This window comes from Paramagnetospirillum caucaseum, assembly GCF_000342045.1.
Taxonomy (GTDB): Bacteria; Pseudomonadota; Alphaproteobacteria; order Rhodospirillales; family Magnetospirillaceae; genus Phaeospirillum; species Phaeospirillum caucaseum.
Genome location: NZ_AONQ01000007.1, coordinates 1 through 88,843, shown reverse-complemented (window position 1 = coordinate 88,843; position 88,843 = coordinate 1). Strand labels below are relative to the sequence as shown.

43 protein-coding genes, 1 tRNA gene and 1 riboswitch are annotated in these 88,843 nt (G+C 68.9%); of the genes, 27 read left to right on the top strand and 17 right to left on the bottom strand.

Features of this window, described 5'->3' with window-relative positions:
* The 4 genes from H261_RS25335 to H261_RS04260 form a co-directional block, all read left to right on the top strand.
* On the top strand, window positions 1-545 hold a 545-nt coding region (locus H261_RS25335; RefSeq protein WP_008614743.1), incomplete at its 5' end, for a helix-turn-helix domain-containing protein.
* A gap of 79 nt (window positions 546-624) precedes the next feature.
* Window positions 625-1,212, top strand: a complete 588-nt coding sequence (locus H261_RS04270; RefSeq protein ID WP_008614742.1) for a hypothetical protein — start codon at window positions 625-627, stop codon at window positions 1,210-1,212.
* 163 nt (window positions 1,213-1,375) lie between these two features.
* Complete coding sequence (gene nifA, locus H261_RS04265; protein WP_008614741.1) at window positions 1,376-3,061, top strand: nif-specific transcriptional activator NifA; 1,686 nt, start codon at window positions 1,376-1,378, stop codon at window positions 3,059-3,061.
* Window positions 3,058-3,630, top strand: coding sequence for a tyrosine phosphatase family protein (locus H261_RS04260; protein WP_008614740.1), 573 nt, complete (start codon window positions 3,058-3,060; stop codon window positions 3,628-3,630). The genes nifA and H261_RS04260 overlap by 4 nt, the downstream gene beginning before the upstream one ends.
* Before the next feature lie 4 nt (window positions 3,631-3,634).
* On the opposite strand, the gene H261_RS04255 is transcribed toward H261_RS04260, so the two are convergent.
* Window positions 3,635-5,239 (bottom strand): FAD-binding oxidoreductase, encoded by a 1,605-nt coding sequence (locus H261_RS04255; protein WP_008614739.1) that lies wholly within the window; start codon window positions 5,237-5,239, stop codon window positions 3,635-3,637.
* Between the two features lie 137 nt (window positions 5,240-5,376).
* On the opposite strand from H261_RS04255, the gene H261_RS04250 reads away from it, so the two are divergent.
* From H261_RS04250 to H261_RS04235, 4 genes are all read left to right on the top strand, one after another.
* Window positions 5,377-6,537: a GNAT family N-acetyltransferase gene (locus tag H261_RS04250; RefSeq protein WP_008614738.1), complete on the top strand. Its 1,161-nt coding sequence runs from the start codon at window positions 5,377-5,379 to the stop codon at window positions 6,535-6,537.
* Window positions 6,538-6,580: 43 nt separating this feature from the next.
* Window positions 6,581-7,081 (top strand): hypothetical protein, encoded by a 501-nt coding sequence (locus H261_RS04245; RefSeq protein WP_008614737.1) that lies wholly within the window; start codon window positions 6,581-6,583, stop codon window positions 7,079-7,081.
* Window positions 7,082-7,152: 71 nt separating this feature from the next.
* A complete protein-coding gene (locus tag H261_RS04240; protein WP_008614735.1) occupies window positions 7,153-8,247 on the top strand; it encodes a hypothetical protein in 1,095 nt (364 codons plus the stop codon).
* A gap of 10 nt (window positions 8,248-8,257) precedes the next feature.
* Window positions 8,258-9,445: a BaiN/RdsA family NAD(P)/FAD-dependent oxidoreductase gene (locus H261_RS04235; protein WP_008614733.1), complete on the top strand. Its 1,188-nt coding sequence runs from the start codon at window positions 8,258-8,260 to the stop codon at window positions 9,443-9,445.
* 9 nt (window positions 9,446-9,454) lie between these two features.
* On the opposite strand, the gene H261_RS04230 is transcribed toward H261_RS04235, so the two are convergent.
* The 9 genes from H261_RS04230 to H261_RS04190 form a co-directional block, all read right to left on the bottom strand.
* Window positions 9,455-11,455, bottom strand: coding sequence for an FAD-dependent oxidoreductase (locus H261_RS04230; protein ID WP_008614731.1), 2,001 nt, complete (start codon window positions 11,453-11,455; stop codon window positions 9,455-9,457).
* Between the two features lie 80 nt (window positions 11,456-11,535).
* Entirely contained in the window at window positions 11,536-12,297 is a 762-nt protein-coding gene (locus H261_RS04225) for a substrate-binding periplasmic protein (RefSeq protein ID WP_008614730.1), read from the bottom strand.
* A gap of 101 nt (window positions 12,298-12,398) precedes the next feature.
* Complete coding sequence (locus H261_RS04220) at window positions 12,399-13,847, bottom strand: sensor domain-containing diguanylate cyclase (RefSeq protein ID WP_008614720.1); 1,449 nt, start codon at window positions 13,845-13,847, stop codon at window positions 12,399-12,401.
* 66 nt (window positions 13,848-13,913) lie between these two features.
* Window positions 13,914-14,930, bottom strand: coding sequence for a sensor histidine kinase (locus H261_RS04215; protein WP_008614718.1), 1,017 nt, complete (start codon window positions 14,928-14,930; stop codon window positions 13,914-13,916).
* A complete protein-coding gene (locus H261_RS04210; RefSeq protein ID WP_008614712.1) occupies window positions 14,923-15,306 on the bottom strand; it encodes a DUF1987 domain-containing protein in 384 nt (127 codons plus the stop codon). The genes H261_RS04215 and H261_RS04210 overlap by 8 nt, the downstream gene beginning before the upstream one ends.
* A 7-nt stretch (window positions 15,307-15,313) precedes the next feature.
* On the bottom strand, window positions 15,314-15,868 hold the full coding sequence (locus H261_RS04205) for a SiaB family protein kinase (protein ID WP_008614697.1): 555 nt from the start codon (window positions 15,866-15,868) through the stop codon (window positions 15,314-15,316).
* Window positions 15,869-15,873: 5 nt separating this feature from the next.
* Complete coding sequence (locus H261_RS04200) at window positions 15,874-17,265, bottom strand: ATP-binding response regulator (protein ID WP_008614694.1); 1,392 nt, start codon at window positions 17,263-17,265, stop codon at window positions 15,874-15,876.
* Window positions 17,266-17,268: 3 nt separating this feature from the next.
* Window positions 17,269-18,012, bottom strand: coding sequence for a response regulator transcription factor (locus tag H261_RS04195; RefSeq protein WP_008614692.1), 744 nt, complete (start codon window positions 18,010-18,012; stop codon window positions 17,269-17,271).
* 299 nt (window positions 18,013-18,311) lie between these two features.
* On the bottom strand, window positions 18,312-20,057 hold the full coding sequence (locus H261_RS04190; RefSeq protein ID WP_235062863.1) for a helix-turn-helix domain-containing protein: 1,746 nt from the start codon (window positions 20,055-20,057) through the stop codon (window positions 18,312-18,314).
* A 176-nt stretch (window positions 20,058-20,233) separates the two neighbouring features.
* Window positions 20,234-20,485: riboswitch (cobalamin riboswitch) on the top strand.
* 67 nt (window positions 20,486-20,552) lie between these two features.
* On the opposite strand from H261_RS04190, the gene H261_RS04185 reads away from it, so the two are divergent.
* The 3 genes from H261_RS04185 (at window position 20,553) to H261_RS04175 (ending at window position 22,469) form a co-directional block, all read left to right on the top strand.
* The gene (locus H261_RS04185) at window positions 20,553-22,010 is read left to right on the top strand and encodes a carbohydrate porin (protein WP_235062862.1); all 1,458 of its coding nucleotides are present in this window, start codon (window positions 20,553-20,555) and stop codon (window positions 22,008-22,010) included.
* Window positions 22,011-22,062: 52 nt separating this feature from the next.
* Complete coding sequence (locus H261_RS04180; protein WP_008614686.1) at window positions 22,063-22,371, top strand: ETC complex I subunit; 309 nt, start codon at window positions 22,063-22,065, stop codon at window positions 22,369-22,371.
* A 21-nt stretch (window positions 22,372-22,392) separates the two neighbouring features.
* Window positions 22,393-22,469, top strand: a tRNA-Arg gene (locus H261_RS04175).
* A gap of 30 nt (window positions 22,470-22,499) precedes the next feature.
* Here H261_RS04175 and H261_RS04170 read toward each other — a convergent pair.
* Complete coding sequence (locus H261_RS04170) at window positions 22,500-22,685, bottom strand: hypothetical protein (RefSeq protein ID WP_008614684.1); 186 nt, start codon at window positions 22,683-22,685, stop codon at window positions 22,500-22,502.
* 315 nt (window positions 22,686-23,000) lie between these two features.
* Here H261_RS04170 and H261_RS04165 point away from each other — a divergent pair, with 315 nt between their 5' ends.
* Entirely contained in the window at window positions 23,001-23,345 is a 345-nt protein-coding gene (locus tag H261_RS04165) for a hypothetical protein (protein WP_008614682.1), read from the top strand.
* A gap of 10 nt (window positions 23,346-23,355) precedes the next feature.
* The gene (locus H261_RS04160; RefSeq protein WP_008614681.1) at window positions 23,356-24,126 is read left to right on the top strand and encodes an alpha/beta fold hydrolase; all 771 of its coding nucleotides are present in this window, start codon (window positions 23,356-23,358) and stop codon (window positions 24,124-24,126) included.
* A gap of 3 nt (window positions 24,127-24,129) precedes the next feature.
* On the opposite strand, the gene H261_RS04155 is transcribed toward H261_RS04160, so the two are convergent.
* The gene (locus H261_RS04155) at window positions 24,130-27,069 is read right to left on the bottom strand and encodes a response regulator (RefSeq protein ID WP_152426696.1); all 2,940 of its coding nucleotides are present in this window, start codon (window positions 27,067-27,069) and stop codon (window positions 24,130-24,132) included.
* Window positions 27,070-28,200 (bottom strand): FIST signal transduction protein, encoded by a 1,131-nt coding sequence (locus H261_RS04150; RefSeq protein ID WP_008614677.1) that lies wholly within the window; start codon window positions 28,198-28,200, stop codon window positions 27,070-27,072.
* 203 nt (window positions 28,201-28,403) lie between these two features.
* Here H261_RS04150 and H261_RS04145 point away from each other — a divergent pair, with 203 nt between their 5' ends.
* The 3 genes from H261_RS04145 (at window position 28,404) to H261_RS04135 (ending at window position 35,933) form a co-directional block, all read left to right on the top strand.
* On the top strand, window positions 28,404-29,603 hold the full coding sequence (locus H261_RS04145) for an efflux RND transporter periplasmic adaptor subunit (RefSeq protein WP_008614675.1): 1,200 nt from the start codon (window positions 28,404-28,406) through the stop codon (window positions 29,601-29,603).
* Between the two features lie 130 nt (window positions 29,604-29,733).
* Entirely contained in the window at window positions 29,734-32,805 is a 3,072-nt protein-coding gene (locus tag H261_RS04140) for a multidrug efflux RND transporter permease subunit (RefSeq protein WP_008614673.1), read from the top strand.
* A gap of 86 nt (window positions 32,806-32,891) precedes the next feature.
* The gene (locus H261_RS04135) at window positions 32,892-35,933 is read left to right on the top strand and encodes an efflux RND transporter permease subunit (RefSeq protein WP_008614671.1); all 3,042 of its coding nucleotides are present in this window, start codon (window positions 32,892-32,894) and stop codon (window positions 35,931-35,933) included.
* A gap of 5 nt (window positions 35,934-35,938) precedes the next feature.
* On the opposite strand, the gene H261_RS04130 is transcribed toward H261_RS04135, so the two are convergent.
* Entirely contained in the window at window positions 35,939-36,481 is a 543-nt protein-coding gene (locus tag H261_RS04130) for a recombinase family protein (RefSeq protein ID WP_008614669.1), read from the bottom strand.
* Between the two features lie 271 nt (window positions 36,482-36,752).
* On the opposite strand from H261_RS04130, the gene H261_RS04125 reads away from it, so the two are divergent.
* The 6 genes from H261_RS04125 to H261_RS04100 all read left to right on the top strand — a co-directional run bounded on the left by H261_RS04125 (window position 36,753) and on the right by H261_RS04100 (window position 40,742).
* Window positions 36,753-38,144, top strand: coding sequence for an efflux transporter outer membrane subunit (locus H261_RS04125; RefSeq protein WP_008614668.1), 1,392 nt, complete (start codon window positions 36,753-36,755; stop codon window positions 38,142-38,144).
* A 110-nt stretch (window positions 38,145-38,254) separates the two neighbouring features.
* Entirely contained in the window at window positions 38,255-38,731 is a 477-nt protein-coding gene (locus H261_RS04120) for a rubrerythrin family protein (RefSeq protein WP_008614666.1), read from the top strand.
* Between the two features lie 23 nt (window positions 38,732-38,754).
* Window positions 38,755-38,958: a rubredoxin gene (locus H261_RS04115; protein WP_008614660.1), complete on the top strand. Its 204-nt coding sequence runs from the start codon at window positions 38,755-38,757 to the stop codon at window positions 38,956-38,958.
* A gap of 32 nt (window positions 38,959-38,990) precedes the next feature.
* Entirely contained in the window at window positions 38,991-39,155 is a 165-nt protein-coding gene (rd, locus tag H261_RS04110) for a rubredoxin (RefSeq protein WP_008614643.1), read from the top strand.
* 4 nt (window positions 39,156-39,159) lie between these two features.
* A complete protein-coding gene (locus tag H261_RS04105) occupies window positions 39,160-40,323 on the top strand; it encodes an NAD(P)/FAD-dependent oxidoreductase (protein ID WP_008614642.1) in 1,164 nt (387 codons plus the stop codon).
* 62 nt (window positions 40,324-40,385) lie between these two features.
* Window positions 40,386-40,742 carry a c-type cytochrome gene (locus H261_RS04100; RefSeq protein WP_008614622.1) on the top strand — a complete coding sequence of 119 codons (357 nt, stop codon included), beginning with the start codon at window positions 40,386-40,388 and terminating at the stop codon, window positions 40,740-40,742.
* A 10-nt stretch (window positions 40,743-40,752) separates the two neighbouring features.
* Here H261_RS04100 and H261_RS04095 read toward each other — a convergent pair whose 3' ends face one another.
* Both H261_RS04095 and H261_RS04090 read right to left on the bottom strand, forming a co-directional pair.
* Window positions 40,753-43,932, bottom strand: coding sequence for an efflux RND transporter permease subunit (locus H261_RS04095; RefSeq protein WP_008614619.1), 3,180 nt, complete (start codon window positions 43,930-43,932; stop codon window positions 40,753-40,755).
* A gap of 12 nt (window positions 43,933-43,944) precedes the next feature.
* Window positions 43,945-45,105 (bottom strand): efflux RND transporter periplasmic adaptor subunit, encoded by a 1,161-nt coding sequence (locus H261_RS04090; RefSeq protein ID WP_008614617.1) that lies wholly within the window; start codon window positions 45,103-45,105, stop codon window positions 43,945-43,947.
* Window positions 45,106-45,337: 232 nt separating this feature from the next.
* Between H261_RS04090 and H261_RS23215 the strand changes: the two genes are divergently transcribed.
* The 4 genes from H261_RS23215 (at window position 45,338) to H261_RS04070 (ending at window position 86,458) form a co-directional block, all read left to right on the top strand.
* The gene (locus H261_RS23215; protein WP_161625003.1) at window positions 45,338-47,770 is read left to right on the top strand and encodes a PAS domain S-box protein; all 2,433 of its coding nucleotides are present in this window, start codon (window positions 45,338-45,340) and stop codon (window positions 47,768-47,770) included.
* 392 nt (window positions 47,771-48,162) lie between these two features.
* Window positions 48,163-84,096: a LamG-like jellyroll fold domain-containing protein gene (locus H261_RS04080; protein WP_008614612.1), complete on the top strand. Its 35,934-nt coding sequence runs from the start codon at window positions 48,163-48,165 to the stop codon at window positions 84,094-84,096.
* A gap of 285 nt (window positions 84,097-84,381) precedes the next feature.
* Window positions 84,382-85,944 (top strand): alginate export family protein, encoded by a 1,563-nt coding sequence (locus H261_RS04075; protein ID WP_008614610.1) that lies wholly within the window; start codon window positions 84,382-84,384, stop codon window positions 85,942-85,944.
* 133 nt (window positions 85,945-86,077) lie between these two features.
* A complete protein-coding gene (locus H261_RS04070) occupies window positions 86,078-86,458 on the top strand; it encodes a PilZ domain-containing protein (RefSeq protein ID WP_008614609.1) in 381 nt (126 codons plus the stop codon).
* Here H261_RS04070 and H261_RS04065 read toward each other — a convergent pair.
* Window positions 86,442-86,870 (bottom strand): hemerythrin domain-containing protein, encoded by a 429-nt coding sequence (locus tag H261_RS04065; protein WP_008614608.1) that lies wholly within the window; start codon window positions 86,868-86,870, stop codon window positions 86,442-86,444. The genes H261_RS04070 and H261_RS04065 overlap by 17 nt on opposite strands.
* 258 nt (window positions 86,871-87,128) lie before the next feature.
* Here H261_RS04065 and H261_RS04060 point away from each other — a divergent pair.
* Window positions 87,129-88,843: Tex family protein (locus tag H261_RS04060; RefSeq protein ID WP_008614607.1), on the top strand; the 1,715-nt coding region annotated here is incomplete at its 3' end.

The following is an 88,843-nucleotide window of genomic DNA, read 5'->3' as shown; positions in this document are numbered from 1 at the left end:
CGGCTCCGCAGCCGGCGGGCCGGGCCGTCGTGCTCAAGCCCGCCGCGCCCAAGCCGCAGGCCGCCGTTCCGCAGGCTCCCGCCGCCCTGGCCCCGCCGCCGGTCATGGCCCAGGTGCCGGCGCCGCTGACCGCCTCCGCCTCTCCGATGGCGGCGGGCGACAACGTCACCAAGCTGACCATGGTGCAGAAGCGGCGGCTGCCCATCACCCAGGCGCTCAAGCGCCAGTCGGTGATGCGGGTGCTGCGCGGCGAGGATGCCGACGCCGTCGCCCTGGCCATCGGCATCAGCCGCGCCAAGCTGGACGATTGGGTGGACAAGTTCATCGCCGCCGGTGCCGGCGCCTTGTCCACCAGCCGCAAGCGCAAGTCCGAGGAACTGACCGTCGACACCCTGCGGGCCAAGCTGGCCGAGGTCCTGGCCACCGCCCAACTGATCGAGCAGGTGATGGAAGCCTCGCTGCCCCGCCGCCCCATGATGCTGGCCGCCCCCCAGGAGGCCCCGCCCCAGACCCCGACGCGCCGCACGCGCAAGAAGCAGGTCTGATCCCCCTTTTTCCGGCTTCGTCCCTCCGGCCGGCCGGGCCTATGCTGGCGGCATCGCCCCAGTCATCGGGAGGGCGGCCATGATCAAAGCGCTTCTCCTTCTCCTGTCCCTGACGTTTGCCGCTCCGGTCGCCGCGCAAGACATGCCGGTCGCCACCGTGGTGATCTTCGACGCCGTCTGCCTGACCTGTCACGAGGGAGAGTGCAGCGGCCGGATGGCCCTGCGCATCGAGCGGGGCGACGAGGGGCTGGCCGGCCATGTGGCCAGCTATGCCGGCCGGCAGGACGACGGCACGGTCAGCCGGCTCAAGACCCTGATGGGCCGGCTCAAGACCGAGTGCCGCCTGCCGCCGCCGCCGGTGGCGGTGCCCGCCGACGGCATCTGGGAGCCCGCCGCCCTGGCGCCGCTGACCCTTGCCGACCGCCAGCGGGTGTTCCTGCCGCTCGGCCGGCTGCAGCCCGGCGCCCATTCCGTCTCGTTCCGTCTGGACGAGCCCCAGCGGCTGCGCCTGCAGGTGGTGGCCGACAGCTTCGACATCGTGCTGGACGAGGAGGACAACATCGGGCCGGTGGACCGCCGCGTCCGCTGGCGGGTGGACGAGCCCGGCGAATACTTCCTGCGCATCATCGCCCGCCGCCCCATGGGCGCCCTGCATATCGGGCCATGAGCCGTCCGGCCCCACCCGCCCGGGCAACCAAGCGGGTGTGGACGAACGGGCGCGCATGGACTAAGAATTATGACTGTAATCAAGAAAAGGTGGGGGGAGCCGGTCGCGGCGGGTCGCTGCGGCTTTGTTTCCGTGTGAAGGTCAATTGGTGGATCGGATGCGTATGACGGCCCAGAAGAGTGACGAAAGCGCCCTGCCGCTGATCGGTATCTACGAGATCAGCAAGATTCTCGGCGCCACCCTGGATCTGGACAAGGCGCTCCACGACGTCCTCAACGTGCTGTCGTCGTACCTCAACATGCGCCACGGCGCCGTGGTGCTGAAGGACGAGGCGGGCCAGCCCCATCTGGCCGCCGTCACCGGCATGTCGTTGCGCCTGGCGCGCGAAGGCGTCCTCAAATATCCCTTCCAGGCGGTGGAGAAGGTGGTGTCCACCGGCATTCCCATGGTGGCGCCCGACGCCGCCGAGGAACCGCTGCTGGCCGAATACATCGCCGAGAACGACGACGGGCTGGAGGGCGAGCGGGTATCGTTCTTCTGCGTGCCCATCAAGACCACCGAAAAGCCGTTCGGAGCGCTTTCGGTCGAGCGCTCGTGGGACGACAGCGCCCAGTACGTGTTCGAGCACGACCTGCGCTTCCTCACCATGGTCGCCACCCTGATCGGCCAGACCGCCAGCCTGCACCGCAAGCTGGCCAGCGACCGCGAGACCCTGATGACCGATTCCGCGCGGCTGCACAAGCGCATGGCCGAGGTCCGCCCCAGCCTGCCCATCCGCGGGCTGGAGGACGTGGTCGGCACGTCCGAGGCCATGGCCCGCGTCTTCGCCCAGGTGCAGCAGGCCGCCCCCACCAAGGCCACCATCCTGCTCAGGGGCGAAAGCGGCACCGGCAAGGAACTGGTGGCCCGCGCCGTCCATATCCTGTCGGCCCGCGCCCAGAAGCCCTTCATCAAGGTCAATTGCGCCGCCCTGTCGGAAAGCGTGCTGGAATCCGAACTGTTCGGCCATGAGAAGGGCGCCTTCACCGGCGCGGTGGCCGAGCGCAAGGGCCGCTTCGAGCTGTCCACCGGCGGCACCCTGTTCCTCGACGAGATCGGCGAGATTTCCTCCAACTTCCAGGCCAAGCTGCTGCGCGTGCTGCAGGAGGGCGAGTTCGAGCGGGTTGGCGGCAACAAGACCGTCAAGGTGGACGTCCGCCTGATCGCCGCCACCAACCGCGACCTGGAGGCCGGGGTGGCCGACGGCTCGTTCCGCGCCGACCTCTATTACCGCCTCAACGTGGTGCCGATCTTCCTGCCGCCACTGCGCGAGCGTTCGGGCGATATTCCGCTGCTGGCCATGTACTTCCTGAAGCAGTTCAACGAGGAGAACGGCCGGGCGATGGCCTTTTCCCACAACGCGCTGGAAGCGCTGCAGCGCTGTTACTTCCCCGGCAACGTGCGCGAGCTGGAGAACTGCGTCTACCGCACCGCCACCATGACCAAGGGCGAGGTCATCGACGAGATGGACCTGTCGTGCAAGCAGGACACCTGCCTGTCCTCGACCCTGTGGCACAAGCGCAATCCCGGCGACAAGGCCGCCCCCACCCTCAGCCCCCCCATCCCGGTGCCCACCGGCCCCATGGCCGCGCCGCCCGCCGCCGCCGCTTCCGCGCCGCCGCCGGTCCCCGCACCGTCCGTTCCCGCCGCCGCTGCCGATGACGAGGATTTGCCCGAGCGCGAGCGCCTGGTCCAGGCCATGGAGCGCTGCGGCTGGGTCCAGGCCAAGGCCGCCCGTCTGTTGGGCCTCACCCCCCGGCAGATCGGCTACGCCCTCAAGAAGCACAACATCGAGATTCGACAGCTGTGACGATCAAGACCCCGCTGCTGCCCTTTCCGCTGACCATCTGCGGCATCGACGAACTGCCGGCCCATGCGGCGGCGGGGGTCAGCCATGTGGTGACCATCCTCGACCCCGAATGGCCGGACCCGGAGCATTTCACCCTTTATCCGCCCCACGCCCGCACCATCTGGCGCTTCCACGACATCGTCAATCCGCAGGACGGACAGACCCCCGCCACCGCCCGCGACGTGGAGGCCATCCTGGAATACGGCGAGGGGCTGAAGGCTGAAATGGTGGAGCATCTGCTGATCCACTGCCACATGGGCATTTCGCGCTCCACCGCCACCGCCATCATCCTGATGGCCCAGCGCAATCCCGGGCGCGAGGCCGATTCCTTCGCCCATCTGGCGGCCATCCGCCCGTTCTCGTGGCCCAATTCGCGCATGGTGCGCATGGCCGACGAGATGCTGGACCGCCGGGGCGCCCTGGTCGAGGCCATGCGCCTGCACCACCATTGTGTAGCCAGGGGCTATCCCGACAAGATGTCCTATCTTCGGGCCAGCGAGCGCGCCGCCGAGGTTCCGCCGGAAGAGTGAGGCTTCAGTCCCCGGTCCGCAGTTCGGGCGGGGCGCGGAAGCTGAAATGGGCCGGCGCCGCCATCACGGCGGCGCGGGTGCGGGCGAAGGCGGCCTTCAGGTCCTCGGGCAGGCGGTTCTCGCCGCCGGCGGCGCGGGCGATCTCCACCAGGGAGGGCGCCCCCTTCTCGCCGCCGGTCACCGCCAGGGCATGGCTCTTGGCGGCGAACATCAGATCGTGGATCAGGGTGCGCTTGTTGGCCGCCACCGCCTGACGCGCTCCGGCCAGGGCCGCCTCGGCGCCCAGGGCGGCGAACAGGGTGACGCGGTGATGGGGGTCGATGCCCGACGGCGACAGGTGGCCGTAGGCCGACAATTCCACCTCGACGGCGCCCTTCAGTTCGCGGGCCAGGGTGCGGATGGCGGCGCGGTAATCGGCATAGGCCTCCAGCACCGCTACGATGGCCCCGGTATCGGCGGGCAGCACGATGTTGATGTCGGTGGACGTGCTCCACGGCTTCAGCTTGCCGGGCTGGACGACGCGCGCCCTGGTGCGGGCCAGGTCGGGGGCGCCTTCGCGGATGGCGCGGAAGGTCTCCATCTCGGCGCCCGACGAGAAGCCGACGCCGAAATCGATCATCACGCCGCCGATGGTCTCGGTCTCGGGGTCGAGCAGGCTCATCAGCACGTCGTCGATGGACAGTTCCGACCAGCCGGTCAGGCAGGCCAGCATGTCGGCGCCGGCGTATTCGCAGGATTGCAGTAGCCCCTGCGCCTTGGAGCGGGCCGGCTCCTCCGCGTGCTCGATGAAGGTTTCCAGCGAATCGCGGCTGACCAGCTCGATGCCGTTCAGCACCGTCTCGCCGCCCTCGCCGGTGACGCGGCCGCCGGCCTCGGGCAGGGTGATGCGGGTCCAGGGGCGCAGCCAGGCCAGCAGCCCGGCGATGGTGTCCACGTCCGACCCCTGCACCGGCAGCACCAGCCCGAATTCGCCGGTCGGCACCAGGACGAAGCGGAAGCGGGCGGCGGCGACCATGCCGGTCCAACCCTGCAGGCCCTGGACGCCGGCCAGGGCCTCGCCCTCGACCATGCGCGGCGCGTCGCCGCCGTCGGCCAGGCAGACGGCGTCCAGGGTGCCGAGCGGCGAAAGACGCAGCGGCCCCATGCCGCCGGTGGCTACCACGCCGCCGACGAAGGCCGAGGCGATGCTGGTCAGGTCGATCAGGACGCGGGCGTTGGGGCCGACCGTCCCGGCCAGGGCGGCGTTGACCTGGGTGAAGGTCAGCCCGGCACCCGCCGAGACCAGCCCGTTCTCGGCGTCGATGGCCACCTGATGGGTCTTGAGTTCGGCCAGCGGCGTCTGGGCGGCCACCATCTCGGCGGCCAGCGCCCCCTTGGGGCGGATGGCGACGATGCCGGCGAAACCGGCGATGCCGTCGTCGTGATAGTCGTAGGACCCGATGGCGCTGGTCAGCCCCCCGGCCGGCATCACCGCCCAATTGGCGCGCACCGCCTCGGCCACCGCCAGGGCGACGTCGTGGGTGGCGAGCAGGCGGGCCTTGACGGGCTTGCCGCCGTCGTCGGTCAGTTCCGCCTGGGGCAGCGAGGAGAAGTCGATGGAAGCGCTCATGATCCGCGGAATTCGGGTGGTGCGGGCCCTCCCATAGCACTTCCGGCACAGGAATTGATACTCCCCGAAGGGGCGGGATGGGTCATGACGGCCATGCGCATCTTGGAATTCTTCGCCTCCGCCCTCATCTTGGCATCATGCCCGATGGAGAAAAGCGTCTCAGCGTCACCGTTCTGTCCGCCATCTCGGAGGTGGAGGCCGCCGCGTGGGATGCCTGCGCCGGCACGGATAATCCCTTCATCCGCCATGCCTTTCTCGACGCCATGGAGCGCTCCGGCTCGGCCTCGCCGCGTACCGGCTGGCAGCCCCGCCATCTCCTGGTGCGCGACGGCGAGGGACGATTGCTGGCGGCGGCGCCGCTTTATCTGAAAAGCCATTCCTTCGGCGAATACGTCTTCGACTGGAGCTGGGCCCAGGCCTACGAGCGGGCGGGCGGCGCGTATTACCCCAAGCTGCAATGCGCCGTGCCCTTCACGCCGGTCACCGGGCCGCGCCTGCTGGTCCTGGCCGGCGAGGATGGCCCCAGGCTGAGGCGGGTGCTGGCATCCTCCATGGTGGATCTGGCCCGCCGCCTGGGCGCCAGTTCGGTGCACGTCACCTTTCCCTCCGAGGGCGAGTATGAAGGGCTGGGCGAGGCGGGCTGGCTGCAACGCCTGGGCAGCCAGTATCACTGGCGCAACGACGGCTATCGGGGTTTCGACGACTTCCTGGACCGCCTGTCGTCCCGCAAGCGCAAGCAGATCCGCAAGGAGCGCGAGGCGGTGGCGCGCTCCGGCGTCCGGCTTTCCACCCTGGTGGGCGGCGACGTCAAGGCGCGGCACTGGGACGTCTTCCACGCCTTCTATCAGGCGGTGGTGGATCGCAAATGGGGCCGCGCCTATGTCAGCCGCGCCTTCTTCGAGGAACTCTCGGCCTCGACCCTGGCCGACAGCGTGGTGCTGGTGTGGGCCGAAGCCGATGGCGAGCCCCTGGGGGCGGCCTTCAACATGCTGGGCGGGGACACCCTTTACGGCCGCACCTGGGGCGGCGGGCGGCATGTGGATTTCCTGCATTTCGAGGCGTGCTACTACCGTGCCCTGGACTTCGCCATCGCCCACGGTCTCGCCCGCGTCGAGGCCGGCGCCCAGGGTGAGCACAAGGTCAGCCGGGGCTATCTGCCGGTGGCCACCTATTCCGGCCACTGGATCGCCGATCCCGGTCTGGCCGAGCCGGTGGCGCGCTATCTCGCCCACGAGCGCGCCCTGGTGGCCGAGGACATCGCCGAGCAGGCGGAGGAAGGGCCTTTCCGCAAGGGGTGAGGGTTGATTAAACTGCGGCCCTGACCACCGTGGGAGACGAGACTTGGCCGCTGAAGGCCCGACGCCGGACCAGAAGGCCGATTATCTGGTGCGCAAGCTGGAACAGACCATCCGCGACAACCGGACGGTCAAGGGCATGTCGTTCAGGACCTGGCAGGCCATCGCCAGGGAAGAGATCGTCAACGCCATGCGCGAGCACGAGAAGCGCCAGATGCGCCATGACCAGACGGTCAACCGGCTGGTGCTGGCCTCGGCCTCGTCGCTGGTGACCATCGGCTTCTGGGGCGCCATGGTGGCGGTCAACAGCGCCTATGGCGGGGTGGCGGCGATCATCGTGCTGGTGGCCGGCGCCGCCCTGTTCTTCGTCACCGCCGATTGGGGCGTCAAGCGCTTCACCTCCAGCTACAACAAGCACAAGCGGGTGGAGCGCCTCGCCCATATCGAGGATTTGGACAAGCGCATCAAGCGCATGGAACACGACATGAAGAAGAAGGCCGACCGCCTGAAGGAAACCCAGGCCAAGCTGGGGGAGATCGAGGTGTGAGGCGGTTCGGCCTCGTTTGAGGGCGTCATCCCGAGCGTGGGCGAGGGATCTCCGCCTGGAGCATTGTTTCAATGTCGGAAATGCCGTTCCAGGACAAGATTCCTCCTCCCGCGGCTCGGCGGAATGACAGATTCCGTATTCTTTTCGCCCTCCTTCTCATCCTTGCCCTCGGCCTCGTCTCGCCGCCCGGCCGCCGGGTCTTCGACACCATCCGCCTGATGGCCGCCCTGGGCGGTTCGCCGCCGCCCGTCGCCGTCCGGCCGCTGGAATACGCCGGCGGGCGGGCCGATCTCCATGGCGAGAGCGGGCCGGTGCTGGTGCTGCTGCCCGGCGCCGCCGTGGCGGGCAAGGACGATCCCCGGCTGGTCCGCTTCGCCGCCGCTTTGGTGGGGGCGGGGTGGCGGGTGATGGTGCCCGATCTGCTGGGGGCCAGGGCGCTGACCCTGTCGGCCGCCGATGCGGGCGAGGTGGCCCTGGCGGTGCGCCACGCGCCGGGGGACAGGGTGGCGATGGCCGCCATCTCCTATGCCGCCATCCCGGCGGTGCTGGCCGCCCTGGAGCCGGACGTGGCGGCCAGGGTGGCGGTCATGGTGGCGGTGGGGCCGCCCTACGACGCGCGCCGGGTGATCGGCTTCTTCACCACCGGATACTGGCGGGGGCAAAGGCTGGAGCCCAACGCCTACGGCAAGTGGGTGTTCGTGGCCAGCAATGCGCGGCGCCTGAGCGACAGCGGCGACCGCACCCTGCTGGAGGCCGTGGCGCGCCGCCGCATGGGCGATCCGGAGGCGGGCATCGGCGACCTGGTCGGGCGGCTGGGGCCCCAGGGAAAAGCGGTGATGGCGCTGCTCGACAATGCCGATCCGGCACGGGCACCCGGCTTGATCGACGGCCTGCCGCCCGGCATCGCCGACGAGATCGGCCGCCTGGACCTCGCCGCCCGCGACCTGTCGGCCTTCGCTCCGGAGGTGCTGGTCATCCACGGCGCCGACGACCGCATCGTGCCGGTGGGCGAGGGCGAGGCCCTGGCGGCGGCCCTGCCCCATGGCCGGTTCTACCGCCTGGGCAATCTCGCCCATGCCGATCTCTCCGCCGCCGGCCTTGCCGATGGCTGGACACTGGGCCGCGCCGTCTACCGCCTGCTGGAGTGGCGCGACCGGATGGGGTAGAAGTCGGGCCATGAGCCTGTCTTCTCCCTTCGACGTGATCGTCATCGGCGCCGGTGCCGCCGGGCTGATGTGCGCCGCCATCGCCTCGGCGCGCGGCCGGCGGGTGGTGGTGCTCGACCACAACGACCAGCCGGGGCGCAAGATCCTCGTCTCGGGCGGCGGCAAGTGCAACTTCACCAACCGCGCCGTCACCCCCGCCCAATACCTGTCGGCCAATCCCCATTACGCCACCTCGGCGCTGAAGCGCTATGGTCCCGCCGATTTTCTCGACCTGATAAAGCGCCACCGCATCGCTTTTCACGAGCGCGAGCACGGCCAGCTGTTCTGCGACAATTCGGCCGGCGACATCGTCGCCATGCTGCTGTCCGAATGCGGGGCGGGGGGCGCGGAGATAGTGCTGGAGGCCAAGGTCGGCGCGGTGACCGGCGACGGCCCCTTCCGGGTGGCGACCAGCCGGGGAACCTACGAGGCCGCCGCCCTGGTGGTGGCTACCGGCGGGCTGTCGCTGCCCAAGATCGGCGCTTCCGGCTTCGCCCATGCCCTGGCCGGGCGCTATGGGCTGTCGGTGGTGGCGCCGCGGCCCGGCCTGGTGCCGCTGACCTTCACCGGAGCCGATCTCGCCCTGATGCGCGATCTGGCCGGCATCGCCGTTCCCGCCGAAATCCGCTTCGGCAAGGCCCGCTTCCGCGAAGCCCTGCTGTTCACCCATCGCGGCCTGTCGGGACCGGCGGTGTTGCAGATCAGTTCCTATTGGCTGACCGGTCAGTCTATAATGGTCGACCTGTTGCCTGGCCAGGATGCCGCCGCCCGCCTGCTGGAGCGCAAGGGCCAGCGGCCCAACGCCCAGGTTGAGACCATCGTCGGCGAACTGTTGCCCGCCCGGCTGGCCCGCGCCCTGGCGGAGCGGGCGGGTTTATTAGGGAGACCGATCGGTCAGTCGACCAACGCCGCCCTGGCCGGGCTGGCCCGCCTGTTGTCCGAATGGCCGCTGGTGCCGGCGGGCAGCGAGGGCTACCGCACCGCCGAGGTCACCCTGGGCGGCGTGGATACCGCCCATCTGTCATCCAAGACCATGGCGGCCAAGTCCCATCCCGGCCTGTCCTTCGTCGGCGAGGCGGTGGACGTGGCCGGCTGGCTGGGCGGCTACAATTTCCAGTGGGCGTGGTCGTCGGGCTGGGTGGCGGGGATGAGCGTGTAGCGGGCTCGCCTACAGCGCCAGTCCCAGCCGGGTCCCTTCCTCGAAGGCGGCCAGCGCATCCAGTTTGGACGCGTCGCGGGCGCCGCCGATCAGCTGGACCTCGCGGCCCAGGGCCTTCAACTCGTCGGCCAGATCGCGGCGCGGCTCCTGGCCGATGCAGACGATGACGGTGTCGGCCTCGACCAGCCTCTCCTCGCCGTTGACCGTGATGTGCAGCCCCTTGTCGTCGATGCGTCGGTAGGCGACGCCCGCCAGCATGTCCACATGGTGGCGCTGCAGGTGGGCCTTGTGAATCCAGCCGGTGGTCTTGCCCAGCGCGGCGCCGGGGCGGTCGGCCTTGCGCTGGAGCATGGTGATGGCGCGGCGGGCCGGCGGCGGGGCTACCGGCTCGGCCAGACCGCCGCGCGCCGTGAAGGCGCGGTCGATGCCCCATTCGGCGTTGAAGTCGGTCTCGTGATCCTCGCCCACCAGATAGAGGGCCACATCGAAGCCGATGCCGCCCGAGCCCAGGATGGCCACCCGGGCGCCCGCCCGCTTGCGGCCCGACAGGATGTCCTCGTAGCCCACCACCATCGGGTGGTCGGCGCCCGGCAGGTCCAGCCGGCGCGGCCGGATGCCGGTGGCCAGCACGATGCGGCCATAGGGGGCGAGGTCGCGGGCGGTGGCGGGGCGGCCCAGATGCAGCTCCACCCCGACCTTTTTCAGGGCCTGGGCGTAATAGGCGGGGGTGGCGAGGTATTCCTCCTTGCCCGGCACGGCGCGGGCCAGGATGAACTGGCCTCCCAATTCCTGGGCGGCGTCGAACAGGGCGACGTCATGGCCGCGCCGGGCGGCTTCCAGGGCGCAGGCCATGCCGGCCGGACCGCCGCCGACCACGGCGACGCGCTGGGTCTCGCAGGGACGGCGCGACTGGAACTCGCCTTCCCGCCCGGCGCGGGGATTGACCAGACAGGTGGCGGCGCCGCCGGTGAAGATGGGATCGAGGCAGCCCTGGTTGCAGCCGATGCAGGCATTGATGGCCTCCGTCTCGCCGGCCGCCACCTTGGCGGCGAAGGCGGGATCGGCCAACAGGGGCCGCGCCATGCTGACCATGTCGCACTGGCCCTCGGCGATCAGGGATTCGGCCAGATCGGCGGTCTTGATGCGGTTGCTGGCCGCCACGGGAATCCCCACCATCGCCTTGACCCGGGCGGTGGCCCAGGCCCAGGCGCCCTGGGGCACGGTGTGGGCGATGGTGGGAACGCGGGCTTCGTGCCAGCCGATGCCGCTGTTGATCAGGTCGCAGCCCTCGGCCTCGATGGCCCGGGCCACGGCCACCACTTCGTCGGCGGCGAGGCCGTCCTCCACCAGGTCGATCATGGACAGCCGCACGCTCATCATGGCGCGCTCCCCCAGGGCGGCGCGCACCGCGCGGACGATCTCCACCAGGAAGCGCATGCGGCCGTGCAGGTCGCCGCCCCAGCGGTCGGTGCGCTTGTTGGTGCGCAGCGCCAGGAACTCATTGATCAGGTAGCCCTCCGAGGCCATCACCTCGACCCCGTCATAGCCCGCCTGCACGGCCAGCCGGGCGCAGCGGGCGAAATCGGCGATGGTCCGCTCGATCTCGGCATCGGAGAGCTCGCGCGGGGCCTGGCTGTTGATGGGGGCGCGGAGGGGCGACGGCGCGACGATGTCGGCGGCCCGCGAATAGCGGCCGCAATGGAGGATCTGCATGATGATCCGTCCGCCCTGGGCATGGACGGCCTGCGTCACCAGCCGGTGGCCGGGCAGCTCGGCCTCGGAGGTCAGCACGGTGCCGTCGGGGCCGAAACTGCCCTGCGGATTGGGCGCCACGCCGCCGGTGACGATCAGGCCGATGCCGCCCCGGGCGCGCTCGGCATAGAAATCGGCCAGCCGGGGCCAGGCGTCGGGCAGCCCCTCGAAACCCAGATGCATGGAGCCCATGATCATGCGGTTGGGCAGCGCGACCCCGCGCAGCGTGATGGGCGACAGCAGATGGCGGTGGCGCATGGCGGCCCTCATAATGGCATTACGGTACCATTATGCCGGATGTGATGCGGGGCGCAATGTTTTGAGCGGTTCGAAAAGAATCAGTCCCGGATGCCGAATTCCCGCCACAGCCGGGTCAGGGTACCGTCCAGGTCCATGGCGGACAGCATCCTGTCCAGTTCGGCCGGCGTGACGGCGGCGCCCTGGCGGATCAGGGCGCGGTGGGCGTAGCGCTGGTCGAAGCGTTCCGACACCAGCAGCTTGTCCCGGGCCTCGGGCCGGCTTTTCAGCCAGCGCTTGAGATAGGCGTCGGTGACCACCGCCACGTCGCCCCGATCCTTGAGGATCGCCTCGATGCTGGCGGCATTGTCGCGGACCAGGGTCATGCGGAAACGCGATGCCAGGACGGCGGGGTCGGCCTCGAAATTGGCGAAGCCGTAATGATAACCGATCAGCCCCACCATGCGCCTGGCCGTGAGGTCGGCGAAATAGTCCTGGCCGCGCCCCGGCCGGGCCAGGGCGACATAGAGTTCGCCGCCGTCGAGGAAGACGCGGGACGCCTGGACCGGCAGCTTGCGCTCGGTCCATCCCCAATCGGGGCTCTCGAACAGGATGACGTCGAACTGGCCGGTTTCCAGATCCTTGTAGCGGCGGTTGGGCGAGGTCGGGACGAACTGGAAGGTGAAGCGGTCCTGATGGGCGTTCAGGGCCTCGATCAGGCGCAGCGCCAGTCCGTCCGGCTGGCCCGCCGCATTGGTTTCGACGAAGGGGGCGAAGGGGTAGCCGCCCACTTTGACGACCTGCCCGGCCCAGGCGGGCAAGGCCGCCATGATCCCCAGGATGACGAGACAAACCCTCAGCATCGATTCTCTATCCGCCTCATTTCGGCGCGACTCGAAGCACCGTGTCACATCCCAAGCACTATGCCCGAGGGAGGGGGGGAGTGGGAAAGGGGGCTGAGCCTTCAGGCGAGGACGCGGTTCCGGCCGGCGGCCTTGGCGCGGTACAGCGCGATGTCGGCGCGGGCCAGGATCTGGTCGACGGCGGTTTCTTCGGCGGCGCGCTCGGCGACCCCCAGGCTGGCGGTGATGCGCAGCGGCGGCACGCCGTCGCCCACGGGGCGAGGGCGGACGGCGGCCACCGCCTGACGCAGGCGCTCGGCCACCAGCATGGCGCCGGCCAGCGGCGTCTCGGGCAGCATGGCGGCGAATTCCTCGCCGCCCAGCCGGCCGAAGGAATCGATCTCGCGCAGGTTGGCGCGGATGGCGGCGGTGGCCGCCTTCAGCGCCCGGTCGCCGACGGCGTGGCCGAAGCGGTCGTTGACCTGCTTGAAATGGTCGATGTCGATCATCAGCACGGAGACGAAGCCGCCATAGCGGCCCGACCGCTCCAGCTCCTGCTCGGCGGCGGTGAAGAAGGCGCGGCGGTTGAGGCAGCCGGTCAACTCGTCGGTGGTGGCCAGATGGCGCAGCTGGCTTTCCATACGCTTGCGCTCGGTGATGTCGGTGACGATGCCGATGGTGCCCACCGGCTCGTCGGGGGTGCCGCGGCAATCGCTGCGCACCATGCCCTTGCTGACCACCAGGGCCCGGGTGCCGTCCGCCCGCTCCAGCGAGGTCTCGAAGGACAGCCCGCCCGGCTCCCCCAGGAGCAGGCCGTCATCGGCCCGCCGGTCCAGTTCGGCCAGGGGCTGGGGCAGCACGGCATCGGCGGGCATGCCGTGCCAGTCCTCGGGCTCGACGGCGAACATCTCACGGAAGGCGCGGTTGTAGAGGCGCAGCGAACCGTCGGGGTCCTTGAACCACAGGGGATTGGGCAGCAGTTCCACCAGGCTTTCGGCGAAGCGCCGCGCCTCGTCCAGTTGGCAGGTGCGCTCGGTCACCCGGCGCTCCAGGGTCGAGGCCATGGCCTCGATGGTCGACAGGTGAATCCACGACCGCAATCCGCCGATCAGCGAGGTGAACAGCTTCTGGGCGGTCAGCTCGGTCTTGGAACGGTAGTCGTTGATGTCGTAGGCCAGCATGACGTCGCGCTCGGGGGCTTCGCCCGGCTGGCCGGTGCGCAGCACGATGGCCAGCCGGCGGTTGCCCAAATCGTCGCGCACGTGGCGGATCAGCGACAGTCCGGCGTCGGGGGTCTCCATCACCACGTCGAGCAGCATTACCGGAATGTCGGCGCGCTCGGCCAGCACGGCGCGGGCCTCGGCACCCGACATGGCGCTGATCACCTCGAAGCCCTTGCCCTGGAAGCTGAAATCGCGCAGCAGCACCCGGGTCATGGAATGGACGTCGGGATCGTCGTCCACCACCAGCACCGGCCAGGGGGCGGCGCCGTCGGCGGGACGCGGCCGTTCGGTCCGCCGCAGCGAAAGCCTGGGCTTTCCAGAGCCGCTGTTGTCCTGGTTGTTGCTCATTCTCTGATATTCTACCCAGGCCATTGGCCGCGCCACCGCCGGATTGAACCGGAGTGTGACGAATGGTTAGGGGCTGAGCGGCATCGAGAGGGTGAAGACGGTTCCGCCGCCTTCGGGCGATTCGGCGGCGACGCTGCCGCCCAGCGGGCCGGTCACCAGGTTGTAGACGATGTGCAGCCCCAGGCCCGAGCCGCCGCTGCCGCGCCGGGTGGTGAAGAACGGATCGAAGATGCGCCCCAGATGGTCCTCGGGCACGCCCTTGCCGTCGTCGGCGTAGACCAGCCGCACCGAGCCGGCCTCCTCCTGCTCCACCGTGATGGACAGGGTGCCCAGTTGGCCCGGGTCAAAGCCGTGGACCAGGGAGTTCATGATGAAATTGCCCAGTACCTGGGACAGGGCGCCGGGATAGCTGTCCATGACGATGCCGTCGGGACAGGCGAGGCGCACCGCGTGGCCGGCCTGGCGCAGATGGGGGCCCAGGCTGGCCAGGGTCTCGCGGATATAGGCGGCGAGGTCGAAGCGGCGGCGCTCCGACGAGGTGCGGTCCACCGCCACCTGCTTGAAGCTGCGGATCAGCTCGGCGGCGCGCTCCACATTGGACAGGATCAGGCCGGTGGTGTCCTTCACCGTGGCCATGAAGCGCTCGAAATCATCCACCGAGATGTCGTCGGCCTCGAACAGCTTGGCGATGGCGGCGGTGGAATCGGCCAGATGCGAGGCGCAGGACAGGGCGATGCCGACGGGGGTGTTGATCTCGTGGGCGACGCCGCCCACCAGGGCGCCGAGCGAGGCGAGCTTTTCCGCCTGGACCAGGGATTCCTGGGCGGCCTTCAGGCTTTCCAGGGCGTCCTCGGCCTCGGCCTTGCGCTTGCCCAGCTCCTGGTTGACCGAGGCCAACTGGGCCTGCAGGCGGTCCGACACGCGGACCAGGCGGCGCTGTTCGCGCACGCTGCGGCTATAGGCCTCGATCAGCGAGGCGATGCCGTCGCGTACCGGCCCCGGCGCCTGTTCCAGGCGGCGGCGCAGGTCTTCGGCCTGTTCGAGGCTTTTTTCCTCGGCGTCGAAGAGGTTGAAGCTACTCAACGCTCACCAGGTTGAAGGTCACGTGGCTGAGGTCCTCGCAGAAATCCTCGCCGAATTCCTTCATGGTGTCGTCGTCGGCGGCATAGAACCAGTTGACGGTCAGCCGGCAGCCGGCGTCCGCCGACTGGTCGAGCATCTGGAACATGTTCATCAGCGCCTTGGCGCTGGAACTGTTGAAATAGGTGAGGTCGAAGTCGAACGTCACCTCGCGGCCCCGCGCCGCGCCGAGGAAGGCCTCCAGGGCGGCGAAGATGGGGCCGAACACCGCCGAGGCGTCCTCGGGATAGGATTCGCCCTTCAGGCTGAGACGCCCGGCGGCGAAATCGAAATCCACCGCGGGCGAACGCTCGGTCGCCGCGATCTTCAGGTTGTCCATAAGCACCTCAGATACATACCTTCATGCAGAAGAAGAACTTCTGCTCGTCGATGGGGTCGAAATCGAATTCGATGGGCTCGCTGGCCCGCCGGGCGATCTCGATCAGGCCGATGGTGGCGCCCTTGCTCTGCTCCTCGGGGGCCTCGCGCAGCTGTTCCTTGTAGTAGGCCTTGATGGCGTCGCGGTCCATGGAGCGCAGCCGCTCCAGCCGTTCGCGCAGCCGGGGCTCGTCCGAGGCCAGCACCACGTTGGCGCAGACGATGAAGAAGCGGTCGTTCTCGGTGCCGATGGTCACCATGCCCGACGACAGCTCGATGGAGGCCGGGCCCTTGTCGCCCGACAGCTTCTCGGCGGAATAGCGGATGATGTTCTGGGCCTGCTCGACGAAGACCGAGAACACCTTCTTCACCGTGGTGACGTTGGCGTCCTCCAGCGTCATCTTCTGGCGCAGCGCGTTGCCCAGGGAATAGAGAATCTCCTCGGACAGATATCCCGAGAACGAGAAGATGATCCCGCGCTGGTCAAGGTCGTGCTTGAACGATCTGTAGTGCTTCGCAAGCATGCCGGCTACCTGTTGCCTTCGCCAAGATCATCGACCGTATCATCGGGGGCGGGGGCGCTCAAGCCGTCTTGCACCGGGTCGATGCCTTCGGCTCCCGGGCCGGGCGACGGACGCAGCCGCACGGTGAAGCGCGATCCCGCCCGGAGGCGGCTTTCCACCGCCACCGAGCCGCCATGCATCTCGACGATCTGGCGGACCATGTGCAGGCCGATCCCAGAGCCGGGGATACCCTTGGAATTGGCCGCGCGGTGGAAGCGCTCGAAGATGTTGGGCAGGTCGTCGGCGGGGATGCCCATGCCCTGGTCACTCACCGCGATGGACACGTCACCGCCGTCGCGGGCGGCGGCGACCGTCACGTCCGAACCGGCGGGCGAGTACTTCACCGCGTTGCCCACCAGGTTGTTGATCACCAGGGCGACCATGCCGGGATCGCCCCACACGGCCAGGCCGGGGGCGCATTCGGCGCGGTAGCGGTGGGTGGGCGCCGCCACCCGGTAGTGGGACAGGGTCACCTCGATCATCGGGCCGATGTCGAAGCTCTTCTCGTGCAGCACGATGCGGCCGCTGTCCAACTGCTCGTCGGCCAGGCAGGTGTCGATCAGCCCCAGCAGACGCTGCACTCCGCCGCGGATGGTGTCCAGGCGGGCAACTCCGCCGGGATCGCTCTTCTCCACCCGGATGCGCAGCATCTGGGCCGAGGAATCGATGATGGCCAGGGGCGTGCGGAATTCGTGGCTGACCATGGAGAGGAACTGGCGCAACTGGCCCTTGGCCTCGGTCTCGCGCAGCAGCGCCGTTTCGGCGCGGGTCTTGGAGCGGGCCAGGGCCTCGTTGCTCTCGCGCAGTTCGGCGGTGCGGTCCTCCACCTTGCGCTCCAGCGAGGCGTTGAACGCCGACAGCTCGGCGTTGAGGCGCTCGATGGTGGTGATGTCGCTCCAGGCGCGCAGCGCGCCCACCAGGGCGGTGAACATCTTCTGGGCGGTCAGCTCCGCCTTGCTCTTGTAGTCGTTGATGTCGTAGGCCAGCACCACGTCGCGCTCGGGGGCGTCGCCCGGCTGGCCGGTGCGCAGGATGATGCGGATGCGGTGGTTGCCCTGCTCCTCGCGGATGTGGCGGACCAGACGCAGGCCGGCATCGGGGGTTTCCATCACCACGTCCAGCAGCGCCACCGGAATCTCCGGCTGCAGGTCGAGGATGGCGGCGGCCTCGGCCGCCGAGGTGGCCTCGACGCATTTGAACGGGCGCCCCTGGTAGCTGAGGTCGCGCAGGATCACCCGGGTCATCTCGAGAACCTGCTCGTCGTCGTCGACGATCAGGATCGGCCACGGCGGAGCCGAGGGGGCGGGGGCTGAACGGTCGCCGCGCGGTTTGAGGGAGAGTTTGCGCGGACCCGCCATGGACTACCGCAGGCCGACCGGCGCCGCGAAGGCGTAGCCGACGCTGTGCACCGATTCGATGGGCAGCGGATGGCCGAAGGTCTGGTCGCCCTTGGCCCTGAGGCGCCGCACCATGGAATCCACCGAGCGGTCGGCGGGGTCCCAGCCGCGCTTGCCCAGCGCCCGGAAGATCTCGTCGCGCGATACCGGCTCGCCCGGCCGGGTGACCAGCAGCGAGACGAACACCCGTTCGTTGCCGGTCAGCTTGATGGATTTGCCGTCCGGGGCGATCAGGGTCCAGGTCAGCTGGTCGTAGATCCATTCGGTGGGCACCGCCGGGGCGGCGGGGGCGGCGGGCGCCTCCTGGGCCGGGCGCGCTTCCGCCGCCGGCGCGGCGGGCTGCGAGACCCGCATGCGCCGGGCCAGGGTGCGCACCTGGGCCTCCAGCTCGCGCAGTTCCACCGGCTTGACCATGTAGACGTCGGCGCCGACCTCCAGGCCGACCACCCGGTCGACGTTCAGCCCGCGCGCCGTCAGCATGATGATGCCCACGTCGGAATGGGAACGCAGCCGGCCGGCGATGGAGAATCCGCCCTCGCCCGGCAGGTTGATGTCGAGAATGATGATTTCGACGGGACGTTCGTCCAGGGCGCGGTCAAGTTCCTTGCCGTCGCCGCAGCCGATCACATCGTGCCCGCACGCCGAAAGATACTCGACCAGATCCGCCCGAAGAGGAGCTTCGTCCTCGACCACCGCGATCCGCGCCATGGGGTCAAGCCTCCAGAATGATTTCGACAGGAAAATCATAAACACCGAGTTACGTACAATAACAAGTCGTTGCACTATGTGATGCGGTGTATCGATTTTGGGGCCGCCCCAAGGCCGTGCTTATGCACAATCCAGGCGTGCCGCCCTCTTGGCCGGCCCTTGCTGCCGTCATATTTCATCATGGGCTGGAATGGGCATAGCCATAAGGCATATGGTTTTTAAAGGAATTATTCCAAAGAACCGGCCTGCCGGGAGGCGGGGCGGACGATCTTCGGATCGTAATCCTAGACAGCAGCGCCTCAGCGGCGGCGGGGCGTGCGGCTGCGCTTCAGCCGGGGCGGTGGGTCGGGGTCCTCGGCGGGGAAGCCGGGCGGCGGCACATCGGAGGGTGCCGGGACGGGTGGTGCCGGGATGGGTGGTGGCGGGGCAGGCGGCGGCAGGGCGGCGGGTGCCGCCGCCGGCTCCGTTTCGGCCGGCAGGGACAGGATCTGGGTGCTGAGAACCTCGACCGTCTGGAGCAGGGATTCCAGCTTGGCCTTGAGGTCGTCGAGGGAGGCGGCCTCCACCGCCGCCTTGGGCCGGGGGGGCTGGCGCGGCCTGGCCGCCTTGGCCTTGGGGGCCAGGGCCGAGGCGCCGCCGTTGCAAAACGAATCGAGCCAGCGGTCCACCAGGTCCGGCGTCGCCCCGAAGGCGGCGGCCACCTGCTCGCGGCTTTCCCCGGACAGCACCCGCATCACCGCCTCGGTCTTCTGGCGGTTGCCGAAGCGCTTGCGGAGCGGGACTGCCGGCACCGGCAGGCCGGCGGCGGCGCGGGGCGGCGGCTCCGCCGAGACCGCCTGGACCGGCGGCGGCGGGGTGGCGGTGGCGGAAATGCGCATGGCGGAAGGGCGCGGCGCCTTGGGGTCGGCGGACGGCCCCAGGGCCTGCATGATCTGGTCGAGGCCGGACCTGTCGGCGGCTCCCGGCGGCGGCAGGCCCGGCGGCGGCAGGGAAGCCGTTCCCTCCGGTCCCGGGCGGGGGGGTGGCGACAGGCGGGCGACCACCTTCTCGATCTCGGCGCGGGCGGCGGCGGCGGCCTCGGCCACCGGCCGGAACGGCACGCGCCGCTCGATCAGTTCCAGCAGGGTGGCCGAATCCCGGGCATAGGTTAGCGGCACCGAGGGATCTGCGCCCGCCGTGTGCTGGACGAAGCGCCGCACCCGCGCCGGAATGCGGCGCAGCAGCCCGGCGCGGCGGGTGGACAGCACCTTGAAGTCCATCACCTTGATCAGCAGGGCGCCGTGACGGCGGGGGTGGAGGTGCTCGAACAGGTACTCGACCAGTTCCACCTCGGCGAATTCCAGGATCAGGAAGCTCTTTTCCTGGGCCTGCCAGGTCAGGACGAAATCGCTGATCTCGGCCAGCTGGGCGGCCATCTGATCGGCGAACACCGCCGGATCGAGCATGGTCCAGGCCTTGCCGCTGGTCATTGGCAGGCGGCCGGGCCGGCCGAAATTGCGGGTCAGGTTGCGGGCCGCCGCCAGCAGCACCCGGTTGCCGGAATGCCGGGTGCCGCGCGGAAAGCAGTCGTGCAGCAGATCGGCTGCCTCGAAATCCAGGGCCGGCGGCGGATCGCCCAGCAGGCGGTCCAGGGATTGCAGGTTGCCGGGAACCACCACCTCGCCCTTTTCCGGCAACTGGCGCAGCGCCGAGCGCAGCCGGGCCAGGGCCGCTTCCGGGTCGAAGGGCGCGACCGCGTCCGGTTCGGACATGGCCGGGGGCAGCATGGCGGGCTCCATGCTGGCGGCCATGGAGGGGCGCCGGAACGACCCGGCCACCTGGGACAGGCCGCCGCGCAGGTGCTGCAGCAGGGCATGGCGCTCGGCGGGGTCGGCGAGATAGCGCCAACTGGCGGCCAGCCGGCCCAGGCCTCGGCGCAGCGGATCGAGCAGGGGGGCGGCGGCGGGTGGCGGGGGGCGTTCCGCCGCCTCGCTGGCGGTCAGCCAGCCGCCCTCGGCGGGCAGCGGCGGCGTGGCCTGATTGTCCGGCTCGGAGGCGGGAAGCATATGCGAATCCGCCTCGGGCCTGTCCGTCCGTTTCATCCCTGGGCAACCTCCATTCGGCGCGAACTCTAACCCAGGCATCAGGCAAGGTCCAATCGAACCCGTGATCGCCTTGCAAGCTCCTCCCTCGCTCGAATGTTATAACATAACACTCCTCTTGCATTTGGACCCGGGGACAGGTACACCTCGGGGGAGATGGTTCCTTGGGCCCGCCTTCGGGCTGGGCTCAAGGTGAAAAGGGAACGCGGTCCGGGGTCTGATCCCCAAGCCCGCGGCTGCCCCCGCAACTGTAGGCGGAGAGGAACCCGCCCCCTGGGAATGCCACTGGTTTCGGTCCCGACGTCCACCGGGGGGCCGTGTCCGACCGGGAAGGCTGGGGCCTGTTCCTTTGACCCGCGAGCCAGGAGACCTGCCATCACCGTCGCGTGCGCGCGCTCTTCCGGGCGGGGTGTTTCCGGATCGGGTGGATCTGCGCCGCTTTCTGTTTGGGTGGTTCCAATGAGTAAGAATGAACGTCGTATCACTGCATTGGCTGTCGCTGTCGGATTGTGTCTGGCTCCCGCCGCTTCGTGGGCCGATGAGGCCAAGGCGGAGGCGCCGAAGGGCCTGTGGGAGCGCGAGACGCTGACCGGCGACTGGGGGGGCTTGCGCTCCGGTCTGGAAGACCGGGGCGTCAAGGTGAACGCCGCCTATACCGCCGAGGCGTTGGGCAACGCCGCGGGCGGCATCAAACGCCGCGCCGTGGGCAACGCCCTGCTGCAGGTGGACGTGGACGCCGACCTGGAACAGGCGGTGGGCTGGAAGGGCGGCGCCTTCCACGTCACCGGGCTGCACATTCAGGGCCGTCAGCTGTCGGCCAATTTCATCGGCAACCTGATCCCGGTGCGCGACATCGAGGCGGCGCCCTCGACCCGGCTGTTCTCCCTGTGGCTGCAGCAGAGCGTGCTGGACGACAAGGTGTCGCTGCGCTTCGGCCAGTTGCCCATGCAGGAGGAGTTCTTCAACAGCGCGGTGGCCGCCAACCTGATCAATTCCGCCTTCGGCTGGCCGCCGTCCTTCGCCGCCAACCTGCCCTCGGGCGGCGGCGGCTATCCGCTGTCCAATCTCGGCGCCCGCCTCAAGGTCCAGGCCACCGACCGGCTGGCGGTGCAGGCCGGGCTGTTTACCGGCAACGTGGCGCCGGGCACCAATGCCGGCGGCGACGCCCAGAAGCGCAACCGCAGCGGCACCGACTACAATGCCGACGAACCGCCCATGTGGATGGGCGAGATGCAGTACGGCCTCAACCAGGGCAAGGGGGCGGCCGGCCTGCCCCAGATGGTCAAGCTGGGCGGCTGGTACTACAACGGCCGCGCCACCGACCAGCGCTGGGACATTTCCGGGGTGTCGCTGGGCAGCAATGCCGCCGGCTCGGCCAAGACTCACCGTGGCAACTGGGCGCTCTACGGCATCTATGACGGCATGCTGCTGCGCGAGGCGGGGACCGATGATCTCGGCCTGTCGGGCTTCTTCCGGGTCACCGCCCTGCCCGAGGACCGCAACCAGATGCCGTTCTATTTCGATGCCGGCCTCAGCTACAAGGGGCCGTTCGAGGGCCGTGACGACGACGTGGTGGCCCTCGGCTTCGCCTTCGGCCGCATGAGCCCGGCCCTGGCCGCCCGCGACGCCGACGCAAGGCGCTTCGGCACCGCCACGGCGCCCGACCATGATTACGAGGCGGCCGTCGAACTGAGCTACCGCTACCAGGTGACGCCGTGGCTGACCGTGGTGCCGGACGTCCAGTACGTGGTCCATCCGGGGGGGGGGCACCATCCTGCCGGAGAACTCCGGCAAGACCATTCCCGACGCCACGGTGCTGGGCCTGCGGACGGTGTTCAAGCTGTAGGTTCTTGCGGATTCCGAAGGCGTCGATTATACCTTGCGGGCGGAACCGGACGGGGGGTGACAACTCCTTGATTTTCAAGGCTCCGCCCGCAACCAGGGCTTATGACGAGCAGGAGAGACTTCGATGCAGGTCCGCATCTATCGCCCGGCCAAGACCGCCATGCAATCGGGCCGCAATGGCAACGCCAAGTCCTGGGTCCTGGAATACGAGCCGGCGGCTCCCAAGCAGCCCGACAACCTGATGGGCTGGCTGGGTTCGACCGACACCACCTCGCAGGTCCGCGTCAAGTTCGCCACCATGGAGGAGGCCGTGGCCTTCGCCAAGAAGAAGGGCCTGGACTACACGGTGGCCGTCGAGAACCCCCGCCAGCAGAAGCCCAAGAACTACTCCGATAATTTCCGCTTCGATAAGCTGGAATTCGGCCGCTTCTAGGCGGTCTCCCGGCGACGGCGGGCGCCCTTAGCTCAGTTGGATAGAGCAGCCGCCTTCTAAGCGGCAGGTCGCTGGTTCGAGCCCAGCAGGGCGCGCCATCGTCCTTGGCCGATGGCGCGCGAATCGCGTCAGTGCGGCAGCCGCAGCCAGCCGTAGCGCGCCGTCATGATGAAGGTGTCCTGCCACTGATTGGCGATCAGCGACACCTTATCGCCCGGCCGCGAATGCGGCGTGGCCCGCTCCAGATCCTCCAAAGCCGCCTTCAGCAGCGTGTGCGACGACGTCACGGTGACGGAATTGAGTTGTTCGGTCATGGCGTTCCCCACTCCAGGTCGTTTGGTTCTTCGCCGGAAACCCCGGAAAATTCGAAGCGACTGAATTGTAGCGATTCCAGAAGTGCGTCTGGTGCGTGCATTCGGGGGAGAAGCCACAGTGTTGGTATGAGTTTGTCAAATTCCATAAAATTGAAATGTACCAAGGGTTTAATACCATACTTTCGCCATCTGTGTTTCTCCCTAGGGTATTCTCCGTAGCGTCGGTGGAGGAAACGTGGCTGCCCAACAGGATGGGTGCGCCGGGCGGCGCGCCCTGGTAGACTGACTCTTCGTCCATCCGTAGGGGAAGCGCTCGTGAAGTCCGCCAGCAACGACCGCCGCATCGATGACCGCCACGAGGGCGAGGGACTGTTCATGCTGTTCGACGGCATCCTGGTCGAGGTCGTCGACATCTCCATCGGCGGGCTGAAGTTCCGGCGGCCGCCCGGTCTGCTCAACCACGGCTACCGCTTCACCTTCGAGTTGCGCTCGGCCTACGAGGACCCCAACCCGCTGGCCAAGGGCGTGGCCATGGTGCGTGCCCTGGGCCCCGACTGGGTGGCGGTGGAGTTCGTCCGCCCGACCTTCTCGCTGATGAAGGTGGTGGGGCGCCATATCGGCCGCCTGCTGGTCGGCCGGTCCCATCTGTTCAAGCACTGACCCGCCGTCCATGAAGCTCAACGCCATCGAGGCCGGAACCGGCGCCCCGGACGGGGTGCCGCTGCTGATCCTGCACGGATTGCTGGGTTCGGCCCGCAATTGGGGGGCGGTGGTCAAGACCCTGGGCGAGCGGCGCCGGGTGCTGGCGCTCGACATGCCCAACCACGGCGCCAGTCCGTGGAGCGAGGTCATGGACTATCCCTTCATGGCCCGCGAGGTGGCGGCGGTCATCGAGCACCTGGGCGGCCGGGCGGCGGTGATGGGCCATTCCATGGGCGGCAAGGCGGCTATGACCCTGGCACTGACCCGCCCCGAACTTGTGGAGCGGCTGGTGGTGGTGGATATCGCGCCGGTGTCCTACAACCATACCTTCGCCCCCTTCGTCAAAGCCATGCGCGCCGCGCGGCTGGCCGAGGCCGCGTCGCGCGGCGAGGTCGAGGCGGCCCTGGCCCGCACCGTGCTCGACAGGGGCGTGCGCGCCTTCCTGATGCAGAACCTGGAAGGCGGTGCCGGCGGCTATCGCTGGCGGCCCAACCTGGCGGTGCTCAATGCCCACATGCAGGACATCATGGAGTTCCCGGCCTTTCCCGACGGCACCCGCTATGGCGGCCCCGCCCTGTTCGTGGCGGGCGAGACTTCGGAATACGTCCGGCCGGCCTACCAGGAGGCCATCATCCGGCTGTTTCCCGAGGCCCGGACCGTGACCGTTCCCGGCGCCGGCCACTGGGTCCATGCCGACAATCCGGCGGCCTTCATGGCGGCCATCGGCGACTTTCTGTAATTCCTATCCTCCTGGCAGGGCATAGGGCGTGGCGGCCAGCTGGCCGGGCAGGGACTCGATGCGCCGGTGCAGGTCGGCCAGCAGGGGTTCGGCCCCTTCGCCGGCGCGGGCGGCCTGCTCCAGCGCCAGGCAGCAATCGCGGATGGCCGGCAGGCCCAGGCTGGCGGCGGCGCCCTTGATGGTGTGGGCCTCGCGCCGCACCTTGTCTAGGTCGCCGGCCGCCGCCCCGGCGGCGGCGCAGCGGGCGCGGGCATCCTCCATGAACTTGACCAGGATCTCCACCACCGTGTCGGCCTCGATGTCGGCGGCCAGGGCGTCCAGCACCTCCAGTTCCACCGCCTGGGTGGCCGGCAATGGCTGCGGCGGTGCGGCGGCCGGTTTGGCCTCGGGCGCGCCGCAATAGGGGGCCAGCGCCTCGGCCAGCTTGCGGCGGTCGATGGGCTTGGAGATATAGCCGTTCATGCCGGAATCGAAGCAAATCTGGTCGTCGCCGCGCATGGCGTTGGCGGTCATGGCGACGATAGGAATGCGGGCGGCGGGCGTCGCCAGCGCCCGGATGGCCCTGGTGGCCTCCAGTCCGTCCATCCCGGGCATCTGCACGTCCATCAGCACCAGGTCGTAGGGCAGCAGGCGCACCGCCTCCAGCGCTTCGGCGCCGTCGCCCACCACGTCCACGGAATGGCCCAGCTTGCGCAGCAGGCCCAGCGCCACCTGCTGGTTGACCGGGTTGTCCTCGGCCACCAGGATGCGCAGCCGCCTGCCGGCGGATTCGGGGGCGCCCGTCTCCTCCTGTTCATGGCCGGCGGAGTGGGCCGGCCTGTCCGACAGGCCCAGGACCCGGCCGATGGTGTCGAGCAGGGTCGACTGGCGCAGCGGCTTGTGCAGGAAGCCGTCGATGGCGGCCTTGTCCTGGTTCGGCTCGGCGGCCAGTCCCTGGGACGAGGTGACGATGATCCGGGTGCCGCTCAGCATGGGAATGGCCCGGATCATCCGCACCATCTCGGGGCCGGTGACCATGGGCATCTGGGAATCGATGACCGCCACCTCCCACGGCTCGCCGGAAACGGCGGCGCGGGTCAGTTCCTCCATGCCGGCGCCGGCCTCGGCGCAGGCCTGGACCCGCACGCCGAAGGCCCGCAGCTGGCGCTCGATGATGTCGCGGTTGACCGGGTTGTCGTCCACCACCAGGACACGGCGGTTGCGCAAATCGGGCGGCGCCAGCGACTGGGGCGCCAACAGGTCCAGCGGCAGGGTGATCCAGAAGCGCGAACCCTGGCCCGGCGCGCTCTCCATCCCCACCTCGCCGCCCATCAGTTCGGCCAGCTTCTTGGAAATGGCCAGCCCCAGGCCGGTGCCGCCATAGCGCCGGGCGGTGGAGGCATCCACTTGGGAGAACATGGAGAACAGCCGGTGCTGGGCCTCGGGCGCGATGCCGATGCCGCTGTCGCGCACGTCGAAGCGGGCCATCTGGGCCTCGCCCCGCGGCTCCAGCAGCGTGGCCTCGATGGAGACGCCGCCCTTTTCCGTGAACTTGACGGCATTGCCGCCCAGGTTCATCAGCACCTGGCGCAGGCGGCCGGGGTCGCTGCGCACCAGCATGCGCAGGCGGGGGTCGATCAGGCTGGCGATCTCGATGCCCTTGGCATGGGCGCGGGGCGCCAGGATGTCGACCACGCTTTCCACCAGCGGCACCAGTTCGAACTCGGTGTAGTCAAGATCCAGCTTGCCCGCCTCCATCTTGGAGAAGTCCAGGATGTCGTTGATGACGGTCAGCAGGGATTCGCCGGAATCGCGGATGGTTTCAGCGAAGTGGCGCTGTTCCTCGGACAGCCGGGTATCGAGCAGCAGGCCGGTCATGCCGATCACCCCGTTCATGGGGGTGCGGATCTCGTGGCTCATGGTGGCCAGGAATTCGGACTTGATGCGGTTGCCGGCCTCGGCGGCCTCCTTGGCGTCGCGCAGCCGGCGCTCCATCTCGGCCTGGGTGGCCTTGAGCCGCGCCTCGGCCTCGATTTCCTCGGTGATGTCGGAGGCGGTACCGCGATAGCCGAGAAACTCCCCCGCCGGCCCGAACACCGGCTTGCCGTTGACCCGGAGGAAACGGCCCGGCCCGCTCATGTTCCTGGTACGGTAGACGAAGTCGCGGAACGGCCGCCGCGCCTCCATGTCGGCCAGATTCTGCCGCCTCGCCTCCATGGGGGTGTCGTCGGCGATCATCTCGTCGCGGGTATGGCCGACGAAGTGGCTGGGCAACGCCTGGGTGTGCTCGGTGAACTGGCCGGAGAAGGACGTGAAGCGCAGCTCGGGACCCATCTCCCAGAACCAGTCGGAGGTGGACTGGGCGAAGTCGCGGAAGCGCTCCTGGCTTTCCGCCATCTCGCGCTCGATGCGCTTCCTTTCCGAGATGTCGCGGATGATGGCCACGAACTGGGGCGCCCCGGTGGGGGTGAGGTCGCCCACCGCCAGTTCGACGGGGAAGGCCTCGCCGGTCCGGCGGCGGGCCATGCTCTCTCGGCCCAGGGCGAAGATGCGCTCCATGCCGCTGGCCGGTTCCGCCTTGAGCCCGGCCAGGGGAATCAGGGTGGCGATGTCCTGTCCGAGCAACTGGTGGCGCTCGTGGCCGAAGGTGCGCAGCAGGGCGGGATTGACGCTGACGATGACGCCGTCCTGGCCGGCGATGACGATGCCTTCGCCCACCGTGTCCAGGATGGCCTGCAGAAGGGCTTCGGCCTGGCGGCGCGATTCCCGGTTGGCGGCGCGCAGTTCCTCCTCCATCAGCCGGGCCGAGCGGTCCGACAGGCGCCGCTCCCGGTCGTTCTCCTCGTAGGAATCACTGACCAGGCGCAGCAGCATCTCGTAATCGGGCGCGCCATCGCCCGCGCCTCGCGAGGCGCGGGCCAACTGGCGCTGCAACAGGCGGTGAAGAGGCGGAGGCGGGGACAATCAGCGCTCGGAGATGGTGGTGATGGTCATGGTCTGGTTGTGCAGCTCGCACTTGCTGGTGAAGCCGTGCGGCGAAATCTCTCCATAGGAGTAGAAGCCCATCAGGCTGGCGGTCCGGCCCAGCACGTCGGCGACGATCTCCACCTCCTCGGCGATGCGCTGGCCCATCAGCAGCTTGCGGCCGATGCAGCTGACCAGCAGGGCCAGGCAGGGGGCAGCCACCACGGCGGCGGCCTCGGCGGCACGGCCGGCGCCGTCCACCAGATTGTCGAAATTGCCGCGCATCAGCCGTGCCAGATGGCCGGTGGGCATGTCGCCGGCGAAGATCATCGACTTGCTCTCCTCGTCGATGCCGACGATGGTGCGGACCACCTCGCCGCCGGCGTCGCCCTTCATCGGGCGGATGGACAGGGGGAACAGCAGGGCGCTGCCCGGCAGGCCCTGGGCCTCGTCGCCCAGATAGCGCTTGTAGAGGTCGAGCGCCGGCTCGCCGTCCAGTTCGTAAAGCACGTTGCCCGCCGAGCGGGTGATGGTCCGGGGCGGGCCGAATTCGTCCCAGCCGCCGAAGCTGCCGTGGCCGATGGACAGCGACTCGCCATAGAAGCCTACCGCCGCCACCCGCCCCGGCCGCATGGCGTCGTCGCAGCCCACCGCCGTGGACTGGAAGCGGGGGCCGTCGCCGGCCAGGCCGCCGGTCACCACCACGTCGGAGGCGACGGCGCCCAGGCAGCCGGCCACCAGGGAATCGCCGTTGACCCTGGTGCCGTCGGACAGGATGAAGACGGCGCGCAGCTCCGGGCCGGCCAGCGCCTGGGCCAGGGCGGCGCCGATATCCCTGGATTGCGACATGTCGGAAAGGTCGTGGGCCGTCACCCGTACCGAGGCCCGGGCGAAGCCCAGGGCCGACACCACCACGGAATCGTCGATCACCTCGGGGCCGAGGATCTCGCCGCCGGTGGTGCAGCCGAGGATCGGCGCATCGCCATAGGCCTGCCGCAAATCGGTCAGGATGGTTTCTGCCGGCCGGCTGCCGGGGGCGGCGAAGTACAGGACCAGCGATGCCGCGCCATCCCGGCTGCCGCTGACGCTCCAGCCGTCGCGGGCCGTCCATATCCTCTGCTCGATCCACATGGATGACTGCTCCCCGGTGGTATGATTTTGTCTCACATCATAGTGGAAGGATATTGCTGGATTATAACTTTGTTATTAACCGACGGACAGCGCCGCGCGTTCCTCCCCGTCCCGGCGGCGAGTGGCTTGCGTTACCCTCTGTTACTGACAGGCCGGGCCGCTGCGGTCATAATCCTCGCCGACGGAATTCCTGGGAGCGGGCCTTGCCTTCCTTTGACCTGAACAATCCCATCTGGCGCCGGCGGGCGATGATCGCCGGCGGTCTGGCCGTGGCGGCGGGCCTGGCGGTGGTCCTGTGGCCGGCGGCCCAGCCGGTCAAGAACGGCGGCCGGCCCGGCGGCTCCGATGCCCGGCCGGTGGCGGTGACGGTGGTCCAGGTGGCGCGGCGCGACATGCCCATCCATCTCGACGCCATCGGCACGGTGCAGGCCTACAACACCGTGACGGTGCGCTCGCGCGTCGACGGCGAACTGGTCGAGGTGCTGTTCAAGGAAGGACAGGATGTCCGCGCCGGCGACGTGCTGGCCCAGATCGACCCGCGCACCTACCGGGCCCAGTACGAGCAGGCCCTGGCCACGCGGGACAAGGATGCCGCCCAACTGGAGGCGGCGCGGCGCGACCTCGCCCGCTATGTCGGCCTGGGCGACCGCGTCTCGGGCCAGAGCGTCGATACCCAGCGCGCCCTGGTGCGCCAGCTGGAGGCCACGGTGCGCGCCGACGAGGCGGCGGTGTCCAATGCCAAGACCATGCTGTCCTACACGGTCATCGCGGCGCCCATCGACGGGCGCACCGGCATGCGGCTGGTGGACCGCGGCAACATCGTGCGGGCCTCGGACGCCACCGGCCTGGTGACTTTGACCCAGGTGCAGCCCATTTCGGTGGTCTTCACCCTGCCGCAGCAATCCCTGGCCGCCGTCAACGAGCGGCTGCGCCAGGACGGCCGGCTGCAGGTCTCGGCATTCCAGCCCGAGACCCGCGCCCTGGCCGATAGCGGCGAGTTGGAACTGGTGGACAACCAGATCGACCAGACCACCGGCACCATCAAGCTGAAGGCGGTGATGCCCAATGCCGAACGCCGGCTGTGGCCGGGCGGCTTCGTCAACGTCCGCCTGCTGCTGGCGGTGCGCCGGGACGGGCTGGTGGTGCCGGCCCAGGCGGTGCAGCGCGGGCCGCAAGGGTCCTACGTCTTCGCGGTCAAGCCCGACCACACGGTGGAGATGCGCGCCGTCAAGGTCGCCGCCGTCGAGGCCGGCCAGGCCCTGCTGGACGAGGGGCTGCAGGACGGCGACACCGTGGTGGTGGAAGGCACCGCCAAGCTGCAGCCCGGCACGCGCGTCAGCACCGGCGAGGGCCAGGGTAAGGACCGAGGCGAGGGGAAGGGCCGCGCGGGCAAGACGCAATGACCTCCGGGATACGTTCCAGGGAGAATGAGCCCGTCATCCTGGCCCGGCACGTCAGAACCGGTACCGCCGGCCCAGGCGGAGAGTCCTCGCATGCGCTCGGAATGACAACGTTTGTTGAGGTTCGGCGGTCATGAACGTCTCGGCGCCCTTCATCCGTCGTCCCGTCGCCACCTGGCTGCTGGCCTTCGCGGTGGTGCTGGCCGGTATCCTGGGCTTCCGCATGCTGCCGGTCTCGGCCCTGCCCCAGGTGGATTTTCCCACCATCCAGGTGACCACCCAGTTGCCCGGCGCCAGCGCCGAGACCATCGCCACCCTGATCACCACGCCCTTGGAGCGCCAGTTCGGGCTGATCCCCGGCCTTGCCGTGATGACCTCGACCTCGTCCCAGGGCACCAGCGCGCTGACGCTGCAATTCGACCTCGCCAAGAGCATCGACGTGGCGTCGGAGGAGGTGCAGGCGGCCATCGACGCGGCCAGGGGCGTGCTGCCCACCGGCCTGCCCTATCCCCCGGTCTATTCCAAGGTCAATCCGGCCGATCCGCCGATCATGACCCTGGCGCTGACCTCCGACAGCCTCCCCATTACCCGCTTGAACGACGTGGCCGACACCCTGCTGGCCCAGAAGCTCAGCCAGATCGGCGGCGTGGGCCGCGTGCTGATCGAGGGCGGCCAGCGTCCGGCGGTGCGGGTGCGCATGGACCCGGCCCGCCTCGCCGCCTACGGCCTGTCGCTGGAGGACGTGCGCACGGCGCTCGCCAAGGCCAACGTCGACATGCCCAAGGGCAGCTTCGACGGGGTGTCGCAGGCGCTGTCCATCGGCGCCAACGACCAGATTTCCGATCCCCAGGCCTATCCCGCCCAGGTGGTGGCGTGGAAGAACGGCGCGCCGGTGCGCGTCGCCGATCTGGGCGACGTGGTGGAAGGCGTCGAGAATTCCCGCGTCGCCGGCTGGTTCGACGGCAAGCCGGCGGTGATCCTCAACATCCAGCGCCAGCCGGGCGCCAACATCGTCGCCACCGTCGACCGCCTCAAGGCCCGGCTGCCGGAACTGACCCGCGCCGTGCCCACCGGCGTCAAGGTCTCGGTGCTGGCCGACCGCACCGAGACCATCCGCGCCTCGGTGGCCGACGTGGAATTTACCCTGGTGCTGACCATCGGCCTGGTGATCGGGGTGATCTGGGCCTTCCTGCGCTCGGCTCGCGCCACCCTGATTCCCGCCGTCGCCCTGCCGCTGTCGCTGGTCGGCACCTTCGGGGTGATGGCCCTGGCCGGGTTCAGCCTGGACAATCTGTCGCTGATGGCTCTCACCATCTCGGCCGGCTTCGTGGTCGACGACGCCATCGTGATGATCGAGAACATCGTCCGCTACATCGAGAAGGGCATGAAGCCCCTGGAGGCCGCCCTGGCGGGGTCGAAGGAGATCGGCTTCACCATCGTGTCGCTGACCGTGTCGCTGGTCGCCGTATTCATTCCCCTGCTGTTCATGACCGGCATCGTCGGGCGGCTGTTCCGCGAATTCGCCCTGACGCTCGCCGTGGCGGTGGTGGTGTCGGCGGTAGTGTCGCTGACGCTGACCCCCATGATGTGCGCCCATCTGCTGAAGGGCGGGCACGAGGAGGCCCGGTCGGGGCGCTTCTTCGAGGTGCTGCGTGACCTTTACGCCCGCTCGCTGGACTGGGTGCTGGGCCGCCAGGCGGCCACCCTGTGGGTGGCCTTTGCCACCCTGGTGCTGACCGTGGCGCTGTATGTGTGGATGCCCAAGGGCTTCCTGCCCACCCAGGACACCGGGCTGATCGTCGCCACCACCGACGCGCGGGCCGACGTGTCGTTCAGCACCATGATGGACATGCAGCGCCGGGTGTCCGAGGCGGTGCGCGCCGACCCGGACGTCACCGCCGTGGCTTCGTTCATCGGGGCGGGCCCCATCAATCCCACCGCCAATACCGGCCAGATGACCATCGTGCTGAAGCCGAAGAAGCAGCGTTCCGCCTCGGCCGGGCAGGTGATCGCCCGGCTGGGCGAATTGGTGGCGCCGGTGGCCGGCATGCAGGTGCACTTCCGCCCCGCCCAGGACATCCAGATCAGCCACCGCACCAGCCGCACCCAGTACCAGTACACCCTGACCGACATCGACGCCGCCGAGCTGGCCCATTGGGTGCCGCTGGTGGTGGAGCGGCTGCGCGCCTCGCCCCTGCTGCGCGACGTGGCCACCGATTCCCAGGAAGGCGGCCTGCAGGCCGACATCCGCATCGACCGCGACAAGGCGGCCCGGCTGGGGGTGCCGCTGCAGGCCATCGACGACACCTTGTACGACGCCTTCGGCCAGCGGCAGATCTCCACCATCTATTCCCAGGTCAACCAGTACAAGGTGGTGCTGGAGGTGACGCCCGAGTACCAGTCCGGGCCGGAGGCGCTGGGGGCGCTCTACGTGCGGTCCGCCACCGGCGCCCTGGTGCCGCTGTCGTCGGTGGCCTCGGTGACCCGGTCGCGCGTGCCGCTGGTCATCACCCACCAGGGCCAGTTCCCGGCGGTGACCATCAGCTTCAACACCGCCCCCGGCGCGTCGCTGGGCGAGGCCACCGCCGCCATCGACGCCATCCAGCAGGAGATGGGCCTGCCCGAGACCATCACCGGCGACTATTCCGGCGACGCCGCCGAGTTCCGCCGCGCGCTCGACAGCCAACCCTGGCTGATCCTGGCGGCCATGGTGGTGATCTACATCGTGCTGGGGGTGCTGTACGAGAGCACCATCCATCCGGTGACCATCATGTCCACCTTGCCGTCGGCGGGCATCGGGGCGCTGCTGGCGCTGCTGGTCACCGGCCACGATCTGTCGCTGGTGGGCCTGATCGGCATCGTGCTGCTGATGGGCATCGTCAAGAAGAACGCCATCATGATGATCGACTTCGCCATCGAGGCCGAGCGGCATGAGGGCAAGAGCCCCAGGGAGGCCATCGTGAGCGCCAGCCTGCTGCGCTTCCGGCCGATCATGATGACCACCATGGCGGCGCTGCTGGGGGCCATTCCGCTGGCCATCGACAGCGGCACCGGCGGCGAGCTGCGGCGTCCGCTGGGTATCTCCATCGTCGGCGGGCTGGTGCTCAGCCAACTGATCACGCTCTACACCACGCCGGTGATCTATCTGGCCTTCGAGCGGCTGAAGCGGCGTTTCGCGCCCAAGCCGGCGGAGCAATCGCCGTGACTGGGAGCGCGGGCGTCCCGCCCGCGCCCCGAAAAGGGGAGGGCGGCGGCTTCTCCGCCATCTTCATCCGTCGCCCGGTGGCGACCATGCTGCTGGCGGTGGGGCTGTTCCTCACCGGCATGGTGGCCTTCGGCCGGCTGCCGGTGGCGCCGCTGCCCAAGGTGGATTTTCCCACCATCGCCGTGTCGGCCAAGCTGCCCGGCGCCGACCCCGCCACCATGGCCGCCACGGTGGCGGCGCCGCTGGAGCGCCGCCTGGGCGAGATTCCCGGCGTGGCCGAGATGACCTCGACCAGCAGCCAGGGCTCCACCTCCATCACCGTGCAGTTCGACCTGGACCGTTCCATCAACGGCGCCGCCCACGACGTGCAGGCGGCCATCAACGCCGCCGCCTCGGAACTGGCCGTCGACCTGCCCCAGCCGCCCACCTACCGCAAGATCAACCCGGCGGAATCGCCGATCCTGATCCTGGCGGTGACCTCGGATTCGCTGCCGCCGGCCAAGGTGTTCGACGCCGCCGACGCCATCCTGGCCAGCCGCATCTCCCAGGTGAACGGGGTGGCGCAGGTGACGCTGTCGGGTGCCGAGAAGCCCGCCGTGCGGGTCCGGGTCAATCCCGACCGGCTGGCGGCCATGGGGGTGGGGCTCGAGGACGTGCGCAACGCCCTGGCGCAGGCCAACATCAACAGCCCCAAGGGCAGCCTGGACGGCGCCTCGGAATCCATGAGCATCAGCGCCAACGACCAGCTGTTCACCGCCGCCGGCTATGCCCCGCTGATCATCAAGTCGGCGGACGGCGCCATCGTGCGGCTGTCGGCGGTGGCCTCGGTGGTGGATTCGGTGGAGAACACCCGCCTGGGGGGGTGGTTCAACCGCGACAAGGCGGTGCTGGTGATCATCAGCAAGCAGCCGGGCGCCAACGTGGTCGAGACGGTGGAGCTGATCAAGGAGATCCTGCCCCAGTTGCGGCGCTGGATGCCGGCCGGCACCAAGGTCTCGGTGGTTTCCGACCGCACCGTCAACATCCGCGGCAACCTGCAGGACGTGGAGACCACCCTGGCCATCTCCATCGGGCTGGTGGTGATGGTGGTCTACCTGACCCTGGGACGGATGACCCCGACGCTCGCCGCCTCGGTGACGGTGCCGCTGTCCCTGGCCGGCACCTTCGCCTTCATGTGGCTGGTGGGCTACAGCCTGAACAACATCTCGCTGATGGCGGTGACCATCTCGGTGGGCTTCGTGGTCGACGACGCCATCGTGATGATCGAGAACATCTCGCGCCACATGGAGAAGGGCGAGGGGCCGCTGGAGGCGGCCATCAAGGGCTCGAAGGAGATCGTCTTCACCGTCGTCTCCATCACCCTGTCGCTGGTGGCGGTGTTCATCCCCCTGCTGTTCATGGGCGGCATCCTGGGCCGCCTGTTCCGCGAGTTCGCCGTGACCCTGTCGGTGGCGATCATCATCTCGGCGGTGGTGTCGCTGACCGTGACGCCCACCCTGTTCGGCCACCTGATGGCCCTGCGGCCCAAGCCGCGCCCGCTGTCCGGCCCGGCCAGGGCGGGGGAGGCGGCCATGGTCTGGATGGAGCGGTTTTACGAGCGCACGCTGGGCTGGGCGCTGGTCCATCGCCGCCTGATGCTGGGGGTGACCCTGGGCACGGTGGGGCTGACCGTGTTCCTCTACGGCCAGGTGGCCAAGGGCTTCTTTCCGCCTCAGGATACCGGGCTGGTGTTCGCCAGCGTCGAGGGCCGCGTCGACATCTCGTTCCGCACCATCGCCGAGCGTCAGCAGAAGGCGGCCGAAGTGGTCCTCGCCGACCCGGCGGTGGAGGGGCTGGGCTCGTTCGTCGGCAGCGGCGGGCCGGGCGGGGCCGGGCACACGGGCCGCATGTTCATCAACCTGAAGCCCCTGGGCGAGCGCAAGGAATCCGCCCAGGACGTCATCAACCGCCTCAGGCCGAAGCTGGCCCAGGTGGAAGGCGTCTCGGTGTTCCTGATGGCCGGCCAGGACATCCGCATCGGCGGGCGCATGGGCAAGGCGCAGTTCCAGTTCGTGCTGTGGAGCGAATCGCTGGAGGAATTGCGCGAATGGACGCCCAGGCTGGTGGAACGGCTCAAGGCCGAGCCCGGCCTGGCCGACGTCTCCTCGGACCAGGACGCCGCCATTCCCCAGATGCAGGTGGTGGTGGACCGCGACGCCGCCGCCCGGCTGGGCGTGTCCATGACCGAGGTGGACCAGGTGCTGCAGAACGCCTTCGCCCAGCGGCAGGTCTCGACCATCTACACCCAGCGCAACCAGTACAAGGTGGTGCTCGAGGTGGAGCCGCGCTTTCAGGAGGACCCGGCGTCGCTGCACCTGCTGTGGATCAAGTCCAAGGACGGCCGTCAGGTGCCGCTGGACGCCCTGGCCCGCTTCGAGCCGGCCACTGCGCCGGTCTCGGTGGCCCACCAGGGCCAGTTCCCGGCGGCCACCCTGACCTTCAACCTCGCCCCCGGCGTGCCGCTGGGCGAGGCGGCCGAGAAGCTGCAGGCGGCTGCGCGCGGCATCGGCCTGCCGCCGTCGGTGCGCTGGGAATTCGCCGGCAACGCCAAGGTGTTCGCCGCCTCGCTCAAGGACCAGCCGGTGCTGGTCCTCGCCGCCCTGCTGGCCATCTACATCGTGCTGGGCGTGCTGTACGAAAGCCTGCTCCACCCCATCACCATCATCTCGACCCTGCCGTCGGCGGGCATCGGGGCGCTGCTGGCCCTGATGGGCACCAATACCGAGCTGACCCTGATCAGCGTCATCGGCGTGTTCCTGCTGATGGGCATCGTCAAGAAGAACGGCATCCTGATGGTGGACTTCGCCATCGAGGCCGAGCGCCAGGGCGCCACGCCGCTGGACGCCATCGTCGAGGCCTGCCGCACCCGCTTCCGGCCCATCACCATGACCACGCTGACCGCCCTGCTGGGCGCTGTGCCGCTGGCCCTGGCCTCGGGGCCGGGCGGGGCGCTGCGCCGGCCGCTGGGCATCGCCATCGTCGGCGGGCTGCTGCTGTCGCAGCTGCTGACCCTTTACACCACGCCGGTGGTCTATCTCTGGCTGGCCCGGCTCAAGGCATGGCGCAAGAGCCGGCGGGCGGCGGCATGAGGGCCTCAGCCCCCATCCCCGTCCTCCAGGGCGCGCAGGCGGCGCATCACCGTGGTCGGGTGGATGCCCAGCTCCTGGGCCAGGGCGGCGAAGCTGCGCCCGGCCTCCATTTCGGCCTTGAGGCGGCGCAGCGTCGCCGCGTCCAGCTTGCGCGGCCGGCCCGGGCGGTTGCCCGACAGGGCGGCCTGCTCCACCCCCGCCCGGCGCCGCGCCGACCGCTGCGCCGCCTCGAAGGCGTCGAGCGCCACCAGGACGTTGCGGGCCGCCGGCAGCGAGGTGTCCACCTTCTCCAGCACCAGCCGCAGGGTGGCGCCGCGCCCGTGCGCGTGGCGGGCGATGCGCACCACGTCGGACAGGCTGACCGCCAGATGGTCGAGGGAGGGCGAGACCAGCACGTCGCCGCGGTCCAGGCCGTCGAGCAGAAGGGTGCGGGAATCGCTGCGCCCCACCGGATCGGTTTCGATGCGCAGGCAGCGCTCGGCGCGCAGCAGCGCCATGGGCGCCGCCACCTCGTCACCGTCGATCCTGCGGAAATACCCGACGATCATCCCCGTTCGGCTCTCGTTGTCGCCACGGGGGAGGGTAGCGCCTTTCCACAGCTTGTCCACAGTTTATGCAGTGTGATTCTGCACGATTCTGCGGCCTACGATCCCTTGTGGTCCGGTGGCGCAGATTCTGGGTTTTTCCCACCATATGAGTTTTGCATTGTGGTTTCGCATGGCAAATATGAGCCGGCCGTGACCGAAACCCGATTCTTCCGCCTCCGAAATATCAACGCCCGTGATGGTCGTTGAACCCGGGATGCCAGGAGTAGCCGACGTGACGAAGAAAGCCGTTCCCGCCCTTGCCCTGCTGCTGTTGTCGGCCTGCTCGGTGGGCGATCCCTATGTTCGGCCCGAGACCCCGCCGCCCGCCCGGTGGACGAACGCGGCCGGGGGCAACGTCTGGCCGGGGACCGATTGGTGGCGGCAGTTCGGCTCCACCCGCCTGGACGAACTGATGGCCGGCGCCCGGACCGCCAATTTCGACCTGGCCGCCGCCACCGCCAGGGTGCGGCAGGCCGATGCCCAGCTGGGCATCGCCGGGGCGTCGCTGCTGCCCTCGCTGTCGGCCGAGGCCGGCGCGACGCGGGCCCGCGCCTCGCGGGCGGCCAGCACCACCACCACGACCAAGGCGCGGCACACCACCACCACCAGCGCCACCCTGACCGCCAGCTACGAGATCGATTTCTGGGGCAAGAACGCGGCGGCGGTGGATTCGGCCCAGGCGGCGGCCCAGGCGTCCCGCTTCGACCTGCAGACCGCCGTGCTGACCGCCCAGTCAGGGGTGGCGACCACCTATTTCGAGATCCTGGGGCTGCAGGAGCGCATCCGGCTGGTCAAGGATTCCATCCATAATTCCGAGGGCATCCTGGCGGTGTTCCGCGACCGCCAACTGGCGGGCACCGCCACCTCCCTGGACGTGGCGCAGCAGGAAAGCGTGCTGGCCACCCAGAAGGCGACCCTGGCGCCGCTGGAGCGCCAGATGCGCCAGGACTACAACGCCCTGGCCATCCTGACGGGGCGTCTGCCCGAGGAATTCGGCCTGGTGCCCGAGAGCCTGGGCGTCCTGGCGGTGCCGGCGGTGGGGGCGGGGCTGCCGTCCGGGCTGCTGGCCCGGCGTCCCGACGTGCAATCGGCCGAGGCGTCCCTGCGGGCCGCCAACGCCGACATCGCGGCGGCCCGCGCCGCCTGGTTCCCGTCCATCTCGCTGACCGGCGAGGGCGGCTTCCAGAGCCTGGACCTCATGAAGATGATGACCGCCCAGAGCCTGCTGTGGTCGGTGGCCTCCTCCGCCACCCAGGCGATCTTCGACGGCGGCAAGATCGCCGGCACGGTGGAGCAGAAGCGCGCCCGCTTCGAGGAGCTGTCCCAGACCTACCGCAAGGCGGTGGCCTCGGCCTTCTCGGACGTGGAAAACGCCCTGATCGCCGTGGAAAAGTCCGCCGAGGAGGTGGCGGCCCAGCGCCTCGCCGAGGCCACGGCGCGCCGCGCCTTCGAGATCGCCCAGGCCCAACTGGCCGGCGGCATCGTCGATGTCACCACCGTGCTCAACACCCAGAAGACCCTGTTCTCGGCCCAGGATTCCCTGGCCCAGGCCCGCCTGACCCAGCTGCAGGCGGCGGTCGGCCTCTACAAGGCGCTGGGCGGCGGCTGGCAGGCGGGGGGATAAACCCATATAAATCGATAAATTCGATTTTAGAAACAAGTTTAACTCGTTTCAATCGATCAATTGTTTTCGATAGGGTCTGTCCATCGGTTCACACCAAGGAGATGACCCCAATGGCCTTCAACCCCGCCTCCCCCACCATCGCCAACCTCGAAGCGGCCTTCGCCGGCGAGTCCATGGCCAACCGCAAGTACCTGTACTTCGCCCGCCGGGCCCGCGAGCTGGGCGCCGTCGAGGTGGCCGAGGTCTTCGAGCGCACCGCCGAGCAGGAAACCATGCACGCCTTCGGCCACCTCGAACTGCTCTATCCCAAGGCCGAGCTGACGGTCGAGAAGATGCTGCAGATGGCCATCGACGGCGAGACCTACGAATATACCGAGATGTACCCGAAGTTCCGCCATCTGGCCGAGCAGGAGGGGCATTCCGCCGCCGTCGCCGAGATGGACGAGCAGATCGCCGAGTCCAAGGAGCACGCCGAGCGCTTCGCCAAGATCCTCGCCACCGCCGCCAAGCGCTTCGCCGCCCTGGCCAAGGTCGAGGAGAAGCACGCCGGCCACTACCAGGCCACCCTGAATGCCCACAAGGGCTGAGCCGCACATAAGGAGACCGGAAGATGAGCAACGATCAGATCTGGATCTGCGTGGTGTGCGGCCTGGTCTATGACCCCGTTCTCGGCCTGCCCGAGGACGGGATCCCCGCGGGAACCGCCTTCGAGGACATCCCCGACGACTGGTCCTGCCCCGATTGCGGGGTCAGCAAGGAAGACTTCGAGCCCCACCAGGAAACCGCCTGGATCCCGCCCAAGATGGCCGTCTGAGCAACCAGCAATCCAACCAGGAGGATCTCGTCATGAAGAAGTATGTCTGTGTCGTGTGCGGCTTCGTCTATGACCCGGCGGTCGGAATGCCCGACGACGGCATCGCCCCCGGCACCGCCTTCGAGGATATCCCCGACGATTGGGCCTGCCCCGATTGCGGCGTGTCCAAGTCGGATTTCGAAGTCCAGGAGGACTGACATCATGAGCAACTCCGCCGCTGAGAACGGTGTGGTCATCCTCGGCAGCGGGCTGGGGGGGTATACCCTGGCCCGCGAGTTGAGGAAGCTGGACGCCGGAATCGCCATCACCATCGTCACCGCCGACGGCGGCGAGTCCTACTCCAAGCCCATGCTGTCCGCCGCCTTCGCCCAGGGCAAGGCCCCGTCCTCCCTGGTGCAGAAGAGTGCCGAACAGATGGCGGCCGACCTCAAGGCCACCATCCTGGTCCGCCACCGGGTCGCCGCCATCCGCCGCGATGCCCGGAAAGTGGTGGTGCGCCGCCCTGACGGCGGCGAGGTCGAGTTGGGCTATGGCCGGCTGGTGCTGGCCATCGGCGCCGATCCCCGGCCCTATTGGGTCGAGGGCTGCGAGGACGCCGAGATCCGCACGGTCAACGATCTCGACGATTACACCGCCTGGCGCGCCGCGCTCAAGCCGGGGGGGCGCGTCCTGCTGGTGGGCGCCGGGCTGATCGGCTCGGAATTCGCCAACGATCTGGCCGGGTCCGGCCACCACGTCACCGTGGTCGATCCGGCGCCCTGGCCCCTGGGCCGCCTGCTGCCGCAGGCGCTGGGCGAGGAGATGGCCAGGGCGCTGGGCGATGCCGGAATCACCTTCCATCTCGGCCGCTCGGTGGCCTATTGGAACAAGGGCCGCGCCGCCCTCGACGACGCCACCATGATTCATTACGACCAGGCGCTGTCGGCCATCGGCCTGGTGCCGCGCACCCGGCTGGCCTTCGAGGCCGGGCTGAAGGTGGAGCGCGGGATCACGGTCGACCGTTTCCTGCGGACCTCGGACCCCGACATCTTCGCCATCGGCGACTGCGCCGAGACGCCGGCCGGGCCGCTGCCCTTCGTCCTGCCGCTGATGGCCGAGGCCAAGGCCCTGGCCGCCACCCTGGCGGGGACGGAGACCGCGCTGAAGCTGCCCGCCCTGCCGGTGGTGGTCAAGACCCCGGCCCTGCCCATGGTGGTCTGTCCGCCGGCTCCGGGCGCCGCCGGCGAATGGGTGATCGAGGGCGAGGGCCGCGACCGCAAGGCGCTGTTCATCGCCCCCGACGGCAAGGCCCTGGGCTTCGCCCTTTCGGGCGCGCGGGCCGGCGAGCGCCAGGCCCTGGCCAGGGAGATGCCTGACCTGTTGTGACAAACATCAAATAGTGTTTTGCTGACAGGCGGATGGGCAAACGTATAGGGGGGATTTTTCTCATGAAGCTTCAGCTTGCCGCCTTCGCCGCCGCCATGGCCCTGGCCGGGACCGCCTGGGCCGCCGACCCGCCGGCCGCCTTCACGCCGTGCAAGGCCTGCCACAAGGTGGAGGCCGGGGCCAACGGCGTCGGTCCCAGCCTGTTCGGCGTGGTGGGTTCCAAGGCCGGCACCGCGGCGGCGGGCTTCAAGTATTCCCCCACCCTGGTGGCCTGGGGCAAGAGCTGGGACGACGCCAATCTGGCCGCCTATCTCGCCAATCCCAAGGAGACCATTCCCGGCAACAAGATGGTGTTCGCCGGGACCAAGAATCCCGACGACGTGGCGGCGCTGATCGCCTACATGAAGACGCTGAAGTAGCGCCTTCCGGCTACCGCCCCCGCGCCTCTTCCGCCGCATGGGCGGCGGCGGCGCGGGCGTGGTGGCCGGCCACCATCTTCCTGATCACCACATAGAAGATCGGCGTGAACACCAGCCCGAAACCGGTGACGCCCAGCATGCCGTAGAACACGGCGGTGCCGAGGCTTTGGCGCATCTCGGCGCCGGCTCCCGTTCCCGCCACCAGCGGCAGCACGCCCAGGATGAAGGCCAGCGAGGTCATCAGGATGGGCCGCAGGCGGGTACGCCCGGCATGGACGGCAGCCTCGACGCGGTCCATGCCCTCGGATTCCGCCTGTCGCGCGAATTCGACGATCAGGATGGCGTTCTTGGCCGCCAGGCCGATCAGGACGATAAAGCCGATCTGGGCCAGGATGTTGATGGGCAGCCCCCGGATGATCAGGCCGGTGACGGCGGCCAGCAGGCACATGGGCACGATCAGCACCACGGCGGCGGGCAGCGACCAGCTTTCGTACTGGGCCGCCAGCAGCAGGAAGACGAACAGCACGGACGCCGCGAACACGAACAATCCGTTGTTGCCGGCCAGCAATTCCTGCAGCGCCAGCTCGGTCCACTCGAAACCGAAGCCGTCGGGCAGGCGCTCGGCGGCCAGGGCCCGCATCTGCTCCAGGGCATAGCCGCTGGCATAGCCCGGCGCCGCCGCGCCCTGGACCTCGGCCGCCGGGAACAGGTTGTAGCGCGGCACGCGGTAGGGCCCGGTGTCGAAGCGGACCGAGGCCACGGCGCCGAGCGGCACCATCTGGCCCCTGTCGTTCTTGACCTTGATGTTGGCGATGTCCTCCACCTCGTTGCGGTAGGGGGCGTCGGCCTGGGCGGTGACCCGGAAGGTGCGGCCCAGATAGTTGAACTCGTTGACGAAGGTCGAGCCGAGATAGACCTGCAGCGCCTCGGAGATGCGCTCCACCGGCACGCCCAGCATCTGGGCGCGCACCCGGTCGATATCGACGTAGACGTTGGGAGTCCGGGTGTTGAACAGGGTGAAGATGCCCGACAGGCCGGGAATCCGGTTGGCCGCCGCCGCCATGTCCCCCGCCACGTCCTCCAGCGCCTTGGCGCCGTGGCCGCCCTTGTCCTGCAGCATCATCTTGAAGCCGCCGGCCGTGCCGATGCCGCGCACCGGCGGCGGGGCGATGGTGATGATGAAGGCTTCCTGGACCGCCCCCAGGCGCTTGCGCAGGTCGGCCATGATGACGTTGGCCGACAGACCCTGGGCGTAGCGCTCCTCGAAGGGCTTGAGCGGCGTGAAGATGGCCGCCGCGCTGGACGAGTTGGTGAAGGTGGCGGCGTCCAGGCCGGCGATGGTCACCGTGTGGGCGACGCCGGGGGTCTCGGCCATGATCGCCGAGACGCGCTTGACCACGGTATCGGTGCGCGACAGCGACGATCCCGGCGGCAACTGCACCACGGTGATCAGGTAGCCCTGGTCCATTTCGGGAATGAAGCCCTTGGGGGTCTTGACGAACTCGACGCCGGCCGCGCCCACCAGCCCGAGATAGAGCAGCAGCATCAGGCCCGACTTCCTGACCACCGAGCGGGTCATGCCGCCATAGCCGCCGGCCAGCCGGTCGAAATTGCGGTTGAACCCGGCGAAGAAGCGGGCCACCAGCCTGCGCCAGCCGGTCTCGTCGTGATGGTCCAGCGGGCCGTGGCCGCGGAACAGCAGGGCGCACAGCGCCGGCGACAGGGTCAGCGAGACGATCAGCGAGATCACCGTCGAGGCGGCGATGGTCACCGCGAACTGGCGGAAGAACTGGCCCGAGATGCCGGGGATGAAGGCGGCGGGAATGAACACCGCGCACAGCACCAGGGCGATGGAGACCAGGGCGCTGCCCACCTCGTCCATGGTCTGGTGGGCGGCGGAACGGGAGTTCATGCCGTCCTTCATGTTGCGCTCGACGTTTTCCACCACCACGATGGCGTCGTCGACCACGATGCCCACCGCCAGCACCAGCCCGAACAGCGACAGGTTGTTGAGCGAATAGCCCATGGCGCCCAGCACCGCGAAGGTGCCGACCAGCGATACCGGGATGGCGGCCAGCGGGATCAGCGAGGCCCGCCAGGTCTGCAGGAACAGGATCACCACGAAGACCACCAGGACGACCGCCTCGAAGATGGTCTTGATCACCGCCTTGACCGACTGGGCGATGAACTGTGTGGGGTTGTAGGCGACGGTATAGGCGACCCCCGACGGGAAGGTCCGCGACATCTCCTCGACCTTGGCCAGGACCCGGTCGGCGGTGGCCAGGGCGTTGGAGCCGGGGCGCTGGAACACCGCCACCGGCACCGCGTTCTTGCCGTCGAGATAGCCGTTGACGCTGTAATCCTGCGCCCCCAGCTCGAGCCGGGCGACGTCGCGCAGGCGGACGATGCGCCCCGAGGCATCGGTCTTGACGATGACGTTCTCGAACTGGGCGGGGTCGGCCAGGCGTCCCTGGGTCTGCACCGAGAACTGGAAGGCGCCCTGCCTCGGCTGGGGCGGCTGGTCCAGCACGCCGGCGGCGATCTGCACGTTCTGGGCCTGCAGCGCCCTGACCACCTCGCCGGCGCTCAGGTTGCGCGCCGCCGCGCGGTCGGGGTCGATCCACACCCGCATGGCGTAGTCGCGCGCCCCGAAGATGCGCACGTCGCCGACGCCGTCCAGGCGGGCCAGCACGTCCATCATCTGCAGGGTGGCGAAGTTGGACATGTACAGCTGATCGCGCGAGCCGTCGGGCGAGTTCAGATGCACCACCATCAGCATGTCGGGAGAGTTCTTGGCCACGGTGACGCCGATGCGCTTGACGTCGTCGGGCAGGCGGGCGGTGGCGATGGCCACCCGGTTCTGCACCAGCACCTGGGCGGTGTCGAGATTGGTGCCCAGCCCGAAGGTGATGGTCAGCTTCAGGTTGCCGTCGCCGGTGGCCTGGCTGTTCAGGTACAGCATGTTCTCGACGCCGTTGATCTGCTGCTCCAGCGGCGTGGCGACGGTGTCGGCCACCACCTGGGCCGAGGCGCCGGGATACGAGGCGCTGACCACGATGGTCGGCGGCGCGATCTCGGGATACTGCGCCACCGGCAAGGTGAAGTAGCTGATGGCGCCGATGATGGTGATCAGCACCGAGACCACGGTGGCGAAGATGGGGCGGTCGATGAAGAAGTGGGACAGGCGCATCTGCTGTGGTCCCTATTCCATCTTTCCGGGCTGGGACGTGACCTTGGTGCCGGGCCGCGCCCGCATCAGGCCGTTGATGATCACCTGGTCATCGGGGCCAAGGCCCTCCTTGATCACCCGCAGATCGCCGTCTTTGGGGCCGAGCTTGACCGGCTTGGGCACCACGGCGCCGTCCTTCACGGTCATCACCAGCTTGCGCGACTGGTCGGTGACGATGGCGGTGTCGGGCACCATCAGGCTGTCATAGGGCTCGGAGACGGCAAGGCGCACCCGGCCGAAGGCGCCGGCCGGCACCTGTCCGTCGGGATTGGCCAGCACGGCGCGGGCCCGGATGGTGCCGGTGCCCTTGTCGATCTGGTTGTCGACGAAGTCCAGCCGGCCCTCGCGCGGCCAGCCGCTTTCGCTCATCAGCCGCAGCTGCACGGCCGCGCCCACCGGATTGCCGCGCCGGGCCTGGGCCAGGTAGTCGGCCTCGGTCAGGTCGAAGGTGACGTGGATGGGGTCCTGGGACACGATGGTGGTCAGCAGGGTCGGCGACGACACGCCGGGGCCGCCGGTGACCAGATTGCCGACGCTGACCTGCTTGGCCGAGATGCGGCCGGCGATGGGGGCGGTGACGCGGGTGAACTGCAGGTTCAGCTCGGCATCGCGCATGGCGGCGCGCGCCGCCTCCACCGTGGCGCCGGCGCCGCGCGATTCCTCGGTGCGGAGGTCCAGCGTGCTCTCGGCGACGAATTCCTTGCGGTGCAGTTCGCCGGCCCGGGCCAACTGGCGCTTGGTGTATTCCTTGGTGCCCATGGCCTGGTCCACCTTGGCCCGCGCCGAGGCCAGGGCGATCTCGTAGGGCCGGGGGTCGATGACGAACAGCAGGTCGCCCTTGTTGACCATCTGGCCGTCGGTGAAGTGCACCTCGGTCATATAGCCGCTGACCCGGGCGCGGATCTCCACGTAATCCACCGCGGCGAACTGGCCGGTATATTCGTTCCAGTCGATGACCTGGCGGCTGAGCGGCGGGGCCACCGTCACCGTCGGGGCGCCGGACGGCGGGCCTCCGGCCGGGCGGGACCCGAGGGGCCAGAACGAGGCCACCCCCGCCGCGATTCCGGCCAGCGCCAGTCCGCCCAGCAGCAGGACGGGCAGCGGAAGCTTGGAACGGCGCGGTGAACTGTCCATGGTCCGGTCTCGTATCGGCGAGTGTGTGGGGAAAAGATGGTCACGGCCGCCCGGCGGATGCAAGCCGGCAGCCGAACTGAACTGAACGGTTCGGTTTTAGCGAGCGGCGGGGCATCCGGTCAATAGGAAGAGCCGGAAGCGACGCGGGAATCGCGGAGCCGTGGTTGTAGGGCATACCATCCGCATGTATTCTTCCGGTATGAACGCGCATCAGCCGGACCCGGGCCCCGATATGTCGCAGCGTGGCGCCGGCCCGGCGGTGGCGCGTCCCGTCAATGCCTGGCGGGCCCGGTTGCTGGCCGCGCTGGTGATTCCGTGCCTGGCGGCGCTGACCGTCTGGCAGGCGGTGGGAACCTACCGCAAGGAGATCGCCGACACCGAATACCTGGTGCAGGCCCTGGCCCGGGTGTCGGAGGAGCATATCTCCGGTATCCTGCGCGGCATCGACCAGTTGCTGTCCGAGATGGAGGAGGCCGCCCCCGGCGGGGTTCCCGACGACCCTCAGCGCACCCTTGCCGCCCTGGGCAACCGGATGAAGCTGATCCCGGAAATCCGCAGCGCCGTCTTCATCGACGGGCGGGGAATCATGGTGGCGGGAACCATGCCGGGCATGGCGGGAACGGATGTCCATGACCGCGAGTACTTCAAGTCCCTGCTCGAGGATCCCTCCCGTTCGGTCTCGGTCAGCGCCCCGCTGCAGAGCCGGGTGGTGGCGGCCCGGAGCATCGTCGTCGCCCGTCCGGTCCGCGATGGCGGCGGCCGGCTGCTGGGGGTGGTGGCCGTCTCGCTCGACCCCAAGATCTTCGAGGACGAGTTGCGCTCGATCCTGCCCCGCGACGGTGGGCGGGCCACCCTGATCCGCGACGACGGCATCATCCTGGCGCGGCTGCCCGACAGCGACAAGTGGCGGGGCAAGTCGGTGGCGCAGGGGCAGGTCATGGCCCATGTCGCGCGGATTCCCGTGGGTACCCTCATCGGAACCTCCGTCACCGACGGTCGCCAGCGGGTGATCGCCTATCGCCGGTTCGACAATCATCCGCTGGTGGTGGCGGTGGGCATGTCCCTGGACGACGCCCTGGCCTCGTGGCGGTGGGATGTGGCCCTGCAGGGCGGCGCCACCCTGCTCCTGGCGCTGGTCACCCTGGGGCTGGCGGTGATCTCCGACCGCCGCCTGGCCGAGCGCCAGCGGGTCCAGCAGGCCCTGGCCGCCAGCGAGGCCCGCTACCGCATGCTCACCGAGCATTCGCCGGTGGGGGTGTTCCAGAGCGATGCCGACGGCACCTGCCTCTACGTCAACGAGCGCTGGCTGGAACTGGCCGGGCGAAACCGGGACGAGATGGTAGGCGGCAAGTGGTGCGACGTGGTCCACCCCGACGACCGCGAGGCGGTGGGGGCGCTGTGGCGCCGCCATGTGCAGGGGGAGGGAGAGTTCCTGGCCGAGATGCGTCTGATGCGGGGCGACGGGAGCCTGCGCTGGGTGCGCGGCCATGCCGCCGCCCTGTCGGACGAGGCGGGGCCGGCCGGCGGCATGGTCGGCACCATCGAGGACATCACCGCCGCCAAGGAGGCGGAGCGCCGCCTCCGGCTTTCCGAGGAAAAGTTCGCCAAGGCTTTCCATGCCAGTCCCGACGCCATGGTGATTTCCGCCACCCGGGACGGACACTATATCGAGCTGAACGACGCTTTCTCGGCCATGCTGGGCTATTCGCGCGACGAGTTCCTGGGGCGGACCGCCCTGGATCTGGGGGTGTGGGCCGAGCCCGAGGACCGCGCCCGGCTGGTCCGGCAGATCCGCCGCGACGGGCAGGCGGCGGATTTCGAGAGCCGGTTGCGGCGCAAGGACGGCCAGGTGTTCGACGTCCTGGTCTCGGTGCAGGAGGTGGTGCTCGACGACCAGGACTGCCTGCTGTTCATCTGCCGCGACATCAGCGCCGCCAAGGAGATGGAGGCCCGCACCGCCGACCTGCTGGCCCGTCTCGACGCCTCCAACAAGGAGTTGGAGCAGTTCGCCTATGTCACCTCCCACGACCTGCAGGAGCCGCTGCGCATGATCTCCGGCTATGCCCAGCTGATCGAACGGCGCTATCGCGGCCGGCTGGACGGCGACGCCGACGAGTTCATCGCCTTCCTGGTGGACGGCGCCAAGCGCATGCAGGCCATGATCCAGGACTTGCTGGAATATTCACGGGTGGAGCGGCTGGGCGGCCAGTTCACCGAGTTCGGTCTGGGCACGGTGCTGGACGAGGTGCGGCGCAATCTTGGAGCCGCCCTGGCCGAGGCCGGCGGCAGCATCGAGATCGGGCCCATGCCCCCGGTCACCGCCGACCGCTCGCAGGTCCTGCGGCTGTTCCAGAACCTGATCGGCAACGCCCTGAAATACCGCTCGCCCGAGCGCCCGCCGCGGGTCACCGTGTCCGCCGAATCCGGGCCACGGGGCTGGGTGTTCTCGGTGGCCGACAACGGCATCGGCATCGAGCCCGCCTATTTCGACCGCATCTTCCTGGTCTTCCAGCGTCTCCATACCCGGGAACACTACGATGGCACCGGGATCGGGCTGGCCATCTGCAAGAAGATCATCGAGCGCCACGGCGGCCGCATCTGGGTCGAGTCCGAGGCGGGGCGGGGCAGCGTCTTCCGCTTCACCCTGGGCGAAACCCAGGGTTGATTTTTCAGCACAACAACAGCAGATCACTGCCAAAAGCCATGGTCGGCTTATGACTAAGGAAATGGTGTGGCTGCCCTGGGGGCGGTTGATGGCAAAGGGGCAACTTCTTGTGATGGTAGATGTCTAAGTTTGTGAAATATAAGGAGAAGTGGCGGGCCTTGACGGGGCGATGGATATTTTTTTACTTTATTTCACATTGGTGTTGTTTTGTATCTGCCCTTCGCTGCGGTGTTTTGTGATTGTGTTACTTTATTAAGTAACAATGGTCATTTTGTCAGGTGAATGCTGTATATTGACCTTTTCTCGCAAATTGCCGTATCATGCAGAGTGGTGCGGAGTGGGTGACGCGGGCCGGGGATGGCGTGCGCGCTGGTTTGTGAGAAGAGGGTGGCATGGCGCCAAGGGACGAACGGCCTTCCAATTCGGCGGGTGATGGCGAGACCGGGGCCAAGGCGGTCCAGGACGGGCATCCGCCGTCCGCGACGCCGCAGCCTTCCGCGGTGATCGAATCCGCCGGCATGGCCAAGGTGATGGTTCCCGGCGGCAACCTGCTGGTCGAGGCCGAGTACGTCCGCCAGGGCGAGGATCTGGTCCTGGTGGGGGCCGACGGCACCCGCGTGGTGATCAAGGGTTATTTCGGGTCGGAAAATCCGCCGCCGCTGATGAACGATTCCGGCGCGGTGATCGATGCCGCCCTGGCCGGCAAGCTGGCCGGACCGCTGGCGCCGGGCCAGTACGCCCAGGCGGGGGCCGGCGGTTCGGGCGCCACCGCCATCGGCAAGGTGGAGACCCTGGCCGGCGGCGTCACCGCCAAGCGGGCCGACGGCACCGTCGTCGACCTGCACAAGGGCGATAATATTTTCGAGGGCGACGTGCTGCAGACGCCGCAGGGCGGCGCGGTGGGCGTGGTCTTCGCCGACGGCACCACCATGTCCCTGGGCGAGAAGGGCCGCATGGTCCTTGACCATCTGGCCTACGACCCCGGCGCCAAGACCGGCGAGGCCCAGATGTCGGTGGTGTCGGGCTCCTTCGCCCTGGTGTCGGGCCAGATCGCCAAGGCGGCACCCGACGCGCTGATGCTGAAGACCCCGACCATGACGGTGGGCATCCGTGGCACCGGCCTGGCGGGCAACGGCAACACCGTGGCCATGATGGCGGAAAAGGGCGGCGTGACCGGCGAGGTCAGCATCACCTCGGCCTCCGGCCAGACCATGACCCTCAATTCGGCCGGCGCGGCGGCGGTGATGTCGGCCACCGGCGCCATGATCGCGCAGCAGATGTCGCCGCTGCAGGTCATGCAGGTGGCCGGCAACGCCGGCGCGGCGCTGCCCAATGCCGCCAACCTGCTGTCGGCGGCCTTCAACCAGGCGGCCCAGGCGGTGCAGCAGCAGATCCAGCAGCAGCAACAGCAGGTGCCGCCGCCGCCGCAGCCGCCCGCGCCGACTGGCCAGCAGGGGGCCGGCCAGCAAAGCCTGGCGCAGCAGATGCAGGCCTTCAACGAGGCCCAGATCGCCACCGCCCAGTTGCAGATCAAGGGCGCCCGCGATCTGGTCGAGGCGCTGAAGCCCCTGGTCATCGAGCGGGCCACCGCCGAGGCCATCCGCATTTTCCGCGACATCCTCGAGAACGTGGCGGCCCGCAACGCCAGGATCGTCGAACAGGTCCAAAACCTGATCGATCAGGCGGAACTGGCTCTGACGCCGGCATCGGGGGATTCCTACGCCGACCTGCTGGCCAACGCCGAGGTTCTGGCGGCGGCGGGCAACACCTATGACGCCACGGTGGCCTACGCCGCCGCCCAGACCATGGTGCTGTCGGCGCAGAGCCTCTATACCCAGGCGGTGGCCGCCTCCAGCGGGGTGCTCGACGCCCAGGGCATCGCCGTCACCTTCTTCACCGGCCTGCTGTCGCCCGCCCTGACGGCGCTGTCGAGCACCGACGCGGTGCTGGATGCGGCAACGGTGGACGCCGCCGGTTTCTGGTCGGACGGTTCGGCCATTTCCGACCGTGACGACGCCGAGGACGCGCTGGCCGCCGCCGTGGTCACCGCCGCCACCGCCAAGGACGCGTCGGAGGCCGCCACCGAGGCCGCCGACGCCAAGCTGCTGGACATCCAGGACCCGATGATCGCCGCCGCCGCCTCGCAGGCGGTGGAAATCGTCATGGCGGCGGCCCGCAACGAAACCCTGGTCAACTACCTCAACGCCGCCTCGGGCTATCTCGAGCTGAAGGGCGTCGCCCTGCCCACCGGCTGGACCTCGTCCCAGGCGGAATACGCCATCGACAGCTACGACACCGACGCCAACGCCGCCGGCCTCTCCGCCGACGACCTGGCGGCGGTGGTCGCCCTGAAGGCGGCCATCGCGGTGGCCGACGCCTTCGCCGCCGGCACCGATCCCGATCAGAACGGCGTGCCGGACGGCCTGCTGGCCCTGTGGCAGGAAGCCCTGGGCGAAGCCGAGGGGGCCTACGACCAGGCCCATGACGCCACGATCGCCGCCGAAGCCGCCCTGGGCAGCGCCCAGGCCGCCTATACCGGCGCCCTGGCCACCGCCGAGGCCGCCGCCGCCGCCTACAGCTCGGCGCAGGAGGCGGTGGGCGCCGCCACCTACACCGCCGGCTATGCCTCGGGTTTCGAGCAGGCCGCCGTCGCCGCCTGGCAGTACCAGCTCGATTCCGACATGGCTGAGTCGCAGATCGACATGGGCTTGGCGCTGACCGAGGCCAGCGCCTCGTCCGGCGACGCCCAGGCCGATGCCGAGGCCGCCCGTCTGGCCGCCCTGAGCGCCGACGCGACCAACGAGGGCCTGTCGCAGACGGCGCACGGCAATGCGACGAACGCCAAGCTGGCCGCCGCCGCCGAGGTGTCGGCGGCGCTGGCCGCCCAATCGACCGCAGCCAAGGAACTGGCCGAGGTGGTCGATCTGCTGAAGCAGTACGGCATTGACACGGCGGGTGGGACCGTCGGCCATGTGGATGGCGGCGTGCCGGCCAATCTGGCCGATGCGCTCGAGACCAGCCAGGACACCGTGACCGCCGCCCAGGATGCGGCCCTGGCCAAGTACCAGACCCTGACGGCCATCAAGGCGCAGATCGACCAGCAGGTCCAGCTGTCGGTGCAGTACGACGACGTGGCGGCGCAGTGGGTGGCCAAGGCGTCCGCGACCCTGCTGCAGGCCCAACTGGTGTCGGCCAGCACCCTGGCCGCCGCCCAGGCCAGCGCCCAGTCGGCCTATGACAACGCGGTCGACGCCGCCGATTCGGCCGCCGCCTCGGCCTCGACCGCCAGCCAGACCAGCGATGCGGTGGCCGGCATCCTGACCACCCTGCAATCCTCGACGGCGCCCGCCACGGTGACCGGCGCCGATCTGGCCAGCTACAACGCCCAGCTGGACTTGGTGCGGCAATACGCCGCCGCCGCCCTGGCCGATGCCGCCGGAGCGTCGCTGGACGCCCAGGACGCCGAGGCCGATGCCGCCGCCGCCGACCTCGCCCGCGCCGATACCGCCGACGATGCCGCCCTGGCCGACGCCAAGGCCCACGCCAATCAGGCCAACCAGGAGGCGGCCGAGGCCGCCACCCAGGCCAACGAGGCCGCTGCCAAGGCCGCCGACGCCGCCCGGCTGCTGGGTCTGGCCAAGCAGGCCCAGGCCACCATGGCGCAGATCGTTTCCGACGCCGCCGCGTCGTCGTCGCGGGCCGCCGACGTGGCCGCCGCCCTGGCCGCCAAGAACAGCGTCACCGCCGCCGCCGCCGCGCTCGGCAACGCCACCACCGGCCTCAAGACCCTGGTCCAGTCCATGGACGGCGCGGCCCAGACCAGCCTGGGCAGCAACGCCGATTCCGCTTCCGCCAACACCCTGTGGGGCAAGTGGCTGGCGGCCAAGAACGCCAGGGACACCGCCCAGGCGGCCCAGACCACCGATCCCCAGTCCTACAAGGCGGCGCTCAACGCCTTCAATTCCGCCCAGGCCGCCAGGGACCAGGCCATTGCCGCCGAGACGCTGCTGGCCTCGGCCTCGACCTCCATCGCCGCCCAGGTGGCGACCATCGCCAGCGCCCAGACCCGGGTGGATTCCGCCTATAGCGACGCCCTGACGGCGCAGGCGGCCAAGTCCTCGACGGCCAGCGCGCTGGGCCAGGCGCTGCAGGCGCAGCAGACGGCGCAGCAGGCCCTGAGCCAGGCCCAGGCCTACAAGACCACCGCCGACGCCGCCAGCCTCACCTTCACCGAACAGAGCGCCATCGTTTCGAACCAGCTGGCCCTGGCCCAGGCGGCGGCGGCCAAGGCCACCGCCTCGGTGACCGCCTACAACGCCGCCCTGGACGCGGTGGCGGCGGCCCAGACGGCGCTGACCGAGGCCGCCTCGGCGGCGACCAACGCTTCGGACACCAAGACGGCGGCCATCGCCAACAGCACCGCCACCGCGGCGGCCGAATACGCCAATACCGTCACCGATACGGGCGACGTCAAGGCGGCGCTGGAAACCGCCATGACCAAGCTCGGGGTGGCCCTGACCACCGCCAAGAGCGCCGTGGCCGGCACCCCGGCCGCGGTGGTCACCGCCCTGGAGGCCGTGCAGGTCGCCCAGGTGAACTACAAGGCGGCGCTCGACACCGTCAACACCACCCAGGCGGCGGGCGGCAGCGCCTATACCACGGCGCTCGATTCCGCCAAGAACTTGCTGGTCACCCTCAACGCCAAGGTGGCCGACGCCCAGACGGTGATGGCGGCGGCGTCCTCGTCGGCCGCCGTGGCGGCCGGCACCGCCACCAGCGTGGCGGGCAGCGAGCTGTACCGCGCCGAACAGGCGGTCTCCTCCGCCCTGTCCTCCTACAACGCCGCCCTGCAGTCGCGGGGCGACGCGGCGGCGGCCAACGCCTTCGCCCAGGACCAGAGCGCCGCCATCGCCTATTGGCAGTCGGCCTACACCAACGCCGTCAACGCCGCCGCCGGTTCGCTGGCCCAGGCGGCGGCCTCGGCCACCCAGGCGGCGGCCGCCGCCAACCGCGCCGATTCCTCGTATCGCGAGCTGGTCGCCTTCAACGACGGCCATACGCTGAAGGTGAGCGGCAATTACGTCACCCTGGACACCATCCAGTACTACCAGGACCAGGAAACCGCCGCCCAGACGGCCAACGCCAAGGCGACCACCGCCGCCACCGCCGCCTCCGCCGCCCGGAACACCGCGTCGGACGCCGTCGCCGCCGTTTCGTCGTTCGACAGCAGCAGCGCCGCCGCCGCCCAGGCCAAGGCCCTGGCCGCCCAGGCCGCCGCCTCCACCGCCGCCGCCCAGGCCAAGACCGCCGCCGCCCAGGCCAGCGTCGCCAATCAGGCGGCCAACGCCGCCACCGCCGCCGACAACGGCGCGCAGAACGCCTATTCCCAGGCCAACCAGGCCGCCATCGCCGCCCTGGCCGCCGAGGCCGCCAACGCGGTGCCGACGGCCAACGCCGACAGCTACACCCTGAATACCGCCTTCCGCCAGGCCAACCCCACCGGTCAGCTGGACGTGCTGGCCAACGACACCCGCAGCGATGCCGGGCATACGGCCCTCGACCTTCCGGTCATCGTCTCGGTGGGCGGCGCCGGCAACGGCACGGTCAGCATCGTCAACAACAAGCTGGTCTACACCGCCAACCAGGGCTACAGCGGCAGCGATTCCTTCACCTACACGGTGAAGAACACCGCCACCCTGTCCGACACTTCGGTGGTGACCTCCTACGCCTCGGCCAAGGTGACGGTGCTTGTGGTAGCCCCGGCCTCGCCGGTGGCCAACAACTTCACCCTGGCGGTGGGCGAGGATGCGACACTCAGCTATTCGGTGGCCAACGTCCTGGGCAACGGCCACACCAGCCATCCCGACGGCCTGACCCTGACCCTGTCTTCGGTGTCGCGCGGCCAGTCGGGCGGTGTGGCCCGCATCAACGGCGCCAATATCGAATACACCCCGCCGGCCTCGTACCAGAGCCTGGCCATGGGAGCCACCGCCACCGACAAGGTGACCTATACGGTGGTCGATGCCTATGGCGCGGTGGCCACCGCCTCCATCACGGTGACGGTGACCGGCGCCAACGACGTCCCCACGGTGACCAGCGCCACCTATACTGGCGTGGCCGGCAAGTCCCTGGCCTTCAGCGCCTCGGACTTCGTCGGCAAGTTCAGCGACGTGGACGTGGCCATGACCGCGTCCAACCCCAATTACAACGCGGGCGATCCCGGGCTGGGCAATACCCTGCACGCCATCAGGATCTCGGCCATCGCCACCCCGGGAGCGCTGAAGCTGGGCGGCGCCACCGTCAACGTCAACGACGTGATCCAGCTGTCGCAGCTGGGCAGCCTGACCTATGTGCCGGTGGGCAACACGGCGGTGACCGACACCTTCCAGTGGCAGGGTTATGACGGCATCGGCTACAGCGCCGCCGCCACCGCCACCATCAGCCTGGCGGTGCAGAAGCTGTTCCTGGTGGGCACCGCGGCGGCCAACACCCTGGCCGGCGGTTCCGAGGCCGACACCATCGTCGGCGGCGGCGGGGCCGACATCCTGACCGGCGGGGCCGGCAACGATACCTTCGTCTTCCAGTCCAAGACCGATTCCACCGTGGCGGCGCCCGACGTGATCGGCGACTACGCCTCGGGCGATGTGCTGTCCTTCCAGGGCATGGCGGGCATGAAGTACCTGGCGGCGCCGTGGGCCTACGCCACCTCGCCGGCCGCCACCGCGACCGCCATCGCCGCCTCGGCCCCGGCCAATTCCGTGGTCTACTTCACCGACGGCGCCGACGGCTACGTCTACGTCAACGGCCTCGGCACCGGCACCGATTTCAACGGCACCCTGATCAAGCTGACCGGCATCACCACCCAGCTGCCGCGCTCGGCGCTGGGCAATCTCGGGCTGGTGCTCGACACCACCGGCAATCCCGCCCTGGCGGGCGGCGCCAGTTTCGGCGCGGCGCCGCTGACCCTGGTGGGGACGGGCACCCTGTCGGGCGCCCTGGCCGACCTGCAGACCGCGTCCTCCATCAACGGCGGCGGCACCGCCAGGCTGGCGGTGACCTCGGGGATCGGCGCGGCCTCCAACCTCTCGGGCCTGGCCACCAACCTGGCGGCCAACGGCCTGCTCGCCACGGTGAGCACCACCGGCAACCTGGCCTTCACCGGCAATCTCGGCGGCGCCCAGGTCACCCTGACCGGGGCCGGGACGCTGAGCGGCACCTTCGCGGCGCTGCGCACGGCGGGCAGCATCAACGGCGGCGGCAGCGCCGCCGTGGCGCTGAGCGACCTGACGGCGTCCAGCGACCTGTCCTTCGTCTCCAATGCCGCCAGCCTCGCCGCCACCCTGCCCATCACGGCGGCCCAGACCTTCACCGGCAATTTCGCCGGGGCGGCGGTCACCCTGACCGGCGGCTTCACCCTGACCGGCACGGCGGCCAAGATCGCCGCCGCCGCCTCCATCGACGGCGCCGTGACGGTGACCGACACCGCCGCCAACATCGCGTCCACCACCCTGGCCACCCTGCAGGCCAAGGGCGTCGACGTGGTCACCATCACCAGCGGCACCGTCACCGTCACCGCCGCCCAGGCGGCGGCCCTCAGCGGCCTGACCGTCAACGGCACCCTGGCGGTGTCCGACACCGCCGCCAACATCGCCGCCGCCACCCTGGCCACCCTGCAGGCCAAGGGCGTCGACGCGGTGACCATCAGCGGCACCGGCACCCTGACGGTGACCGCCGCCCAGGCGGCGGCCATCAGCGGCATGACCGTCAGCAAGGGCAGCGGCCATTTCGCCGTGTCGGACAGCGTCACCAACATCCAGACCTCGGGCCTCGCCAATCTGGTGGGCAAGGGTATCGACAGCCTGGACGTCACCGGCAGCGGCACGGCCAGCCTGTCCGTCGCCCAGGCCCAGTCACTGCTCAACCTGACGGTGACCAAGGCGGGGACCGCCCATATCGCCCTTGCCGACAGCGCCGCCAATCTGGCCGCCGCCGACCTGACCAATCTGTCGGCCCACGGGGTCGACGCCCTGAGCATCACCGGCGCCGGCAAGGTGGTGCTGACCGCCGCCCAGGCGCGGGCCTTCCTCCTGACCGCCGGCGGCGGCCAGTTCGAAGTGGCCGATTCGGTGGCCAACCTCAACGCCGACGGCGGGCTGTCGTCCTTTGCCGGCGACCATGCCGTGGCGGTGGTGACGGTGACCGATTCCGGGGCGCTGAGCCTGAGCGCCGCCCAGGCGGGCGGCCTGGGCTTCGTGCTGAACCGTTCGGGCGGCGCCACCCTGCAGGTCACCGATACGGTGGCCAACGTCAATTCCACCGGCGTGGCGGCGATTCTCAACGCCGGCATCAACACCATCAATCTCACCGATACCGGCACGCTGACCATTGCCACCACCAGCAGCAGTCAGGTCCTGGCCTTCAAGGGGGAACTCAACGGCAGCACGGTGGCGATCACCGGCGCCGGCACGGTGTCGGTCCCCTACACCACCCTGGCGACCGCCGCCTCGGTCACCGGCAACACGACCGCCAAGCTGGCGGTCACCGGCCTGACCGCCAGCAGCGACCTGACGGCGGTTTCCATCAGCAATCTGGCGGCGGGCGGCCTGTCGGCCACCCTGGACACCAGCAGCGGCAACGTGGCCTTCACCGGCAATCTCGGCACCGCCTCCCTGGCCCTGACCGGCGGCGGCACCCTGACCCTGTCCGCCGCCCAGGCCACCGGCAAGACCATCACCGGCAGCGGCACCGTGGCGGTCAGCGACGCCACCATCGCCGCCAATACCGACCTGCGGCTGATCACCGCCCCCGTCTCGCTGGCGTCGGGTGTGACGGTGAATTCCGGGGCGACCCTGACCCTGTCCGCTGCCCAGGCCACCGGCAAGACCATCGCCGGCGCCGGCGCCGTGGCCGTCGGCAATACCTCGATCACCGGCACCGTCGATCTGCACAACATCGCGACGACGACCCTGACCCTCGATCCCAGCCTGGCGGTCCAGAGCGGGGCCAAGCTGATCCTGACCTCGGCCCAGGCGGCGGGCAAGACCATCTCGGGCGCCGGCGCGGTGGAGATCTTCAACGCCGCCCTCACCGGCACGGTGGACCTGCACACCATCTCGACCACCACCCTGACCCTGCAGGGCGGCACCACGATCGCCGGCGGCGGCCAGTTGATCCTCAGCGCCGCCCAGGCGGCGGGCAAGACCATCGGCGGCGCCGGCACCGTGACGGTGTCCGATACGGCCATCGCCGCCGACACCAATCTCAGCGGCATCTCGGCCGGCCTTGACCTGCAATCCGGGCTGTCGGTGGACAGCACCAGGACCCTGACCCTGTCCATGGTCCAGGCGGCGGGCAAGACCATCGGCGGCGCCGGCACGGTGGCGATTTCGGGCACCGTGTTCTCCGCCGATTCCGACCTGCACAACATCACCGCCGCCACCACTTTCCTGTCCAGCTTCTCGGTGGCCGGCAACGTCTCGGTCACCCTGTCGGCGGCCCAGGCCAAGGATATCGTCGGCACGGTGACCAAGGGGACGGGGGCCCATGTGCTGGTGGCCGACAGCGCCGCCAACCTGAATTCCACCGCCATCACCGCGGCGATCAGCCATGGCGCCGACACCATCGTCATCACCGATTCCGGTACCGTGTCGCTGACCGTGGCCCAGGCCCAGGCCCTCTCCCTGAACGCGGGCGGCGGAATCTTCCGGGTGGCGGACACCGCCGACAACATCGACGCCGCCGGCGTCATGGCGGGGCTCGAACTCAAGGGAGTGAGCGAATTCCAGCTGACCGGCGCCGGCACGCTGAGTCTCGACGGCTCCCTGCCGGGATCGGTCTCGGTGATCGGCAGCGCCGGCAGCGACACCTATGTGGCGCCGGCCACCGCCGCCGGCACCGTCACCATCGTCGATACCGCCGGCACCAACGTGCTGGACGGCTCGGCGGTGGGAGACGCCGGGCTGCGCGGCGCCCGCCAGGTCGGCGACAACCTGGTCATCGAACTGAGCGACGCCGGCGGCGGCGGCATGGTGGTGGTCAAGGACCAGTTCGCCGGCAACGGCTCGGGCATCGACCATATCGACACCGGTTCGGGCGACAATCCGATCACCCGCGTCGTCGGCTTCGTGGGCGCCACCACCGGCTCGCCGCTGGGCGCCACCCTGACCGGCACCTCGGCCGACGAACTGATCCTCGGCAATCTGGGCGAGGCGACGCTGATCGGCGGCGGCGGCGACGACGTGTTCTATGTCGGCGGCGCCGACCAGACGATCATCGGCGACGCCACCCGGGGCGGCAAGGTCAGCTTCACCTTCCATTCCGGCCCGGTAACCGCCTCGCTGGCCGGCGGGACGGCGACCATCACCGATGGCACCTCCACTTGGCACGACACCCTGACCGACATCAACGAGCTGGAAGGCTCGACCGCCGACGATACCCTGGAAGGCCGCGCCAGCGGCTGGTCGGCGCTGGAGGGCGGCGCCGGCGACGACAGCCTGACCGGCAACGCCACGGCCACGGTGTCGGCCAGCTACAAGCACGCGGGGGCGGGCGTTACCGTCAACCTGAGCGGCAGCGCCTGGGAGGGCGCGGCCTCCGGCACCGCCGTCGACGCCTATTACGTCGACGGCACCCTGACCGCCGGCACCGATACCCTGAACGATATCCGGGGGGTGCGCGGCTCGGCCTTCGCCGACCGCATCAAGGGCGGCGACGACACCAACGTCAGCTACGACCTGGCGGGCGGCGGCGGCGCCGACCTGCTGGAGGCCGGCGCGGCGGCGGCCAATTTCCGCGTCAGGCTCGGCGACAACGCTACGGTGGCCGGCGGCATCGGCACCGACAGCATCGCCTTCGAGGATTTCACCTCGGGCACCCTGAACAACGCCGCCGCCTTCGCCAATGTGGACGACGTGGAAATCCTGCGCCTGTCGAGCGGTTCGCTCAGCCAGGCGGTGGTGCTGAACGCCGACAGCACCGATGCGGGCATCACCCGCGTGGACGCCTATGGCAAGACCGGGGACGTCAGCGTCGACGCCTCGTCGCGCGCTCACGCGGTGACCGTCAACGGCGGTTCGGGCGCCGACACCTTCACCGGCGGTTCGGGCAACGACCGCTTCGACGGCGGCGCCGGCACCGACCGGGCGGTGTTCCAGGGCAGTCTGGCCGATTACCGGATCAGCACCACGGGCGGCACCGTGACGGTGGAAGACACCAACACCGTGGGCGGCAATGACGGCACCGATTCCCTTTACGGCGTCGAGACCCTGGTCTTCGCCGATGGCACGCTGAGCGTTTCGGCCACGTCCCCGACCACGCCCGTGGTGGGCGCCGGCAGCCAGGTGAATGTCTTCACCACCGGCGAACAATCCGACAGCAAGGTCACCGCTCTGGCCGATGGCGGCTATATCGTGGCCTGGCGCAGCCTGAACCAGGACGGCAACAATTTCGCGGCCGTGGCCCAGCGCTATAACGCTTCCGGCGCCAAGCTCGGGACCGAGTTCGTCGTCCACGACAACACCGCGGGTTCCCAGTGGAACCTTCAGTTCACCCAGATGGACAATGGCGGCCTGGTGGCGGTCTGGCACGACGAAACGGGCGATGGGACCGATTACGGCGTATTCGCGCGCGTCTATCCCCCGGATTATGAAGGCGGTTATTCCGGCCTCGGTTCGGTGAGCGGCCCGCTGCAGATCAACTCCGTCGCCACCGGGTTCGAGGCCTGGCCGGTGGTCACCGCCATCGCCGGCGGCGGCTTCTTCGTGGCCTGGGACAACGACCCCGCCAGTGCCGGCAACGGCGCGCGGCAGATCGCCGGGCGGTTCTACGACGCCTCGGGGGCACCGACCGGCGCCGAATTCCAGATCGGCACGGCCGGCATCGACCCGGTTTACGGTGCGGAGACCATGACCAATGCTCACATGGTCGTGGTCTGGTCGGGTAACGACGGGTCCGCCGAGGGCGTGTTCGGCCGGGTGGTTCATCCTGACGGCAGCATGGGCAGCCAATTCCAGTTGAACGCCCTGACCGACTACCCCCAGAGCGGCGCGGTCATCGCGCCCCTGGCCAATGGCGGCTTCGTCGCCACCTGGCACAGCGATCTTGCCGGTGACAACGCCTACAACATCTATGCCCGCGCCTTCGCCGCCGACGGCACGCCGGTGAATACCCCGGAAATCCTGGTCAACACCACCACCACGGGCTGGCAGGGCTATCCGGCGGTCACCGCCTTGCCCGATGGCGGCTACATGGTGGCCTGGGACGATCTCAGTGATGGGACCAACCATTACGTCCTGGCCCAGCATTTCAACGCCATCGGCCAGAAGGTCGGACCCGAATTCCAATTGACCAACGAGGCGGGCAGCGGCTTCAACAGGCCCAAGCTGGCCACCCTGGCCAATGGCGACGTGGTCCTCACCTATGAACGGACGATCGGGGGCGCCCAGGAAATCTACACCAAGCTGGTGGATTTCAATTTTGGCGCGACCGTGACCGGCTCGGCCGGCAACGACACCCTGGACATCGGCAGCGGCTTCACCTTCATCGACGCCGGCGCCGGCGACGACGTCATCAAGATGAGCGCCTCCGACCTGCTGCAGGCCGCCACGGTGATCGGCGGAGACGGCGCCGACCGCGTGGTCCTGTCGGGCAGCGGCACCCTCGGCCCGGCCACCCTGGCCAAGCTGGGCGGAGTCGAGGAACTGGCGCTGGGCGGGGCCGGCAATCTGGCCCTGTCCCTGGGGGCGGGAACCGGCCTAGCCACCATCGACGCCGGCACCACCAGCGGCACGGTGGCCCTGGACGCCTCGGCGGTGAGCAGCGGCGTCACCCTGGCGGCCGGCAGCGGCGCCACCAGCATGATCGGCGGCAGCGGCCTGGACGCGGTCAGCCTGCAGATGGCCGAAGGCGCGGCGACCTTCAACGCCTCCGGCCCCGGCCTGTCGGTGAGCGACGGCACCACCTCGCTCAGCGCCACCGGCGTGGAACAGCTGACCTTCAGCGACGGCAAGACCGTGGCGGTGTCCTATGATTCCGGGGCGATGACCCTGGGCGGCGGCTCCGGCGCCGACACCATCCATGCCGGGACCGGCATCGCGGTGATCGACGCGGGAACCGGCGGCAACGACGTGCTGACCAGCGCCGGCACCACCAATTTCCGCTTCAACGGCGGCTTCGACGCCAACGACACCGTGACCGGCGGCGCCGGCTTCGGCGACGCGCTGTCGCTTTCCCAGTCCGGCACCATCGCCGACGCGGCCTTCGCCCATGTGGGCGGCATCGAGACGCTCGGCCTCTGGGCGATGTCGGCGGCGACCCTGACGCTGGGCGGCAACGCCACCGCGGCTGGAATCGGGGTGGTCGACGCGGCGGGCTCGAGCGGCGCCGTCACCATCGACCACGTCAGCGGCACCGATACGCTGTATGTCTTCGGCGGCAGCGGCAGCGGCAACGACACCGTCATCGGCTCGACACTGGCGCCGGGCGCCGGCGATGTGGTGGATTTCAGCCACGCCACCGGGGCGCTTGCCGTCAACCTTGCCGCCGGGACCGCTTCGGCGCTCGGCATCGGCACGGACACGCTCAGCAACATCCACGCGGTGGTCGGCGGCAATTTCGGCAACATCCTGACCGGGTCGTCGGGAACCGACATGTTCTTCCTGACCAGCGCGACGGCGCTGGGCGCCAACAACACCTTCATCGGCGGCCAGGGCGCCGATTATCTGACCTTCGACTCCACCATGGACCTGCGGGGGGCCTCGGTGTCGGGAATCGAGGCGATCGATTCGCTCGGCGCCCTCAATCTGACCGTCGGCATGTCGCAGTTGCTGGCCTGGAAGAACTCCGTCCTGGCGGAGGGAACCGCCACGGCTCTGATCGATTTCGGCGGCGGTCCCGGCGCCAAATCGCTGACCATCACCGTGGATGGCGCGGGCAGCCTGAACGACATGGTGGCCTCGGGCCAACTGGTGCTGGCCAATCTGGCCAGTCCCGACCGTCTGGTGATCGACGGCTCGGCCATGGGGACCGGCCTGACCCTGGTGGAAAACGCCGCGCTGGCGCTGACCACCATCCTGGGCGGCAGCGGCGGCGACACCCTGACCCTGGCCACCGGCTTTACGGCCGAGGCGGGGACCAGCCTCAACGGCAATGCCGGCGCGGACACCCTGATTCTGGGCGGCGGCGGCGGCTTCTACGACCTCAATCTGGCAGCCATCAGCAATTTCGAGACCCTGACCGCCGGGGCGGGCGCCACCACCCTGTCCATCGGCATGGGGCAACTGGCCGGTCTGGCACTCGACGGCGGCGGCGCCGGCACGGCGCTGACCCTGGACCTGCATCTGCCCGACGGCGGCGCCACCTTCGACGCCAGTTCCCTCACCCTGGTGAACTGGGGGGCGGAGGACACGCTGCGCATCACCGGCGGCGGCGGCAACGACACCATCACCGGTTCGAACCAGGGCGACGTCTTCGTGCTGAGCGACGGCACCGACACCATCAATGGCGGGGCCGGCGCCGACATTCTGGACTTGTACGGCCTGGGGACCGGCGTCATCGCCGACCTTACGGCCGGAACGGTGTCCGGAGGGGGCGGCACCGCGGTGCTGAACTCCGTGGAAGGCATCGCCGATACCGGCTACGTCGACACCCTGTCGGGCGGCTCGGGCGACGAGATGTTCCGTCTGCACGACGGGGTCCACGAGGCCGATATCGTCAGCGGCGGCGCGGGCAATGACACCGTGCAGATTCTGGCGGACGGCGATCTCCGGGCGGTCAGCTTCTACGATATCGAGACCCTGGCCATCGGCGGCGGCTATTCGACGGTCATCGCCGATGCGTCGCAGTTCGGCGCCGGCCTGCTTGCCAACACCCTGGCGCTGCAGGCCATCGGCCTGCCCACCGGCAGCCGGCTGGAGATCGATGTCTCCACCGTCGGTTTCGACGCCTCGGGCTTCACCTTCAGCAATTGGGGGACGCTCACCAACTGGAGCGCCGCCGACGGCAATTACGTCAAGCTGAACGCCTCGGGCGCCAGCGGCGTCGTTACCCTGACCGGCGGCACCGGTGCCGATTACCTGTTCGGTTCCAGCTATGACGACACCCTGATCGGCGGCGCGGGCATCGACAAGATGATCGGCGGCGTCGGCAACGACGTGTTCAAGCTCTTCGCCAACAATGGGGCGGTGGGCGAGAGCATCGACGGCGGCGCCGGCTCGGACACCATCCTGCTGCAAGGCGGCAACGACCTGCGCGGCATGACCGTCGGCGATGTCGAAACCCTGAGCCTCAACGGTTTCACCGCCCTGATGGACGTGGCGCATGTGCCCGTCTCCACCTTGTCGGTGGTGGCCGGAGCCGGAGTGGACACCTTCACCCTTTACGGCGACGAGACAGCTGGCACCGATTTCAGCGCCTATCTCGGCAATCTGGCGCTGTCGGGCTTCGACGGCGCCGGCGGCGACCGGGTGTCGTTCGTCGGCGGCAGCGGCGACGATATCCTGAAATCCACCGCGGCGATCGATGTGCTCAGCGCCGGCGATGGCAACGACACGCTGATCGCCACCGGCGGGGCCGACACCTTCCTGGGCGGCGCCGGCGACGACGTCTTCGACTTCACCGTCGGCACATTGGCGGTCGGCACCAACTCCGCCATCGACGGCGGAACCGGCTACGACACCCTGCTGGTCAACGGCAGCGGCAACAACGGCCTCGGCTTCTACACCTTCACCGGCAACTACCTGACCCAGATCACCGGGATCGAGAAGTTCCAGCTGGGCGGCGGTGTCGTGAACTACTATTTCGACGGCGGCGTGCTCAACGGCCAGACCATCGAACTGGCGGCCTCCAGCGCCTATACCCTGGCCGTCACCGGGGCGGGCGCTCCCCAGATCGACCTGTCGCACCTGACCTTCACCGGCGTCCAGCCGACCGCGTTGATCACCACCTTTGGAACCGCCACCGCGCTGGCCACCTCCCACACGGTGACCGGCAGCATCGGCAACGACACCATTTCGGCGCTGTCCACCCTGACCGGCAGCAACACCCTGGCCGGCGGCCTGGGCGACGACACCCTGACCGGCGCGGACGGCAACGACGTGGCCTTGTTCGGCGGCGCGGCCGCCGGCTACCGCATCGACGGCACCGCCTCGTATGTGGGCGTGGACGACATCGATCCCGGCGTGCAGGACGAGGGCACCGACCGCCTGAGCTCGGTCGAGGAACTGCGCTTCGCCGACACCACCCTGGCGGTGGGCGGCGGCGGCCCGGTGCTGACCCTGACCGCCGGCTCGGGCAACGACACCCTGAGCATCGGCACCGGCGTCACCTCGGTCGAGGGCGGCGCCGGCAGCGACGTGGTCACCCTGGCGGCGGCCATCGGGGCCAATACCACCCTCAGCACCACGGGGGCCACCCTGACCGCCGTGGTCGGCGGCGTCACCACCACCCTGAGCAACGTCGAGGAACTGCACCTGTCGGACGGCCTGACCGCCCTGGCCGGGAGCGGCTCCATCAGCGGCGGCGCCGGCAACGACGTCATCAATGTGGGCAACGGCTTCACCTATGTGGATGGCGGCCTGGGCGACGATACCCTCAACGCCGCGGGCGCCACGGGTCCCGTCACCCTGGACGGCGGTTCGGGGGGCGACACCCTGACCGGCGGCGATTACAACGACACCTTCCGGCTGTCGGATTTCACCAGCGCCGATACCATCGTCGGCGGGCTGGCCGCCGATACCCTCAGTCTGACCTTTACCGGCGGCGGCGTGGTGGCGGATTCCGCCTTCACCCATGTCAGCGGCATCGAAGTACTGAACGTGGTGTCCTCGGGCTCGCCGGTCTCCATCACCATGGGTACCGTCGCGACGGGCAAGGGCATCACCGGCGTCAGCGCCCAGATGACCGATTCCGGCGTGACGCTGAATGCCGCGGGCTACGGCGATTCGCTCAGTTTCCAGGCCGGCTACGGCAACGACACCTTCATCGGCGGTGCCGGATATGCCTCGATCAATCTCGGCTATGGGCTGGCGGGCACCACCTTCTTCTCGGCGGGCGGCACCCTGGCCCTGGTCAACGGCGGCCAGACCGACATCCTGTCGGGCGGCACCCTGAACCTGACCTTCACCGACGGCGCGGTGACGGTGACCGACGGCTCGACCCTGGCGGCGAGCGGCGGCAACGACACCCTGAACATCGGGACCGGCATCAACTGGGTCCTGGCCGGGTACGGCAACGACGTGATCACCAGCACGGCCGGCAACCACGTCTTCCAGTTCGGCTGGGGCCAACTGGACCAGAACGACACCATCGCGGCGTCGGGCGGCCAGAACACCATCATGTTCATGGCGACCTCGGGCAACCTGTCGCTCGACGACACCATGTTCACCCAGGTGAACGGCGTCCAGACCCTGAAGGTCAATGCCGGGGCTTTCGACGCCAACATCGTGTTGGGAGGCGAAGCCAACGCGGCGGGGGTGACCGAGGTGGACGCCTCGGGGACCAGCGGCACGGTTTCGCTGAACACTGCGGCCATGGCCAGCGGCGTCACCCTGGCGGCCGGCAGCGGCGCCACCAGCATGACGGGCGGCGGCGGCCTCGATGTGCTCAGCCTGCAGATGGGCGAGGCGGCGGCGACCTTCAGCGCGACGGCCGGCACCCTGCACCTGAGCGGCGGCGGCGACGTCCACGTCTCCAGTGTGGAGCAACTGCGCTTCGGTGACGGCAACACCCTGACGGTGGCCAACAATGCCGGCCTGCTGACCCTGACCGGCGGCAGCGGCAACGACACCATCGCCGTGGGCGGCGGCATCGCCAGCGTCGACGGCGGCCTGGGCAACGATATTCTCAACGCCTCGGGCGCCCCCGGTCCCGTCACCCTGGACGGCGGTTCGGGGAGCGACACCCTGACCGGCGGCGATTACAACGACATCTTCCGGCTGTCGGATTTCAGCGGCGACGATTCCGTCAATGGCGGCATCGGCAACGACACCCTGACCCTCACCTTCACCGGCGGCGGCGTGGTGGTGGAGTCCGACTTCGCCAATGTGACGGGGATCGAGGCGCTGAAGGTGGTGTCGTCGGGCTCGCCGCTCACCATCACCATGCCGGTCGCCACGGGGGCGGCGATCGCTTCCCTCGACGCGCTGATGACCGATTCCGGCGTGACGCTGGATGCGTCCGCCGTGTCGGCCGGAATGACCATGGTCGGCGGCGGCGGTGCCGATACCTTCATCGGCGGCGGCGGGATCAACATCTTCGCGCTGCAGACCGCGGTGGCGACCATCGCGGTGAGCGGCGGCATCACCACCGTCGATGACGGCGGCTCGGCCATCGATACCCTGAGCGCCACCACCATGTGGGTCGAGTTCACCGGCGGCAACGGCCACGTATCGGTGAATTCGGGCGGCAGCCAGGTGATCGGCTCCATGGCCGGCGACAAGATCGTGGCCGGTACCGGCGTCGTCTATGTGGACGGCAGCTTCGGCACCGATACGGTGACCCTGATGAGCGGCGGCCAGACGCTGACCGTCGCCAGCGCCGAGACGCTGATCGGCGGCGCCGGCGATGACTGGGTGACCCTGGCCGATGCCTTCACCGGCGGCTTCTCCATCGACCTGGGGGCGGGGAACGACACCCTGGCCCTCTCCAGCCTGAGCGGCTCCACCGTATTCGACAGCGCCTTCACCGAGATCAGCAGCGTCGAGACCCTTGTCCTCGGCTCGGGTGTCGCCGGCTCATTGAGCCTGGGCGTCGAAGCCAACGCGGCGGGTATCGGCGTGGTGGACGCCTCGGCAACCAGCGGCGCCATTGCGCTCGACGCCTCGGCCATGGTCTCCGGCGTCACCCTGGCGGCCGGCAGCGGCGCCACCAGCATGACGGGCGGCAGCGGCAACGACGTGCTCAGCCTGCAGATGGGCGAGGGAGCGGCGACCTTCAGCGCGACGGCCGGCACCCTGCACCTGAGCGGCGGCGGCGACATCCACGCTTCCAGTGTGGAGCAACTGCGCTTCGGTGACGGCAACACCCTGACGGTGGCCAACAATGCCGGCCTGATGACCCTGCTCGGCGGCGGCGGCAACGACACCATCGCCGTGAGCGGCGGCATCGCCAGCATCGACGGCGGCCTGGGCAGCGACACCATCACCGGATCGGCCACCGCTGACACCCTGAGCGGCGGCGCGGGGGCCGACATCCTGAGCGGCGGCACGGGGGCCGACAACTTCCTCTATGCCGGCAAGGCCGATTCCAGGCTGACGGGCGGCGAGTACGACGTCATCACCGACTTCCAGGGCGGCAGCGACGTCATCCGGCTGAACGGCATCTCGGGCATCGCCTATTCCGCGGACGTCTATGCGGCGACCGGCGCGACGGTGGCCGACAAGGTGCAGTCGGTGGTCAGTGACGGCGCCACGCTCAACCACCTGGTGTTCTTCGTCCACGGCGGCAACGGCTATCTCTATGTCAACGGCGTGGGCGACGGCGCCGATTACGACGGCGCCCTGATCGCCCTGACCGGCCAGACCGTGGCGCCTTCCAGCCTGGACATTCCCGGGCTGCTGTCCCAGGTGGGCAGCGCGGCCGCCGACACCCTGACCGGCACGGGCGGCGACGATATCATCAACGGCCTGGGCGGCAACGATACCATCGATGGCCTGCAGGGCAACGACACCCTGCTGGGCGGCGACGGCGACGACGTGATCCTGGATGCCGGCGGCAACAACACGCTGTTCGGCGGCCTGGGCAACGACACCCTGTCGGTGTCGTATGCTTCCGCCATCACCGGTGGCATCAGCACGCTGTCGGGCGGCGATGGCAACGACAAGCTGTACCTGACCGCCAACGGCTCGATCCTGTCCTCGTCGGCGAGCTTCATCGCCGACGGCGGCCTCGGGGCCGACGAGGTGCACGTCAATTTCAGCTGGGGCGGTTCTCCCCATCCGCTGAACGCCACGGTGACCCTGGGAGCGGGGGTCGACAGCCTGGTATTCGACGCTTGGTCCAACATGGCGATGGCCTATCCGCCGGTGGTGGTCACCGACTTCCAGGTGGGCGCCGGCGGCGACATCATCGACTACGATACCCTGCTGTCCTCCTCCTCCGGCTATGCCGGGACGAATCCGTTCGCGGCGAACGGCTATCTGCAGCTGACCCAGAGCGGCACCGACACCATCTTGCAATACGACCGCGACGGCAGCGGCGGGGCCACCTGGTCGGATCTGGTGCGGCTGCAGGGCGTGACGGTCGGCCAGCTGACCAGCGACAACTTCAATCCCGGCTTCAATCCGACGGGCGGCGAGACCACCGGGCAGACCATCACCGGGACGGCGGGGGCCGACACCCTGGCCGGCACCATCGGCGGCGACGTCATCAACGGCCTGGACGGCGACGATTCCCTGGCGGGCGGCCTGGGCGGCGACACCATCGACGGCGGCGGCGGCGGCGATGCCATCGACGGCGGCCTGGGCAACAACACCCTTTACGGCGGCCTGGGCAACGACAGCCTGATGGCGGGGGGCGGCAACGACGCCCTGGACGGCGGCGACGGCGACGACGCGGTTCAGGATACGGGCGGCAACAACACGCTGCTCGGCGGGCTGGGCAACGATACCCTTTCGCAGTCCTATGCCTCCGCGGCCTTCGGCGGCACCAGCACGCTGGTGGGCGGCGACGGCAACGACAAGCTGTACCTGACCGCCAATGGCTCGATCCTGTCCTCGTCGGCGAACTTCATCGCCGACGGCGGCATCGGTGCCGACGAGGTGCACGTCAATTTCACCGCGGGCGGCCTTTCGCAGACGCTGTTCGCCACGGTGACCCTGGGGGCGGGGACCGACAGCCTGGTGTTCGATGCCTGGTCCAACATGTCGGCCGGCGCGCAGGCGGTGGTGGTCACCGACTTCCAGGCGGGCGTCGGCGGCGACATCATCGACTACAACACCCTGCTGTCGTCGTTCTCCGGCTATGCCGGGGCGAATCCGTTCGCCGCCAACGGCTATCTGCAACTGACCCAGAGCGGTACCGATACCGTCCTGCAATACGACCGCGACGGCAGCGCCGGGACGTACACCTGGTCCGATCTGGCGCGGCTGCAGGGCGTGACGGTCGGCCAGCTGACCAGCGACAACTTCAATCCCGGCTTCGATCCGGCGGGCGCGGCGGCGGTCGGACAGACCATCACCGGGACGGCGGGGGCCGACACCCTGGCCGGCACCATCGGCGGCGACGTCATCAACGGCCTGGACGGCAACGATTCCCTGGCGGGCGGCCTGGGCGGCGACACCATCGACGGCGGCGACGGCGGCGATGCCATCGACGGCGGCCTGGGCAACAACAGCCTTTACGGCGGCCTGGGCAGCGACAGCCTGATGGCCGGAGCCGGCAACGACATCCTGGACGGCGGCGGCGGCGACGACGCGATTCAGGATACGGGCGGCAACAACATCCTGCTCGGCGGGCTGGGCAACGACACCCTGTCGGTGTCCTATGCCTCGTCGCCTCCCGGCGGGACCAGCACGCTGGTGGGCGGCGACGGCAACGACAAGCTGTACCTGACCGCCAACGGCTCGATCCTGTCCTCGTCGGCGAACTTCGTCGCCGATGGCGGCCTCGGCGCCGACGAGGTGCACGTCAATTTCACTGCGGGCAGTTCCCCGCATCCGCTGAACACCACGGTGGCCCTGGGGGCCGGAGCCGACAGCCTGGTGTTCGACGCCTGGTCCAACATGCCGCTCAACGCTCCGGCGGTGGTGGTGACCGACTTCCAGGCCGGGGCCGGTGGCGACGTCATCAACCTTGCCACCCTGCTCTCCACCTCCACCGGCTATACCGGGACCAACCCGTTCGCGGCCAACGGCTATCTGCAGCTGACCCAGAGCGGCACCGACACCATCTTGCAATACGACAAGGACGGCAGCGGCGGGGGCTCCACCTGGGCCGACCTGGCGCGGCTGCAGGGCGTCAGCCTCAGCGCCCTGACCAGCGCCAATTTCAGCCCGGCCTTCCATCCGGGCGGCGGGGACATCCTGACCGGCACCGCGGGCGCCGATACCCTGGCGGGCGGGACCGGCGGCGACCTGCTGGCCGGCGGCGGCGGGGCCGACACCCTGACCGGCGGCGGCGGAATGGATACCTTCCGCTACGTATCGAATACGGATTCGGTCTCCGGCTCCGTGGATGTCATCACCGATTTCATCAGCACCATCGACAAGATCGACCTGTCGGCGGGCGGCGGCCTGCTCTATGTGCCGCAGTTGAACTGGGCGGGCAGCCCGGAAGCCACGGCGGCGGCCCTGGACAATATCAGCGGCATCAGCACCGTCGGCTTCATGACCGACGGCACCAATGGCTGGCTGGCGGTGAACGGCGGCAGCCTGGACGGCACCCTGATCAAGCTGCAGGGCTTCATCAGCGCGCCGGCGGTCGGCGATATGGTCGGGGCGCAGCTCAACCAGGCGCCGACCCTGACCACCCTGGGCACCCTGACGGCCGGCTACGACTTCTCATCCCTGAGTGCCGGCCCCATCGCCGGGCAGGACGGCTGGGTGGTGGCCAGCGGGGCCGGCTATACCCCGTCCCTGGCCAATGTGGGCAGCAGCACCATCGGCGCGCCGGGCGACTACAATTTCGGGTCCACCGCCCTGATGCCGGGCAGTGCACCGGCGACGACCATGGCCATGTCGCGTCTGTCGGGCGGAGGCTTCCAGCTTCCGTCCGTGGCGCCGACCTCCACGGTGTCGCTGCAATACGATTTCAGCCCCAATTACTGGGGATCGAACCTGTCGTTCGGCAGCGACCTGGACGCCAACGGCAATCTGTTCGGGGCGGGAGAGGGCGGCCCCGGGGCCGGGCTGTTCACCAATACCGGCACGGTGGGTGTCGGCCACGCCACGCTGCGCGACGCCATCGGAGGGGTGCAAACCGCCAGCGTCACCCTGCACGGGCCCGGCGACGGCTACGGCGAGTGGGTCAGCTTCCGCATCGAATACGACATGAGCGCCTTCAACGGCCATGGCTCCATGACCCTGTGGATGCGCGAGAACATTCCCGGCTACAACACATGGGCCACGGTTGCCGGGCTGCAGAACCTGCCGCTCAACGCCGATTGGCTGTCGTCGGGGTCGTCCAATCCGGCCTTGTGGGACGGCATCTCCTTCGTGGCGGGCAACGGCGAATCCTCGCTGGACAACATTTCCGTCAGCGTGGTCTCGTCTCCGACGCTCAACGCGGTCCAGGAAGACGTCGCCGCCGGCGCCAATGCCGGCACCCTGGTGTCCGAACTGGTGGCCGGGCACGTCACCGACGCCACCGTGGTGGCGGGCGGCGCGGGCATTGCCGTCACCAATGTCGACAACACCGGCGGACACTGGCAGTACAAGCTGGATGGCGGCCCGAGCTGGGTCGATATCAACGGCGGGCTGTCCTATTCCAACGCCCTGGCGCTGTCCGCCACGACGCGGGTCCGGTTCCAGCCCGATGACAACATCCACGGCAACAGGACTTTCGAATTCAAGCTGTGGGACGGCACCGACGGCGCCGCCAGCGGCGCCCTGACGAATTCGAGCGGCGGAGCCTATTCCGCCAACACCGCCACGGGCACGCTGTCCGTCCTGGCGGTCGAGGACGCGCCGGTCTGGCAGGGGCTGATGATCGGCACCGCCACCACCACCTCGTTCTCGGTGGCCAACGGCGGCTCGGCCAGCGGCACCCTGATGGCGGCCGACGCCGATGGCGACAATCTGGCCTATATGGTGGCCGGCGGGACCAAGACGGCCCACGGCACGGTGACCATCACCGGCGGCAATCTCACCTACACGGCCGATACCGGCTATGCCGGCAGCGATACCTTCACCGTCGAGGCCAATGACGGCACCGGCAACGTGGTGGCCCAGGCCTTCACCGCCAATGTGGGCTACGACAGCCATGCCCTGACCCTGGCGACGCCCACCCTGGCCGTGGGGCAGTCGGGGACGTTCACCCTGAACGAAGCCTATCTGAACCCGATGAACGGCATCCAGGTCGGCGATACCAATCTGGTCTATACCGTCGGCGGCGGCCTGGCGCCCCTTGGAGTCCTGATGAAGGGCACGCTTGCCCTGGGCGCCGGGGCGACCTTCACCCAGGCCGACGTCGCCGCCGGTCTGATCTCCTTCGTGGCGGACGGCGCGCCGGGCGTCGATTCCTTCGATTTCAGCCTGACCGACGGAATCGGCGGCACCCTGACCGGCAACACCATCGTGTCGTTCTCGGTGATCGCCTCCAACACGGCGCCGGCCCTGACGGTGGCCTCCGGCCTGACCGCCGCCCAGGGCTCGTCCCTGAACATCATGAGCGGCCCGTCCGGCCTGGACGCCTCGGATTCCAACGGCGGTCCGGCCTCGCAGCTCCTCAGCTATATCGTCACCGACCTGCCCGATCACGGCGCCCTGGTGCTGGGCGGCCGGGTGCTGGCGGTGGGCGATGCCTTCAACGCCTCCGACCTCGTCGCCGGCACCATGGGCCTCAACTACTACAACGACGGTTCGGCCCATGCCTCGGATTCGTTCCAGTTGCGTCTGACCGACGGCCAGACCCCCCTGGCGCCGCAGACCGTCTCCATCGCGGTGCAACCGGTCAACCAGGCGCCGGTGGCCGGCGCCGGGGCGGGCTATGCCCTGTACATGACCGGCAGCAATAACGAAGCGGTGATGGTCAACGACGCCGGCGGCAAGCTGGCCTTCGCCGATTCGGTGACCCTGGAAGCCTGGGTCCGGCCGCAATGGTCCGAGCAGACCGACCGGCTGCATGCGGTGGTCGCCCGCGGCACCGCCAACGGCAGCGTCCAATACGGCCTGTTCCTCAAGGAATCCTCGACGCCCGGCGGCTTCACCCTGACCGCCGTGGTCGGAGGAACCGAGATCACCCTGGCCGGCACGCCGGACACCTTCTCCGGGACCTGGCACCATGTGGCGGCCAGCATCAGCAGCACCGGCACCGTCACCCTCTATCTGGACGGCGCCGTCTACGGCACCGCCACCATTCCCGCCGCGCCCCTGTCGGTGACCGATACCGGCACGTTGGGGTTGGGCGGGGCGGTCGGCAATACCGGCCAAGCCTTGAATGGCGAACTGGACGAGGTCCGCGTGTGGCACGGCGTGCGCAGCGGAGCCGAGATCGCCGCCGCCATGAACGCGACGCTGCACGGCTATGAACCCGGCCTGTCGGGCTATTGGCGTTTCGACGGGCTGCAGACCAATCCGGTGGATGCCAGCGTCAACCCCCTGGTGAGCACCGGCAACACCGCCAGCTACACCTTCTCGAGCCGGCTGGCGCCCTCCTTCACCGCCACCGACGACGAGGTGCTGGCCGGCACGCTGACCGGCAGCGACCTGGAAGGCCATGCGCTGACCTATGCCATCCACAATTCCGGCACCATCAGCGGCCAGCCCAGCCATGGCGTCCTGACGCTGGAAGCCGACGGCTCGTTCACCTACGCGCCCGATTTCGGCTTCTACGGCGTCGACACCTTCGAATACACGGTGAGCGACGGCACCCACACCTCCATGCCGGCGGTGGCCCGGCTGGTGGTGGAGGAGCCCGTCAATCACGCGCCGCTGCTGGGCGGCCTGTCGGCCGACAACAGCGCCGCCCTTTTCAACGGCAATACCGCCTACGCGGCGACGGCGTCGCTGGCGACGGTGGCCGACGAATTCACCCTGGAAGCCTGGATCAACACCACCGACACCATGGCGGGCACCCGCATCATCGTCGGGCAGGGGACGACCGCCGGCGGCGGTGCCGGAACCTTCGCCCTGGCCCTGGTGGACGGCAAGCTGACCTTCCTGTCGCCGGACACCTATGCCAATCCCAATTGGACCCTGCAGAGCGCCGGCACCCTCAACGACGGCGACTGGCACCATGTGGCGGTGGTCCGTTCGGGCGGCACCTACAAGCTGTATGCCGACGATCAGGTGGTCGATACGGTGACGGTGATATCACCGACGACCCAGCCGGCGGCCACCGACCTGATGGTCGGCGGCATGCACAACGGCGGGGCGACGACGGTCGATTCCTCCACAGCCTTCAAGGGCCTGATCGACGACGTCCGCGTCTGGGACGTGGCGCGCGGCGGCGCCGAGATCGTCACCGGCCAGGGCCTGCAGCCCGCCGGGACCGAGAACGGGCTGGTCGGCGCCTGGACCTTCGAGGATGTGAGCGGAAGCCAGCCGGTGGTGGCCATCAATGCCGGCGGGCCGAGCCTGATGCCCATCGGCACCTCCATGCTGTCGGTCAGCGACATCGAGGCGATGCGCTTCGATGGAACCGCCTCCGCCGCGCTGACCATCGACGATTCCATCGGCCAGGGCAGCGGGCCGCTGACCTTCGAGGCCTGGATCAAGACCGGGTCCTACACCAACCAGACCATCGCCTATATCGGCCAGGACGGCCCCGCCACCGGCATGTCCCTCTATGTGGCCGCCAGCGGCAGGCTGGGGATCGGGCAGTCCCAGAACGGCGCCGTTTCCGTCGGCAACACCATCGTCGCCGACGGCCGGTGGCACCATGTGGCCGCCGTCGTCGACAGCGGCGGGGCGGTCACCTATTACGTGGACGGCGTGGCGGACGGGACGGCCTCCATCAACGCCTACAACCTGAGCGGCCCGGTCTATCTGGGCAATTCGGGACCGGCGGGCACCGCCGCCCAGAACTTCCTGGGCGACATCGCCGACGTCCGGATCTGGGGCGCGACGCGCACCCAGGCCCAGGTGCAGGCGGACATGGCCCCGGCCGAGGAAGGGGCCCAATCGGGCCTGCTGGGCGCCTGGACCGTCGAAAACGGCGAGATCGTCACCCTGACCGGCCCGGCGGTCACGGATTCCGGCACTGTTTCCGTGCTGACCGGCGCCCCGGTGGGCGGCGACCACATCGCCACCTATGCCGGGCACGCCGTCAGCGGCACGGTGGCGACCTTCGACCAGGACGGCGGCACCCTGACCCTGGGGATCGAGACCGGCGGAGAGCCGGCCAGCGGCACCCTGACCCTGGGGGCCAACGGCACCTTCACCTACACCCCCGACACCGGCTTCGTCGGAACGGACAGCTTCACCCTGGAACTGGACGACGGCACCGAGGTGGTTACCAGAACCTATACGGTGGTGGTCGACAACCCCATCACCGTGGCGGGCGCCACCGAGCGCACCGCCGTGCTGTTCGCCAATGGCGCCTCCAAGGCGGCGACCATCACCCTGCCCGGCGAGGAGTTCACCAACAACGCCATCAGCGTCGAGTTCGACGTCAACCTGAGCAATGCCAATTTCGCCCAGACCCTGTTCAGCCTGGGGGTGGGCGCCAGCGCCATGCTGAAGGCGACGGTGGACGCCACCGGCCATCTCGGGCTTTACCTGGATCAGGACGCCACGGGCGGTTCTTCCAGCCAGCCCGGTGTGGCGACCCTGTCCTCCTCGACCTGGCACCATGTGGCGGTGAGCTACGAGGCCGGGACCGCCCGCGTCTACGTGGATGGCTCGCTGTCGGCCACGGTGATCGATACCGGCGGGACTTCCGCCCTGCAATCCCTGAACGCCATGGTGATCGGGGCCGAACTGGGCAATACCAGCTTCGCCAAGGGGATGTTCGACAACGTCAAGGTCTGGAACACCCCGCTGACCCCGGCCCAGATCGAGGCCGGCCCCCATCTGGGAACGGGAACCGGCCCGAACCTGATCGGTTATTGGGATTTCGACAGCGAGCACGGCGACGGCACCGGCGGCGATACCGATTACAACGCCTATATGAACCTGGGCAGCGGCGGCCGGGTGGGCGCACCGCCCCTGCGCGCCGCCCATTTCGACGCCACCCACAACGTGGACCTGGGCAATGCCCCGGCCCTGGCGGTGACCGGCGGCGACGCCTTCACCTACGGCGCCTGGATCAAGACCTCGAGCGCCGCCTTGGGGACGCTGTTCAACGTCGGCGACAACCTCGCCGGCAACGGCATCATCGTCTACGTGCTGGCCAACGGGACGGTGCAGATGGACGGCGCCCAGCAGGGCGGTGCTGCGGCGACGGCTCAGGCGGTCAACGACGGCCTGTGGCACCATGTGGCGGTCAGCTATGACGGCGCCGGCACCGCCACCTACTATATCGACGGCGTGGCGGCCGGGACCTCCGCCGGCTACACCAACCTGCACACCAATGGCAACGTGTCCCTGCTCGGCCTGCGCGCCGATGGCAACGAGCCGTTCGCCGGCGACATGGGCGAGGCGGCCATCTGGACCAAGGCGCTGGGCGCCGTCGAAATCCAGCAGATGATGAACCAGGGCCTCAGCGGCCAGGAAGACGGCCTGACCGGCTACTGGAAGCTGGACGAGGGGGCGGGCACCACCGCCCACAGCCTGACCGGGGCGGTCAACGGCACCTATGATGCAGGTACCACCTGGATCGCCGCCGGCCACGCCGATCTGGTGGACAGCGTGCAGCAGGCCCAGGCCTTCACCTTCGGCGCCATCGAGGATACCCAGTTCCTGACGGCCGGCGACATCCTTGATCCGGGGGCGAACGACTTCACCCTGGAAGCCTGGATCAACCCCGACACCGTGGCCGGCGACCATGTGATCCTCGCCAAGGAAGGGGCCGGCTCCACCGGGGGCGGGCTGGCGCTTTACATCGATGACGGCGTGCCGACCCTGCGGCTCAATGGCGTCGTCGTGCTGGCGGCCGGCAGCGTTGCCGCCGATGTCTGGAGCCATGTGGCGGCGACCCGCGGCGGCGACCAGTACACCCTGTACGTCAACGGCGTGGCGGTGAAGACCGTCTCGGCCCTGGATGCCGACGTTTCCAACGACTACGACCTGACCATCGGGGCGCGCAGCGACCTGGCCGGAACCGGCCACGATTCCGCCACCGCCTTCGAGGGCCAGATCGCCAATGTGCGGCTGTGGAGCGAGGAGCGCAGCGCCGAGGACATCTTCGACGAGATGGTCGGCAACGATGGCGGCGAAGATAGCCTGGAGGCCGCGTGGCTGGGCACCGGCCTGACCGACGCGTCGGGCAACGGCCACAGCCTCGACTTCCCCGCCGGCATGAGCGGGGTGGTGCAGACCGCCAGCGACCTGCCGGTCTACAGCGACGGCGTCGGCGTGCCGCGCAACGGTTCCTATCACGGCGCGCTGGCCGCCCACGACGCCACCGGCGCCACCATCACCTACAGCGCCTCGGGCCTGACCTCGGGCAGCCTGACCGCCAATGGCACCCTGGTGGTCAATGCCGACGGCAGCTTCGCCTACACCCCCGACGCCGATTACGAGGGGCTGGACACCTTCACCCTGGTGGCCACCGCCAACGGCGTGTCGGCCAGCCAGGTCGTCGCCCTGCGGGTCGAGGACACCACCGAGATCCTGGGCGCCACCCAGCACATGGGCCGGCTGATCCTGGACGGCGGCAACCACGGCGTGGTGGAGAGCGACGGCCAGCTGGACTATCTGGGCAATTGGGACTTCACCATGGAGGCCTGGATCGACCCCGCCGCCGCCGCGCTTTCCGGCGACGCGGTGATCCTGTCCAAGCAGTTCGGCCAGGGGGCGGGCGACGGCCAGATGCGGCTGCTGCTCAACGATGGCCATCTGGTGTTCATGGCCGCCCCGTCGGGCGGCGGCGCCAGCCTCTACAACACCAGCTACCTGCTCCGCTCCGACGAGGCGCTGGCGGCCGGCGAGTGGGCGCATGTGGCGGTGACCCGCTCGGGCGACACCTTCACCCTCTACATCGACGGCGAGGCGGTGAAGTCCTACACCCAGGCCATGACCAACATCGCCACCACCGCCGACCTGTGGGTCGGCCAGTCGCCGGTGAACGGCAGCCCGACCAACGGCTTCGAAGGCGCCGTCAACGACGTGCGGCTGTGGAATTATGCCCGCTCCCATTACGACATGGCGTCCAGCTACAACCAGGTGCTGGACGGGACCGAATCCGGCCTGCTCGGCTATTGGAACGGCACCGGCGGCACCGAGGACCTGTCGGGCAACGGTCATACCCTGGACCTGACGGTCGGTGCCTCCACCGCGTCGCGGGCCATCGTCGGCCAGCATTTCGATGGCTCGGCCTCGGTCAATATCGGGAACAACCTCGGCCTGAGCTCCGGGCCGTTGACCTTGGAAGCTTGGATCAGATGCGAGACACCCGGCAGCAACAAGGCCATCATGTCCGTTGGCTCCGGAGCCTTCCATAACGGGCTGGCCCTGTTTGTCGGCCCCACCGGCAAGCTGGGGGTGGAGGAGTCCGGCTGGGGCGACGTACAGGGCAATTCTGTGGTTGCCGACGGCAAGTGGCATCTGGTCACGGCATCCATCGCCAGTGACGGCACCGTCAACTTCTACGTGGACGGCGTCGCCGATGGCAGCGGTACCATGCCGACGCCCTACGACCTCTCTGCCGGCGTGGCCCGCATCGGCACCTCCTACGACGGCACGGCCTACAAGTTCGTGGGCGATATCGCTGATGCCCGCATATGGGGGGCGACCCGCGCCGCTGGCGATATTCAGTCCAGCATGAACGCGCCGTTGACCGGCAACGAAGGATCGTTGCTGGGCAATTGGCGGCTGAACGAGACCAGCGGCAGCGCCACGGTGGTGGATTCGGACGATGCTCCGCATAACGGCACCGTCAGCGGCACTTTGACCCGGGTGCAGACCTGGACCGACCCGAAACAGGCCGTGATGGCCGTGGTTCCGGAGACGGCGCTGGACTTCTCGGCCAGCGGTGGCATCAACGTCGGCAACGCGGTCGGCCAGGGCAACGGTTCGTTCTGCTACGAGGCATGGTTCCGCAACGACGGCTCGGCCAATACCCAGAACATCTTCTCCATCGCCGGCGGGTCGGGTTTCGCCGTCTATATCGGGACCGACGGCAAGCTCCATCTGGGCCTCGGCGGCGCCAGCGTCGCCTCGGCCGTGCCCACGGCCAATGACGGGCTGTGGCACCATGTGGCGGTCAACATGGTCAGCGGCGGCGCCTACACCATCTTCATGGACGGCAGGCCCTCGGCCACCGGCACGCTGCCGGCCTACGCTTTCACCGGCGATCTGGTGATCGGTGCCGATGGGTCCAATAGCGCCCATTTCAACGGCGAAATCGCCGAGGCCCGTGTCTGGAACACCACCCTGAGCGGTGTCCAGGTCGCCGGGGCCATGAACAACGAGCAGTCGGGCGGAGCCCAGGCCGGCCTGGCCGGCTACTGGCGATTGGACGAGGCGCCGGTGGGCGGAATCGTGCAGGATGCCATGGCGACCAACAACGATGGTTCCGTGGTCAGCGGCTCCCTTACGGTCACTTACAACGACGCCCCCCTTTACGACGACGTCATCCTCGCCATGCCGGGCTCGCCCTATCACGGCACCCTGGAGGCCGACGCGCCCTCCAGCGCCGGCGGCGACGTCATCTGGTCGGCCACGGGCCTGACCTCAGGCAGCCTGACCGCCCACGGCACACTGGCGGTCAACGCCGACGGCACCTTCATCTACACGCCCAATTCCGGCTGGCACGGGGTGGACAGCTTCAACGTGGCCGCCACCGGCATCGGCGACGGCAACGTCACCACCAAGATGCTGACCATCCGCACCGAAAGCCCGGTGGAATTCCTCGGCACGGGCGCGGCGGGCGGCTCGCTGCAGTTCAACGGTGACACCTACGCCACCGCCGATACCGTCACCCTGGTGGCCAACGCCTCGTTCAGTTGGGAGTTCTGGTCCAACAAGGCGGCCCAGGCCACCGGCACGGCCCAGACCCTGCTGACCCAGGGGAGCGGTGGGGCGGGGCAGGTGCTGTTCGTCGGTTACGATGCCGCCGGCAATCTCCGTTTCTCGCTGGACGGCGCCAGCGGCGGCACGGCGGTGACCTACAACGCCGCCGCCGACGTGGGCGGCTGGCACCATTGGGCCGGCGTCTACAACGCCGCCGACAACGTCCTGACCCTCTATCGCGACGGCCAGCTGGTCGGCAGCGCGGCGGCGGCCAGCGACTATACCGGCACCGGAAACCTCTATGTGGGCGGCACCCCCGCCGCCGGCGGCAGCTATGTGGGCCAACTGGACGAGGTGCGGCTGTTCAATGACGCCCGCTCGCCGGCCGAGATCTGGAACAACTGGCACCGGGCGGAATCCGTCTCGACCGATCACCTGATCGCCGAGTGGAACATGGACCGGCTCCACACGGTGTCCAACACCAGCACGGTGCTGGACGCCTCGGGTTTCAACCACAAGCTGACCCTCAACACCACCGTCGCCGACATGGCCGGAAGCCATGGACTGGTCATGGGAACGGGCACCGCGCTGTCGACCTTCGACGGCCATGCGGCGCTGACGGTGGGCAGCCAGGGTCTGACGGCGGCCAACGCCGCCGGCCTGGTCACCGGAACCGGGGCCTTCACCTATGCCGCCTGGGTGCGGACCAGCGGGGCCGGCCGCCAGGAAATCCTGGGGGTCGGCGACGTCAATACCGTTTACGGCGCGTCCCACTTCCACATCGAGAACGGCTACGTCAGGCTTGCCGGACCCTCGATCAACGGCGTGGTTTCCAACGATACGGTGAATGACGGAACCTGGCACCATGTGGCGGTGACCTATGACGGCGCCGGACAGATCGCCTTCTACATCGATGGCAATGCCTCGGGCGGCGGAACCGCTTCGGCCAATTTCGACATCCTGATGTCGTCGTCGCTCAGCGGGGCCTCGGTCGGCGCGATGCTGTCCGCGCCGTCCTCATATGTCTTCGGCGGCTATCTGTCCGACGTGGCGGTGTGGAACACCGCGCTGAGCGGCGGACAGCTGACCGCCGCCGCCGCCCAGGGGGCGGCCGCGGTGGCCACCACCAACCTGCTGGCCGACTGGAGCATGAGCGCCACCGAGAAGGCGGTCTACGTCAATACCGGCGGCAAGGTGGCGGATTTCAACGGCACCACCAGCCATATCCATGTCGTCGACACCACCGAGATGGATTTCTCGGGCAACTTCACCATCGAGGCCTGGGTCCGTCCCGACACGCTGTCCGCCCACCAGTCCATCCTGTCGGCGACGTCTCTGCTGGGGGCCAGCACCCTCAACCTGTTCAACCTGGAACTGGCCAACGGCCAGTTGGTCTTCTCCATGCAGGGCGACGACGGGGGCGGCAACGCCTCGGCCGGCCTGACTCTCTCCGGCCCGGCGGTCACCCTGGGCGCGTGGAGCCACGTGGCGGTGACGGTCAGCAACAACGTGGCGACCCTTTACGTCAACGGTCAGAGCATCGTTTCGTCGTCCACCTTCGCCGGCACCCGTCTGTCCGATATCGATTCCTTCGATATCGGCAGCTACGAGGATGGCGGCGCTCTCTACGACGGCCTGATGTCCGACGCGCGGGTCTGGGACACGGCGCGGACCGGCTCCGAGATCAGCTCGTATCTGGGGACCCGGCTGAGCGGCGGCGAAGCCGGGCTGGTAGGCAACTGGCGCCTGGAAAGCGTGGCCACCGGCATGGTTCCCGACAGTACCGGCAACGGGGACGGCACCGTCACCGCCATCAGCTTCTCGGGGGCCAAGGCGGCCATCTTCGACGACGTGGTCACCACCCGCGAGGATACCGAGGTGCGGTCCTCGCTGTTCGACGTCAACCACCTCAATTCCACCCAACCCACCTGGGCGACCGTCGTCCAGGGGCCGCAGCACGGCACCCTGGACCTGACCGGCACCACGGTGCTGGGCACCACCACCCTGTCGGCGGGATCGGTGTTCCTCACCGGCGGCTCGCTGAGCGCGGGGGCCGGCGGCTACAGCTACACCCCGGACGCCAACTATTTCGGCTCCGACTACTTCGTGGTGGCCATCGACGACGGCAGCGGCAACCTGACCTACGGCACGGTGGGCATCGGGGTGCGTTCGGTGCGCGACGAACCGGTCCTGTCGGGAACCGGCGGCTTCAGCGTCGCCGAGAACGGCAGCCATACCCTGAACATCCAGGTGGCCGACGAGGTCGGCGCCCTGGGCGGCGACCAGTTCACCGTCAACATGACGATCGGACACGGCAGCGTCACCCTGGACACCGTCGGCGGCATCACCTTCTCGTCGGGGACGGTCAACGGCTCGTCGCACCTGATCTTCAGCGGCACGCTGGACCGCATCAACGCCGCCCTGTCGGGGGCGGTCTATACCGCCGAGTCCCTGTGGACCGGCAGCGATTCCATCGCCCTCAGCGTGTGGGATGCGGCCAACGGCACCTCGTTGGTGTCGTCGGAGACCATCGCCGTCACCACGTCCGGCTCCGGCAATCTGGCGCCGGAAACCGAGCAGATCGATATCGGCAGCTCGGTGGCGGGCGCCGTCCACAACGGCATGCTGATGGCCAGCGATCCCGAGGGCGGGACCCTGACCTTCGCCAAGACCGGCGACCCCACCCACGGCACGGTGACGGTGGGAAGCGGCGGCGGCTATGCCTATAACGGCAGCGCCGGCTATACCGGCTGGGACAGCTTCGGCTATTCCGTCTCGGACGGCGCCAACACCGTCACCGCCACGGCGCAGGTGGCGGTCTACGACCATACCCGCACCTGGGACGGCGGCGCGTCGGGCACCTGGAGCGCGGCGGCCGGCTGGAGCGGCGACACCCTGCCGGATTCGGGAGCCCTGGTGCAGATCGGCGCCGCCACAATCGACCACATGTCGGGCAGCGATGCCATCGGCGGCCTGTCGCTGACCGGCGCCTCGCTGACCCTGAGCGGCGGGACCGTCTCCCTTGCCGTGGCCGGCGAACTGGACAACGCATCGCGGCTGAGCATCGGCGGCACGGCGGTGCTGTCCCTGGCCGACGACGCCATCCTGACCGATTACGGCAGCTTCAATCTCAGCGGCGGCGGCACCCTGGCGGGGGACGGCACCCTGGTGGCCAACGGCGTCACCACCCTGTCGGGAACCGCCGGGCTGGGCGCCAATACGGTGATCCTCAACAACGGCGCCACCCTGAGCGGCGCCTCGCTGAGCGGAACCGGCAACGTGCGCCTGAACAACGGGTCGATTTTCATCGCGGCGACCTCCAACTGGATCGGCGCCGCCTTCGAGACGGCGGCGGCGACCTTGCTGCTCATCGATTCCAACGGCGGCAGCGCCAATCTCACCCTGGGGCATGCCTTCGACAACACGGGCGAGATTCAGCTGACCGGCAACGGAGCGTTCACCACCAGCGTCGTGGTCGATGACGCGCTGACCAATTCCGGCAGTATCGTCTCGGGGGGCTTCACCTCCTTCGCCTCCACCATCGCCGCCACCAGCTTCGATAATTTCGGTGTGCTGGAGGTCGGCCATGCCCTGGACCTGACGGTGGGAACCTTCGACAACCACGCCACCCTGACCCTGAGCGGCGGCAATGCGCTGACCATCACCGACAACACCGCCGGAACCCACGCCCAGTTCGACAACCTGGGCAAGATCGGCGGCAGTGGCACCATCAACGCGGCCGACGCCGACTTCGTCAGCCACGGCTACATCAATCCCGGCGATACCTCGTCGGCGGGGACGCTGAGCGTCACCGGCGACATGATCTTCGGCGACGATGCCCATCTGGTGCTGAATTCCTGGGCCGGCAGTTTCGACCGGCTCAACGTCAGCGGCGAACTGACCCTGGACGGCATGCTGGACCTCTACACCAACAGCAACCCGACCGGCGGCCAGAGCGCCACCCTGCTGTCATGGGGCACCCTGTCCGGCTCGTTCGAGGTCATCCACGGCATCGATAGCGGCAGCGGCTGGATCTGGGACCCCACCGTCACCGGCAACAGCCTGTCGGTGACCGCCCATAACCTCACCGGCACCGTCAGCGGCAACGGCTATTACAGCGGCTCGGGGACCGCCGATTACGTGGTCGGCTACGGCAGCAATCACGAGGTCCATCTGGGCGGCGGCGACGACGTCTATGTCGGCCACGGCAGCTACAACACCATCGGCGTCACCGACACGGCCTTCGATTTCCTGGACGGCGGCAACGGCGGCGGCAATACCCTGCAGTGGGAGAACATCAACGGCCAGTCCTTCGACCTGTCGGCCCTGTGGAACAACGTGCTGCAGAACTTCGACGTGCTGGACCTCAGCCGGGCGAGCAACGGCAGCGCCACCCTGGACCTCGCCCACCTGCAATCCATGCTGAACGGCACCAACGCCTTCACCGGTACCGCCAACGCCCTGGTGGTGATCGGCGCCGACAACCTGACCCTGGCCGACAGCGGCTGGCAGGCGGTCGGTTCGGCCGAACTGACGGTCAACGGCCAGCAGGACAGCTATACCCAGTACGCCAACGGCAACACCAACGTTTACGTGGATAGCCAGACCCACGTCGGCTGACGCTCCACCGCCCGGGCTTGCGGCCCGGGCGGTGCTTCTTCCCCTGTCGCGAATCGGACAAGCGTTGCCTTTTGGCAACGGTGCACTGCATTGCACACGGCGTAGGCTGGAATCATGCGAATCAGGGTTGCCTGCACAATAATCACTCAGGTATGACGGTGCTGCACACGAATTTGGCAGGCGATTGACGCGGGGAAGCGCGAAAACCAGGCGGTTCGGGTGCGGAAAGTTTGGCACGAGGGTTGCTTCATTCCCGGCAACTCTGACAGTTCATCAAGGGGGTCAATGATGTTTGGATACGATCTTCGCAGCCGTTCCCTGATTTCGGGCGCGATCCTGTCTGCGGTTCTGGGCCTGGCGGCGACGCCGGCTTCCGCCGATTTCTCGCTGTATGAGCAGGGTGGCCTGAAGATTGACGGCGCCTTCGCCGGCGGCGTCGCCCTGTTCACCAGCCCGGGCGCCCAATTCGGCGCCGGTTCGTGGACCAACAACGGCGGCGCCCCGGGCAAGCGCATCACCGGCCATTCCAACTGGAGCGAGACCTTCCTGCACCCCGAGCTGAAGGCCTCCTTCACCACCGAGAATTACGGCACCTTCTACGGCGACGTCAGCGGCCAGTTCACCATGACCGGCGGCCATGGCGAGCCCTCGCTGATCTCCACCACCTACGGCCATCCCTGGCTGGTCGAGCTGGAGAACCTGTACGGCGGCTGGAAGTCGGGCAACACCCTGGTGGGCCTGGGTCTCGACGAGAACGGCCTGGACCTGTCGGGCGGCCGCCAGAGCTTCCGCGTCGCCGACGGCTTCCTGATCAGCAACGGCACCAACAATATCGGCAAGCGCGGCATGTTCTGGACTCAGTCCCGCACCGCCTTCGCCCAGACCGGCGTCGCCAAGTTCTCATCGGGTCCGGTGCGCGGCGATGTGTTCTATCTGCAGAACAACGCCTCCAACACGGTGATGCTGCCCAGCCTGTACGAGAACGCCAAGACCAAGGTGCTCGGCGCCAATATCGAGCTGTTCGGCAACGCCGACGCCGCCGAAGGCGGGCCGGCCAAGGACGGCGCCGCCAATTATGCCGACCGCAAGTGGTACGGCGGCCTGACCTATTTCAATGTGCTGTCGGCCCACAGCAACAACGTCTACGGCTTCGGCCAGGGCCAGATCAATTCCACGGTGACCAACACCCTGTCGTCCAACCGTGACGGCATGAACGTGTTCTCGGCCCATGTGGGCGGCAACCCGCTGCCGTTCCTGCCCGATTTCTCGCTGTATGGCAACGCCGTCCTCGAGCACAACGGCAATGCCGGCCGCAAGGTCGACGCCCACGCCTACTACATCGAGCCGGGCTACCAGCTGTCCGAGGTGACGTGGACCCCCAAGTTGTCCTACCGCTACGCCCACTTCTCGGGCGACAAGAACCCCAACGACGACAAGAAGGAGGCCTATGACCCCTTCTTCTACAACGCCATCACCCGCGGCTACGGCACCTGGTTCATCGGCGAGATCGTCGGCAACTACGTGATCTCCAATTCCAACGTCAACATCCACCAGCTGACCTTCAGCGTGAACCCCCGCGACGACCTGAAGCTCAGCGTGCTGGCCTTCAATTATGAGTACGACGCCAAGACCCAGCTGACGGGCGTCAGCTCCAGCGACCTGGCCCGCGAAATCGACGTCGCCGCCGAGTGGACCATCAGCGACAACGTCCTGCTCTCCGCCGCCTTCGGCGCCGCCAAGGCCGGCCGCGGCTACAAGCAGAACGTCAGCACCAACTCCAACCCGGCCGGCCTGCCCATGGACAAGGTCTGGCTGCTGGGCGAGACCTCGGTGGTCGTCAAGTTCTAGAATTCCAGGTGTAGAGGCCCCCGGTTCCCTTCCCGCGAGGAAGGGGCCGGGGGCTTTGCGTTGATGGGCTATGGAAACTTCTTAACCCTTGCGCCATATTATAAGTGTATGAGGTATGGTCGGGAGGGACGCCATGGCACTGGACAGCAGTGTGGCCGGTGACAACAAACGCCAGTTTCCCAGGCAGCGTGCCGGTGCTGAATGCACCTTCGTCCTCGACCAGATGGAAAGCCGCGCCACCCTGCTGGATGCCTCGCGCGGGGGATTCAAGCTGCGCTTCGACCAGGCCGAGGCCGCCATGGCCGCCATCGCGCCGCTGCCGCGCGACATGATCATCATCGATCAGTTCGCCAAGATGCATGCCACCGTCATGTGGGCCAGCGGCGGGCTGGCCGGCTGCCGCTTCTATCAGCATCTGTCGCTGGACGACGTGGTGCGGATGATGACCGGTAAGTTCCGGCTTGAACTGGCGCCCCTGACCCTGCCGAACGCCGAGGCTACCCGGCCTTCTTGACCGGTGCGCGGCCCAGGCCGCGATAGGTCGCCACTTCCCTGGTGATGTGGTGGAACAGGGCTTCATCCACCAACTGGTAGATTTCCAGGGCGCATTGGCTCGCCTGCTTGTGATTCTTGATCTTGGGGATCAGCTTGCGGCACAGGTCGACGAAGGCCGCCGACAGGGCGGCGTGGGCCGTCTGATGCTTTTCGCAGGCTTCGCCGTCATGGGCCTTGAGGACGGCATCCTCGGCGGCGAAGGCCGCCTTCATGGCGTTGAAGATCGCCCCCGTATGGCCCGCCAGGATATATTGATTGAGGGCGGGGTCATCCATGCCCTGGAAGAAATCGGCCATGGCGCCCAGCAAGTGCTTGCGGCCCAGATCAACTTCGTCGATGCCGGTTTCCAGGGACATGTTCCAGAGAAACATGAGGTCCTCCACCTGAGACGCCACGCTGCTGTCGTTAAGAGATAGGGACTGGAGTTTCCTCTGTCAAACCGATGAAACAACTCGCTTTTTCTCCTCACACTTATTCATCTCGGCATCACGATCCGTCACCGTAGTCCCTCAAACGGCATGTTTTGCCGCCGGTGTATCTCGCAGGAGTTGCCGGACATCTCGGGCCGTGACAGCGGTCGGAAATTTGGCTACACCCCACCTTCCCGTCGTCACTGAACGCGAGCGAGCATGACCTCCACTCTTCCCGTCGCTACCCTGGCCGCCATCACCAACCGCATCGCCCGCGAACTGGGCGTTCAAGCCTCGCAGGTGGCGGCGACGGTGCAGATGCTGGACGAAGGCGCCACGGTGCCGTTCATCGCCCGCTACCGCAAGGAGGCCACCGGCGGCCTGGACGACACCCAGCTGCGCAATCTGGAAGAGCGCCTGGGCTATCTGCGCGAGCTGGAGGACCGCCGCGCCGCCATCCTGCGTTCCATCGAGGAGCAGGACAAGCTCACCCCCGAGCTGCGGGGCCAGATCGACGAGGCCGACAGCAAGGCGCGGCTGGAAGACCTTTACCTGCCCTACAAGCCCAAGCGCCGCACCAAGGCCCAGATCGCCCGCGAGGCGGGGCTGCAGCCCCTGGCCGATGCCCTGCTGGCCGATCCCGCCCTGGCGCCGGAACAGGCGGCGGGCGCTTACGTGGACGCCGAAAAGGGCGTGGCCGATGTCAAGGCCGCCCTGGACGGGGCGCGGCAGATCCTGATGGAGCGCTTCGCCGAGGATGCCGAGCTGCTGGGCAACCTGCGCGACGCCCTGTGGGACGGCGGCGTGCTGATCTCCACCTTGGCCGAGGGCAAGGGCGAGGTCGGGGCCAAGTTCTCCGACTATTTCGATTACCGCGAGGCCATCAAGGCCATTCCGTCCCATCGCGCCTTGGCACTGTTCCGGGGACGCAACGAAAACGTTCTCAACCTGAAACTTCTCACCCCCGACGAGGCGGCGCGCCCCGAAGGCGCGGTTTCCCAAGGCCCCGGCGAGTTCGAGGCGCGCATCGCCCGGCGCTTTTCCATCCGCGACCTGAAGCGTCCGGCCGATTCCTGGCTGGCCGAGACGGTGCGCTGGGCCTGGCGTATCAAGATCCATCTGCATTTGGAGTTAGAGCTGATGGGCCGCCTGCGCGAGGCTGCTGAAGCAGAGGCCATCAACGTCTTCGCCCGCAACCTGCGCGCCCTGCTGCTCCAGGCCCCCGCCGGAGCCAGGAACTGCATCGGCCTCGATCCCGGCATCCGCACCGGCGTCAAGGTGGCGGTGACCGACGCCACCGGCAAGGTGGTGGAATGCGCCACCATCTATCCCCACCAGCCCAGGAACGACTGGCAGGGTTCGCTGGCGACGCTGGGACAACTGGCCCGCAAGCATGGCATCAAGCTGGTGGCCATCGGCAACGGCACCGCATCGCGCGAGACCGACCGGCTGGTCATCGACCTGATGAAGCGCCACCCGGAACTGGGGCTGGAGAAGCTGGTGGTCAGCGAGGCCGGCGCCTCGGTCTACTCGGCCTCCGAACTGGCCGCCAAGGAATTCCCCGATCTCGACGTGTCCTTGCGCGGCGCGGTGTCCATCGCCCGGCGGCTGCAGGACCCCCTGGCCGAGCTGGTCAAGATCGACCCCAAGGCCATCGGCGTCGGCCAGTACCAGCACGACGTGGATCAGGTGAAGCTGGGCCGCTCGCTGGACGCCGTGGTGGAAGACTGCGTCAACGCCGTCGGCGTCGAGGTCAACACCGCTTCCGCCCCGCTGCTGTCGCGCGTTGCGGGCCTCAGCCCCACCGTGGCCCGCAACGTGGTGGAATTCCGCGACCGCTTCGGCCCCTTCGCCTCGCGCGACGCCCTGAAGCAGGTGGAGCGCCTGGGGGCCAAGGCCTTCGAGCAGGCGGCCGGCTTCCTGCGCGTGCTGGG

What these genes read in the sequence shown, in the direction of transcription:
- H261_RS04270 (WP_008614742.1), top strand. Translation starts at nt 625, where the DNA reads ATGATCAAAGCGCTTCTCCTTCTCCTGTCCCTGACGTTTGCCGCTCCG.
- nifA (WP_008614741.1), top strand. Translation starts at nt 1,376, where the DNA reads ATGACGGCCCAGAAGAGTGACGAAAGCGCCCTGCCGCTGATCGGTATC.
- H261_RS04255 (WP_008614739.1), bottom strand. Translation starts at nt 5,239, where the DNA reads ATGAGCGCTTCCATCGACTTCTCCTCGCTGCCCCAGGCGGAACTGACC.
- H261_RS04250 (WP_008614738.1), top strand. Translation starts at nt 5,377, where the DNA reads ATGCCCGATGGAGAAAAGCGTCTCAGCGTCACCGTTCTGTCCGCCATC.
- H261_RS04240 (WP_008614735.1), top strand. Translation starts at nt 7,153, where the DNA reads ATGTCGGAAATGCCGTTCCAGGACAAGATTCCTCCTCCCGCGGCTCGG.
- H261_RS04235 (WP_008614733.1), top strand. Translation starts at nt 8,258, where the DNA reads ATGAGCCTGTCTTCTCCCTTCGACGTGATCGTCATCGGCGCCGGTGCC.
- H261_RS04230 (WP_008614731.1), bottom strand. Translation starts at nt 11,455, where the DNA reads ATGCGCCACCGCCATCTGCTGTCGCCCATCACGCTGCGCGGGGTCGCG.
- H261_RS04225 (WP_008614730.1), bottom strand. Translation starts at nt 12,297, where the DNA reads ATGCTGAGGGTTTGTCTCGTCATCCTGGGGATCATGGCGGCCTTGCCC.
- H261_RS04220 (WP_008614720.1), bottom strand. Translation starts at nt 13,847, where the DNA reads ATGAGCAACAACCAGGACAACAGCGGCTCTGGAAAGCCCAGGCTTTCG.
- H261_RS04210 (WP_008614712.1), bottom strand. Translation starts at nt 15,306, where the DNA reads ATGGACAACCTGAAGATCGCGGCGACCGAGCGTTCGCCCGCGGTGGAT.
- H261_RS04205 (WP_008614697.1), bottom strand. Translation starts at nt 15,868, where the DNA reads ATGCTTGCGAAGCACTACAGATCGTTCAAGCACGACCTTGACCAGCGC.
- H261_RS04200 (WP_008614694.1), bottom strand. Translation starts at nt 17,265, where the DNA reads ATGGCGGGTCCGCGCAAACTCTCCCTCAAACCGCGCGGCGACCGTTCA.
- H261_RS04195 (WP_008614692.1), bottom strand. Translation starts at nt 18,012, where the DNA reads ATGGCGCGGATCGCGGTGGTCGAGGACGAAGCTCCTCTTCGGGCGGAT.
- H261_RS04190 (WP_235062863.1), bottom strand. Translation starts at nt 20,057, where the DNA reads ATGCTTCCCGCCTCCGAGCCGGACAATCAGGCCACGCCGCCGCTGCCC.
- H261_RS04185 (WP_235062862.1), top strand. Translation starts at nt 20,553, where the DNA reads ATGAGTAAGAATGAACGTCGTATCACTGCATTGGCTGTCGCTGTCGGA.
- H261_RS04180 (WP_008614686.1), top strand. Translation starts at nt 22,063, where the DNA reads ATGCAGGTCCGCATCTATCGCCCGGCCAAGACCGCCATGCAATCGGGC.
- H261_RS04170 (WP_008614684.1), bottom strand. Translation starts at nt 22,685, where the DNA reads ATGACCGAACAACTCAATTCCGTCACCGTGACGTCGTCGCACACGCTG.
- H261_RS04160 (WP_008614681.1), top strand. Translation starts at nt 23,356, where the DNA reads ATGAAGCTCAACGCCATCGAGGCCGGAACCGGCGCCCCGGACGGGGTG.
- H261_RS04150 (WP_008614677.1), bottom strand. Translation starts at nt 28,200, where the DNA reads ATGTGGATCGAGCAGAGGATATGGACGGCCCGCGACGGCTGGAGCGTC.
- H261_RS04140 (WP_008614673.1), top strand. Translation starts at nt 29,734, where the DNA reads ATGAACGTCTCGGCGCCCTTCATCCGTCGTCCCGTCGCCACCTGGCTG.
- H261_RS04135 (WP_008614671.1), top strand. Translation starts at nt 32,892, where the DNA reads ATGCTGCTGGCGGTGGGGCTGTTCCTCACCGGCATGGTGGCCTTCGGC.
- H261_RS04130 (WP_008614669.1), bottom strand. Translation starts at nt 36,481, where the DNA reads ATGATCGTCGGGTATTTCCGCAGGATCGACGGTGACGAGGTGGCGGCG.
- H261_RS04120 (WP_008614666.1), top strand. Translation starts at nt 38,255, where the DNA reads ATGGCCTTCAACCCCGCCTCCCCCACCATCGCCAACCTCGAAGCGGCC.
- H261_RS04115 (WP_008614660.1), top strand. Translation starts at nt 38,755, where the DNA reads ATGAGCAACGATCAGATCTGGATCTGCGTGGTGTGCGGCCTGGTCTAT.
- rd (WP_008614643.1), top strand. Translation starts at nt 38,991, where the DNA reads ATGAAGAAGTATGTCTGTGTCGTGTGCGGCTTCGTCTATGACCCGGCG.
- H261_RS04105 (WP_008614642.1), top strand. Translation starts at nt 39,160, where the DNA reads ATGAGCAACTCCGCCGCTGAGAACGGTGTGGTCATCCTCGGCAGCGGG.
- H261_RS04100 (WP_008614622.1), top strand. Translation starts at nt 40,386, where the DNA reads ATGAAGCTTCAGCTTGCCGCCTTCGCCGCCGCCATGGCCCTGGCCGGG.
- H261_RS04095 (WP_008614619.1), bottom strand. Translation starts at nt 43,932, where the DNA reads ATGCGCCTGTCCCACTTCTTCATCGACCGCCCCATCTTCGCCACCGTG.
- H261_RS04090 (WP_008614617.1), bottom strand. Translation starts at nt 45,105, where the DNA reads ATGGACAGTTCACCGCGCCGTTCCAAGCTTCCGCTGCCCGTCCTGCTG.
- H261_RS23215 (WP_161625003.1), top strand. Translation starts at nt 45,338, where the DNA reads ATGTCGCAGCGTGGCGCCGGCCCGGCGGTGGCGCGTCCCGTCAATGCC.
- H261_RS04080 (WP_008614612.1), top strand. Translation starts at nt 48,163, where the DNA reads ATGGCGCCAAGGGACGAACGGCCTTCCAATTCGGCGGGTGATGGCGAG.
- H261_RS04075 (WP_008614610.1), top strand. Translation starts at nt 84,382, where the DNA reads ATGATGTTTGGATACGATCTTCGCAGCCGTTCCCTGATTTCGGGCGCG.
- H261_RS04070 (WP_008614609.1), top strand. Translation starts at nt 86,078, where the DNA reads ATGGCACTGGACAGCAGTGTGGCCGGTGACAACAAACGCCAGTTTCCC.
- H261_RS04065 (WP_008614608.1), bottom strand. Translation starts at nt 86,870, where the DNA reads ATGTTTCTCTGGAACATGTCCCTGGAAACCGGCATCGACGAAGTTGAT.